This window comes from Mycobacterium riyadhense (assembly GCF_963853645.1).
Taxonomy (GTDB): Bacteria; Actinomycetota; Actinomycetes; order Mycobacteriales; family Mycobacteriaceae; genus Mycobacterium; species Mycobacterium riyadhense.
Genome location: NZ_OY970456.1, coordinates 5,631,499 through 5,746,841 on the forward strand (window position 1 = coordinate 5,631,499; position 115,343 = coordinate 5,746,841).

General features: G+C 64.9%; 105 protein-coding genes and 4 pseudogenes (2 of these 109 only partly in view). 46 read left to right on the forward strand and 63 right to left on the reverse strand.

The genetic code is table 11. From position 1 onward, the window contains the following. The 6 genes from AADZ78_RS24745 to AADZ78_RS24770 all read left to right on the forward strand — a co-directional run. Positions 1–1,479 carry the 3' portion of a PPE family protein gene (locus AADZ78_RS24745; RefSeq protein ID WP_085251150.1) on the forward strand. Its footprint begins 126 nt before the window's first position, so 1,479 of the gene's 1,605 nt are visible here — the last part of the coding sequence; its start codon lies beyond the left edge, outside the window; it ends in the stop codon at positions 1,477–1,479. A 248-nt stretch (positions 1,480–1,727) separates the two neighbouring features. After that, positions 1,728–3,374: a PPE family protein gene (locus tag AADZ78_RS24750; RefSeq protein ID WP_085251151.1), complete on the forward strand. Its 1,647-nt coding sequence runs from the start codon at positions 1,728–1,730 to the stop codon at positions 3,372–3,374. Positions 3,375–4,189: 815 nt separating this feature from the next. Next, on the forward strand, positions 4,190–4,396 hold the full coding sequence (locus AADZ78_RS24755) for a hypothetical protein (RefSeq protein ID WP_239655024.1): 207 nt from the start codon (positions 4,190–4,192) through the stop codon (positions 4,394–4,396). 43 nt (positions 4,397–4,439) lie between these two features. Continuing rightward, positions 4,440–4,658 carry a hypothetical protein gene (locus tag AADZ78_RS24760; protein WP_239655023.1) on the forward strand — a complete coding sequence of 73 codons (219 nt, stop codon included), beginning with the start codon at positions 4,440–4,442 and terminating at the stop codon, positions 4,656–4,658. Between the two features lie 650 nt (positions 4,659–5,308). Beyond that, positions 5,309–6,988: a PPE family protein gene (locus AADZ78_RS24765; RefSeq protein WP_085251152.1), complete on the forward strand. Its 1,680-nt coding sequence runs from the start codon at positions 5,309–5,311 to the stop codon at positions 6,986–6,988. Between the two features lie 153 nt (positions 6,989–7,141). After that, positions 7,142–8,776 (forward strand): PPE family protein, encoded by a 1,635-nt coding sequence (locus AADZ78_RS24770; RefSeq protein ID WP_085251153.1) that lies wholly within the window; start codon positions 7,142–7,144, stop codon positions 8,774–8,776. A gap of 15 nt (positions 8,777–8,791) precedes the next feature. Here the strand turns inward: AADZ78_RS24770 and ipdF are convergent, their stop codons facing one another. Then, positions 8,792–9,580: a (5R,7aS)-5-hydroxy-7a-methyl-1-oxo-2,3,5,6,7,7a-hexahydro-1H-indene-carboxyl-CoA reductase gene (gene ipdF / locus AADZ78_RS24775; protein ID WP_085251154.1), complete on the reverse strand. Its 789-nt coding sequence runs from the start codon at positions 9,578–9,580 to the stop codon at positions 8,792–8,794. Then, positions 9,577–10,728, reverse strand: a complete 1,152-nt coding sequence (ipdE1, locus tag AADZ78_RS24780) for an acyl-CoA dehydrogenase IpdE1 (protein WP_085251155.1) — start codon at positions 10,726–10,728, stop codon at positions 9,577–9,579. The genes ipdF and ipdE1 overlap by 4 nt, the downstream gene beginning before the upstream one ends. A 46-nt stretch (positions 10,729–10,774) precedes the next feature. Between ipdE1 and fadD3 the strand changes: the two genes are divergently transcribed. From fadD3 to AADZ78_RS24805, 5 genes are all read left to right on the forward strand, one after another. Next, complete coding sequence (fadD3, locus tag AADZ78_RS24785; RefSeq protein WP_085251156.1) at positions 10,775–12,307, forward strand: 3-((3aS,4S,7aS)-7a-methyl-1,5-dioxo-octahydro-1H-inden-4-yl)propanoate--CoA ligase FadD3; 1,533 nt, start codon at positions 10,775–10,777, stop codon at positions 12,305–12,307. 1 nt (position 12,308) lies between these two features. Then, complete coding sequence (locus AADZ78_RS24790) at positions 12,309–13,442, forward strand: acyl-CoA dehydrogenase family protein (RefSeq protein WP_085251157.1); 1,134 nt, start codon at positions 12,309–12,311, stop codon at positions 13,440–13,442. Then, the gene (locus AADZ78_RS24795; RefSeq protein ID WP_085251158.1) at positions 13,442–14,377 is read left to right on the forward strand and encodes an acyl-CoA dehydrogenase family protein; all 936 of its coding nucleotides are present in this window, start codon (positions 13,442–13,444) and stop codon (positions 14,375–14,377) included. The genes AADZ78_RS24790 and AADZ78_RS24795 overlap by 1 nt, the downstream gene beginning before the upstream one ends. Before the next feature lie 82 nt (positions 14,378–14,459). Next, positions 14,460–15,410: an acyl-CoA dehydrogenase IpdE2 gene (locus AADZ78_RS24800; RefSeq protein WP_085251159.1), complete on the forward strand. Its 951-nt coding sequence runs from the start codon at positions 14,460–14,462 to the stop codon at positions 15,408–15,410. Further along, positions 15,407–16,573, forward strand: coding sequence for a pyridoxal phosphate-dependent aminotransferase (locus AADZ78_RS24805; protein WP_085251160.1), 1,167 nt, complete (start codon positions 15,407–15,409; stop codon positions 16,571–16,573). Before AADZ78_RS24800 ends, AADZ78_RS24805 begins: the two co-directional genes overlap by 4 nt. Here AADZ78_RS24805 and AADZ78_RS24810 read toward each other — a convergent pair. The 12 genes from AADZ78_RS24810 to AADZ78_RS24865 all read right to left on the reverse strand — a co-directional run bounded on the left by AADZ78_RS24810 (position 16,538) and on the right by AADZ78_RS24865 (position 28,361). After that, positions 16,538–17,389, reverse strand: a complete 852-nt coding sequence (locus AADZ78_RS24810; protein ID WP_085251161.1) for an arylamine N-acetyltransferase family protein — start codon at positions 17,387–17,389, stop codon at positions 16,538–16,540. The genes AADZ78_RS24805 and AADZ78_RS24810 overlap by 36 nt on opposite strands. 53 nt (positions 17,390–17,442) lie before the next feature. Next, positions 17,443–18,417 (reverse strand): LysR family transcriptional regulator, encoded by a 975-nt coding sequence (locus AADZ78_RS24815; protein WP_085251162.1) that lies wholly within the window; start codon positions 18,415–18,417, stop codon positions 17,443–17,445. A gap of 164 nt (positions 18,418–18,581) precedes the next feature. Further along, positions 18,582–19,814: a peptidyl-alpha-hydroxyglycine alpha-amidating lyase family protein gene (locus AADZ78_RS24820; protein WP_211286232.1), complete on the reverse strand. Its 1,233-nt coding sequence runs from the start codon at positions 19,812–19,814 to the stop codon at positions 18,582–18,584. Between the two features lie 216 nt (positions 19,815–20,030). Further along, positions 20,031–20,597 (reverse strand): hypothetical protein, encoded by a 567-nt coding sequence (locus AADZ78_RS24825; protein ID WP_239655022.1) that lies wholly within the window; start codon positions 20,595–20,597, stop codon positions 20,031–20,033. A 10-nt stretch (positions 20,598–20,607) separates the two neighbouring features. After that, a complete protein-coding gene (locus AADZ78_RS24830; protein ID WP_085251163.1) occupies positions 20,608–21,576 on the reverse strand; it encodes an MlaD family protein in 969 nt (322 codons plus the stop codon). After that, positions 21,573–22,580 carry an MlaD family protein gene (locus AADZ78_RS24835; RefSeq protein ID WP_085251164.1) on the reverse strand — a complete coding sequence of 336 codons (1,008 nt, stop codon included), beginning with the start codon at positions 22,578–22,580 and terminating at the stop codon, positions 21,573–21,575. The genes AADZ78_RS24830 and AADZ78_RS24835 overlap by 4 nt, the downstream gene beginning before the upstream one ends. After that, positions 22,577–23,686, reverse strand: coding sequence for an MCE family protein (locus AADZ78_RS24840; protein ID WP_341343623.1), 1,110 nt, complete (start codon positions 23,684–23,686; stop codon positions 22,577–22,579). The genes AADZ78_RS24835 and AADZ78_RS24840 overlap by 4 nt, the downstream gene beginning before the upstream one ends. 19 nt (positions 23,687–23,705) lie before the next feature. Continuing rightward, the gene (locus tag AADZ78_RS24845; protein ID WP_085251166.1) at positions 23,706–24,713 is read right to left on the reverse strand and encodes an MlaD family protein; all 1,008 of its coding nucleotides are present in this window, start codon (positions 24,711–24,713) and stop codon (positions 23,706–23,708) included. Then, positions 24,713–25,723 carry an MlaD family protein gene (locus AADZ78_RS24850; protein WP_085251167.1) on the reverse strand — a complete coding sequence of 337 codons (1,011 nt, stop codon included), beginning with the start codon at positions 25,721–25,723 and terminating at the stop codon, positions 24,713–24,715. The genes AADZ78_RS24845 and AADZ78_RS24850 overlap by 1 nt, the downstream gene beginning before the upstream one ends. After that, positions 25,720–26,694, reverse strand: a complete 975-nt coding sequence (locus AADZ78_RS24855; protein ID WP_085251168.1) for an MlaD family protein — start codon at positions 26,692–26,694, stop codon at positions 25,720–25,722. Before AADZ78_RS24855 ends, AADZ78_RS24850 begins: the two co-directional genes overlap by 4 nt. Before the next feature lie 3 nt (positions 26,695–26,697). Continuing rightward, complete coding sequence (locus tag AADZ78_RS24860; protein WP_085251169.1) at positions 26,698–27,552, reverse strand: MlaE family ABC transporter permease; 855 nt, start codon at positions 27,550–27,552, stop codon at positions 26,698–26,700. Continuing rightward, complete coding sequence (locus tag AADZ78_RS24865) at positions 27,552–28,361, reverse strand: MlaE family ABC transporter permease (RefSeq protein ID WP_139828780.1); 810 nt, start codon at positions 28,359–28,361, stop codon at positions 27,552–27,554. The genes AADZ78_RS24860 and AADZ78_RS24865 overlap by 1 nt, the downstream gene beginning before the upstream one ends. A 385-nt stretch (positions 28,362–28,746) precedes the next feature. Between AADZ78_RS24865 and AADZ78_RS24870 the strand changes: the two genes are divergently transcribed. After that, positions 28,747–30,474: a GMC oxidoreductase gene (locus AADZ78_RS24870; RefSeq protein ID WP_085251170.1), complete on the forward strand. Its 1,728-nt coding sequence runs from the start codon at positions 28,747–28,749 to the stop codon at positions 30,472–30,474. A 4-nt stretch (positions 30,475–30,478) separates the two neighbouring features. Here AADZ78_RS24870 and AADZ78_RS24875 read toward each other — a convergent pair whose 3' ends face one another. From AADZ78_RS24875 to hsaA, 5 genes are all read right to left on the reverse strand, one after another. Further along, positions 30,479–31,087 carry a hypothetical protein gene (locus AADZ78_RS24875; protein ID WP_085251171.1) on the reverse strand — a complete coding sequence of 203 codons (609 nt, stop codon included), beginning with the start codon at positions 31,085–31,087 and terminating at the stop codon, positions 30,479–30,481. Between the two features lie 210 nt (positions 31,088–31,297). Beyond that, positions 31,298–31,861 (reverse strand): 3-hydroxy-9,10-secoandrosta-1,3,5(10)-triene-9,17-dione monooxygenase reductase subunit, encoded by a 564-nt coding sequence (hsaB, locus tag AADZ78_RS24880; RefSeq protein ID WP_085251172.1) that lies wholly within the window; start codon positions 31,859–31,861, stop codon positions 31,298–31,300. Between the two features lie 2 nt (positions 31,862–31,863). Next, a complete protein-coding gene (gene hsaC, locus AADZ78_RS24885) occupies positions 31,864–32,766 on the reverse strand; it encodes an iron-dependent extradiol dioxygenase HsaC (protein WP_085251173.1) in 903 nt (300 codons plus the stop codon). After that, on the reverse strand, positions 32,763–33,638 hold the full coding sequence (gene hsaD, locus AADZ78_RS24890; protein WP_085251174.1) for a 4,5:9,10-diseco-3-hydroxy-5,9,17-trioxoandrosta-1(10),2-diene-4-oate hydrolase: 876 nt from the start codon (positions 33,636–33,638) through the stop codon (positions 32,763–32,765). The genes hsaC and hsaD overlap by 4 nt, the downstream gene beginning before the upstream one ends. Before the next feature lie 5 nt (positions 33,639–33,643). Next, positions 33,644–34,828 (reverse strand): 3-hydroxy-9,10-secoandrosta-1,3,5(10)-triene-9,17-dione monooxygenase oxygenase subunit, encoded by a 1,185-nt coding sequence (gene hsaA / locus AADZ78_RS24895; RefSeq protein ID WP_085251175.1) that lies wholly within the window; start codon positions 34,826–34,828, stop codon positions 33,644–33,646. A gap of 169 nt (positions 34,829–34,997) precedes the next feature. Between hsaA and AADZ78_RS24900 the strand changes: the two genes are divergently transcribed. The 3 genes from AADZ78_RS24900 to AADZ78_RS24910 all read left to right on the forward strand — a co-directional run bounded on the left by AADZ78_RS24900 (position 34,998) and on the right by AADZ78_RS24910 (position 38,446). Continuing rightward, complete coding sequence (locus AADZ78_RS24900; RefSeq protein ID WP_139828783.1) at positions 34,998–36,074, forward strand: ferredoxin--NADP reductase; 1,077 nt, start codon at positions 34,998–35,000, stop codon at positions 36,072–36,074. 21 nt (positions 36,075–36,095) lie between these two features. After that, the gene (locus tag AADZ78_RS24905; protein WP_085251177.1) at positions 36,096–36,626 is read left to right on the forward strand and encodes a hypothetical protein; all 531 of its coding nucleotides are present in this window, start codon (positions 36,096–36,098) and stop codon (positions 36,624–36,626) included. 80 nt (positions 36,627–36,706) lie between these two features. Further along, the gene (locus tag AADZ78_RS24910; protein WP_085251178.1) at positions 36,707–38,446 is read left to right on the forward strand and encodes a PE family protein; all 1,740 of its coding nucleotides are present in this window, start codon (positions 36,707–36,709) and stop codon (positions 38,444–38,446) included. Between the two features lie 22 nt (positions 38,447–38,468). On the opposite strand, the gene AADZ78_RS24915 is transcribed toward AADZ78_RS24910, so the two are convergent. Beyond that, positions 38,469–40,589, reverse strand: coding sequence for an acyl-CoA dehydrogenase (locus AADZ78_RS24915; RefSeq protein ID WP_085251179.1), 2,121 nt, complete (start codon positions 40,587–40,589; stop codon positions 38,469–38,471). A gap of 257 nt (positions 40,590–40,846) precedes the next feature. Here AADZ78_RS24915 and kstR point away from each other — a divergent pair, with 257 nt between their 5' ends. Beyond that, on the forward strand, positions 40,847–41,446 hold the full coding sequence (gene kstR, locus AADZ78_RS24920; RefSeq protein WP_169726334.1) for a cholesterol catabolism transcriptional regulator KstR: 600 nt from the start codon (positions 40,847–40,849) through the stop codon (positions 41,444–41,446). 92 nt (positions 41,447–41,538) lie between these two features. Then, positions 41,539–42,714, forward strand: a complete 1,176-nt coding sequence (locus tag AADZ78_RS24925; protein ID WP_085251207.1) for a cytochrome P450 — start codon at positions 41,539–41,541, stop codon at positions 42,712–42,714. Positions 42,715–42,786: 72 nt separating this feature from the next. Here AADZ78_RS24925 and AADZ78_RS24930 read toward each other — a convergent pair whose 3' ends face one another. Then, positions 42,787–43,203: a hypothetical protein gene (locus tag AADZ78_RS24930; protein ID WP_085251181.1), complete on the reverse strand. Its 417-nt coding sequence runs from the start codon at positions 43,201–43,203 to the stop codon at positions 42,787–42,789. Positions 43,204–43,333: 130 nt separating this feature from the next. Beyond that, a complete protein-coding gene (locus tag AADZ78_RS24935; protein ID WP_085251182.1) occupies positions 43,334–44,413 on the reverse strand; it encodes a LacI family DNA-binding transcriptional regulator in 1,080 nt (359 codons plus the stop codon). Positions 44,414–44,539: 126 nt separating this feature from the next. Between AADZ78_RS24935 and AADZ78_RS24940 the strand changes: the two genes are divergently transcribed. From AADZ78_RS24940 to AADZ78_RS24970, 7 genes are all read left to right on the forward strand, one after another. Continuing rightward, positions 44,540–45,436, forward strand: coding sequence for a metal ABC transporter solute-binding protein, Zn/Mn family (locus AADZ78_RS24940; protein WP_085251208.1), 897 nt, complete (start codon positions 44,540–44,542; stop codon positions 45,434–45,436). Between the two features lie 7 nt (positions 45,437–45,443). Continuing rightward, the gene (locus tag AADZ78_RS24945; protein ID WP_085251183.1) at positions 45,444–46,211 is read left to right on the forward strand and encodes a metal ABC transporter ATP-binding protein; all 768 of its coding nucleotides are present in this window, start codon (positions 45,444–45,446) and stop codon (positions 46,209–46,211) included. Further along, positions 46,208–47,062 carry a metal ABC transporter permease gene (locus AADZ78_RS24950; RefSeq protein WP_085251184.1) on the forward strand — a complete coding sequence of 285 codons (855 nt, stop codon included), beginning with the start codon at positions 46,208–46,210 and terminating at the stop codon, positions 47,060–47,062. Before AADZ78_RS24945 ends, AADZ78_RS24950 begins: the two co-directional genes overlap by 4 nt. 81 nt (positions 47,063–47,143) lie before the next feature. Further along, positions 47,144–47,812, forward strand: coding sequence for a sensor domain-containing protein (locus AADZ78_RS24955; protein WP_276063322.1), 669 nt, complete (start codon positions 47,144–47,146; stop codon positions 47,810–47,812). A gap of 26 nt (positions 47,813–47,838) precedes the next feature. Next, entirely contained in the window at positions 47,839–48,564 is a 726-nt protein-coding gene (locus tag AADZ78_RS24960; RefSeq protein WP_085251186.1) for a sensor domain-containing protein, read from the forward strand. 132 nt (positions 48,565–48,696) lie between these two features. After that, positions 48,697–49,626, forward strand: coding sequence for an MBL fold metallo-hydrolase (locus AADZ78_RS24965; RefSeq protein WP_085251187.1), 930 nt, complete (start codon positions 48,697–48,699; stop codon positions 49,624–49,626). A 4-nt stretch (positions 49,627–49,630) separates the two neighbouring features. Then, positions 49,631–50,875 (forward strand): SLC13 family permease, encoded by a 1,245-nt coding sequence (locus tag AADZ78_RS24970; RefSeq protein WP_085251188.1) that lies wholly within the window; start codon positions 49,631–49,633, stop codon positions 50,873–50,875. 70 nt (positions 50,876–50,945) lie between these two features. Here the strand turns inward: AADZ78_RS24970 and rlmB are convergent, their stop codons facing one another. From rlmB to AADZ78_RS25000, 6 genes are all read right to left on the reverse strand, one after another. After that, positions 50,946–51,878, reverse strand: a complete 933-nt coding sequence (gene rlmB, locus AADZ78_RS24975) for a 23S rRNA (guanosine(2251)-2'-O)-methyltransferase RlmB (protein WP_085251189.1) — start codon at positions 51,876–51,878, stop codon at positions 50,946–50,948. Beyond that, on the reverse strand, positions 51,879–53,285 hold the full coding sequence (gene cysS, locus AADZ78_RS24980; RefSeq protein ID WP_085251190.1) for a cysteine--tRNA ligase: 1,407 nt from the start codon (positions 53,283–53,285) through the stop codon (positions 51,879–51,881). Positions 53,286–53,330: 45 nt separating this feature from the next. Then, on the reverse strand, positions 53,331–53,810 hold the full coding sequence (gene ispF, locus AADZ78_RS24985; RefSeq protein WP_085251191.1) for a 2-C-methyl-D-erythritol 2,4-cyclodiphosphate synthase: 480 nt from the start codon (positions 53,808–53,810) through the stop codon (positions 53,331–53,333). Further along, entirely contained in the window at positions 53,807–54,490 is a 684-nt protein-coding gene (ispD, locus tag AADZ78_RS24990) for a 2-C-methyl-D-erythritol 4-phosphate cytidylyltransferase (protein WP_085251192.1), read from the reverse strand. The genes ispF and ispD overlap by 4 nt, the downstream gene beginning before the upstream one ends. A gap of 28 nt (positions 54,491–54,518) precedes the next feature. Beyond that, a complete protein-coding gene (carD, locus tag AADZ78_RS24995; RefSeq protein WP_003419482.1) occupies positions 54,519–55,007 on the reverse strand; it encodes an RNA polymerase-binding transcription factor CarD in 489 nt (162 codons plus the stop codon). 254 nt (positions 55,008–55,261) lie between these two features. Then, positions 55,262–55,393, reverse strand: coding sequence for a PE family protein (locus AADZ78_RS25000; RefSeq protein WP_085251193.1), 132 nt, complete (start codon positions 55,391–55,393; stop codon positions 55,262–55,264). A 257-nt stretch (positions 55,394–55,650) separates the two neighbouring features. Between AADZ78_RS25000 and AADZ78_RS25005 the strand changes: the two genes are divergently transcribed. From AADZ78_RS25005 to disA, 3 genes are read left to right on the forward strand one after another with little or no spacing between them, the layout of a single operon-like run. After that, positions 55,651–56,208, forward strand: coding sequence for a hypothetical protein (locus AADZ78_RS25005; protein ID WP_085251194.1), 558 nt, complete (start codon positions 55,651–55,653; stop codon positions 56,206–56,208). Between the two features lie 40 nt (positions 56,209–56,248). Continuing rightward, on the forward strand, positions 56,249–57,691 hold the full coding sequence (radA, locus tag AADZ78_RS25010; protein ID WP_085251195.1) for a DNA repair protein RadA: 1,443 nt from the start codon (positions 56,249–56,251) through the stop codon (positions 57,689–57,691). A 4-nt stretch (positions 57,692–57,695) separates the two neighbouring features. After that, positions 57,696–58,772, forward strand: coding sequence for a DNA integrity scanning diadenylate cyclase DisA (disA, locus tag AADZ78_RS25015; protein ID WP_085251196.1), 1,077 nt, complete (start codon positions 57,696–57,698; stop codon positions 58,770–58,772). Between the two features lie 6 nt (positions 58,773–58,778). On the opposite strand, the gene AADZ78_RS25020 is transcribed toward disA, so the two are convergent. Then, positions 58,779–59,582, reverse strand: a complete 804-nt coding sequence (locus AADZ78_RS25020) for a hypothetical protein (RefSeq protein WP_139828785.1) — start codon at positions 59,580–59,582, stop codon at positions 58,779–58,781. 97 nt (positions 59,583–59,679) lie between these two features. Then, positions 59,680–60,303: a carbonic anhydrase gene (locus AADZ78_RS25025; protein ID WP_085251198.1), complete on the reverse strand. Its 624-nt coding sequence runs from the start codon at positions 60,301–60,303 to the stop codon at positions 59,680–59,682. Between AADZ78_RS25025 and AADZ78_RS25030 the strand changes: the two genes are divergently transcribed. Then, positions 60,302–61,216 carry an A/G-specific adenine glycosylase gene (locus tag AADZ78_RS25030; RefSeq protein WP_085251199.1) on the forward strand — a complete coding sequence of 305 codons (915 nt, stop codon included), beginning with the start codon at positions 60,302–60,304 and terminating at the stop codon, positions 61,214–61,216. The two genes, AADZ78_RS25025 and AADZ78_RS25030, sit on opposite strands and share 2 nt — an antisense overlap. Here AADZ78_RS25030 and AADZ78_RS25035 read toward each other — a convergent pair. The 3 genes and pseudogenes from AADZ78_RS25035 to AADZ78_RS25045 all read right to left on the reverse strand — a co-directional run bounded on the left by AADZ78_RS25035 (position 61,213) and on the right by AADZ78_RS25045 (position 64,937). After that, positions 61,213–62,943, reverse strand: coding sequence for a PE family protein (locus AADZ78_RS25035; protein WP_204903302.1), 1,731 nt, complete (start codon positions 62,941–62,943; stop codon positions 61,213–61,215). The genes AADZ78_RS25030 and AADZ78_RS25035 overlap by 4 nt on opposite strands. 56 nt (positions 62,944–62,999) lie before the next feature. Further along, positions 63,000–63,170: pseudogene (locus tag AADZ78_RS29295) on the reverse strand (alpha/beta hydrolase); the annotation flags it as partial. Positions 63,171–63,197: 27 nt separating this feature from the next. Further along, entirely contained in the window at positions 63,198–64,937 is a 1,740-nt protein-coding gene (locus tag AADZ78_RS25045; RefSeq protein ID WP_204079984.1) for a PE family protein, read from the reverse strand. Between the two features lie 137 nt (positions 64,938–65,074). Between AADZ78_RS25045 and AADZ78_RS25050 the strand changes: the two genes are divergently transcribed. Then, complete coding sequence (locus tag AADZ78_RS25050) at positions 65,075–65,332, forward strand: type II toxin-antitoxin system Phd/YefM family antitoxin (protein WP_085251847.1); 258 nt, start codon at positions 65,075–65,077, stop codon at positions 65,330–65,332. After that, positions 65,329–65,721, forward strand: coding sequence for a type II toxin-antitoxin system VapC family toxin (locus AADZ78_RS25055; RefSeq protein ID WP_085251848.1), 393 nt, complete (start codon positions 65,329–65,331; stop codon positions 65,719–65,721). The genes AADZ78_RS25050 and AADZ78_RS25055 overlap by 4 nt, the downstream gene beginning before the upstream one ends. A 40-nt stretch (positions 65,722–65,761) precedes the next feature. On the opposite strand, the gene AADZ78_RS25060 is transcribed toward AADZ78_RS25055, so the two are convergent. After that, the gene (locus tag AADZ78_RS25060) at positions 65,762–66,529 is read right to left on the reverse strand and encodes an alpha/beta fold hydrolase (protein ID WP_139828887.1); all 768 of its coding nucleotides are present in this window, start codon (positions 66,527–66,529) and stop codon (positions 65,762–65,764) included. Between the two features lie 14 nt (positions 66,530–66,543). Here AADZ78_RS25060 and mhuD point away from each other — a divergent pair, with 14 nt between their 5' ends. Both mhuD and AADZ78_RS25070 read left to right on the forward strand, forming a co-directional pair. Continuing rightward, on the forward strand, positions 66,544–66,861 hold the full coding sequence (gene mhuD / locus AADZ78_RS25065) for a mycobilin-forming heme oxygenase MhuD (protein WP_085251879.1): 318 nt from the start codon (positions 66,544–66,546) through the stop codon (positions 66,859–66,861). Then, positions 66,836–68,203, forward strand: a complete 1,368-nt coding sequence (locus AADZ78_RS25070) for a serine hydrolase (protein WP_085251849.1) — start codon at positions 66,836–66,838, stop codon at positions 68,201–68,203. Before mhuD ends, AADZ78_RS25070 begins: the two co-directional genes overlap by 26 nt. Here AADZ78_RS25070 and AADZ78_RS25075 read toward each other — a convergent pair whose 3' ends face one another. From AADZ78_RS25075 to AADZ78_RS25165, 19 genes and pseudogenes are all read right to left on the reverse strand, one after another. After that, positions 68,204–68,734: a histidine phosphatase family protein gene (locus AADZ78_RS25075; RefSeq protein WP_338101343.1), complete on the reverse strand. Its 531-nt coding sequence runs from the start codon at positions 68,732–68,734 to the stop codon at positions 68,204–68,206. It abuts the gene before it with no gap. Next, positions 68,725–69,471, reverse strand: coding sequence for a CbtA family protein (locus tag AADZ78_RS25080; protein ID WP_085251851.1), 747 nt, complete (start codon positions 69,469–69,471; stop codon positions 68,725–68,727). Before AADZ78_RS25080 ends, AADZ78_RS25075 begins: the two co-directional genes overlap by 10 nt. A 9-nt stretch (positions 69,472–69,480) precedes the next feature. Then, positions 69,481–69,690, reverse strand: coding sequence for a CbtB domain-containing protein (locus AADZ78_RS25085; RefSeq protein ID WP_085251852.1), 210 nt, complete (start codon positions 69,688–69,690; stop codon positions 69,481–69,483). Between the two features lie 165 nt (positions 69,691–69,855). Next, positions 69,856–70,155: pseudogene (locus AADZ78_RS25090) on the reverse strand (PE family protein); the annotation flags it as partial. Between the two features lie 94 nt (positions 70,156–70,249). Next, the gene (gene clpC1, locus AADZ78_RS25095) at positions 70,250–72,796 is read right to left on the reverse strand and encodes an ATP-dependent protease ATP-binding subunit ClpC (protein ID WP_085251854.1); all 2,547 of its coding nucleotides are present in this window, start codon (positions 72,794–72,796) and stop codon (positions 70,250–70,252) included. Positions 72,797–73,093: 297 nt separating this feature from the next. Beyond that, positions 73,094–73,432: a histone-like nucleoid-structuring protein Lsr2 gene (lsr2, locus tag AADZ78_RS25100; protein WP_085251855.1), complete on the reverse strand. Its 339-nt coding sequence runs from the start codon at positions 73,430–73,432 to the stop codon at positions 73,094–73,096. 114 nt (positions 73,433–73,546) lie between these two features. Further along, positions 73,547–75,058, reverse strand: coding sequence for a lysine--tRNA ligase (gene lysS / locus AADZ78_RS25105; protein WP_085251856.1), 1,512 nt, complete (start codon positions 75,056–75,058; stop codon positions 73,547–73,549). Positions 75,059–75,093: 35 nt separating this feature from the next. Then, entirely contained in the window at positions 75,094–75,912 is an 819-nt protein-coding gene (locus AADZ78_RS25110) for a type III pantothenate kinase (RefSeq protein WP_085251857.1), read from the reverse strand. A gap of 2 nt (positions 75,913–75,914) precedes the next feature. Beyond that, on the reverse strand, positions 75,915–76,334 hold the full coding sequence (panD, locus tag AADZ78_RS25115; RefSeq protein WP_085251858.1) for an aspartate 1-decarboxylase: 420 nt from the start codon (positions 76,332–76,334) through the stop codon (positions 75,915–75,917). Beyond that, on the reverse strand, positions 76,334–77,266 hold the full coding sequence (gene panC / locus AADZ78_RS25120; protein WP_085251859.1) for a pantoate--beta-alanine ligase: 933 nt from the start codon (positions 77,264–77,266) through the stop codon (positions 76,334–76,336). Before panC ends, panD begins: the two co-directional genes overlap by 1 nt. Further along, on the reverse strand, positions 77,263–78,174 hold the full coding sequence (locus AADZ78_RS25125) for a Rossmann-like and DUF2520 domain-containing protein (RefSeq protein ID WP_085251880.1): 912 nt from the start codon (positions 78,172–78,174) through the stop codon (positions 77,263–77,265). Before AADZ78_RS25125 ends, panC begins: the two co-directional genes overlap by 4 nt. Positions 78,175–78,274: 100 nt before the next feature. Further along, entirely contained in the window at positions 78,275–79,501 is a 1,227-nt protein-coding gene (locus AADZ78_RS25130; RefSeq protein ID WP_085251860.1) for a DUF6779 domain-containing protein, read from the reverse strand. Between the two features lie 84 nt (positions 79,502–79,585). Next, positions 79,586–80,062 carry a DUF3180 domain-containing protein gene (locus AADZ78_RS25135; protein ID WP_085251861.1) on the reverse strand — a complete coding sequence of 159 codons (477 nt, stop codon included), beginning with the start codon at positions 80,060–80,062 and terminating at the stop codon, positions 79,586–79,588. Beyond that, positions 80,062–80,586, reverse strand: coding sequence for a 2-amino-4-hydroxy-6-hydroxymethyldihydropteridine diphosphokinase (gene folK, locus AADZ78_RS25140; protein WP_085251862.1), 525 nt, complete (start codon positions 80,584–80,586; stop codon positions 80,062–80,064). The genes AADZ78_RS25135 and folK overlap by 1 nt, the downstream gene beginning before the upstream one ends. Continuing rightward, positions 80,586–80,984 carry a dihydroneopterin aldolase gene (gene folB / locus AADZ78_RS25145; RefSeq protein WP_085251863.1) on the reverse strand — a complete coding sequence of 133 codons (399 nt, stop codon included), beginning with the start codon at positions 80,982–80,984 and terminating at the stop codon, positions 80,586–80,588. The genes folK and folB overlap by 1 nt, the downstream gene beginning before the upstream one ends. Beyond that, a complete protein-coding gene (gene folP / locus AADZ78_RS25150) occupies positions 80,977–81,804 on the reverse strand; it encodes a dihydropteroate synthase (RefSeq protein WP_085251864.1) in 828 nt (275 codons plus the stop codon). The genes folB and folP overlap by 8 nt, the downstream gene beginning before the upstream one ends. 9 nt (positions 81,805–81,813) lie before the next feature. Next, positions 81,814–82,422: a GTP cyclohydrolase I FolE gene (gene folE / locus AADZ78_RS25155; protein WP_085251865.1), complete on the reverse strand. Its 609-nt coding sequence runs from the start codon at positions 82,420–82,422 to the stop codon at positions 81,814–81,816. A gap of 15 nt (positions 82,423–82,437) precedes the next feature. Beyond that, a complete protein-coding gene (ftsH, locus tag AADZ78_RS25160; RefSeq protein ID WP_085251866.1) occupies positions 82,438–84,681 on the reverse strand; it encodes an ATP-dependent zinc metalloprotease FtsH in 2,244 nt (747 codons plus the stop codon). A gap of 343 nt (positions 84,682–85,024) precedes the next feature. Then, positions 85,025–85,450, reverse strand: a complete 426-nt coding sequence (locus AADZ78_RS25165; protein WP_085251868.1) for a VOC family protein — start codon at positions 85,448–85,450, stop codon at positions 85,025–85,027. 61 nt (positions 85,451–85,511) lie between these two features. On the opposite strand from AADZ78_RS25165, the gene AADZ78_RS25170 reads away from it, so the two are divergent. Genes AADZ78_RS25170 through AADZ78_RS25185 form a run of 4 tightly spaced genes read left to right on the forward strand, consistent with a single transcriptional unit; the run spans position 85,512 to position 90,303 of the window. After that, a complete protein-coding gene (locus tag AADZ78_RS25170) occupies positions 85,512–86,477 on the forward strand; it encodes an alpha/beta fold hydrolase (protein ID WP_085251869.1) in 966 nt (321 codons plus the stop codon). Further along, on the forward strand, positions 86,477–87,664 hold the full coding sequence (locus tag AADZ78_RS25175; protein WP_085251870.1) for an LLM class flavin-dependent oxidoreductase: 1,188 nt from the start codon (positions 86,477–86,479) through the stop codon (positions 87,662–87,664). The genes AADZ78_RS25170 and AADZ78_RS25175 overlap by 1 nt, the downstream gene beginning before the upstream one ends. Next, entirely contained in the window at positions 87,664–88,677 is a 1,014-nt protein-coding gene (locus tag AADZ78_RS25180) for a zinc-binding dehydrogenase (protein WP_085251871.1), read from the forward strand. Before AADZ78_RS25175 ends, AADZ78_RS25180 begins: the two co-directional genes overlap by 1 nt. A 42-nt stretch (positions 88,678–88,719) precedes the next feature. Beyond that, positions 88,720–90,303 carry an HNH endonuclease signature motif containing protein gene (locus tag AADZ78_RS25185; RefSeq protein WP_085251872.1) on the forward strand — a complete coding sequence of 528 codons (1,584 nt, stop codon included), beginning with the start codon at positions 88,720–88,722 and terminating at the stop codon, positions 90,301–90,303. A gap of 13 nt (positions 90,304–90,316) precedes the next feature. On the opposite strand, the gene AADZ78_RS25190 is transcribed toward AADZ78_RS25185, so the two are convergent. The 4 genes from AADZ78_RS25190 to AADZ78_RS25205 are packed head-to-tail and all read right to left on the reverse strand — an operon-like array spanning position 90,317 to position 92,537. After that, on the reverse strand, positions 90,317–90,601 hold the full coding sequence (locus AADZ78_RS25190) for a WXG100 family type VII secretion target (protein ID WP_085251873.1): 285 nt from the start codon (positions 90,599–90,601) through the stop codon (positions 90,317–90,319). Between the two features lie 37 nt (positions 90,602–90,638). Next, the gene (locus tag AADZ78_RS25195; protein WP_085251874.1) at positions 90,639–90,935 is read right to left on the reverse strand and encodes a WXG100 family type VII secretion target; all 297 of its coding nucleotides are present in this window, start codon (positions 90,933–90,935) and stop codon (positions 90,639–90,641) included. 40 nt (positions 90,936–90,975) lie between these two features. Further along, positions 90,976–92,226 carry a PPE family protein gene (locus AADZ78_RS25200; RefSeq protein ID WP_085251875.1) on the reverse strand — a complete coding sequence of 417 codons (1,251 nt, stop codon included), beginning with the start codon at positions 92,224–92,226 and terminating at the stop codon, positions 90,976–90,978. 11 nt (positions 92,227–92,237) lie between these two features. Next, complete coding sequence (locus AADZ78_RS25205) at positions 92,238–92,537, reverse strand: PE family protein (protein WP_085251876.1); 300 nt, start codon at positions 92,535–92,537, stop codon at positions 92,238–92,240. 678 nt (positions 92,538–93,215) lie between these two features. On the opposite strand from AADZ78_RS25205, the gene AADZ78_RS25210 reads away from it, so the two are divergent. Then, complete coding sequence (locus tag AADZ78_RS25210; protein ID WP_085251877.1) at positions 93,216–93,962, forward strand: SIMPL domain-containing protein; 747 nt, start codon at positions 93,216–93,218, stop codon at positions 93,960–93,962. Between the two features lie 274 nt (positions 93,963–94,236). Further along, a complete protein-coding gene (locus AADZ78_RS25215; RefSeq protein WP_085250103.1) occupies positions 94,237–95,865 on the forward strand; it encodes a transposase in 1,629 nt (542 codons plus the stop codon). A gap of 174 nt (positions 95,866–96,039) precedes the next feature. On the opposite strand, the pseudogene hpt reads toward AADZ78_RS25215, so the two are convergent. The 4 genes and pseudogenes from hpt to dacB form a co-directional block, all read right to left on the reverse strand. Then, a pseudogene (hpt, locus tag AADZ78_RS25220) lies at positions 96,040–96,658 on the reverse strand (hypoxanthine phosphoribosyltransferase). Continuing rightward, complete coding sequence (gene tilS / locus AADZ78_RS25225) at positions 96,655–97,635, reverse strand: tRNA lysidine(34) synthetase TilS (protein WP_085250821.1); 981 nt, start codon at positions 97,633–97,635, stop codon at positions 96,655–96,657. The pseudogene hpt and the gene tilS overlap by 4 nt, the downstream one beginning before the upstream one ends. Beyond that, positions 97,614–98,663: a zinc-dependent metalloprotease gene (locus tag AADZ78_RS25230; protein ID WP_085250825.1), complete on the reverse strand. Its 1,050-nt coding sequence runs from the start codon at positions 98,661–98,663 to the stop codon at positions 97,614–97,616. The genes tilS and AADZ78_RS25230 overlap by 22 nt, the downstream gene beginning before the upstream one ends. Beyond that, complete coding sequence (dacB, locus tag AADZ78_RS25235; RefSeq protein ID WP_085250820.1) at positions 98,660–100,048, reverse strand: D-alanyl-D-alanine carboxypeptidase/D-alanyl-D-alanine endopeptidase; 1,389 nt, start codon at positions 100,046–100,048, stop codon at positions 98,660–98,662. The genes AADZ78_RS25230 and dacB overlap by 4 nt, the downstream gene beginning before the upstream one ends. A gap of 124 nt (positions 100,049–100,172) precedes the next feature. On the opposite strand from dacB, the gene AADZ78_RS25240 reads away from it, so the two are divergent. Continuing rightward, positions 100,173–100,661: an inorganic diphosphatase gene (locus tag AADZ78_RS25240; protein WP_085250819.1), complete on the forward strand. Its 489-nt coding sequence runs from the start codon at positions 100,173–100,175 to the stop codon at positions 100,659–100,661. Here the strand turns inward: AADZ78_RS25240 and AADZ78_RS25245 are convergent. Continuing rightward, positions 100,658–101,752, reverse strand: a complete 1,095-nt coding sequence (locus AADZ78_RS25245) for a DUF475 domain-containing protein (protein ID WP_085250818.1) — start codon at positions 101,750–101,752, stop codon at positions 100,658–100,660. The genes AADZ78_RS25240 and AADZ78_RS25245 overlap by 4 nt on opposite strands. A 229-nt stretch (positions 101,753–101,981) precedes the next feature. Here AADZ78_RS25245 and AADZ78_RS25250 point away from each other — a divergent pair. The 6 genes and pseudogenes from AADZ78_RS25250 to AADZ78_RS25275 form a co-directional block, all read left to right on the forward strand. Beyond that, a pseudogene (locus AADZ78_RS25250) lies at positions 101,982–102,467 on the forward strand (PPE family protein); the annotation flags it as partial. Between the two features lie 14 nt (positions 102,468–102,481). Continuing rightward, entirely contained in the window at positions 102,482–102,778 is a 297-nt protein-coding gene (locus tag AADZ78_RS25255; RefSeq protein ID WP_085250816.1) for a WXG100 family type VII secretion target, read from the forward strand. 21 nt (positions 102,779–102,799) lie between these two features. Next, positions 102,800–103,084: an effector gene (gene esxN / locus AADZ78_RS25260; RefSeq protein ID WP_015293199.1), complete on the forward strand. Its 285-nt coding sequence runs from the start codon at positions 102,800–102,802 to the stop codon at positions 103,082–103,084. 27 nt (positions 103,085–103,111) lie between these two features. Beyond that, the gene (locus tag AADZ78_RS25265; RefSeq protein ID WP_372510548.1) at positions 103,112–104,389 is read left to right on the forward strand and encodes a hypothetical protein; all 1,278 of its coding nucleotides are present in this window, start codon (positions 103,112–103,114) and stop codon (positions 104,387–104,389) included. Positions 104,390–104,426: 37 nt separating this feature from the next. After that, complete coding sequence (locus tag AADZ78_RS25270) at positions 104,427–105,125, forward strand: glycosyltransferase family 2 protein (RefSeq protein ID WP_139828738.1); 699 nt, start codon at positions 104,427–104,429, stop codon at positions 105,123–105,125. A gap of 13 nt (positions 105,126–105,138) precedes the next feature. Continuing rightward, complete coding sequence (locus AADZ78_RS25275; protein ID WP_085250814.1) at positions 105,139–105,477, forward strand: DUF2304 domain-containing protein; 339 nt, start codon at positions 105,139–105,141, stop codon at positions 105,475–105,477. On the opposite strand, the gene AADZ78_RS29300 is transcribed toward AADZ78_RS25275, so the two are convergent. After that, positions 105,420–105,890, reverse strand: a complete 471-nt coding sequence (locus AADZ78_RS29300) for a PE family protein (RefSeq protein ID WP_085250813.1) — start codon at positions 105,888–105,890, stop codon at positions 105,420–105,422. The genes AADZ78_RS25275 and AADZ78_RS29300 overlap by 58 nt on opposite strands. 346 nt (positions 105,891–106,236) lie before the next feature. Between AADZ78_RS29300 and AADZ78_RS25280 the strand changes: the two genes are divergently transcribed. Further along, positions 106,237–115,343 carry the 5' portion of a PPE family protein gene (locus tag AADZ78_RS25280; protein WP_085250812.1) on the forward strand. 766 nt of this gene lie beyond the right edge of the window, so the window shows 9,107 of its 9,873 coding nt (coding positions 1–9,107); it begins with the start codon at positions 106,237–106,239; its stop codon lies off the right edge, out of view.

The window sequence follows — 115,343 nt, forward strand, 5'->3', positions numbered from 1 at the left end:
GCGGCGTCGTTTTCCTCGGTGACCTCGGGTCTGACGGTGCAGTCGTGGCAAGGGGCCGCGGCGGCGGCTATGTCCACTGCGGCGGCCCCCTATGCGGCATTTTTGAGCGCGGCCTCAGCCCAAGCCCAGGGGGCAGCGGGCCAGGCTAAAGCGGTGGCCAGCGTGTTCGAAGCGGCTCGGGCCGCGATGGTGCATCCGCTGCAGGTCGCGGCCAATCGCAGTGCATTCGTGCAGCTGGTGCGCTCGAATTTGTTCGGGCTCAACGCACCCGCGATCGCGGCCGCCGAGAACCTCTACGAGGAAATGTGGGCACAGGACGTGGCCGCGATGACCGGGTATCACTCCGGGGCTTCAGCGGCGGCCGCGCAGTTAGCGCCCTGGGCGCAGGCGCTGCAGGATCTGCCGAGTTTGGGTTTCGGCAACAAGGGCAACGCTAACTTGGGCAACGGCAATACCGGTGCCGGGAATGTCGGCAACGGAAACACCGGCGACCAAAACATTGGCGCCGGAAACTTTGGCAACGCAAACTTCGGTAACGGTAACATTGGCAACGCAAACGCAGGGTCCGGAAACGTTGGCGACGGCAACATCGGATTCGGAAACGCCGCGTTCGGCGCCGGCCAAAACGTCGGTTTCGGCAACAGCGGTAACAACAACTTCGGGCTAGGAAACTTTGGCGACGGAAACCGGGGCGGCGGAAACACCGGCAACGCAAACATTGGTGCCGGAAACACCGGCAACAATAACTTTGGATTCGGCAACACCGGCAACAACAACATCGGAATCGGCCTCACCGGCAACAATCAGGTGGGAATCAAATTCTCCAGCCTGCTGAACTCCGGCAGCGGCAATATCGGTCTGTTCAACTCAGGGACCAACAACATTGGCTTCTTCAACTCGGGCAACCACAACGTGGGCCTGTTCAGCAGTGGTGACAATCTCTCGATGCCGGACAGTCTCAACAACCTTGGCATCGGAAACGCCGGCGTCGGCAACATCGGCTTCGGAAATACCGGTTCCGCTAACACCGGCTTCGGAAACTCGGGTGGGACCAACACGGGCTTCGGGAACGCCGGCAGCCAGAACACGGGCTTTGGGAACGGCGGGAGCCTGAACACCGGCTTCTGGAATTCGGGCAGTATCAATACGGGCAATGGGAATTCGGGCAGCACAAACACCGGATTCTGGAATTCGGGCAACGTGAACACGGCCTTCGGAGCCACCACCGACACCGGACAACCTAACTCCGGCTTTAACAACACCGGCACCGGAAACTCGGGATTTGGAAACACGGTCGGACAAAGCATCTCCGGCTTTTTCAACACGGCTAGCGGTGGCGTGTTGACCGGCTTTACCTCCGGTATCGGAAACACCGGCGTCGTGGGCCAAAGCCCCTTCTTGAGCGGATTTAACTCCGGTTTCTTCAACAGCGGCACCAACCTATCCGGGGTCTTCAACCTGAGGCGGTTCCAGCTTTAGCACCTGGAGTTTCCGACCTCGCAGTGTTCGGCGGCTCTACCCGGCGGCTCCATTGCGCTGCAACGAGTTAGCGCCGCCAACCGGCCCTTGAGGTTGCATACTCGGCGAATCAGGCGTGTCAAGCTAAACCGCGAAAAGCCGATATTGGCGCTGACACAACCGTAGCATTTGTGACGCAGTATTCCATTTCGCGTCGGACACCGGGTCGCCTCGGGCGGTGACCGGTGGACACGGATAGGCGGCCAGCCATGGCGAATTTTGCGGTGTTGCCCCCGGAGATCAACTCGCTGCGGATGTATCTCGGCGCGGGGTCGGCGCCAATGCTGGCCGCGGCGGCGGCTTGGGAAGGGCTGGCATCGGAGCTGGGGGCCGCGGCGTCGTCGTTTTCCTCGGTGACCTCGGGACTAACGACGCAGGCGTGGCAGGGTGCCGCGGCGGCGGCGATGGCTGCGGCGGCGACCCCGTATGCGGGATTTTTGAGCGCGGCCTCTGCCCAAGCCCAGGGAGCGGCAGGGCAGGCCCGGTTGGTGGCCGGTGTGTTCGAGGCGGCGAAAGCAGCCATCGTGCATCCGCTGGCGGTGGCCGCTAACCGCAACGCGTTTGTGCAGTTGGTCCGGTCGAATTGGTTGGGGTTGAACGCGCCGGCGATCGCGGCTGCCGAAGGCATTTATGAGGAGATGTGGGCTGCGGATGTGTCCGCGATGGCCGGCTATCACGGCGGAGCCTCAGCGGCGGCCGCGCAGTTGGCGCCCTGGGCGCAGGCGTTGCAGGATCTACCGAGCTTGGGCATCGGCAACAAGGGCACCGCCAACTTGGGCAACGGCAACGCCGGCAACCAAAACATCGGCAACGGAAATGCTGGCAACCAAAACATCGGCGGCGGAAATAGCGGCGATGGGAATTTCGGCAGCGGTAACAATGGCAATGGAAATGTCGGTGCCGGAAACGTCCACAACGGAAACTTCGGCTTTGGAAATCTGGGTAACCCCGGCACAAGCTCAGACCCGGGCCACAACGTAGGCATGGGCAACAGGGGCAACAGCAACTGGGGCTTCGGGAACAGCGGCGACGGGAACACCGGCGGTGGAAACAATGGCAACGCAAACATTGGTGGTGGGAATACCGGAAACTACAACTTCGGTTTCGGGAACACCGGCAACAACAACATCGGGATCGGGCTCACCGGCGACAATCAGCGGGGCATTAACCTCGCCGGCCTACTGAACTCCGGCAGCGGCAACATCGGTATCGGCAACTCGGGCACCAACAACATCGGCTTCTTCAACTCGGGTAGCGGCAACATCGGCATGTTCAGCACCGGCACTAATACCTTTGATCCGGGCGACCTCAACAGTTTTGGCTTCGGCAACTCCGGTTCGGCCAATATCGGCATCGGGAATACCAACGCCGGAAACACCGGTTTCGGCAATTCGGGACAGCTGAACACCGGTTTCGGCAACTCGGGCAGCCTGAACACCGGCTTCGGCAACTCGGGCATCTTCAATACCGGCTCCGAAAACTCGGGCAACACAAACACCGGCGATGGGAATTCGGGCATCACCAACACGGGCTTCTGGAATTCTGGCAACGTAAACACGGGCTTCGGGTCCACCACCAACACCGGACAAACCAATTCTGGCTTCAACAACACGGGTAGCGGAATCTCAGGCTTCGGAAACAGAGCCAGCGGCGGTGCGACGAACGGATTTATCTCGGGCTTCTTCAACACCGCCAGCGGCGGCACCATCGTAAACGGCCAAATTTCGGGCATTGGGAATACGGGCGTCCCGGGCAGCGTCTTCGGCTTTAATCTGAGCGGCTTTGACTCGGGCTTGTTCAACACGGGCAGCGTGATATCGGGCATATTCAACCTCAGTCGGCAGCTTTTGTCATAGTGCGGTCGAGGCCCGCTCGAGTTGCTGCGACGCGAAGCCACGCGGTTGGCTTCGCGGCCATCGGTCACACGGGTGGTTGGCCCGGACCGGTCGGCGACCTTCGACCCGATTTGGCTCACGGTTCGCAGCTCGGCATTGCTGGAGCCCGCTGACCTGTGAGTCTGCTTCGGGACGCGTCGAGAGTTGTGCACTAACACTAACCCCGACCTGCGGCGCGGCTGCTGGAGTCTTCCTGGCGGGCCGGTCGCTCAAGCGCACCTGGACGCGAAGAAGATAGCGAGCCGGGGCTACTGCGAACTGCGGTGGCGCGCACCATGACTGGCGCGAGTTTCCGCTCTGGCTGTCTGTATTGCTCTGTAGTCACATCTGCAACTCTGGCCTCTGTCGGAGGCTATGGTCTCGCTGCCCACCTAAGAGCGACAACGCGGTTTCTGCAGGTCAACGCCACCGCGAAACCCGCACGGCCACCACCAACGTGGGCACAACACCGCAGCTCAGGCGGTTGTCGCTAAGAGCCGGGCGCATCGGGTGTCCACCGGGGCGCAGCGACACATGTGACTGTTGTGACGGTGCGATGTGCCCGATTCATGGTGCGCACCACTGTGAGTCAAGCTTCTTTCCTCAAGCTTCGTTTTCCTTGTGGGACGCCTCGTAGGCGTGACAATGGGGTCGGGTCCGCCCGCCGACGCCGATCCGACGCTGGGCTCACGTGCTGTTGCCTCGAGAACAACGGTCAGAATGTCGGTTCCCCTGACCGAGGCCCCGGGCGGTCCACCCGATGCGAGTGGGAGGGATTCGACTGCAGGGCAAGCTAAGTGGCAACACGACGCAAGCACAAGCAGAAACCGGCGGTGGTGGCGGGGCCGGTGGAGATTGCCGACGCCGGGCACGAGTGGGTGATCGAGCGGGTCGCCGCCATCGATGTGGTCAAAGCGGCGGGCAAGGTGTGCGTTGGCGGATCTTCTACTACCCGCTGCAGGCGGCGGGCCTTGAGGTGCAGCTGGTCAATGCCCGGGATGTGACGAATGTGCCGGGCCGGCCCAAGACAAGCTCGACGCGGTCAGCTTGGCCAAGCTGACCGAAAAGGGCCTGCTGCGATCATCTTTCGTGCCACCGGCTGAGATCCGGCGGCTGCGCGACTACACCCGGCTGCGTGAAGACGTGACCCATGACCTGGGCCCCGATTTCTACACCAACCGCATCCTCACCCAACGACGACCACGCAACCACCTCGCGCACCTCGCCGCCATGGGCTACCGGGTCACCATCGAACCCCCCGCCTAGCCCCAATACACAAGTCTCGCAACAACACCCCGCTCCGCCGAGTCACTGTCGCGTGCCCACTCACCTTGAGCATTTACCGGTCAGCCAGGCCATCGGCCGCACAGTGGTTGGCCCGGACCGGTCGGCGACCTTCGACGGTGTCAACTGCCGACGTGCTGTCGACGCACGACAAGTGGCACGGGGAATGGCCCGATGCTCATCGTTGATGCATCGTGCCTATTCGAAGTCGTCGCAGACACACCGCGGTCGGACGAGATTGCGACTCGCCTCGCCACCGACGTCGAACAGGCAGCGCCCCACGTAAGCGCGCGGCTTGCGCGCACACCTGGGCCGACGTGCAGGATCGAGGTCCTTGGTACCGAACCAAGCCCGTGCGCGACCGTTACCTCGATGGCGTCAATCCTTGGCAGCGCAGAAGAAAAAAGTCGTCGAGCACTGGCAGTGCGGGACAGTCGCCGCCTTCTGGAATTCCGCAGCGCGAATAACCATCGTTTGGAAACTGTCGACTCGCCGCCATCCGGAACCGCCGGAATTCCGGCGAAAGCCGAATCTTCTCCTCGGCGTCGTCGTAGCATCTGTGACGTTGCGGGAATCCTCGAATCTAAACGGCCCGAGCATGACCGGCCGGTAGCACGAGTTGGAGGTCAACAATGGCTAATTTTTCAGTGTTGCCGCCCGAGATCAATTCCTTCCTGATGTTCACCGGTGCGGGTTCGGCGCCGATGTTGGACGCAGCGGCGGCCTGGGACGGGTTGGCCTCAGAGTTGGGGGTTGCGGCGTCGTCGTTTACGTCGGTGACCTCCGGGCTGGCCGGCGACGCGTGGCGGGGTCCCGCGTCGGCGGCGATGACGGCCGCAGCGGCCCCCTACGCCGGATTTCTCAGCGCGGCGGCCGCCCAGGCATCGGGGGCTGCCGGGCAGGCAAGGGCGGTGGCCAGCGCGTTCGAGGCAGCTCGCGCCGCGATAGTCCATCCGCTCGCGGTGGCGGCAAACCGCAATGTGTTGATGCAGCTAGTTCGGTCGAATTGGTTGGGGCTCAATGCGCCGGCGATCATGGCAGCTGAAACCCAGTACGAGCAGATGTGGGCCGCCGATGTGGCGGCGATGACGGGCTATCACGCCGGGGCGTCGGCAGCGGCGGCGCAGCTGGCGCCGCCGGCACAAAGTCTGCAGGAGGTGCTGGCGAACTTGGGCATCGGCAACAAGGGCACCACCAACGTGGGCAACGGCAACACCGGCGACACCAACGTCGGCAGCGGAAACATCGGCAACCAGAACATCGGCGGCGGAAACATCGGCAACGCCAACGTCGGCAGCGGAAACATCGGCAACTCCAACTTCGGCGCGGGCAACAGAGGCGACGGAAACGTCGGCTTCGGAAATAGCGGCGTCACCTCGCTCGACGTGGGCAATAACAACGTGGGCATCGGCAATACCGGTAGCAACAACTTCGGTCTTGGAAACACCGGCGACGGGAACAGAGGCGGCGGAAACACCGGGAACTACAACACCGGCGCCGGTAACACCGGCAACAGCAACTTCGGCTTCGGCAACACCGGCAACAACAACGTCGGCATCGGTCTCACCGGCAACAATCAAATGGGCGTCAACCTGGCCGGGCTGCTGAACTCCGGCAGCGGCAACATCGGCTTGTTCAACTCGGGGACCGACAATATCGGCTTCTTCAACTCTGGCCACGGTAACGTCGGTTTGTTCAATACCGGCAGCCAGCTCGGCCAATTACCGGCCAGCCACAACAACTTTGGCATCGGTAACTCGGGCATCGGAAACTTCGGCTTGGGGAATTCGGGCGTCATCAACACCGGGATCGGGAACGCCGACGGCGGAAACACCGGATTCGGAAACTCAGGCCGATTCAGCACGGGCTTTGGCAACGCAGGCTTGGTCAACACGGGCTTTTGGAACGCGGGCGACTTCAATACCGGAAACGGAAATTCGGGTGACGCAAACACCGGCTGGTGGAATTCGGGCAACGTGAACACCGGCCTCGGCTCCACCACTGACACCGGCCTGCCTAACTCAGGCTTCAACAACACGGGGACCGATGTCTCGGGGATTGGAAACACAGCCGATAGAACGTCGGGCTTCTTGAACACCGCCAGGGGCGGCAATGTCCAAGAGGGTATCTCGGGCTTCTCCAACTTGGCCAGTGGCGGCTCGAGCAGTAACGGCGGCATGTCGGGCTTCCTCAACACCGGCATCACCGGACCGACCGGAGGCCAACCAGCCGGCATCACCTCCGGTCTTCTCTCCGGCTTGTTCAATGTCGGCACCGGTATCGCCGGCTTCTTCAACCTCGGCCGCTTGTGATCGGTCGTCTCACGGGTGCTGGTTGGATCGCGAATTCACCCGGGCATTCGGGTGAAACCCGAATTTTCGCCCCGGGGCCGTCGTAGCATTTTCTGACGCGCGGATCGCACGGATCGCCTGGGGCGGCCTGCGCCAACGGGCAGGAGGTCAACGATGGCCAACTTTTCGGTGTTGCCCCCCGAGATCAACTCGCTGCGAATGTACCTCGGCGCCGGTTCGGCACCGATGCTGGACGCAGCGGCGGCGTGGGACGGGCTGGCCGCGGAGCTGGGCACCGCGGCCACGTCGTTCTCGTCAGTGACCTCAGGGCTGGCACACCAGGCCTGGCAGGGTACCGCGTCGGCGGCGATGACCGCCGCGGCCGGCCCGTACGCGGGATTTCTCAGCGCCGCAGCGGCTCAGGCGCAACGGGCCGCCACTCAGGCCAAAACCGTGGCCAGTGTGTTCGAGGCCGCGCGCGCCGCGATGGTGCATCCGCTGCTGGTGGCGGCCAACCGCAACGCGTTCGTGCAGTTGGTTCGCTCGAACTGGTTGGGCCTCAACGCGCCGTGGATCGCGGCGGTTGAAGGTCTGTACGAGGAGTATTGGGCGGCAGATGTGGCAGCCATGACGGGCTATCACGCCGGGGTGTCGTCGGCTGCGGCGTCGTTGCCCCTGCCGGCAAGCCTGCAGCAATTCCTCAACAGCCTGCCCAACCTGGGCATCGGCAACAAGGGCGGCAACGCCAATATCGGCAGCGGCAATACCGGCAGTGGCAACGTCGGCGACGGAAACAAGGGCAGCGACAACTTCGGCGGCGGAAACATCGGCAACCGCAACATCGGCAGCGGCAACACCGGCAGCGACAACGTCGGCGCTGGAAACACCGGCGCCGGAAACATCGGCTTTGGAAACAACGGCAGCACGGGCCGAAACATGGGTATGGGTAACACCGGCGACAACAACTCTGGTTTCGGGAACAGCGGCAACGCCAACATCGGTGGCGGAAACACCGGCAACTACAACTTCGGCGCCGGAAACACAGGCAACAACAATGTCGGCTTCGGCAACACCGGCAACAACAACATCGGGATCGGACTCACGGGCGACAATCAACGGGGAATCAACCTTGCTGGGTTGTTGAACTCGGGCAGCGGCAACATCGGCATCGGCAACTCGGGCACCAACAACATCGGCCTCTTCAACTCCGGTAGCGGCAACATCGGGATCTTCAGCACCGGCATTGCCGAGATGCCGGGCCACCTCAACAGCTTTGGCTTCGGGAACTCGGGCGTCGGCAACATCGGTTTCGGGAACTCGGGCAGTGACAACACCGGAATTGGGAACTCGGGCAACATAGAAACCGGCTTCGGGAACTCGGGCCAGTCCAACACGGGCTTTGGGAACGCGGGCATCACCAACACGGGCTTCTGGAATTCGGGCAACGTGAACACCGGCATTGGGAATTCGGGCAGCGTGAACACCGGCTTCTGGAACTCGGGCAATGTGAACACTGGCTTCGGCATCGTCACCAACAGTGGCCTGACCAACTCCGGGTTCAACAACACCGGCGTGGGAATGTCGGGCTTCTCCAACACCGCGAACGGCAGCGGGTTCACGGGGGGCAGCTCAGGATTCTTCAACACGGCCTTTGGCGGCACTGCCGTAAACGGCCAGAATTCGGGCATTGGAAACACCGGTGTCCCGGGCGCTAACTTGGGCTCCAACTTCAGCGGCCTGAACTCGGGATTGTTCAACACGGGCACCGCAGTATCGGGCTTGTTCAACCTCAGGCGGCTGTTGTCGTAGCGCGCGACAACTCGGTCACGCGTGCTGGTTTGATACCGAAATCACTTCTCCAGTAAGGTAACTCGAGTAATCGCTCGCCAAAAACGCGATGGTGGCCGCGACCTCCCAGGGCTCGGCGGCGCGCCCGAACGCCTCACGTGCCGACAGCTGATCCAGCAGCTCAGCCGACGTCGTCTTGTCCAGGAACTTGTGCCGGGCGATGCTAGGTGAGACGGCGTTGATGCGAACTCCGTATTCGGCGGCTTCTATTGCGCTGCAGCGCGTTAACGCCATCACCCCGGCCTTGGCGGCCGCATAGTGCGCCTGCGAGTGCTGGGCTCGCCAGCCCAGGACACTGGCGTTGTTGACGATCACCCCGCCGTGTGGCGCGTCGCGGAAGTAGCGCAGCGCCGCCCGAGTGGCCCGGAACACCGACGTCAGCGTCACGTCCAGAACGCGGTCCCATTCATCGTCGGTCATGTCGGCCACCGGCGTCTGCCCGCCGAGCCCGGCGTTGTTGACCAGCACGTCGAGGCGGCCCATGCGCGCGGTGGTCGAATCAATCAACGCGTCAACCTGGACACTGGACGTCACGTCGCACAGCACACCTTCCACCCGGCCCAGTCCCATTGCAGACAGCTCGTTGGCCGTCTCCCCCAGGCGCCGCTCGTGGTGGTCGGAGATCATTACGTCGGCGCCCTCGAGCAGAGCACGCCGTGCAGTGGCCGAACCGATGCCGGTACCCGCGGCCGCGGTCACCACCACGACTTTGCCGTGTAGAAGCCCGTGTCCGGCAACCTCTTTGGGTGGTACCGAAAGCGTCACCCCTTCACCTCCCGAGGTAAGCCGAGCACCCGCTCGGCGATGATGTTGCGCTGGATCTCGTTGGATCCGCCATAGATGGTGTCGGCGCGGGTGAACAGGTACAGCCGCTGCCATTCGTCGAACTCGCCGTCGGTCAGTGTGAGCCCGGGCTTGCCGATCACGTCCATGGCCAGCTCGCCCAGATCGCGATGCCAGTTGGCCCACAACAGTTTTGACACGTTGTCCTGGCCGTCGACAGCTGGCCCTTCCAGGGTGGCCAGCGCATACGAACGCATCGCCCGCAGCCCGGTCCACGCCCGGGTCAGCCGCTCTCGGAGGATCGGGTCGTCGGCGGCGCCGGTGCGCCGCGCGAGCTCGGCCAGATTGGAAAGCTCACGGGCATAGACGATTTGCTGACCCAGCGTCGACACGCCGCGCTCGAAGGTCAGCGTTCCCATCGCGACGCGCCAGCCGTCGCCCGGCTGGCCAACGACCAGATCGGCGTCGGTGCGGGCATCGTCGAAGAACACCTCGTTGAACTCCGCGGTGCCGGTGATCTGCACGATCGGCCGGATCTGCACACCGGGCTGGTCCAGCGGCACCAGCAGATACGACAGACCGGCATGCCGCTTGGAGCCCTTCTCGGTACGCGCGACCACAAAGCACCACTGCGACAGGTGCGCCAACGATGTCCACACCTTCTGGCCGTTGATCACCCATTGGTCACCGTCGAGCTCGGCAGTGGTCGAGACGTTGGCCAGGTCGCTGCCGGCGCCGGGTTCCGAATATCCCTGACACCACAACTCGGTGACATCGCGGATGCGCGGCAGAAAGCGCCGCTGCTGCTCGGGCGTTCCGAACGCGATCAGCGTCGGCCCCAGCAACTCTTCTCCGAAGTGGTTGACCTTGTCCGGCGCGTCGGCGCGGGCGTACTCCTCATAGAAGGCCACCCGATGCGCGGTCGAAAGCCCACGGCCGCCATGCTCCACCGGCCAGCCCAGGCACGTCAGCCCCGCTGCGGCCAGGTGCTGGTTCCATGCCCGGCGTTCTTCGAACGCCTCGTGCTCGCGTCCTGGCCCGCCAAGACCCTTGAGTGCTGCGAATTCGCCGACCAGGTTGTCGGCGAGCCAGCCGCGGACCTCGGCCCGGAACTCCTCGACATCCTGCATGCCCTGTAGGCTAACCTACCAAGCACTTGCTTTGTTAGGAGCGTCCGTGACGAGCGATCCCCGCACCGTGCCTGCGGCCCTAGATCGTCTCGTGCGGCAACTCCCCGACCATGCCGCACTGATCACCGAGGACCGCAGCTTCACCTGGGCCGAGCTGCGTGACGAGGTTTACCGGGCGGCGGCCGCACTCATCGCCCTGGGCGTTCAGCCTGGAGACCGGGTGGCCATCTGGTCCCCGAATACCTGGCACTGGGTGGTTGCGTGCCTGGCCATCCACCACTCCGGCGCCGCGATGGTGCCACTGAACACTCGCTACACCGCGGCAGAGGCCGCCGATGTCCTGGCTCGCACCGAGGCTCCGGTGCTGTTCGCTATGGGTAGGTTCCTGGGCACCGACCGGGTAGCCGGGTTGGACCACGCGGCGCTGCCCGCGCTGCGCCACATCGTCCGGGTGCCCGTCGCTGCCGACGATCCTGTCCGGGGCACCTGGGACGAGTTCATCGCGACCGGCGCCAACACCGACACCGTGCGTGCCCGTGCCGCCGCCGTCTCCCCCGACGATGTCAGCGACATCCTGTTCACCTCCGGAACCACCGGCCGCAGCAAAGGCGTGCTGTGCGCGCACCGACAATCGCTGTCGGCGTCGGCATCGTGGGCCGCCAACGGCAAGATCACCAGCGACGACCGTTACCTGTGCATCAACCCGTTCTTCCACAACTTCGGCTACAAGGCCGGCATCCTGGCCTGTCTGCAGACGGGCGCGACGCTGATCCCACACCTCACGTTCGATCCGTTGCGCGCGCTGCACGCCATCGAGCAACACCGCATCACCGTGCTGCCCGGGCCGCCCACCATCTACCAGACCCTGCTCGACCACCCGGCCCGCGGCGACTACGACCTGAGTTCGCTCCGGTTCGCGGTGACGGGGGCCGCAACGGTGCCGGTGGTATTGGTGGAACGCATGCAGTCCGAGCTCGACATCGACATCGTGCTCACTGCCTACGGTCTGACCGAGGCCAACGGTATGGGAACCATGTGCCGTCCCGAGGACGACCCGGTGACGGTCGCGACGACTTGCGGGCGCCCATTCGCCGACTTCGAGTTGCGCATCGGTTCCGACACCGGCGAAGTGCTGCTGCGCGGGCCCAACGTGATGCTCGGCTACCTCGACGACCCGCAGGCGACGGCCGCGGCCATCGACGCGGACGGGTGGCTGCACACTGGCGACATCGGCGCGATCGACGAGGCCGGCAATCTGCGGATCACCGACCGCCTGAAGGACATGTACATCTGTGGCGGTTTCAACGTTTACCCCGCCGAGGTAGAGCAGGTGCTGGCCCGGATGAAGGGCATTGCCGACGCCGCGGTGATTGGCGTTCCCGACGAGCGGCTGGGCGAAGTGGGTCGCGCGTTCGTGGTTACCCAGCCCGGTGCTCAGCTCGACGAAGACTCCGTGATCGCTTACGCCCGCGAACATTTGGCGAACTTCAAGGCACCACGATCGGTGCGGTTCGTCGACGCATTGCCACGGAACGCCGGAGGCAAGGTGGTCAAACCCCAACTGCGAGAGTTGGCCTGAATTGGATCTGAATTTCGACGAAGAGACACTGGGCTTCCAGGCCGAGGTGCGCGAGTTCCTCGTCGCCAACAAAGACGCCATCCCGACGAAGTCTTACGACAACGCCGAAGGCTTTGCGCAGCACCGGCATTGGGACCGCGTGCTGTTCGACGCGGGCCTGTCGGTGATCACCTGGCCGAAGAAATACGGCGGCCGTGACGCACCGCTGCTGCACTGGGTGGTGTACGAGGAGGAGTACTTCCGCGCCGGAGCGCCCGGTAGGGCCAGCGCCAATGGCACCTCGATGCTGGCACCGACGCTGTTTGCGCATGGCACCGAAGAACAGTTAGACCGGATCCTGCCGAAAATGGCTAGCGGCGCACAGATCTGGGCGCAGGCCTGGTCGGAACCCGAGTCCGGTAGTGATCTGGCATCGCTACGGTCCACAGCCACCAAGACCGACGGTGGCTGGCTGCTGAACGGCCAGAAGATCTGGAGCTCGCGAGCGCCGTTCGCCGACATGGGATTCGGGCTATTCCGGTCCGACCCGGCGAGCGAACGACATCATGGCCTCACCTACTTCATGTTCGACCTGAAGGCACAGGGAATCACCGTGCGCCCGATCGTCCAGTTGGGCGGTGACACCGGTTTCGGCGAGATCTTCCTGGACGACGTCTTCGTGCCCGACGAGGACGTCATCGGCACCGCAGGCGACGGTTGGCGCGCCGCGATGAGCACATCGAGCAATGAGCGCGGCATGTCGCTGCGTAGCCCGGCCCGCTTCCTTGCCGCCGCGGAGCGACTGGTGCGGTTGTGGAAAGACAGTGGCTCACCGCCGCAGTTCGCCGACCGGGTCGCCGACGGATGGATCAAGGCGCAGGCCTACCGGTTGCAAACGTTCGGAACGGTGACCAGGCTTGCCACCGGCGGCGAGCTGGGCGCGGAATCGTCGGTGACCAAGGTGTTCTGGTCCGACCTCGACGTGGAGTTGCACCAGACCGCGCTCGACATTCGGGGCGCCGACGGGGAACTCGCCGGGCCGTGGACCGAAGGTCTGCTGTTCGCCCTGGGCGGCCCAATCTATGCCGGTACCAACGAAATCCAGCGCAATATCATCTCTGAACGGCTGCTGGGTATGCCCCGGGAGAAGCGATAATGGACTTTGCACTCGACGACCAGCAACGCGACTTTGCGGCCAGTATCGACGCGGCGCTAAGCGCCGCAGACTTACCTGGAGCGGTTCGCGCGTGGGCCGCAGGCGATGTCGCGCCCGGGCGGAAGGTGTGGGAGCAGTTAGCCAATCTCGGCGTGACGGCGCTGGCGGTGCCCGAGAAGTTCGACGGCCTCGACGCTCACCCCGTCGACCTGGTGGTCGCACTGGAACGCCTCGGATACTGGTGCGTGCCCGGCCCGGTCACCGAATCCATCGCTGTCGCACCGGTTTTGCTCGCCGACGATACCCGCAACGCCGGCCTGGCCTGTGGGGAGCTGATCGCCACCGTCGCGCTGCCGCCGCGGGTGCCTTACGCGGTGGATGCCGACACCGCCGGCCTGGTGCTGGTGGGCGGCGACGGCGGCGTCAGCGAAGCCGCGATCGGTGACCCCCATGAATCCGTCGACCCCAGCCGCCGCCTGTATGAGGTGACGGCCACCGGGACACCATGGCAGGCAGACATCAACCGCGCCTACGCGTTCGGCGCATTGGCCACCGGGGCCCAACTGGTGGGCGCCGCCCAGGCGCTGCTGAATGCAGCCGTCGACTATGCCAAGCAGCGGACGCAGTTCGGCCGGGTGATCGGCTCGTATCAGGCGATCAAGCACAAGCTCGCCGACGTCCACATCGCGATCGAGTTGGCACGGCCGCTCGTTTACGGAGCGGCGATTTCGATCGAACCCCGCGACATCAGCGCCGCCAAAGTGGCTGCCGGTGAGGCGGCCCTGCTGGCGGCGCGGTCGTCGTTGCAGACCCACGGTGCAATTGGATTCACACAGGAACATGACCTGTCCCTGTTGCTGCTACGGGTGCAGGCATTGCGGTCGGCGTGGGGTACGCCGGAAGTACATCGCCGCCGGGTGTTGGAGGCGCTATGACCCGCGCCCGCACCGGCGACGATGCAGAGCAAAAGAGCGATGTGGGGGCACCTCCCGCTTGCGGGGGAGAGGAGCGGCGCTCATGACGGACGAGCGGGAAATGCTGCGGGAGACCGTAGCCGCTTTGGTCACCAAACACGCCAACCCGGAAGCGGTACGCGCGGCGATGGAATCTGACCGCGGCTACGACGAGTCACTATGGCGGCTGTTATGCGAACAGGTCGGCGCGGCGGCGCTGGTGATACCCGAGGAGTTGGACGGAGCCGGCGGCGAATTGGCGGATGCCGCAACGGTTTTGCGGGAGCTAGGCCGCGCGTTGGTGCCCTCTCCCCTGCTGGGCACGACGTTGGCAGAGCTGGCGCTGCTGGCCGCCCAGGATCCGGACGCCCAGACTCTGGAAGCACTGGCTTCCGGTAGGTCGGTCGGTGCACTGGTACTCGATCCCGATTACGTAGTCAACGGCGACGTAGCCGACGTCGTCATCGCCGCCTCGGACGGTGAGCTGCGCAGATGGACCCGATTCAGCGCGCAGCCCGTCGTCACCATGGACCCCACCCGCAGGCTGGCCCGGGTTCGGCCCGAGGAAACCGAAGCCATAGGCCCCGACCCCGGCCTCGCGGACGCCGCAGCAATCCTGCTGGCGGCCGAGCAGATCGGCGCTGCCGAACGCTGCCTGGAATTGACCGTCGAATACACCAAGAGCCGAGTGCAATTCGGGCGCCCCATCGGCAGCTTTCAAGCGCTCAAGCATCGGATGGCCGATCTGTATGTGATGGTCGCCGCGGCCCGCGCGGTCGTCGACGACGCGTGCGGCGAACCCACACCTACCAACGCCGCCACCGCGCGGCTTGCCGCCAGCGAAGCGCTGAGCAAGGTGGCAGCCGAGGGCATCCAACTGCACGGTGGCATCGCGATCACCTGGGAACACGACATGCATCTGTATTTCAAACGCGCACATGGCAGCGCCCAGCTGCTCGACTCGCCACGAAAACTGTTGCAGCGGCTCGAATCAGAGGTGCTCCCGACACCGTGAACAATCACGTTGCACTGCGCGCCGGCATCCCACCGTTCTATGTGATGGATGTCTGGTTGGCGGCCGCGGAGCGCCAGCGCACCCACGGCGACCTGGTGAACCTGTCGGCGGGCCAGCCCAGCGTGGGTGCCCCCGAGCCGGTGCGCGCGGCGGCTGCCGCCGCATTGCACCTCAACCAACTGGGTTACACCGTGGCACTGGGCATTCCAGAGCTGCGCGCCGCGATCGCCGCGGATTACCAACGTCAGCACGGCATCTCCGTCGACCTCGATGCGGTGGTTGTCACTACGGGCTCTTCGGGCGGCTTCTTGCTGGCCTTTCTGGCGTGCTTCGATGTGGGCGATCGGGTGGCGATGGCCAGTCCCGGTTACCCGTGCTACCGGAACATCCTGTCCGCGTTGGGATGTGAAGTCGTAGAGATTCAATGCGGACCAGAAACCCGCTTCCAGCCCACCGTACGGATGCTCGCTGAACTCGACCCACCGGTCCAGGGCGTGATCGTCGCCAGCCCGGCCAACCCCACCGGAACGGTGATACCGCCTGAGGAATTGGCCGCGATCGCGTCCTGGTGCGATGCGTCCGGGGTTCGGCTGATCAGCGATGAGGTTTACCACGGCCTGGTTTACGATGGGGCGCCGCGTACCAGCTGCGCGTGGCAGACATCACGAAACGCTGTGGTGGTCAACAGCTTTTCCAAGTACTACGCAATGACTGGCTGGCGACTGGGCTGGCTAGTGCTACCGACCGAGCTGCGCCGCGCTGTGGATCGGCTGACCGGCAATTTCACCATCTGCCCACCGGTCCTGTCGCAAATCGCCGCGGTGGCGGCATTCACCCCGGAAGCCGTCGCCGAAGCCGACGGCAATTTGGCGCATTACGCCATCAACCGATCGCTGTTGCTCGACGGGCTGCGCAGCATCGGCATCGAACGGCTGGCCCCCACCGACGGCGCGTTTTACGTCTACGCCGACGTGTCGGACTTCACGACCGACTCGTTGGTGTTCTGCTCAAAGTTGCTGGCCGACACCGGCGTTGCTATCGCACCGGGCATCGACTTCGACACCGTACGGGGCAACTCGTTTATCCGGATGTCGTTCGCCGGGCCCACCAGCGACATCGAAGAATGTTTACGCCGAATCGGCGGCTGGTTGCCAGCACAGTAGCCGGTCGATACGGGCCTCGAGCAGGCTGCGCTCGCCGACGTCTGCCATGTTGATCCCGAACCGCTCGCTCAGCGTGTCGACGACCGCGGCAGCGTTCTCAAAGGTGATTTTCTCGGTCCCGTCGGCGCGGTGGATCGCCAGGTTGCCGCCAGACAGGTTGTACCGCGCGTCCGGTGTGACCGTCGACGCCATCAAGCCCGTCACGAAGTGGGATGACGGATGGGTTGACACATACCAACTGGCGACCGTCAGGTCGATCGGTGGCCGGCCCTGCATCGTGAATTCGTACAGCGTCTGCCACTGCGCACGGACCATGGCCTGCAGGATCAGCCCGTCGTTGCGGTCCTCGAGTCGGAACGGTTCGTGCGTGGTCTGCTGGGCGCTGCCGGTCTCGAAGCGCAGCGGCGAGGTCGGCGTCTGCCCCCCGAAGCCGACGTCAACGAGATAGGAACCTTGCGATCCCGGGAAGGTGACGGCCAGGGCCGTGTGTGACTGAGGTGGCGGCGGTGCGTCCGGCGCGCGCATCCACACCACCCGAGCTGCAAGTCGGCGCACCCGATAGCCGATTTCGGCGAGTACGTAGCCCATCAGCCCGTTGTGCTCGAAGCAGTAGCCGCCCCGGCCCCGATGCACCAGCTTGTCGGTGAGCGCCTCCGGACTCAGGTCGTCGACCGGCACGCCCATAAATGGGTCGAGATTCTCGAATGGAATCGCTCGAGTGTGAGCCGCGACGAGATCCTGCAACACCTCAAGGGTCGGCTCAGTAGGGCCACCGTAGTTGATGCGGTCGAAGTATCCGGTCAGATCCAGTGCCATAGAGCCATTCTGGCCTGATCGCCGAGTCAAAGGGCGGCCGGGCCAGAGGTTGATCAGCCTGGCAATCCAAGATGCGATGCATCCGCGGAGGATGATTGCGCGGTCGGGCAGGGCCCACATCGAGGCGCCTGGTGGGCATCTCGGTCAGGCATCCCGTATGACGCTATTGCGGTATCACGGAACGCGGCAGCCGAGGCCGGCAGATATCTATTCGCCATCCAACCGATTGCGATCGGTCTGACCAGCTCTTCGTCGTCGACGGGGATCTCGACGACTTCTGGGACTGGTGTCGGTGCCCGCGGCATGATGCCGACTCCCAGGCACGATCCAATGAGGCCTCGCAGCGTTGCCATGTCGGTTCCTTCGAAGGCGATCGTGGGCGTGATGTCATGGCGCGAGCAGGCATCGTCGAAGATCCTGCGCAAGACGTAGCCCTGGTCGAGGGCCACGAAGGGTTGGTCGGCGAGCTCGTCAAAACTGATCAGCTTGCGGTCGGCGAGTGGGTGGTGTCGGTTGACGACCGCGACGAGTGGTTGGGTGAACAGGCAGTGCCACTTCACACCCGGCAACTCGTCAAATGCCATCGGATAGCCGAGGCAAATGTCGACGACACCGGTGCACAGATCACGCACCAGCGCGCGGCCGGGATTCGAACGCAGCTCAAAGCGTGCTGCGGGATATCGATCATGATGCCTGCGGATCAGCCTGGGCACCATTGTCACACCCAGCGAAGTGAGGAAACCAAGCGCCACGGTTCCAGCATCGACGCCCGCAAGCTGGCGGACGTCGGCGACCGCGGTTTCGAGGCTTCGCTGAACCGCAAGACTCGACCGCAGAAAAGCCTTCCCGAAACGGTTGAGCACCTTTGCCCTACCACGCCAGGTGAATAATTCAACCCCAATCTCGGACTCGAGCATGGTGATGGCTCGGCTGACCGATGACTGAGAGACCGCCAACTGTTCAGCGGCATCACGCAGCGTGCCGGTCTCGGCGACGGCCTGGAAGTAGTGCAGCTGATAGAGCTCCACCTAAGACACAACCTTTAGCTGGACTGATTTCGGCGATAGGCGGCGCGGCCGATGAGCACGCCGTCGTGGGTTAGCTCGGCGGTCGAAGCGCAGCCGAAAATCAACGGTCGGGGGACCGCTTCCGGCGCAATGGCGCCAGCAACCAGGATGCCAACCGAAACCACCTACGCGCACCGCGAGCCTGTGTCTCCGCACCCGCAATCGGCCAGTTCTACATACCTCATCATGCGGTGCTGACCGACCTCGGCGCCGTAGATATTGCCGGCCGCATCCGCCGCAACACCCTCGGCTCCGCTCGTGATGTCGCTGTGCTCTACCGGGTCGGGAATCAACGCCCAGACGGTGCCGTCTATTGCGCTGCCGATGCGGATGCCACGTTTCCAACCGTTATGGGCATCGGTTGCCGACTCAGACTCCGAATCGGCGACATAGATGACATCGTTGGTGATGTAGATGCCGCTGGGCCGGCTGAACTGCGTCCACTGGTCGATGAAGTGCCCATTCTGATCGAAGATCTGGATGCGGTTGTTGTTGCGGTCACCGACGAACAGTCGGCCGGTCGAATCCATCGCGATGGCGTGTGGCGTGTCGAACTCGCCGGGACCGGTGCCCTTGCGACCCCATTGCTTGACAAATTTGCCGCTGCTGTCGAACTTCACGATGCGTGCATTGGTGTCTCCCCCATGCCCGTCCGCAACGAAGATGTCACCGTTGGGTGCGGTCACCACGGCAGAGGGTGAATTGAATTCGTTCTCGCCGCAACCCGGCACACCGGCCGTCCCGAGTGTCAGCAACAGCTGGCCGTCCGGACTGAATTTCAGTACCTGGTGTCCCTGGCCGCCGTAGCCGAGCACATCGGCAACCCAGACATTGCCCTCGCGATCGACGTGGATGCCGTGCGGAAACACCAGCATCCCGGCGCCAAAGCTCCCCAACAACTTTCCGTTCGTGTCGAACTTCAGGATCGGATCGAGCGCCGATCCAACGCAGGCAAAGGGCACGCCGGGTGGGATCCGATCAGGTGGGCGTGTTTCCCCGCAACGCTCGGCGACCCATACCGTGCTGCCGTCGGGATCGATAGCAACGGCGCTTGACGAACCCCAGATGCGTCCGTCCGGCAACTCACCCCAATTCTCAGTAGCCCGATATGGATTCGGCAATAAATTGGTGGGAGCCGCCGCAGCGACCGGAGATTTCAACGCCATCGGTTGGTGCGAGGACTCGCCAACACAATAGAGCGAGTGGTTGCAGAACGCCATATCGGGTACTCCAAGTGGACTGCTAACGAATTTTCTAGAGTAGAAGCTCGCCGCTACAATTGCGTGGCCATACTCGCAATCTGTCGCTTCAATGTGCGCCATCATATTTGCTGAGCCAACACCAGCAGTCGGCAACATCGACTACTTTTGTGCATCAGCGCCCTCCAATGCAACAAACAATTCGCAGGCACGTAAATGGAGTTTATCCGTGGAATGGTCTGGGACAATGGACATGCTGCTGAAGCGCGGCCCCCAATATCCGTGCAGAATGCACAGCATCGTCGCCGAGCGTAACGGCACTGCGAAAAGTCGAGCCCGAAATCGCAGTGGCGTTACGCTCGCGGCACAAGGGGCCTATCGGCCGGTCTTTGGCCCAATGTCGGAGACCTGCCAGCCGTCACCGACCTTGTTGACGGTGATTTGCAACAGGATGAGCGACACCCGCGGCTTAGGGTTCTGTAGGTTGCGAGTGGTCTGGGCGGCCGACACCACCACCTGGTACACCTGGCCGGGCTGGACGACGGCATCGGTCGCGAGCACCTCACCGGTGGAGGTGACCTGCGCCTGCAGCATGACGCCTTTAAGAATGTCGGTGGCATTGACGTACTTGTCTTTGAGTGCCTGGGAGACACCGCCCTCCACGGATCGGAAGAAGGCATCCGGATCCTCGAAGCTATAGGTGAGTGACTTCAGCGCGTAATCCTTGGCGAGCTTGGCCGCGGCGTCGCGATCAGATTCTGCCCGCCGCAGAGCCGCCAATTCATCGGCGACGCTGCTGTATTCGTGAAACCCGAACACTCCGCCGCCGATGGCCGCCGCAGAGGCAACAACCGCAACCCACCGCCATGGCTTCCTGGATCGCGTCTCGGGATCCGCTGTTACCTCAACCAATTCAGTGTCGTCGATGCTGTCGATTGTCATGCTCGATCCTTCACTCTTGGTGCCCCTCTGGCACATTCACCCGCACACGCAGTCCACCGGCGTCATTGAAGGTCGACTCCCAGAAATCCAGCCAGTGCCCGGCGTTGACCTTGAATCCCCGCAGCGGCGCGGTTGCCGGCTCCAGGACCGTGGCGAAGGTACTCAGCGGTCCGGACAACATGTCGACGTACTCACCGAGGTTGGCAACCAACGTCGGGATCGGAGCGCCCGGTGCAAAGGCTCCGTCGCCGGCGCGTGTGTACTCATCGGTGTCGCGGACCAGCTTGGTCAACGCCAACACCGCGCCCGGCAGTAGCGTGCCGGCCTCGCTAAGCATCGTGCCGGCGTGCAGCTCGTCTAGATCGGCAGTCAGCGTCGAGACGTTGCCGAAGAGGGTCGCGAGCAGTTGCCGGTTTTCCCACTCCGTCTTGGCGACCGAACCAGCCGCTGTGGCCAACGAGTCCAGGGTGTCGTCATTGCCGGCGAACGCCTGCGAGACTTCTGCGACGATGGTCCGGACGTAAGTCGGATTGAGCGCCGAGAGCAGCGCGTTGGCTCTGGCCAGCAGGTCGCTCACGGTGACGGCGCGAGCGACTCGGTCGGCGGGAATTATCGCACCGTCGCTGAAGTACGGCGGCGCAATGTGTTTCGGCCTGAAGTCGATGTATTGCTCGCCGACCAGGGAGAGGTTTTGCACGCTGATGACGCTGTCGGCGGGAACCGGATGAGCCCGGTCAAGGTCGATCGCCACCTTCAGTCCCGTCGCGGTGGTGCGGATTCCCGTCACCCGGCCGACCTGGATGCCACGCATCGTCACCTGCGATGTGGGCAACAGCCCGCCCGAGTCGTCCAACAGGAGCGTCAACCGGGTCGCCTTTTCGCTGGGATCCATGTTCAGGACACCGAGCGACAGATAGCCCGCACCAAGTACCGTCATGACCGCCAGGATCACCAAAGTGGTTGTGGCATTGACCTTCACGGGAGCATCCCCATCGTCCGCATCGCCGAGATCGCCTGGTCAGCCTTGGCTCCGGGATCAACCGAAACGCTGAATTTCGGTCCGCCATTGCCGAAGAACGGGATGAGTTTGTCGCGGATCAGCCCGACCAGCTTGTCGGCAATGACCGGCATCGTGGTGTCCGCAGTCGCCACGGATCCAACCAAAGGTGTGATGTAGGACAGCATCTGAATGAGGTCCGGCGCATTGGGCGCTAGCAGTTGCCCGCCGCTGCGGCCGAGGTCCTGGAAATCGACGACGAGCTCGATAATGTCGGGTAGCACGCCGGCCATCGCCTCAAGCTTGCCCGGGCCTTCGGTAATCAGCCGGTCGAACACCCCAGTGTTGGTGATCAGGCTTCGGCTGACATCCGCTGCACTGGACAGGATTTCGTCGATGGTGTCCTGGTTCGCTGCCAGGTCGTGCAGCACCGTCGCCAATTTCCGCCGGATCCGGTCCTGTTCGGCGGGGTCTTTCGGAAACGCCTTGTTGAAATTGATCACCGCGTCTTGCAGGGTGTTCAGCGACCCGCCGGCAACCAGATTCGACACTCCCCGCAAGATGTCCTCGACATTGTCGGCCGGTGCGGTGTTGCGCAACGGAATGGTGTCGCCGTCGTGCAGTGGCGTCGGTGCCGGGCTGTCCGGTGGCAGCAGCGCAATATAGATGTCGCCCAGGACAGTTGCCTGACGCAGCTCGGCTCGGGTGTCCCGCGGCAGCTTGACGCTCCCGGACACATCGACGTAGGCGACGGCGGTGCTGCCGATCAGCTGAACCCGGTCCAGGACACCCACCCGTACCCCGCCGAAGTCCACCTTGGCTCTGGCGGGCAGGTTCAGCACACTCGAAAATTCGATCTTGATGGTGTACTTGTCGCCCGGGACATAGGAACCGGGTACCGGCAACCGGGTCGGATCCAGCGAACAGGCCGCCGTTAGGCCAACCACCACGGCACCGAGCAGCGCCGCGATCGATCGTCGGGTCATGGCAGGGCCGCCCCGAGGATGAGATCGGTCAGGCCCAGCGTGACCGGATCGGAAGCTGTGCCGGGTGCGCACGCCTGCTGAGACCCGGGGGTGTTGTGTTCCCGCAGAACGCTACAGAGGGCGCTAGCCTGCGACGGTGAAATCGCCACTTGCGGGGGGAGATACGTGACGTTGTGGGTTCCCCACGCCGGCTCGTATTTCGAGGCGAGCCAGTTTGTCACCGGCGGCAAGGCATTGATGGCACCGATGATCTGCGGGGTGAAGGCGTTGAGGACATCCCTGATCCAGGGGATCAGCTTGTCGGTGATGTTGTGATACACCCGCGGCGCAAACCGATTCAGCGCCTCGACGAGGATCGGCAGCGAATGTGCGAGGTGGTGCAGCGCCGACCCGAACCCATCGGCCAGACCCTCGATCATTCTGAGGCTGTCCGGCAGCGTTTGCAGCACGGTGGCGACGGTGTCCCAGTTCTGCAGCAGTGTTGAGGTGAGGATTTCGCCGTTCTCGATGAGCTGCCGATAGTCGGCGTCGGCCTGGTGGGGGTCGCCGATGATGGCGACCAGGTCCCGCAGTGCCTGATTGAGCTGTGGTCCGGTGCCCTCCAGCGAGCGACTTGCCGCTTGGAGGCTGTCGTTAATGGCTTGGGCGCCTGGCGAATGCGACGGGTCCGCTTCGGATCCCAGGATTGCATTGGCGAGCTTGTCGACGGCAGCGAAGGTCTCGCTGACACCGATCGGAGTCTTGGTGGATGCGAGTCTGATGCACTGCGAGCCGGTGAACTTGGGGCCACTGGCGTAGGGCTTCGTGAGTTCGACATGCCGGTCGGTCACGATCGACTGCGAATAGGTGACCGCCCTGACGTCGGCCGGCAGCTCGAGATCCTTGGACACGGTGAAGTCGACCTGGACGTGATCGGGCTGGTTGGTGACCGCGGTTACCGATCCGACCTCGATGCCTAGCAGCTGCACCTTGTTGCCCGGGTAAAGCCCCACCGCGTCGGCGAATTCCGCGCACAGTGCCCGGGTGTTGTTGAACTTGGGCAGCACCACCTTGCCGCCGATCACACCAGCGGTCGCAACGCCCGCGGCTACGGCGACGACAATCATGATGCGCTTCTTCGTCATATCAGCAGTGCCTCATGATGTTTGGCAGACAGAGATTCTGACCGGCCACCGATCGGTGGCTCTCGTCGAGTACGACACCGTTTCCGCTGAGCATCGGGCCCACGATGCTGAGGATCTGTCCGAGGCCCTCAGCGGCCCGGCCGATGCGATCGGGATGGGTAAACAGGGTGTCGACCATGTCGTCGATACCGTTGAGTGAGGGTGCGACCTCTCGGTTGTTGAACGTCATGATGCGGTCTACGATGCGGGTCAGTTCGCTTAACAGGGTGAAGAACTCGACGATGTCGACGGACTTTGCGGTGTAGCGTTGCCCGACCCGCGCGAACTGTTCGATCAACTCCACAAGCTGCTTGCGACCCGCGGCCAGCGCACCGGTGGAATTGTTGACGAAGTCCAGCCCGCGATGCAGGTCGTCGGTCATCCTGCTCAACAGCCTGGTCAATTCCGTAGCGGACTGCACGATATCCCGCACCGCATTGGGATATTTGTTAGCGGCATTGGCGACCTCGGTAAAGGTGTCGTGGATGACCTGGCCGTTGACCTCTTTGAGAAACGGCGTGATCTCCTGGATCATGTCGCTGCCCTCGAACGGCGATTTCACGCGCTGCGGCGGAATCACACCGTGGCCCAACGGTATTCCGCCCTGCGGATCGAGCGCCACATAATGACCACCCAGTGGGGTCAGCAGCTTGATCTCAAGGGTGGAAAGCGCACCGACGACCACCGACCGCTTGACATCGAACTTTATTTCGACGACGGTCCGGTTCAGCCGGACGCTGGTGACCTTCCCGACCGGGACGCCGGCGATGCGCACTTCGTCGCCGGAGCGCACACCGCCGGAGGCGGCGGCGTTTGCGGTGTAGCTGGCCTGTCCGGTCGGGTTGAGGTAGGCCAGCCCGGTCGTCGCCAGCACAGCGAAGACGACGATGATTCCGACGACCCCGAGCCGACGGCTGCGTGTCGCCGCGGCGCGCTCATCGAGCACCCGATGGTATCTGCCCAAGACCATTACTCGCACACCACCAAATCCTGTTGTGCGAACGAAACTTCGCCGATTCCCGGGAGACGGACTTGACCACGGGAGCAGGTGAAGGCCGCGGTCTCCTGCTGATCGTCGATGAGCGAGTCGCGCAGCCCCTGAATCAGCGACGGCACCAGGGACAGGCCGGCGATGATGGTTGGCGTCTGCGGAAACATCCGGCTCGTCAGGTCATAGAGCGGCACGGTCGATCCGTCAAAGGTGCGTTCGGCGTGTTGCAGGATGTGCACCAGGCTTCGTAGCAAAGGCAGTTCGATGTCGATCGAGGCGCGAAACTCGTCGGCCTTGGACGTAAACTTGGTCAGCAGCTGGTTCAACGTGGCGATGAGATGGAACAGCTGCCGCGATTTGCCGCCCAGGTCGCGTGAAATCTCGCCGAGATTGCGGATCAGCACGGTGATGGCGGCCTGACGGTTGACGGCGAACTTGGAGATGGCGTCCAGATCGTGCAACACCGGGCCGAGCCCGGTGTCGTCGCCTTGAATCAGCCGCAATAGGTTCTCGCCGAACTGGTTAAGCTGGGCCGGGTCGAGCGTGGCGAATACCGGACGGAACCCATTGAACAGCTTGGTGATATCGAATGACGGGACCGTCTGCCCGATCGGGATGGTGGCCCCCGCGGCCAGCCGTTCGCCCGTCGCAGCCGGTTGCACCAGTTCCACGTAGCGCTGACCCAGCAGGTTCTGAAAGCGCACGGCGGCAACGGTATTCCGGTACAAAGGGTGCTCGTTGAGTGCACTGAAGGCGACCTTGGCAGTGCGGCCGTCGAGACGAATGGCCTCGACCTTGCCCACTTGCACACCGGAAATGCGGACGTCGTTGCCGATGTCAAGACCCGAAACATCGGTGAAGGTTGCCGTGTAATGCGTGACCGGGCCGTTGACCGGGCTACGCAGGGCGGTGACCACGATGATCGCGCAGACCGTGGCGATCGCCGTGAAAGCGGTCAGCCACAACACCGATCCCGACACCTTCCTCACCGGCCACCCCCGGGAGCTTGAAGGATGACCTCGGTGCGCATCCGGACCTCGCCGTCGATAACCGGAAAGGCGGCGCTGGTGCGATCGAGGAGGCCGGAAAGCCGGTCATAGGCCGGTGCCAGACTACCCACGGCGTACATGGCCGGGATCTCGATGTTCATGATCGCGTCGACCAGCTGGATGAGCCACGCGTTGTTGCGCACCGAAATCTGCCCGGCATCCCGCAACAGCCGACCGGTTTGGCGCATAACCAGATTCGTACGATCGACTCCGCCCGGTGCCACCAGCGGATCCAGTGCGTCGAGCAGATCGGGCGCCAACCCAAGCGCCGGTATGGCGGCGCTCAGGCCGTTCAAGAACGACGCTAGGACCGAAAGCGATTGGGAGACAGGCATGGTCTGGGAGTCGGCGAGGATCTTCGCGAGATCTAGCCCTGCCTTGGCCGCCGGCTCGACGATGTCGGCGTGGCGGCGCAGCACCTCGATGACGTGGTCGAATTCGGGTGTGTCCAGGATCCGGCTGATGCGTTGGCCCTGTCGCAGCAAGCCGGTAACCGACGCCGCCTCGGCGTCAGTGTGCAAAACCAGGGTCTGGTTCGCGGGCAACCGGGGGCCCCTGCCCTCGCTGACGAGTTCAACGGCCGCCGTGCCAAAGACATTCGACGACGTGAACCTGGCTATGGTGTCGGTAGTCAGCACCTTCGCTTGGCCCGGGTCGAGCAGCACCGTCATCGTCTGCCGGTGGTAGCCCGTCGATTCCAGCGTCTTGACCGAGCCGATGGCCAGCCCGTGGAACTTCACCTCCGCGCCGGGGGCCAAGCCTTCGCCGATCGTGTTGGCTACCACGGTCAGCTTGAACGTGTCGTCGTACTTGCCGGTGGCCGCCTGATACAAGGTGACGCCCATGATTGCCAGCACCACGGCCGCAATCAGGCCCCGGATTCTTAGCGCCGTTGAACTGGATGACCGCATGACCTACCCCGACAGCCGCAAGCCGGGGTTGTTGCCCCAAAACAGCAGTGTCAGCACCATGTCGGCGATGACGACGGTGATCAGGCTGGCGCGGATCGCTCGACCCGAGGCATGTCCGACGCCCTCGGGACCACCGCCGGCGTAGTAGCCCTCGTAACCGTGGATGGCGACGATGAGGGTCACGAAAATGATCGCCTTGATCACCGAGAACCCCACGTCCGACGGCTGGATGAACGAGTCGAAGTAGTGGTAATAGGTGCCCGAGGCTTGATGGAGGTTGACCACCAGCGCGCAGGACAGATAGCTCAACGCCAGGGCCAACAGATACAGCGGAATGATGGTGATCATCCCGGCGACGACGCGGGGGGTCACTACATATGGGATGGACGGGATCCCTTGGGCTTCAAGCGCATCGATTTCCTCTGCGATGCGCATTGCGCCGATCTCGGCGGTCATTCGGGTACCGGCTTGGGCTCCGAAGCCGATTGCCGCGATCATCGGGGCCATCTCCCGGGTGTTCGCATAGGCGGAGATAAACCCGGTCAATGGCCCCATCCCGACCATGTCCAAGACGGCGTACCCCTCGACCCCGACCGAACCCCCTATCGCGGCGCCCATGAACGCCAGCACGCCAATGGTGCCGCCACCTACGACCAGCGAACCGTTGCCCCAAATCATGTCGACCAAGATCGCTCCCGTCTGGCGCCGGTAGCGCGCGACGGTCCGCGGAATCGCGCCCAGCACCAAAGCCAGGAAGGTCGCCTGATGCCCGAGGCGCTCGAATAGCAAGCCGCCCCGGTCGCCGACCCGCAGAGTCGTCGCCAATCCGGGCGGCAGATGCCGCGAAGGTGTTGCCATCAGCCCACCTTCGTTGGCATGAACAGGGTGACAAATTCGGTGATCACCAGGTTGAGCACAAACACCGTGACCACCCCGAGGACGACGGCCGCGTTCACCCCGTCGGCCACGCCTCGCGGCCCGCCCTTGGTCTCCAGACCCCGTTGGCAGGCGATCAGTGTCACGATCACCCCGAAGAGCCACGTCTTCAGCAGCGCCACAACAACATCCGCGATCGTGGCGAAGGACCCGAACGACGCGATGTAGCTACCGGGGGTGCCGGACTGAAACCCCACATTGATCACGTAGCCCGCGGAGAGCCCCATGAAGACGATGAAGATGCACAACGCCGGCGACACCAAGACGATCGCCGCCAGCCGGGGCGTGACGAGTCGTTGCACCGGGTCGATACCCATGACGCGCAGCGCGTCGACCTCGTCGCGGATGCTGCGAGCGCCCAGGTCGGTGGTTATCGCCGCGCCGGCGGCGCCGCCCAGTAGTAATGCGGCGACGATTGGCGCGGCCTGACGGATGACGCCAAGGCCGCCGGCCGCACCGGAGATCGATGTCGCTCCCACCTGCTGGATGACGCTGCCCACCTGGACGGCGACGATCACCCCGAACGGGATGGATATCAGTAACGCCGGAATCGCCGTGACGCCGACGATGAACGAAGCCTGGTTGACGGTGTCCCGCCACGGGTGGCGCAGCCGGACTATGTCGGTGAACAGGTAGATAACGGACTGTGCGGCCAACTCGAAGAACCGGCCCAGCGTCTGCAACGATCCGTCGGCCTGTCGCACGACGTAGCGCCGCGATCTGGTGACCATGGCCACCAGCGGCCGGCCAATCGGTGACCTTTTGGGCCCGTCGTCTGCCGCCGACGCAGCCCAAGAATCTGGCTTTGTAAACAAAAGCGACATGGCGGTTCCCTTGATCACTTCGGTCCTTCACGCGTGATTTACGGATGGTATTGAGTTCGCAAAGAACCGCACCACACGTTATAGAACAGAGACTGGTTCGTTATCTACCCGTTATAGTTGTGGAACGTCAACATATTTGACAACTTAGCAGGTCAGCCGTGCGAATAGATCCTTGTAATGTAAAGGATCTTGACAATCGTCCGTAGCATCTTATTTCTCGACCAATTCGGCCCGAACAACCGACGCCGGGGTCTACGCTGCCGTACTTATTCATGAAACGGAGGTTGCAATCATGACGGAAATAGCCGCGGCTCTGGCGACATCAACGAGTGCGCTACGCAGCGAGTACGACGTCTTGATCCTCGGCTCGGGCTACGGCGGCGCCATCACCGCCGCACGACTCGGGGTCGCGAATGCCGCTGCCGGCGGCAAACTCAACATCGCCGTTTTAGAACGCGGCGCCGAGCATCCGACCGGCACCTTCCCGGAGAGTGAGACGGCCGCCGCGGCCGAACTTCGTTCACCCTTGAATCCCTTGGGGCTCATCGAGATTGAGCGATTCAAGACCATCGACGTGATCCACGCGAACGGCCTCGGGGGCACCTCGCTGATCAACTTCAATGTGGCGATCGTTCCCGATCGGGAAGTGTTCTCGTCGTGGCCGCGGGAGTTCCGCGAGCTCGTCGAGCAACAAACCGATGGTGTGGGCGGGCTGGCGGAATACTATGCGCGGGCGCGCCACATGCTCGGCGCGGTGCCTTACGCGGAGCATGTCCCGCTGCGCCGAGTGGAGGCATTCAGGCAGATCGCCAAAAACGCCGGCGCCCAGATGCAGGTCCTCGACATCACGGTCAGCACCGAGGATCGGGTGACCAAGTACGGCGTGCAGCGGCGCCGCTGCCCCAACCACGGCGGCGACGGTACCGGCGACAACACGGGTTCGAAGAACACCTTGATGACCAACTACCTACCGATGGCGGCGCACTTCGGCGTTCAGTTGTTCGCGGGCATCGAAGCTCAACGCATCGAACCGACAACCGACGGCGGCTGGCGGGTGATCACCCGTCGCACCGGCGCAGAAAAGGAGGTCGACGAGGTCCGCGAGATCGTCGTCACCGCCCGTCGCGTCGTGGTCTCCGCAGGCACCCTCGGCAGCAACGGAATCCTGCTGCGTTCGCGTCGGGCGGGACTGCCGCTGTCGACGCGGCTGGGCAAGAACTTCAGCGGCAACGGCGACAATTTCGGCATCGCTTACAACACCGACATGCAGACCGACACCCAAGCCTGGGCGACCACCGACGGGCCGCCCCGATCGGACCTTGGGTGCGGGCCCAGCATTACCGCCGTAATGCGTTTCGGCGCGGACCAATCCGACTTGCGCAAACGGTTCACCGTGCAGGACTTGTCGCTGCCCCGCGCGCTCATCGACGGCTTCCGCTTCGGGTTGATGGGGCTTGCCGCCACCAGCTATCGCGACTTCCGACGGGCCAAACTCGACCGGTGGCGTCGCGACATCATGTTCAACACCGACGGAGCGATGAACCACTCACTCGGATTCTTGATCATGTTGCACGACAACTCCGATGGCGAACTGGTGCTGCGCAAGAACGGGACGGTCAAGATCGACTGGCCGGGGGCGCCGACCGAGCGGATCTACCACGACGTCGACGCCGTCATGAAGCCGGCGGTCGAGGCCATCGGCGGGACCTACATGAAGAACCCGCGATGGGACAAGCGCCTCCTCGGCAAGCACCTGATCACCGCGCACCCGATGGGCGGCTGCGCCACCGCGGACAACGTCGACGCCGGCGTCGTCGACCACGCCGGACGAGTGTTCCGGCCCGACGGCGGCACGTACGACGGGCTTTATGTCTGCGACGCATCGGTGATCCCGCGCGCGATCGGGGTCAACCCATTCCTGACCATTTCGATGTTCGCCGAACGCACCGCCGAACTGCTGCGCGCCGAGCTTGGCCTGCCCGGCTACGATCCCGGCGTCGAGGCCGACGACCGGGTCTGAGCGGCTAGGTGCGCAGGGCGAAGAAACCGATCATCGCGTAGCGGTTGCGGGGGAGCCGGAAGAGAATCTTTCCCAGATACGTACCCGGCACGACCTCGACCAGCTCATCGCGGATGCTCCTGATGATCAGACGTGGGTTGTCGCCGACCTCGGCGTAGTCGATGACCATCACCTGCACGTCGGGATCGCGCTTGCCGGCGTCGCTATAGGTTTTGAAATCGAAGGCGAGTTTGCCGTCGGCGGCATCCTTCATCTTGTACAACGGCCACAACAGCTTTGACGGGAGCTCAGCCGTGGAGATCATGCGATTGTCGCCGGTGCGCTTCGCCGCGTCGAACCGCTTGCCCTGCCACGGCATCCACAGGCTGGTGACCAGGCGAACGGCCGCGTCCAGGACAGGGTTGATCGTCGTCATCACGAGGATACCGTTGGTCGGTCCGTCGAGGCTTGTCGGCGGCGTGCCGAGTCTGAAGATCGCGTTGAGTTGCGCGTCCGCCGCGGTGCGGTTCGACTTCGCCTGCTCCTTGAGGTCGACTATCCATTGCCAGGCTTCGTCCGCGGCATCGCGGTTTCGGAGATCGGAGACGCGAGATTCAGCGGTTTGGAGTGACATTTTCTTACCCTTATCTGTGGTCAGGAACTCCCAGATGTTAGCGCCGCAATACGTGCATCGGAATAGCTTTTTCTAAAAATGTTTGCGCAGCTCACAATGTCAAAATATTTGACAAATTGATTAACGACCGACCGCGCGCATAATTGCCCAGCAGACGCAAAAGCACCCGAAACACCTGCGAAATGGGGGCTTTTGCGTCTGCTCGCCGGACTAAAGCCAGGTGTCCTTGGTGGTGGTGGTGAGAAATGCTTCGAGGTCGTCGCGCCATTGAGCCGGCGTGGTCTTATCCGGCTCGATGCCGGTGTAGTCGCCGCGATAGAACAGCAGCGGCCGGGGCTTGATCTTGGGCGCCTCCGACAGCGATTCGACCGCGCCGAACACCACGAAATGGTCGCCACCGTCGTGGACCGACGCCACCGTGCAGTCGATGTACGCCAGCGACCCGTCGATGATCGGCGAACCGAGTTGTGAAGGGCGCCAATCGATACCGGCGAACTTATCGGGTTCCTTCGACCCGAATCGCGCCGAGACGTGCTTCTGCTTCTCGGTCAACACGTTGACGCAGAACCGACCGCTGGCCTCGATGGCTTTCCAGGACCGCGACACCTTGGTAGGGCAGAACAGCACCAGTGGCGGGTCCAGCGACAGCGCCGCGAACGACTGACACGCAAAGCCGATCGGCTCGTCGTCGTGCACCGTGGTGATTATGGTGATCCCGGTGCAGAATTGGCCCAGCACGTTGCGAAACGTCCGCGGGTCAATCGACGCCGTCATGGTCAGCCGCGCATGCCGACGGTGAAGTCGTGGCCCCACAGACTGACGGCCGTACTTTCCCGAGCGATCCAGTCGCGGTCGTCGACCTGTCTTCCCTCGCAACCGAATTCGACGTCGAATCCGCCCGGTGTCTTCATGTAGAACGACAGCATCAGGTCGTTGACGTGGCGGCCCAGGGTAGCCGACATGGGCACTTTGCGGCGCAGCGCACGGTCCAGGCACAGGCCCACGTCGTCGGCGTTTTCAACCTCCACCATCAGGTGCACGATGCCGCTCGGCGTCGGCAACGGCAGGAAGGCCAAGGAGTGGTGGCGCGGGTTGCAGCCGAAGAAGCGCAGCCACGCCGGCGCCCCGTCGGGGGGTCGTCCCACCATCTGCGGCGGCATCCGCATCGAGTCACGCAGCTTGAAGCCCAACACATCTCGATAGAAATGCAACGCCTCGGCGTCGTCGCGGGTGGTCAGCACCACATGACCCAAGCCCTGCTCACCGGTGACGAACTTATGCCCGTACGGGCTGACAACCCGGCGGTGTTCCAGGGCGGCGCCGTGGAAGACTGCCAGCGGATTGCCCGACGGGTCAGCGAACAGGATCATCTCGTCGACTCGCCGTTCCGCCAATTCCGCGGCGGTGGCTTCCTTGTACGGCGTGCCCTCCACGTCGAGTCGATTGCGGATCTCTTGCAGGCCTTCGGCATTCGCACATTCCCAACCGGCCTCTGCCAGCCGGTCATGCTCACCGGGCACGATCACCAACCGGGCCGGAAAGTCGTCCATCCGCAAATACAGCGCACCCTCCGTGGCGCCTTTGGCCTCGACCATCCCGAGCACTTTCAGGCCAAACTCACGCCACGCGGCCATATCGGTGGCTTCGATGCGCAGATAACCCAGTGACCGGATGCTCATCTCGCACCTCCCAGGAAATCAATGGTCAACTTGTTGAATTCGTCGAACTTCTCGACCTGCGCCCAATGTCCACACTGCCCGAACACGTGCAGTTGCGCACGCGGGATGGTCTTCAGCGCGACCAACGCGCCATCGAGCGGGTTGACCCGATCCTCACGACCCCAGATCAACAACACCGGCTGACGCAGCTTGTACACCTCACGCCACATCATGCCGGCTTCGAAATCTGCTCCGGCGAAAGACTTTCCCATCGCCCGAGTCGCGGTGAGCGATTCCGGGGTGCTGGCCAACTCGAAACGCTGGTCAACCAACTCACGCGTGATCAGTTTCTGGTCGCAGACCATGACGCGCAGGAACGCCTCGAGATTTTCCCGGGTGGGCTCGATGGAGAACTTGCCCAGCCTCTTGACGCCCTCGGTTGGATCGGGCGCAAACAGGTTGATGCTCAGGCCACCCGGACCCATCAACACCAATCGCCCGGCCAGGTCCGGGTAGTCCAGCGCGAACCGCACCGCGGTGCCGCCACCTAACGAGTTGCCCACCAACGGAACCCGTCCCAGGCCGAGCTGTTCGAAGAGCCCCTTGAGCGCCCTGGCGGCATAGCGGTTGAACTGCCCGTGCTCGGCACGTTTGTCGGAGTGGCCGTACCCGGGCTGATCGACGGCCAGCACATGGAAGTGCTGAGCCAGCACCGCAATGTTGCGCGAGAAGTTCGTCCAGCTCGACGCGCCGGGCCCACCTCCGTGCAGCAGTATCACCGCCTGATCGTTACCGATACCGGCTTCGTGGTAGTGCAGCTTAAGCGGTCCATCCACGTCCACTTCCGCATAGCGCGAGGTGGATTCGAACGTCAGCTCTTCGGTAGCGGTCACTGCACTCAGACCATGGTGTCGCCGGGCGGCAACCCGAACTCGTTGTTCCCGAAGATCACATACGCCCGCTCGGGGTCATTGGCGGCGTGCACCCGACCGGCGTGCGCGTCACGCCAGAACCTTTGGATCGGAGCGTCATTCGACAGGGCCGTGGCACCAGAGGCTTCGAACAGCCGGTCGATGGAGGCGATCGAGCGCCCGGTCGCACGCACCTGATCACGACGTGCCCGGGCGCGCAGTTCGAACGGAATCTCCCTGCCGGCGGCCAACAATGCGTACTCGTCGCCGACGTTGCCCATCAGCTGGCGCCAGGCCGCGTCGATGTCGCTGGCCGCCTCGGCGATGCGGACCTTGGCGAACGGGTCGTCTTTGGCCTTCTCGCCGGCGAACGCGGCGCGCACCCGCTTGCCCTGATGCTCCACGTGCGCGGCGTAGGCGCCGTAGGCCATGCCGACGATCGGCGCCGAGATGGTAGTGGGATGCATTGTGCCCCACGGCATTTTGTAGACCGGAGCGGTGTTGTTCTGCAGGCCGCCCGCGGTGTGGTCGTTCATCTCCTTGTAGGACAGGAACCGGTGCCGGGGCACGAAGACATCCTTGACGACCAGGGTGTTGCTGCCGGTGCCTTTCAAACCGACCACAAACCAGGTGTCGTCGATTTCATATTCGGTGCGGGGGATCAGGAAGCTGCCGAAGTCGACCGGCCGGCCATCCTTGATGACGGGGCCGCCGACGAAAGTCCAGGTGGCGTGATCACAGCCGGACGACCAGTTCCACGACCCGTTGACCAGATAGCCGCCGTCGACAACAACTCCCGCACCCATTGGGGCATACGACGACGAGATCCGCGTCTTCGGATCCTCGCCCCAAACCTCTTCCTGGGCCCGTTGGTCGAACAGCGCCAGATGCCAGTTGTGCACGCCGACGATCGAGCTCACCCATCCGGTGGAACCGCACGCGCTCGCCAGCCTGCGCGTCGCTTCGTAGAACAGCGTCGGATCGCACTGCAAGCCGCCCCACTGCTCGGGCTGCAACAAGGTGAAGAAGCCGACGTCGTCGAGCGCCTTGACGGTTTCATCCGGAATCCGGCGTAGGTCTTCCGTCGCCTGAGCGCGATCCCGAATCTCCGGAAGCAGATCATCGATGGCAGCGAGGACAGACTGCGCATCACGCTGTTGAATGGACGTCACTGAGATTTGCCTCCTGGGCCAGAACTTACGCAGCGGACTTACACAGAAGACTAGAACACGTTCCGATTCGTGTCGAGCAGGGTATTCCTGCGGCTGGTAGCGACACCAATTGCATTTTCTGTAACATGTTCTAGTTACGAGAAAGAGAGGGCAGTTCTTGACAGCGGATATCCCCGGGGGCGTTTCCGACGAGCCTCTCGGCGACCACGTCCTGGAACTGCAGATCGCCGAGGTAGTCGCCGAAACCGATGACGCGCGATCGCTGGTGTTCGCGGTACCGGAGGGGCCAGACGATCCAGAGATCCCGCCGGAGCGGCTGCGCTACGCGCCCGGCCAATTCCTGACGCTGCGTGTTCCCAGCGACCGCACCGGCTCAGTGGCGCGCTGCTACTCGTTGTGCAGCTCCCCGTTCACCGACGACGCGCTCACGGTCACGGTCAAACGAACCGTCGACGGATATGCGTCGAACTGGCTATGCGACAACGCGCACAAGGGGATGCGCGTCCACGCCCTGGCGCCGTCGGGCAACTTCGTACCAAAGACCCTCGACGACGACTTTCTCTTGCTGGCCGCGGGTAGCGGGATCACCCCGATCATGTCGATCTGCAAGTCGGCACTCTCCGAAGGCAGCGGGCAGGTGACGCTGCTTTACGCCAACCGCGACGACCGCTCGGTGATCTTCCGCGACGCACTGCGCGAACTGGCCGACAAATATCCGGACCGGCTCACGGTGGTGCACTGGCTGGAGTCGCTGCAGGGCTTGCCGAGCGCGACCGCGCTGGCGCAACTGGCCGCCCCATACACCGACCGGTCGGCATTCATCTGCGGGCCCGGTCCGTTCATGGAGGCGGCGCGGGTTGCCCTGGAAACGCTGAGAGTTCCCGCCCAGCAAGTGCACATCGAGGTGTTCAAGTCGCTGGACTCGGATCCGTTCGCCGCCGTCAAGATCGAGGACACTGGCGACGAAGCGCCCGCCACCGCGGTGGTGCAGCTCGACGGTGAAACCCACACCGTGTCCTGGCCGCGCAACGCCAAGCTGCTCGACGTACTACTGGCCAAAGGTCTGGATGCGCCGTTCTCCTGCCGGGAAGGCCACTGCGGTGCGTGTGCCTGCACGCTGCGCAGCGGCAAAGTGACCATGGAAGTCAACGACGTGCTGGAGCAACAGGACCTCGACGACGGGCTAATTTTGGCCTGTCAATCTCACCCGGAATCTGATTCGGTAGAAGTAACTTACGACGAGTAGCCACAAGTAAGGTGGAGCGCGATGAAGCGGCTGATACCCGGTCCCGCGATCGTCGGATTGATCCTGATGTTCTTGTCCGCCCCGGCCGCCACCGCCGCGAGCAACAGCGCCACAACCCTTTTCCCGGTCGACGAGGTCACCCAGTTGGAGACGCACAGCTTCGTCGATTGCCACCCGAACGGCAGCTGCGACTTCGTCGCGGGGGCGAATCTGCGCACACCCGACGGCCCGGCGGGGTTTCCGCCCGGTCTGTGGGCGCGCCAAACCACCGAGATCCGGCCAACCAACAGGCTGACCTACCTGGACGCCCACGCCACCAGCCAGTTCGAGCGGGTCATGAAATCGGGCGGCTCCGACGTGATCACTACCGTCTACTTCGGCGAAGGCCCACCAGACAAGTATCAGACGACCGGCGTCATCGACTCGACCAGTTGGTCGACCGGACAACCGATGACCAACGTGGGCGTCATCGTGTGCACCCACATGCAGGTGGTCTACCCGGGTGTCAACCTCACCACGCCCAGTACCTGCGCGCAGGCGACTTTCTCCTGACCTGGTGAAATGCGCCCACGTTCCAGGACAATTGCGCCTACGCTGCCTTCGATGGTCGTCTCGCGGACAGGAGCACGGTGATGTCGTTCGTAATCGCGGAACCGGAGGCAGTCGCGGCGGGGGCCGCAGAGTTGGCGCGCATCAGGACTTCGATCAGTGCCGCCGCCGCGGCGGCGGCGGGGCCGACGACCGCCGCGGCGGCGGCGGGGTTTGACGAGGTGTCGACGGCCGCCGCAAGTGTGTTCAACACGTACGGGGCGATGTATCAGGACCTCAGCGCGCAGGCGGCGGCGTTTCACGACCAGTTCGTGCACACCCTGTCCGCCGGCGCGACTTCGTATCAGAGCGCCGAAGCCACCGCCCAGGCTCAGCTGCTCAACGCGATCAACGCGCCCGCCCTAGCGCTTTGGGACCGACCGCTTATCGGCAACGGCGCTAACGGCGGGCCTGGCCAAAACGGCGGCGACGGCGGGCTGCTGTGGGGCAACGGCGGCAGCGGCGGCAACGGCGATGCTACCCACCCGGGCGGCGGCAACGGCGGCAATGCCGGACTGATCGGTGACGGCGGCAGAGGAGGGAACGGTTACAGCCCGACCGCCGGGTCGGGCCAAAACGGCGGCGCTGGTGGTGCCGGCGGCAACGGCGGCTGGTTGTTCGGCAGTGGCGGGGCCGCCGGTAACGGTGGTGCCGGCAGCATGGGCGCCGGGGCCGGCGGCCTCGGCGGCAGCGGCGGCCACGGCGGCAATGCCGGCCTGTGGGGCAACGGCGGGGCCGGTGGCCATGGCTCCGCCGGCGGCGAGGGCGCTAATGCCCCCAACGGCAGTGGCGGCAACGGCGGCGCTGGTGGAGCCGGCGGCAACGGCGGTTTGCTGTCCGGTGACGGGGGCGTCGGCGGCGACGGAGGCAGTGGCGGCACCGGAGGATCCACCGGCACTTCCGCCGCACCCGGCGGCAACGGCGGAACCGGCGGATCCGGCGGCGACGGCGGCTGGCTGTTCGGCACCGGCGGCGACGCCGGCGACGGCGGATCCGGCGGGACTGGCGGCAGTGACTTCCTCGGCGGTGGCGTCGTCGCGGGCGCCGACGGCGGCGCCGGCGGCGCCGGCGGCCGCGCCGGCAACGCCGGGCTGTGGGGCAGCGGCGGGACAGGCGGCAACGGCGGCAAGGGCGGAACCGGCGGCGGTGCCAGCGGGAGTATTGGCGACCCCGGCACCGCTGGCGGCGCCGGCGGAACGGGCGGCACCGCCGGGGGTGGCGGAAACGGCGGCTGGTTCTACGGCAATGGCGGTGCCGGCGGTAATGGCGGCGGCGGCGGCGCCGGCGCCCAAGGTGCCGATACCAACAGCGTAGGCGGCCCCGGCGGCGCCGGGGGCCTCGCCGGCAGCGGCGGCAACGGTGGCGCCGCCGGCCTTATCGGTACTGGTGGTACCGGCGGGGCCGGCGGCGGCGGCGGTGCCGGCGGGCAAGGCGGCTTTGGCCCCAACTCGCCCAGTTTCGGCGGCTTTGGCGGCGACGGCGCTGCCGGCGGCCACGGAGGTCACGGTGGCTGGCTGTACGGCGCCGCGGGTGGCGGGGGTAGCGGCGGCAACGGCGGCGCAGGCGGGGCGAGCGGCGGCGGCGGCCCCTCCAATGTCAGCGGCGGCGCCGGCGGTGACGGCGGCGCCGGCGGCAACGCCGGGTTGATCGGTGGCGGCGGAAACGGCGGAAACGGCGGCACCGGCGGAACCGGCGGCTTCACCGGTGTCGGCGGCGTCGGCGGCTCCGGGGGTACCGGCGGGCGGCTATCCGGCACGCCCGGGTCGACCGGCACGAACGGGTGAACGGCGTTTCGCCGGCAACGGGCTACCGTGGCAGGCCAAGCAGCCGCTCTGCGGCCACCGTGAGCAGGATCTGCTCGGTACCGCCGGCGATGGTGAGGCACCGTGTATTCAGGAAGTCGTGCACTGCAACGTTTTCCACCAGCCCGCCGCCCTCGGACACGTCCATCATGAACTCGGCCAGCGCCTGTCGATAGCGAACTCCGATCAGTTTGCGCACGCTGGACTGCGAACCCGGATCCTGGCCGCCCACAGCCAACAGGGCGATCCGCTGGTCCAGCAGCGAACCGGTCGCAGCCAGCAGGATCAGCCGTCCCAGCCGATCCTGCTGCGCTACATCGAGATCCAGCTCCGCCAGCACCTTGATCAGCTCTTCCATCGGGTTGCCCAGCGCGGTCCCGGTGGCCATCGCGACGCGCTCGTTGGCCAGCGTGGTGCGGGCCAGCCGCCAGCCGTCGTTCACGGTGCCGACGACCATCTCGTCGGGAACGAACACGTTGTCCAGGAAGACTTCGTTGAACAGCGCGTCGCCGGTGATCTCACGCAGCGGGCGAATCTCGATGCCGGGTGCGGTCATGTCCACCAAAAAGTAGGTGATGCCTTGATGTTTCGGCGCGTCCGGATCGGTGCGCGCCAGGCACACGCCCCACCGCGCCGTGTGCGCCGCCGAGGTCCACACCTTCTGCCCGGTGAGCAGCCAACCGCCGCCCGGATCTTTTGAGCGCACTGCTTTTGTGCGCAACGAAGCCAGATCTGAACCGGCGCCCGGCTCGGAAAACAGTTGGCACCAAAGGAATTCACCGCGCAGAGTAGCGGGCACAAAACGCTCTATCTGTTCCGGCGTACCGTGCTCGAGGATGGTCGGCGCAGCCCACCAGCCGATTACCAGGTCCGGCCGCACCACGCCGGCGCCCGCCATCTCCTGGTCGATCAGCAGCTGCTCTGCCGGTGCCGCGCCGCGGCCGTACGGCGCCGGCCAGTGCGGAGCCAGCAGCCCGGTCTCGGCCAAGGCCACCTGACGTTTCTCCTCGGACAGCGCGGCGACTTCCGCCACCGCTGCGGCGATCTCGGGTCGGAGGCCCTCGACCTCAGCCAGGTCCAGACTCAGGCGCCGACGGACACCGGCCTGGGTCAGCGCGGTGACGCGGCGCAGCCAGCGCTCGGCGCCGCCCAAGAAGCGACCAATGCTGTGAGCGCGGCGCAGATACAAGTGCGCGTCGTGCTCCCAGGTGCAGCCGATGCCGCCAAGCACCTGGATGCAGTCTTTGACGTTGGCCTTCGCCGCGGCGATGCCGATGCTGGCAGCGATCGCCGCCGCAATGGAGAACTGGGGGTCGTCGGAATCCCCGGCAGCACGGGCGGCATCGGCCGCGGCCACCTCGACTTGTTCGGCGCGACAAAGCATCTCCGCGCACAGGTGCTTGATCGCCTGGAAGCTGCCGATCGGCTTGCCGAACTGTTCCCGCACTTTGGCGTAGGCCACCGCGGTGTCCAGCGCCCATCGGGTCACGCCGGTCGCCTCGGCCGCTAGCAGCGTCGCGGTCAGGTCCTCGACCCGCCGCCCCGATACCAGGGTGGCCGGCGCGTCCGTCAGCACCACCCGGGCCAGCGGCCGGGAAAAGTCGGTGGCGCGCAAGGGCTCCACCAGCACGCCGTCGCTACCAGTGTCGACCAGCAGCCAATCGCCGCCGGCCGGTAGCAGCAAGACGCCACCGGGTGCCCCACCCAGCACCCAATCGACGGTGCCGGACACCGTTTGATCTTCGAGTTGCACGTCACCTTCGAGCGCGAGCCCGGCGAAGCGTTCGCCGGAAATCAGCTGGTCGAGCAATTCGGGATCGTCGACAACAAGGGTCGCCAATGCGGTGGCGGCGACCGGCCCGGGTACCAACGCCTTCGCCGCTTCCGCCACCATTGCGCACAGGTCTTCGATGCTGCCGCCGGCACCCCCACGGTCCTCCGGGACGGCGATGCCGAAGAGTCCCAGGCCGGCAAGGCCCCCGAACACCGGGCGCCAGGCATCGGTGTCGCCCTGTTCGATCTCGCGGCAAGCCACCGTCGCCGCCTCTCCCGAGGCCGCAGTGCGGGCCCAGTCGCGCACCAACTCGCGTGCCGCGAACTGTTCGTCGGTGACGGTCGCTACCACCTGCCGTCCTTCCGTCGTCGGAATTCACATGGCTATAACCGGCCAAGAGACATTCTTGGTCACTAGAACGTGTTCTAATAGTGCAAGCGGCCAACCGTCAAATTGACACCTATTACGCCAGTACACGTGGTTGTCCCGGCAGTGGGGAGGTGGGAGATTAACACCGCGAATGCGTATCGTTTGCGAACGTACCGCCCGGAAGAGGAGCTGCCCACTAGATGTCGCAAGCAAACACACAGCCTCGCGAGGTCATGAACGTGGCAGTACTGGCTGAGTCCGAATTGGGTTCGGAGGCACAGCGGGAACGCCGCAAACGCATCCTGGACGCCACCATGGCCATCGCGTCGAAGGGCGGATACGAGGCCGTTCAGATGCGTGCCGTGGCGGACCGTGCCGATGTCGCGGTCGGGACGCTGTACCGCTACTTCCCTTCGAAGGTGCATCTGTTGGTCTCGGCACTGGGCCGGGAATTCAGCCGCATCGACGCCAAAACGGACCGCTCCGCGGTTGCCGGCGGAACGCCGTTTCAGCGACTGAACTTCATGGTTGGCAAGCTCAACCGCGCGATGCAGCGCAATCCCCTGCTCACCGAGGCGATGACGCGCGCCTACGTCTTCGCCGACGCATCGGCGGCCAGCGAGGTCGACCAGGTCGAGAAGCTGATCGACAGCATGTTTGCCCGCGCGATGGCCGACGGCGAACCGACCGAGGACCAGTACCACATCGCACGGGTGATCTCGGACGTGTGGTTGTCGAACCTGCTCGCCTGGCTCACCCGCCGAGCCTCGGCAACCGATGTCAGCAAGCGGCTGGACCTGGCCGTGCGGCTGTTGATCGGTGACACGGAAGCTCCTTGAGGTAAGAACGCTCGCTGGCGCCGCAAGTCCAAATTCGACGCCAAGAGCCGCCTGCGCGTGTGAACGGTCGACGGCGCGATCATGACAGTGAGATGGCGACCAAGATGTTTCCGATCGGGTGTGGCGCGACGCTGCGTGAGCTGGAGGAGAACCCGCACCCGCTGCTGGCACGGCTGCGGGCGGCCGAGCCGGTGTCTAGTGTTGCCGTGCTGGGCGGGTGGCTGGTCACCCGGTATGACCTCGCGGTGCGTGTCATGCGCGATCCCATGACCTTCACCGTCGATAATCCCCGGTTTTCTACCTCGCGAGTGGTCGGCCCGAGCATGCTGTCGCTCGATGGCGCGGAGCACGCACGCCACCGCGAGCCGTTCGCGCCCCCGTTCCGCGCGGCGCAGGTGCGGGACCGATACACCGGATTCATCCAGGCGGAGTCAGATAGGTTGATCTCCGCGATCCAACCGGCTGGCAGCGCCGAGCTGCGGCGTGAGTTCGCCGGTCCGCTCGCGGTCGCGGTGGTCACCGAGGCGCTCGGGCTGCGCGAGGTCGATGTCGACAGGGTGTTGTCCTGGTACGCGGCGATCGTGGCAGCGGTGTCGGAGGTGAGCGCGGGGCGACCGGTGACCGTTGCCGGTGCAGACGCGTTCGGTCAACTGCGGGCCGCCGTGGCGCGTGCCATGGGGCACACCGACAAACCATCGCTGCTGACGGAGGCGGCGCGGGCGTCGCATGGGCTGAGCCAGGATGAGGTCGTGTCGAACGCGGCGGTGCTGATGTTCGGCGGTATCGACACCACCGAGGGCATGATCGCCAATACGCTCCGACACCTGCTCGGCGACCCTGAGGCACTCACGCTCGTCCGTGACAGCAGGGATCTCTTGCCCAACGCGATCGAGGAGTCGATCCGCTTGGAGCCGGCTGCCGCGATCGTCGACCGTTACGCCACCCGCGATGTCGGGCTCGCAGGCACGCTGATCCAGCGCGGTGACCTGGTCACCATATCGATCGCGGGGGCCAACCGCGATCCGGCAGTGTTTGCCGACCCCCACCGGTTCAACATCCGCCGCACCAACGCAAGGCTCAACCTCGCGTTCGCGCTGGGGCCACACTTCTGCCTCGGTGCACGGCTCGCCAGGACCGAGACCGCGATCGCGGTCAGTCGACTCCTAGACCGCCTGCCCGGGCTGCGGCTGGACCCCGACCACCAGAACGCGCCGCGAGGTCTCGTGTTCCGCAAACCGCCAACCCTGCGCGTGCGCTGGACTGTGTAGCTCCGGTCTCCGACCGAAAGCCGTTATAGCGCTGGGAGAACCGCACTATCCGGAGCTGGTAATCGGGCGCGATTAGTCGAAGTATGATTCGTCCCACCTATCCATGCGGCGCATGCGCACTCGGGCGAGTTTCCGGTTAAGTGCTATCTGCTCATTTTCGATTGCGCGACCGGCATTCTTGACTGCGTTGTAGACGGCATCGTCAAGTTTGGACAGATCCTCCACGGATACCTCGGCCGATACGAAAACTGAGAACCGTATACAGTCGTCAACCACCGAAATGTCGACCTTCGGTGCCGGACTGAGTTGGCGGTGGAAGTGCTTGGCCAGCGCCTGTATCCAATATTTCGGCCACGGCGGAAGTGGCCTCAGATCATAGACAATGATCGCGTGTTCGCCGTTGTAGACGCCGACCGGCGCTTCAGTGCGGCTGAAGAATGTGCGCCCTAACGTCTGCTGGTCCTTCTGCGCGTCCTCTTCGTCAGCCACCTTTAGCCTCCGACCTCTGGTCTACCACCGTGCGGAGCGCTCTGCTGACAGCCGCGTTGCGAAGCACCGCCGTCTGCCGGCATCAAATGCACACGAGGTAAATCTGGTGGCCTCCGACGATATCGACCAACTAAGCAGGAGGCCCCGCGGTGCGGCCACGGATCAGTTCGGTGTCCAGCAGCTCAACCACCGGCAGGCCGGAGCGCGGCGGTTTCTGCAGCAGTTCGCCTGCCCGTCTACCCTTTTGCAGGCTCGGCTGCGCCACGGTGGTCAGCCCCCGGCTGATCGCTTCGGGTACGCCGTCGAACCCGGTGACCGTCAGCTGGCCCGGCACGTAAATGCCATGTCCGCGTAGATAATCCATGGCAGACAGGGCCAAGATGTCCGCGGTGCACATCAGCGCGGTGATCCGCGGATTTGCCTCCAGCGCCACCTTGGCGGCATCGCCACCCGACGCCGGCAGATGCTCGTAGCTTTCCACCACGGTCAGCGAATCCGGGTCGACACCGGCCGCGGTCATTGCGTCCCAGACGCCGAGGATGCGTTCGCGTTGCACGTCGAAGGTGGGCGACTTCAGCCGTTCAGAATCCACCAGGTCCTGACGCCGGTCCCGACCCAGGCGCATGGTCAGCAGCCCGATCTCGCGATGTCCCAACCCGAGCACGTAGTCAGCCAGCTTCCGCATTGCCGCCCGGTCGTCGATACCCACCCGGGACACTCCGGTGAGCCCCTTGGGCTGGTCCACCACCACAACCGGCAGTCGCCGCTGCAGCACCACCTGCAGGTAGGGATCGTCGTCGCACACCGAATACACCACGAAGCCATCGACCCCGGCGCCCAGCACCGCGGCCGTTCCGTCCGCGAGGCTCCGGCTGGAGCCGACGGCCACCAGCATCAGTCCCTGACCCAGTTCTTCGCATGATTGCGCCACTCCCGCAACGAAATCCCGCGCCGCCGGGTCGCTGAAGAAGTAGGTCAACGGCTCGGCCATCACCAATCCGACCGCACCGGCTTTGCGGGTGCGCAACGATCGCGCCACCGGGTCGGGACCCGCGTAGCCCATCCGCTTCGCGGTGGCCAACACCCGCTCGCGGAGGTCAGCGGAAAGCTGATCCGGGCGGTTGAACGCATTCGAGACGGTGGTTCGCGACACCTTGAGCTCGGCAGCCAACGACGCCAGGGTCGCTCGGCGCCGTGGTGTGGGACTCACGTTCGGTGAGGCTACAGGGGTCCGTCGGCGCGGCTACGCGGCTCCGCCGCCAACTTTCTAATGGAAACGATTTTCATTTACTATGTGGTCGGCTGGGGGCCGCCGGAAGGGAAATATCAAGTGCGAATGGCGCTAGGCAGGGTGGCGCTTCGGTTGCCGGCCATTCTCCTCCTTGGTTCGGCGCTGGTTGGCTGTGGACCCGCCGGTACGGCGCACCCGGGCGCAACTGCGGTGGTGGCGTCCACGGACGTGTGGGGCAGTGTCGCGCGCGCTGTGGCCGGCGGCCGGCTCGCTGTGAAGTCCATCATCACCGGCGCCGAGGTCGATCCGCACTCATACCAGGCGACGCCGGCAGACGCCGCGGCGATCGCCGACGCGGATCTGGTGGTCTACAACGGCGGCGGTTACGACCCATGGGTTCACATAATGCTGGCCGGCCATCGGGAAATCCCGGCAATCGATGCCTACTCGTTGCTTGGGGCCCGGAACGAGGCAGCTGACGAGCACGTCTTCTACAACCTGAGCGTCGCGAAGTCGGTCGCCGCCACGATTGCCGACCGGCTGGCCATCATCGACCCCGGCAATTCCACGTATTACCGTGCCAACGCGGCCGAATTCGGCCGCGGCGCCGATGCGATCGCCAACTCCGAGCGCGCCATCGCCACCACATACCCGGCCGCCGGAGTCGTCGTCACCGAGCCCGTCGTCAACTACCTGCTGGCGGCGTCCGGTCTGATCAATCGCACCCCGGTCACCTTCACCATGGCCAACGAAAACGACGACGATCCTTCCCCGGCCGACATGGCATCGGTACTCGACCTCATCGACCACCGCGAAGTCGCGGCGCTGTTGATCAACCCGCAGACCTCGAGCGCCGCGACCAAAGACCTGCAAGCAGCCGCTCAACGTGCTGGGGTGCCGGTCGCCGAGGTCACCGAGACGTTACCTACGGGCACCGACTACCTGACCTGGCAGCGCAACACCGTCAACCAACTGACCGCCGCGTTGCGGTCCAGCCGCTGACCCGACCGTGAGCCACCAAGCGGTCGCGCTCACCGGCGCCAGGTTGGCTTTCGGTGATCGCGTGCTTTGGGATCACCTCGACCTGTCGGTCTCGCCCGGGGAGTTCATCGCGGTGCTGGGCCCCAACGGCACCGGCAAGACGTCGCTGCTTAAGGTGCTGCTCGGACAATTGCCGCTCAGTGCCGGCCTCGCGGTAGTGACTGGCCGCATCGGTTTTGTGCCGCAACACCATCCGATCGATCGGGAAGTAATGCTGCGCGGGCGCGACCTGGTCCAGCTGGGCGTCGACGGGTGCCGCTGGGGTGCCACACCGCTGCGACTCGCCGGCCGGGCCCGCCGGCGCGAGGCGGTGCGGCTGGCGCTGCGACAGGTCAACGGCGAACACCTGGCCGACGTGCGGGTCGGGCTGATGTCCGGCGGGGAGTTGCAGCGGATGCGCGTCGCCCAGGCGCTGGCCGGCGACCCGACGCTGCTGCTGTGCGACGAGCCGCTCTTGACCCTGGATCCGGCTAACGCCAACCTCGTCGCGGCACTGATCGACCGACGCCGTCGGGAAGCCGGAACCGCGGTGATCGTCGTCACCCATGAAGTCAACCCGATCCTGCCGTACGTGGATCGCGTGCTGTATCTAGTCGACGGCAGATTCCGGATCGGAAGCGTGGAGCAGGTGATGACCTCGGAGACGCTGTCGGCGCTGTACCGGTCCGACATCCAGGTGGTGAAGGTTGTCAAGGACGACCGCGCCCGCTATGTCGTAGTCGGCGAGCCCGCATGAACGACCGGCTCACCGACATGCTGGACCATCTGTTCTCCTTCGATCTGACCGTTCACCTGCTGCGGCACGACTTCGTTCAACAAGCGCTGGTCGCGGCCGCATTGCTGGGCCTGGTGGCCGGGCTGATCGGTCCGTTCATCGTGATGCGGCAGATGTCGTTCGCCGTACACGGTTCGAGCGAATTGTCGCTGACCGGAGCCGCATTCGCCCTACTGGCTGGCTTCGGAGTGGGCGTCGGCGCGCTGGTCGGCAGCGCCCTGGCCGCGGCGATGTTCGGCATTCTCGGCCAACGGGCCCGGGAGCGCGATTCGGTGATCGGCGTGGTGCTGGCGTTTGGACTGGGCTTGGCGGTGCTGTTCATCCATCTCTACCCGGGCCGGACCGGGACCAGTTTCGCGCTGCTGACCGGCCAGATCGTCGGGGTGGGCTACTCGGGGCTGGCCATGCTGGCGGTGGTTTGCCTGCTTGTCATCGCGGTATTGGCGGTTTGCTACCGACCGCTGCTGTTCGCCAGCGTCGATCCGGAAGTAGCCGCCGCACGCGGGGTACCGGTGCGCGCCCTGGGCATCGTGTTCGCCGCACTGGTGGGTGTGGTGGCGGCCCAGGCCGTGCAGATTGTCGGGGCGCTGCTGGTGATGTCGTTGCTGATCACACCCGCCGCCGCGGCCGCCCGGGTGGTGGCGGCGCCGGGCGCCGCGATCGTGACCGCGGTGGCGTTCGCCGAGGTCGCCGCGGTCGGAGGCATCGTGCTGTCACTGGCGCCCGGGGTCCCCGTGTCGGTCTTCGTGGCGACCATCTCGTTCCTGATCTATCTGATTTGCTGGTTGCTCGGGCGGCGCCGGCGGCTCTGAGATTAAGCTTGTCGCACATAGTTCGGGGAGGAAACAGTGCGCCAGCAAATTGCCACGATCGCCGTGCTGGCCGGTGCGTGCATGCTTGTCGCCGCCTGCACGGACACCGTTGACGGCAGTCCGGTCGCCGCCGACACGTCGGGACCGATGAATCAGACGCCGATTCCGGTCTCAGCCCTTGACGGGCTGCTGCTTGAACCCGCGCAGATCAACGCCGAGCTGGGCGCCACGTCGATGAAGGTGTGGTTCAACGCTCGAGCGATGTGGGACTGGAGCAAGAACGTGGCCGACAAGAACTGTCTGGCGGTAGACGGCCCCGCTCAAGACAAGGTTTATGCCGGCAGCGGGTGGACAGGCATGCGCGGCCAGCGTCTCGACGACAGCGTCGACGACTCCAAGAGGCGCAGTCACTACGCCATTCAGGCGGTCGTCGCATTCCCGGGCGCGCGAGACGCCAACGCGTTCTACAGCGACCAGGTGCAGAGCTGGAATTCCTGTTCCAACCGCCGGTTTAGCGATATCAGCCCGAATCAGCCCGACACCATCTGGACCGTGGCCGGCGTGACAAGCGATAACGGAACACTCAGCACCTCGCAGGTCCAAGAAGGTGGCGAAGGATGGGACTGTCAGCGTGCCCTGACGGTGCGCAACAACATCGCCATCGATATCGTGACATGCGCCTATAGCCAAAAAGCTTCAACCGCAATCGATATCGCTAACCAGATTGCGGCCAAGGCCGCTACGCAGTAGGCGCTGAAGTCAGTCTGAGCAAGGATATGCGCAGGGTAATTCGATGGCCGGTCATCCTGGTTGCGGCGGTCTTGGCCGTCACGGGGTGCACCGCCACGGTCTCTGGAACCGCGCAGCCGGCGGCGACGCTCGGCCGCGCCACGACGACCGCCGCCACCGGCCCAACACCGCGCATTGTTGGCGTGTCGGTGCTCGAAGGCCTGCTGCTGACTCGGGACCAGATCGTCAGTCTGGTGGGCGGTACGAACATGATCTCAGTGGGCACGATCAACAACACGTCGGACGCGGCGACGATCATTGACGACCGAACGTGCGTAGGCATCGGCTCGATCGCGGATATGTCGGTCTACTCCAACAGTGGCTGGGTCGCGATGCGCGGCAACCAGTTCACCAGTCCCAACGTCGTCCAGGCCGATGTCACGCAGGTTGTCACGTCGTTCACCGGGCCCGCCGATGCCGTGGCATTGCTGCAGCACGCACGTAAAGCTTGGCAAGCGTGCGCAAATCGGCGATACAGCTTTCACTCTTCCAACGGCAACCACAGTTCGATGGACACCGGATCCGTTCGGGGCAGCGGCTTACGCATGGACGTGTTGCTGCGCCAGGAAGAAGACCCGCGGTGGACCTGCACGCACGCGATGGCTGTACAAGACTCGGTGTTCATCGAGGCACGGGTGTGCTTGCTGAGCAAGGACAGCACCGCGGCCGTCAACATTCTCCTTGATCAGGTGATCGCCAGGATCCCGCAATAAGCTAGCCTGCGTGTCTGCTATCAACCTCAACGCCGACGTGAGATTCGGCGTTTGGCGCCTCGGGGATGACGAGGCCATCACTGCGGAATCGGTTTGCGTGCCTGGCGATTCGCCGATCAAGGCGTTCCGCTAATGCGGCTGAACCGCCTAAGACTTGGTCGCCCCGATCTTGCCCGGTATTCGGATCGGTTCAGTGTGCCTGCGGCGCAGACCGATGCGCCGCTGTCGGTGACATGGATGGGAGTGGCGACGCTGCTGATCGACGACGGATCCTCGGCGCTGATGACCGACGGCTACTTCTCACGTCCCAGCCTGGCGAAGGTGGCGGCCGGCAAAGTGTCACCGTCAGCTGCGCGCGTCGATGGCTGTCTGGCGCGGGCCAAGGTTTCCCGGCTTCTCGCCGTCATCCCGGTGCACACTCACATCGACCACGTCATGGACTCCGCGCTCGTCGCCGATCGCACCGGCGCACGGCTGATCGGCGGCGAGTCCGCGGCCAACGTGGGGCGCGGATACGGACTGCCCGAGGAGCGACTTGTCGTCGCCGTCCCCGGTGAGCCAATTCCGTTGGGCGCCTACGACGTAACACTGCTGAAGTCGCACCACTGCCCACCCGATCGGTTTCCCGGGGTGATCAGCGCACCGGTGGTACCGCCGGTGCGGGCGTCGGCCTACCGCTGCGGTGAAGCGTGGTCGACGCTGATTCACCACCGGCCGTCGGGGCGGCGGCTGCTGATTCAAGGCAGCGCGGGCTACGTCAAGGGTGCATTGGGCGGCTGTCGCGCCGATGCCGTGTATCTCAGTGTCGGCCAGCTGGGCCTGCAGCCACGGTCATACCTGGTGGAGTACTGGACCGAGGTCGTGCGGGCGGTGGGCGGGCGCCGCGTGGTTCTGATCCACTGGGACGACTTCTTCCGCCCGCTGTCAAAGCCGTTGCGGGCCTTGCCATATGCGGGCGACGACCTGGACGTGTCCATCCGCATCCTCGACGAGCTGGCCGCAGCTGACGGCGTCGCGCTGCAGATGCCGACGGTGTGGCGGCGCGAGAACCCTTGGGCATGAGACCTTGACGCTGACCGTTGCCCTGATACTGCTTGTCGTTGTCCTCGGGTTCGCGGTTGCCCGCCCGCGGGGTTGGCCGGAGGCGCTGGCGGCGGTCCCGGCGGCCGGCATCCTGATCGCGATCGGGGCGATCTCGCCGCAGCAGGCGGCGGCGCAGGTGTCCGGGCTGACGGGGGTGGTCGCGTTCCTGGGTGCGGTGCTGGTGCTGGCCAAATTGTGCGACGACGAGGGCCTGTTCGAGGCCGCCGGTGCCGCAATGGCGCGAACCAGTGACGGTCCGCACAGCTTGCTGCGGCAGGTGTTCGTCATCGCCGCCGTGATCACCGCGGCGCTCAGTCTGGACGCCACAGTGGTGTTGTTAACCCCGGTTGTGCTGGCCACTGTGCGGCGGCTGCGGGCCCCGGTGCGTCCCTATGCCTACGCCACCGCCCACATGGCCAACGCTGCCTCGCTGCTGCTACCGGTGTCGAACCTGACCAACCTGCTCGCCTACCACGTCGCCAACATCTCGTTCACCAGGTTCACAATGATCATGGCGTTGCCGTGGCTTTCCGCGGTGACCGCGGTGTATCTGGTCTTCCTCTGGTTTTTTGCCCGAGATCTGCGCGTGGAGCCGGAACGTGAGCAAATCGGTCCACCACCGCGACCACCGGTGTTCGTGCTGGTGGTGGTGGTGGTGACGTTGGCCGGGTTCGCCATCGCCGAGTCGCTGGGAGTAGCCCCGGCGTGGGCTGCGCTCGCCGGCGCATCAGTATTGGCCGCGCGAAGCCTATGCCGCGGGCACACCTCGGTCCTAGACATCGCGCGGTCGCTGAACGTGTCGTTCTTGGTGTTCGTCCTCGCGCTCGGCGTCGTGGTGCATGCGGTGATGCTGAACGGGATGACCACCAAGATGTGTGCGGTGTTGCCGACCGGTTCGGGGCTGCCCGCACTGCTCGGTATCGCGGCGGTGGCGGCGGTACTGGCCAATGTGGTCAACAACCTGCCCGCCACGCTGGTACTGGTGCCGTTGGTGGCGGGCGGGGGGCCGGCGGCGGTCCTAGCGGTGCTCATCGGGGTCAACATCGGGCCGAACCTGACCTACGTCGGTTCGCTGTCCAACCTGCTGTGGCGGCGGGCGCTGCGGCAGCACAACGTGCCGGCCAGTGTCGGCGAGTACACCCGCCTCGGGTGCTATACCGTGCCCACGGCTTTGCTGGTTGCGGTGCTCGCACTGTGGGTGAGCGTGCGCCTGCTGGGCGCCTCTTAACCGCGAGCAGACGCAAAAGCCCCTGAAAACCGTGGTTTTCAGGGGCTTTTGCGTCTGCTCGCGGGAGAACTCAACCCCTGCGCTGACGGGCGATTTCGGCGAGCACCACGCCGGCGGCCACCGATGCATTCAGCGATTCGGTCTGACCAGCCATCGGGATCGACACCACCTCGTCACAGTTCTGTCGCACCAACCGGGAAAGCCCCTTGCCTTCCGAGCCGACGACCACCACCAGCGGGTCCGTGCCGTCCAGGTCGTCCAACGCCGTGTCGCCACCGGCATCCAGTCCCACCACACGCATCCCGCAATTAGCCCAATCCTTCAGTGTTCTAGTGAGATTGGTAGCCCGCGACACCGGAATCCGAGCCGCCGCCCCGGCGCTGGTGCGCCAGGCGACCGCCGTCACCGACGCGGAGCGGCGTTGTGGGATCAGCACGCCATGGCCACCGAACGCCGCCACCGACCGCACGATGGCGCCGAGGTTGCGTGGGTCGGAGATGTTGTCCAACGCGACCAATAGCGCCGGCGGTGCGTTGATGGCGGCGGCGAGCAGATCGTCGGGATGGGTGTAATTGTACGGCGGCACCTGTAGCGCGATGCCCTGGTGCAGATGGTTGGCGGTCATCCGGTCCAGGTCGGTGCGCGGCACCTCAAGGATTGAGATCCCCAAATCGGATGCGCGGGAGACGGATTCGGTCAGGCGCTCGTCGGCTTCGGTACCAAGCGCGACGTATAGCGCGGTGGCCGGCACGCCGGCGCGCAGGCATTCCAGCACCGGGTTGCGACCGAGTACGGTCTCGGTTTCGTCGGTTCGACCCCGCGCAGGACGACGTGGCTGCTTGGCGGCCCGCTTGGCTGCGGGATGGTTGGGACGCATATGCGCCGGCGGTGTGGGACCACGCCCTTCCAGACCGCGACGGCGCTGGCCCCCCGATCCGACGGTTGGCCCTTTCTTAGTGCCGGATTTGCGAACGGCCCCCCGGCGCTGCGAGTTACCAGGCATCTACTTACTGTCACCACCCAGCGACCACTGCGGCCCGTCGGCGGTATCGGTGACCTCGATGCCCGCCTGCTTGAGTCGGTCGCGGATCTCGTCGGCCAGCGCCCAGTTTCGCTGCTCGCGGGCCTTCTCCCGGTTCTCCAGCTCGGCCCGAACCAGCACATCAACGGCGGCCAGTGCGGCCGAGGTCTCGTCGCGAGATTCCCAGCGTTCGTCGAGCGGGTCGCAGCCCAGGATGCCCATCATCGCGCGAATTGCGCTGGCGCTCTTCAACGCACCGTCGTGGTCACCAGCGTCGAGCGCCCGGTTGCCTTCCGCGCGCGCGTGGTGAATCTCGGCCAGGGCGATCGGGACCGACAGATCGTCGTCTAGTGCCTCGGCGAATCGCGCGGTGGGATCGCCCGGAAGGACGGCACCGACCCGGCTGCGCACCCGATGCAGGAATTCCTCAACTCCGACATAGGCTTTCACCGCATCCTGCAGGGCCGTCTCGGAGAATTCCAGCATCGACCGGTAATGCGCGCTGCCCAGGTAGTAGCGCAGTTCTGCGGGCCGAACCCGTTGCAACATCACTGGTATGGACAACACGTTGCCCAGTGACTTGCTCATCTTCTCCCCGCCCATCGTCACCCAGCCGTTGTGCAGCCAGTAGCGAGCGAAGCCATCCCCGGCGGCGCGGCTCTGTGCGATCTCGTTTTCATGATGGGGGAATACCAAATCCATTCCGCCGCAATGGATGTCGAATTCAGGGCCCAGGTAGGCGCGGGCCATCGCCGAGCATTCCAGGTGCCAGCCCGGACGTCCGCGGCCCCACGGCGTCGGCCACGAGGGTTCGCCGGGCTTTTCGCCCTTCCACAGGGTGAAGTCGCGCTGATCCCGTTTGCCGGCGGCCACACCCTCGCCCTGGTGGACATCGTCGATCTTGTGGCCGGATAGCTGACCGTACTCCGGGTAACTCAGGACGTCGAAGTAGACGTCGCCGCCGGCGGCATAGGCGTGGCCGCTGGCGATCAGACGCTCGATCATCTCGACCATCTGGGTGATGTGCCCGGTCGCTCGAGGTTCTGCCGAGGGCGGCATCACGTCCAGGGCGTCGTAAGCCGCGGTGAAGGCGCGCTCGTGGGTGGCGGCCCACTCCCACCACGGCCGGCCCGCCGCGGCGGCCTTGCTCAGGATTTTGTCTTCGATGTCGGTCACGTTGCGGATGAATGCGACGTCGTAGCCGCGCGCGAGCAGCCAACGGCGCAGGATGTCGAACGCCACCCCGCTGCGGACGTGCCCGATGTGTGGCAGCCCTTGCACGGTGGCGCCACAAAGGTAGATGGAGACGTGCCCGTCGCGCAACGGAACAAAGTCACGCACGACGCCGGTCGCCGTGTCATGTAGCCGCAAGCGGGCGCGTTCGGTCACGACGTGCCAGCTTACCTGGCCAATTGCGACAACCCGCGCGATGAGCTACCGAAGCGAAACCACCAACGCCGTCGCGATGGCGGCCCGACCCTCGCCGCGCCCGGTCAGGCCGAGCCCGTCGGTGGTGGTGGCCGATACCGCGACGGGCGCGTTGAGGTCGCGCGACAGCACCGCCTGCGCCTCGAGACGGCGCCAACCGATCTTCGGCCGGTTAGCGATGACCTGCACGGCAGCGTTGCCAACCCGATATCCATGCTGATTGATCAGCCCGACGACATGGCGCAGCATGGCGGCGCCGCTGACGCCTTCCCAGCGCGGATCGTCGACTCCGAACACGTCGCCGATATCGCCGAGCCCCGCGGCCGATAGCACGGCGTCACACAGCGCATGCGCGGCGACGTCACCGTCGGAGTGGCCAGCGCAGCCATCGGCACTCGGGAACAGCAACCCCACCAACCAGCACGGCCGCCCGGGTTCGATCGGGTGCACGTCCACCCCCAAACCGACACGCGGCAGCTCGATCACCGGCGCACAATCGCTTGGGCCAGCAGCAAATCCAGCTGGGTGGTGATCTTGAACGCCAACGGATCGCCGTCTACCACCTGGACCTGGGCGCCGATGTGTTCGACCAGCGATGCGTCGTCGGTGAATTCCGCCGTGTCGGCGCGCTGGTACGCGCGCAACAACAGGTCAGTGGCGAACCCCTGCGGCGTCTGCACCGCCCGCAAGCCAGCACGCTCGGGTGTGCCCAGCACCACCCCGTTGGCGTCCACGGCCTTGATGGTGTCAGAGACCGGCAGCGCGGGCACTACGGCGGCGCTTCCGGACCGCAAGGCGTCAACCACACGCGCGATCAACGCCGGCGGCGTCAGCGGCCGTGCAGCGTCGTGCACCAGCACAAACTCCGGCGCAGAAGACCCAGACAGCGCCGCCAACGCCCGGCTCACGGATTCGGTACGGTTGGCCCCGCCGGCCACGATGGTGGCCTTGCTGCCGAGGATCAGCTTTGCCTCGTCCGTACGGTCTGCGGGTACGGCTACGACGACGGTGTCGACGACCCCGGAATCGAGCAGGCCCTGCACGGCCCGTTCAACAAGGGTTTGCCCGTCGAGCTGACGAAACGCCTTAGGCAGACCGGCAGCCAGCCGCTCACCCGAACCTGCGGCCGGGACGATTGCGACTACGGTGCCCGATTCCCCGACCACCTACAGCCCTGGGCGTATTGAGGACGCTTTAGGAAGCCGCCGCCAAAACCTCGTCGAGGATGGTTTCCGCTTTGGCGTCGTCGGTGCTCTCCGCCAGCGCCAGTTCCCCGACCAGAATCTGGCGGGCCTTGGCCAGCATCCGCTTCTCGCCGGCGGACAAGCCCCGCTCTTGGTCGCGGCGCCACAAGTCGCGCACCACTTCGGCCACCTTGTTGACATCCCCGGAAGCGAGCTTCTCGAGGTTGGCCTTATAGCGGCGTGACCAGTTGGTCGGCTCTTCGGTGTGCGGTGCGCGCAAAACCTGGAAAACCTTGTCGAGACCTTCTTGGCCTACGACGTCGCGAACTCCGACGTATTCCGCGTTCTCAGCGGGCACTCGAACGGTCAGGTCCCCCTGCGCCACTTTCAAGACGAGATATTCTTTTTGTTCCCCTTTGATGGTTCGGGTTTCGATCGCCTCGACTAGCGCAGCACCGTGGTGTGGATAGACAACGGTGTCGCCGACCTTGAAAATCATCAGATTCGAGCCCCTTTCGTTACTACATGCTAACACGGGCCCCCAACGGACGCCGAACAACGGTGCAGGTCAGGGGCACCGCCAGTGAATATTGGGACTTGACAGGCGGGGCAAAACGTGCCAGTCGCAGGCTCCGGCCCGGCTGCCTAGAGAAAGTTGCGGGGCCCACTGGTCTCGTCGGAGCCAGCGGCACCATCGCGCGAATTGGGCCCAGTTCCGCCGTTGCCGAACAGGATCCCGCCACCGACACGTCATCAACACGGCGGCCAGCACCCCGTGGTCGGAGCCGCCGCCCCCGCGCTCGCCGCGCGGACCGACAACCCGATCTCGGCCAAATCCTTGGCCGCCAAAACGAGCGCCTCTGGCACGGCGATCACGAACGACATCCGGGACTCCAGCCGTTACCCCTAGTGGTGTCCGACGATGGCGCGGGGCTCACGTTGCAATCGCCGCCGAAGCTACCGGGGGGACTTTCGATAAACGTGTACCAATACTGAAATCAGCGATCTGGGCGCCGGGCCGCGCCGGCTCAGCGGAACCCGCCGTACCCTTTCCGGGTCCAAGTACCCATGCGCTACCGTCGACAGCACCTAGCTACTACTGTGCATAGTTGGCCACGGTCATCCCTAGCAGGAGACATTGAGTGAACCTTTTTAAGATCCGCCTCCCCTTGACCGTCCTGATTGCGGTGGCAGCCATCGCGCTCAGCGGCTGCGGCGCGGGTCAGATTTCACAAACCGCAATGCAGGAGCCCGCCGTCAACGGCAACAAGGTGACCATCAATAACGTTGCCCTGCGCGACATCCGGATCCAGGCTGTGCAGACCGCAGACTTCATCCGGCCCGGCAAAGCGGTCGACCTGGTGCTGGTGGCGGTCAACCAATCACCGGATGTGGCGGACCGGCTTACGGGCATCACCACTGACATTGGCACGGTGACGATTAGCGGCGATGCGCGACTGCCCGCCGGCGGCATGCTGTTTGTCGGTACGCCAGACGGTCAGGTCGTAGCGCCGGGCCCACTGGCATCCAATGAGGCGGCCAAGGCGAGCATCGTCTTGACCAAACCCATCAGCAACGGCCTCACCTACAACTTCACCTTCAAGTTCGAAAAGGCCGGTCAGGGAAGCGTGATGGTGCCGATTTCGGCCGGACTGCCTGCACCGCAAGAACTCGCGCCGGCTCCGACCAACCATTCGTAGCGATCTCAGAGCTGTCACACCCTCCCGATACGGTCACGGCGTGGCCAATACGCGTTCGCAGTACCGATGCTCGCAATGTCGCCATCTGTCCGCCAAGTGGGTGGGGCGCTGCATGGAATGCGGTAGTTGGGGCACCGTCGAGGAATTGACCATCCTCGGCGCGGCCGGGGGCGTGGGCGTCGGCAAAGGCCGCCGCCCCGCGCCCCCGGCATCGCGAGCCGTTCCGATCCGATCGGTCCAGCCAAGCCTCAGCCGGCACCGGCCTACGGGCGTAACCGAACTCGACCGGGTGCTCGGCGGTGGCGTGGTTCCCGGTTCGGTGACGCTGCTGGCCGGTGATCCCGGGGTAGGCAAATCGACGCTGCTGCTCGAGGTCGCCCACCGCTGGGCACAGTCCGGGCTGCGCGCGCTGTATGTCTCCGGCGAGGAGTCGGCCGGCCAGATCCGGCTGCGCGCCGACCGAATCGGCTGCGGCGGCGGAGAGGTCTACCTGGCAGACGAATCCGATCTGCTTGCCGTGCTGGACCACATCGATATGGTGCGGCCCGCATTGGTCATCGTGGACTCCGTGCAGACGATGTCCACCAGCGAGGCCGACGGTGTCGCGGGCGGGGTCACGCAGGTGCGTGCCGTAACGGCTGCGCTGACCGCCGCCGCCAAGGCTAACGGGGTCGCGTTGATTCTCGTCGGCCATGTCACCAAGGACGGGGCCATTGCCGGACCGCGCTCCCTGGAACACCTCGTCGACGTGGTGCTGCATTTCGAAGGTGACCGCAACGGTACGTTGCGGATGGTCCGCGGCGTCAAGAACCGATTCGGCGCAGCCGACGAAGTCGGGTGTTTCCTATTGCACGACAACGGAATTGAATGCGTCGCCGACCCATCGAACCTGTTCCTGGAGCAACGGCCGGCACCGGTACCCGGAACCGCGATCACGGTAAAGCTTGACGGGAAACGGCCGCTGATCGGTGAAGTTCAGGCATTGCTGGCAACACCACCCGGCGGCTCGCCGCGGCGGGCGGTCAGCGGGATAGACCATGCCCGGGCCGCAATGATCACCGCAGTCCTGGAAAAGCATGCCCGGTTGAACATCGCTGTCAACGACATCTATCTCTCCACCGTCGGCGGCATGCGGTTGACCGATCCGTCGTCGGACCTCGCAGTGGCGATCGCGCTGGCCTCGGCGTATGCGAACTTGCCGCTACCCACCACGGCGGTGATGATCGGCGAGGTGGGCCTCGCGGGCGACCTGCGACGGGTCAACGGCATGGACCGGCGGCTAGCCGAAGCCGCCCGTCAAGGGTTCAACATCGCGCTGATCCCACCGGGCTGCGACGCCGTCCCGCCGGGGCTGCGTGCCTTATGCGCCCCAACCATCGTCGCCGCGCTGGAGCACACGATCGACATCGCCGACCACCGCAGCGGCGCCCCCGCTGGGCCACATCGGCTAGACGCCCCTCCATCGCACGCCCGCCGGGCGTAGCAGAATGCACGCTGTGACCCGTCCGACCCTGCGAGAGGCCGTCGCCCGCCTGGCCCCGGGCACCGGGCTGCGGGACGGCCTGGAACGCATCCTGCGCGGCCGCACCGGTGCCCTGATCGTGCTCGGCCACGACGAGAACGTCGAGGCCATCTGCGACGGCGGCTTCTCCCTCGATGTCCGGTATGCGCCGACGAGGCTGCGCGAGCTGTGCAAAATGGACGGCGCCGTGGTGCTGTCCACGGACTGCAGCCGCATCGTGCGGGCCAATGTGCAATTGGTTCCGGATCCGTCGATATCAACCGACGAATCGGGAACCCGTCACCGCTCGGCGGAACGGGCCGCGATCCAGACGGGTTATCCGGTGATCTCGGTGAGCCATTCGATGAACATTGTGACGGTCTACGTTGGCGGGGAGCGCCACGTGCTGACCGACTCGGCGACCATCCTGTCGCGAGCCAACCAGGCGATCGCAACCCTGGAACGCTACAAGACCAGGCTCGATGAGGTCAGCCGGCAACTGTCCAGGGCGGAGATCGAAGACTTCGTCACGCTGCGCGACGTGATGACGGTGGTGCAGCGGCTCGAGCTGGTCCGCCGCATCGGTCTGGCGATCGACTACGACGCCGTCGAACTCGGCACCGACGGGCGTCAGCTGCGGCTACAGCTGGAGGAGTTGCTCGGCGGCAACGACACAGCCCGTGAGTTGATCGTGCGGGACTATCACGCCAACCCTGAACCGCTGTCCAAGACGCAAATCGGGGCGACCCTGGACGAGCTGGATTCGCTGTCGGATTCCGACCTGCTCGAACTCACGGCATTGGCAAAGATCTTCGGATACCCAACGACGGCCGAGGCTCAGGATTCGGCGCTGAGCCCGCGGGGGTATCGCGCGATGGCCGGCATCCCGAGGCTGCAGTTCGCTCATGTCGACCTGCTGGTCCGGTCATTCGGAACGCTGCAGGGGCTGCTCGCGGCAAGTGCCACTGACCTGCAATCCGTCGACGGCATCGGCGCCATGTGGGCCCGCCATGTACGCGAGGGCCTGTCACAACTGGCAGAGTCGACGATCGCCGACCACTGAGCTCGGTTAGCCCCCCTGCGTGCCCGCCGGCGGCGCCTCCGGCGGTGGCGCCAGCGCTGGACCCGGGGCGGGAACCGGCCCGGGCGGCGGCGGCGGCTGGTTGAGCACGAACGGAACGGGCTGCGAGCGCAGATTGCCCAACTGGACGACCAGATTGTAGGTGCCCGCACCAATCGCCGGCCGCGGCAATGGACAATGCGGCGCCGATCCCATCCCCGTCCAAGTCACCGCCGTCGTCACCTGCTCCCCCGGCGTAAACGTCTTGACCAAGGTCTCATTGGACGGCGCGCAGTCGAGGTTGGACCACAGCCGCTTGTTGTCCAACGAATAAACGTAGGCCGCAAGCACCGCGGCTCCCACGTCGCGCTTGCAGGACACCAGCCCGATGTTGGTGACGACCATGGTGAATTTCGGCTGGTCACCGATGTAGTACTGAGGCGAGTTGGTCAGGCCCTTGACGGCCAGTGTCGAATCAGGGCAGTCATCGCCGTCTTTTAGCACTGGCGGCGGCTGCACCGCGGCGGTGGGCGTGGGCGTCTCCGGGTTTTGGCCCTGCGGCGGGGGCGCCGCGGGAGTGTTTCCCTCGGTTTGCCCGGCCGGCTGCGGCGGCGCCTGGGGAGCCGGTGAATGCCCTTGCGCGCTGCCCGGTTTCTCGGCGTTTGCGGGTTTGGCCCCGGCACTGCTGCTGACGAATGCGATGACTGTGGCAACCGCGATACCGATCACCACGACCGCGATGCCCAGGGCTAGCCCCCTGCGCCGCCAGTAGATCTCGGTAGGTAGCGGGCCACGCGGTTCCAGATCCAGCACGTTTACACCGTAGGCCCAGGTCACGTCGACGCGTTTGACCCGCGTCGGCGTGTCGCCGGGTTAGCTAGCCAATACGCGTGTTAGGGGCGGTCGGGACTCAGACTTCCTCACCGATATCGCCGACGTGATCGAGCAGTACGGCCCGCCCGTCGGCTAGCTGATAGGAGAGGCCCACGATCGCTAAGGATCCCAGTGCCACCCGGTCCGCGATCGCCCTCGAACGCGCCATGAGGTTCGCCACCGTCTCGTGTACATGTCGATCCTCGAACTCGTCGACGCGCTTCAAACCGTCCCGTTTGCCCAACAGGATGGACGGCGCCACCCGCTCCACCACGTCCCGCACATAGCCGTCGGGCAGCGCGCCTTCGTTGATCGCCGTCAATGCGGCATTGACGGCGCCGCAGCTGTCATGGCCGAGAACGACGACGAGCGGCACATTGAGGACCATCACCGCGTACTCGATGGAGCCCAACACGGCGGAGTCGATGACATGTCCGGCGGTGCGTACCACGAACATGTCTCCTAAACCCTGGTCGAAGATGATCTCGGCGGCCACCCGACTGTCCGCGCATCCGAAGATCACGGCCGTCGGTTTCTGCCCAGCGGCCAGGCTGGCCCGGTGGTCAACGCTCTGACTGGGATGCTCGGGCCGTCCGGCCACGAATCGCTCGTTACCCTCTTTGAGTGCTTTCCATGCGGTTATCGGATTGGTGGTGGGCATGTCACGCATTCTGCCGGAACCGTCGGTGACCCGCCCGGGACACATACCGGTCACAAATCTTCTCGACTGGTACGACCGATCGCGCCGCGATCTGCCCTGGCGGCAACCCGGCGTTAGTGCGTGGCAGATCATGGTCAGCGAGTTCATGCTGCAGCAGACGCCGGTGGCCCGGGTCCTGCCGGTCTGGTCAGATTGGGTGCGGCGCTGGCCCACGCCGTCGGCCACCGCGGCGGCCAGCGCCGCCGATGTGTTGCGCGCCTGGGGCAAGCTGGGCTACCCGAGGCGGGCCAAGCGGTTGCACGAATGCGCCACCGTTATCGCGCGTGACCATGGCGACGTGGTTCCCGACGATATCGACGTCCTGGTCACCCTTCCGGGGGTCGGAAGCTATACCGCGCGGGCGGTGGCCTGCTTCGCCTATCGCCAGCGAGTGCCGGTAGTGGACACCAATGTGCGCAGGGTGGTGGCGCGAGCGGTGCACGGTCGCGCCGACGCCGGCGCGCCGTCAACCGCTCGCGACCACGCCGACGTCTCGGCGCTGCTGCCGAAAGATGGAGCGGCACCGCGGTTTTCAGTGGCTTTGATGGAGCTGGGCGCGACGGTGTGCGCCGCAAGGATGCCACGCTGCGGGTTATGCCCGCTGGACGCGTGTGCCTGGCGGCGCGCCGGCTTTCCGCCCGCCGACGGTCCACCGCGCCGGGTTCAGGCCTACGCCGGAACCGACCGTCAGGTCCGCGGGCGGTTGCTAGATGTGTTGCGCGCCAAGGACTCTCCGGTTACCCGGGCCGAGCTGGACGTGGCCTGGATGACCGACTGCGCGCAGCGGGACCGGGCGCTGGAGTCGCTGCTTGCCGACGGCCTCGTGACCCGGAGCGTCGACGGCCGGTTCGCGTTGGCGGGCGAGGAGTTTTAGCCGGGTTGGCCGTCGGCGCCCGCGGCGCCCAAGCCGCCGGGATCGCCGGGATTGCCGCTGGTCGCCCCGAATCCGGCCGCGCCGCCGGCGCCGCCGGTTCCGCCCGCGCCGCCATGACCCCCGGCACCGCCCGCACCTTGGACGCCCGCGTCGCCGAACATTCCGGCGGCGCCGCCCGCGCCACCCGCACCGCCATTGCCGCCGGTTCCACCGGCGCCGCCGGCTCCCCCATTGCCGCCATCACCGCCGACCCGGCCGGTGCCGCCATCACCGCCGTCGCCGCCCTCGGCGCCGATGCCGCCGACACCGCCGACACCCCCGGCACCTCCGTTCCCGCCGTCGCCGAACAGCAGCCCGCCACGACCACCCGCACCCCCGGCACCGCCGACGCCCCCAGTGCCAGCGGTGTTGGCGCCCGCACCGCCGGGGCCGCCGTCGCCTCCGCTACCCCCGAAGGTCGTTCCGCCAGCGGCGCCGCCACCGTTGCCGCCGTTGCCGCCGGCGGCGCCGGTGCCGCCGCGACCACCGGCACCACCGTTGCCTCCAACAGCGGTGCCACCGCCCAAGGTTGTGGCGGGGCCGCCGTCGCCGCCGTTACCACCCGAGGCGCCGGCTCCGCCGTCGCCGCCGTCGCCGCCGTTGCCCCCGTTGGCCGAGCCGGTGCCGGTGTTGGTACCGCCGCCGCCGGCACCACCCTTGCCGCCAGGTCTGAAATCGCCTCCGTCGCCCCCGTTGCCGCCGTTGCCCCCTGTCACCGGGCCTGCACTCGAATCGGCGCCGCTGCCGCCGGCGCCGCCGGCCCCGCCGGCCTGCGTCACGGCGCCCGGGCTACCCGGCAGGCCAGCTCCGCCGCTGCCGGCACCGTTATTGGTGCCAGGGGTGCCGGGTGCCGCAGTGCCGCCCGGCTGCTGACTCGGGTTCACCCCGTTGGTCCCAGTGGCGCCGACCCCGCCGACGCCGCCGTCGCCGCCCGTGCCGATCAGGCCCGCGTTGCCGCCAACGCCTCCGTTCCCGGCGAACCCGCCGCTCAGCGCCGCCCCGCCGGCCCCGCCGACCCCGCCGTTACCGAACACACCGCCGTTACCGCCGGCGCCGCCGGTGCCGCTGATCGTGGTGCCCAGCCCGCCGGCCCCTCCTGCACCGCCATCACCGAACAGCCAGCCGGCGCCGCCCGCTCCGCCGACACCACCGGCGCCGCTGGCATTGGTGCCGCCAGCACCGCCGTTGCCACCGCGGCCGAACAGCCCAGCGGCACCACCATTTCCACCAGCACCGCCAACACCGGCCACGCCGGACCCGCCGTTGCCGCCATTGCCCCACAGCAACCCACCGGCCCCGCCGGCCTGCCCGGTCCCCGGCGCCCCATCGGCGCCGTTGCCGATCAGCGGGCGCCCCAGCAGCGTCTGAGCGGGAGCGTTGATCATGCCCAGTAGCTGCTGCTCGGCGTTGGTCGCCTCGGCGCTGGCATACAACCGCGCGCCTGACGTTACGGCCTGCACGAACTGCTGGTGAAACGCCGCGGCCCGGGCGCTGAGCGCCTGATATTCCTGCGCGTGCGAGCCGAACACCGCCGCAATGGCAGCCGAAACCTCGTCCTCGGCCGCAGCCAGCAACGCAGTCGTCGGACCTGCCGCCGCGGCGTTCGCCGCGCTAAGGACCGAACCGATACCGGCCATATCCGAGGCCGCTGACAGCAGAGCCTCCGGAACTGCGATCACGAACGACATCCGACACCTCCACTATCACCCCCCAGAGGCCGATCGTATCGATACCGCCGGTCTCGTCATGCATTTTTCGCCGCCAGAAAGGACTCCACCCGCGCCGGTACACCTCCGGCGCAGTCCCCTTCAACCATCCGCGGCATCTGGCCCGACGGCGTTGCCAAATTGCCAACCTCGAAAAGCAACGCCGGCGACCGCACTGCCCGCCACTGCGCCCAGTCGTCGCGGGTGCCCACCCGGCGGCGAGCGGATTGTGGACGTCAGCCGGGTTGGCCGTCGGCGCCCGCGGCGCCGAACCCACCAGGATCGCCGGCCAGACCGTTGAACACAACGCCAACTCCGGCTTCGCCGCCGGCGCCACCCGTGCCCCCGGCACCGCCCTGACCTCCAGCGCCGCCCGCACCGTGAACACCAGCATGTCCGAACATTCCGGCACCGCCGCCCGCCCCGCCAACACCGCCGTTGCCGCCGGTTCCGCCGGCGCCCCCGGCACCACCATTGCCGCCATCACCGCCGATATTTCCCTCTCCGCCGTCCCCACCGGCGCCGCCCTGAGCGCCGATGCCGCCAACACCGCCGACACCACCGGCACCACCGTTACCGCCGTTGCCCCACAGCAGCCCGCCACGACCGCCGGCGCCCCCGGCGCCCCCGCCACCCCCGGTGCCGGCATTGTTTGCGCCGGCACCTCCGGGCCCGCCGTTGCCGCCGTCACCATCGTGGAATACTGGCCCGGGGCCGGTGCCAAGACCGCCCGCACCGCCGGCCCCACCGGCTGCGCCCGTGCCACCGCGCCCCCCATTGCCACCGTTGCCGCCGACACTGTTGACAGCACCGACTGAATCGCCAACGCCGCCGTCACCACCGGATCCGCCCGGGGCGCCGGCCCCGCCGTCACCCCCGTTGCCCCCGTTGCCCCCATAACCGTTGCCGGCACCTGAGTTGCGACCGTCACCGCCGATACCCCCGCTGCCGCCGGGTGCACCATCACCTCCGTTGCCTCCGTTACCCCCGTTACCCCCGGTAACGGCGCCATTGCTGGTATCGGTACCCCAGCCGCCGGCGCCGCCGTCACCGCCGGCCTGCCCCACCGTGGCGGTACCCGAGCCACCGGTACCGCCCGGGCTGCCGGTCGCGCCGTCGATGCCAGGGCTGCCGGCTGCCGCCTGGCTGGTCTGGTTTTCGGTTGGGTTCTCCCCGTTGGCTCCCGCTCCGCCGACCCCACCGGCACCGCCGGCCCCACCGTCGCCGAACCACCCGGCGTTACCGCCGCTACCGCCATTGCCGGCGAGCCCGCCTGTCACGGCCGCTCCGCCCGCCCCGCCGACCCCGCCGTTACCGAACACACCGCCGTTACCGCCGGCGCCGCCGGTGCCGCTGATCGTGGTGCCCAGCCCGCCGGCCCCTCCTGCACCGCCATCACCGAACAACCATCCGGCGCCGCCCGCTCCGCCGACACCACCGGCGCCGCTGGCATTGGTGCCGCCCGCCCCGCCGTTGCCACCGCGGCCGAACAGCCCAGCGGCACCACCATTTCCACCGGCACCGCCAACACCGGCCACGCCGGACCCGCCGTTGCCGCCATTGCCCCACAGCAACCCACCGGCCCCGCCGGCCTGCCCGGTCCCCGGCGCCCCATCGGCGCCGTTGCCGATCAGCGGGCGCCCCAGCAGCGTCTGAGCGGGAGCGTTGATCATGCCCAGTAGCTGCTGCTCGGCGTTGGTCGCCTCGGCGCTGGCATACAACCGCGCGCCTGACGTTACGGCCTGCACGAACTGCTGGTGAAACGCCGCGGCCCGGGCGCTGAGCGCCTGATATTCCTGCGCGTGCGAGCCGAACACCGCCGCAATGGCAGCCGAAACCTCGTCCTCGGCCGCAGCCAGCAACGCAGTCGTCGGACCTGCCGCCGCGGCGTTCGCCGCGCTAAGGACCGAACCGATACCGGCCATATCCGAGGCCGCTGACAGCAGAGCTTCCGGAACTGCGATCACGAACGACATCCACTACCCCAATGGGATTAGGCGAGACGCCGATCGTATCCCCCGGCGTTCACAAAAATCAGTATTTCAACAACTTTCGCAGCCCCGCTCCGAAGTTGTTTGCACACGTCGCCGGCGGGGGTTAGTAGACTTAGTTCATGACTAAGTCCACCCCGACGTCCAACGCTATCAGGGTCGGCGTCCACGAAGCGAAGACCCGTATGTCGGAGCTGCTGCGGCTGGTCGACAGCGGTCAGGAAATCGAGATTGCCCGGGGCGGTGAACCCGTGGCAAAGCTTGTGCCGTTCCACCCCCGCGAGACCCGCCGCTTAGGTATAGACCGGGGCGTGTATACCGTGCCCGAGGATTTCGACGCTCCGTTGCCGGACGATGTCATTGCGAGCTTCAATCGGTGAAGCGCTACCTCGTAGACACCCATGTTTGGCTGTGGATGCAGTCAGACCCTGACCGGCTACGCGACGAAACACGGGCAATCGTTGCCGACGTCCGCAATAACATTCTGTTTTCGGCCGCCAGCGCTTGGGAGATCGCGATCAAGTATCGGCTCGGCAAGCTCGCATTGCCCGAAGCACCGGCCTCGTATGTGCCCGATCGCATGCGCCGCTCCGGAACGCCAATGCTGCCGATCGAGCATGCGCACGTGCTGAGGACCGCCGAACTTCCGGATCACCATAGGGATCCGTTCGACCGCGTCCTCGTCGCCCAAGCACAGCTGCTCGACCTGACGATCGTCACCGCCGATGACCAGTTGTCTGCCTACGATGTCGCGGTCGTCGCCGCCTAACGTCCCGACGCCACACGGCGTCCCTCACCCACCGGCAGGGTTAGCGCCGCAAGAGGAAGGACTCGACGGCCTGCCGGTATTCCCGCGGTGCCTCGTCGTGTACCAGGTGACCCGCCTCGGGTATCCGCAAATATGTTGTAGAGCAATCTCTTTCAGCCATCTTCCGCATCTGGCCTGGCGGCGTGACCGAGTCGCCAGCTTCGATGAGCAGCGCCGGCGATTGCACCGCCCGCCACTGCGCCCAGTAGTCGCGGGTACCCCACTCGGAGGCGATCTCGATCCATCGAGAGGTATGGCCGTGCAACCGCCAACCCGTGGCGGTACGGTCGAAGGCTTCCAGAAAGTATCTGCCGGCCACCGGCCCGAACTCCGCGAATACTTGTTCAGCAGAATCGAATTCGACCGGAAGCGCATGCAGCCACGGCTCCCACGGACCGGTGGTTCGGCCGCGGAAGTCCGGCGCCATATCCTCGACCACTAACGCCGAAACCAACTCGGGACGCTGCGCGGCCAGACACCACGAATGCAGGGCACCCATCGAATGCCCGACCAATCTGACCGGCACGCCCAACGCGGTCACCGCATCACGCAGATCGGCAACGAAACGTTCGGTGCTGATCGGGTATGGGTCGTTGACGTCGCGGCCTCGATGCCATGGCGCATCGTAGGTGTAGACGGTGCCCAGCCGGGTCAGCCACGGCAACTGACGCGACCAGGTGCTCCCCCGGCCCATCAGACCATGCACCAGGATCAATGGCTCGCCCTGTCCACCGCGATGGGTCAACAGATCGGTGGGCATGCCGGGCACGGTAGCCTAGCGACATGCCAGTGGTGAAGATCAATGCAATCGAGGTACCCGCCGACGCTGGCCCGGAACTGGAGAAGCGTTTCGCCCACCGCGCCCACGCGGTCGAGAACTCTCCCGGTTTCCTCGGCTTTCAGCTGCTGCGTCCGGTCAAGGGTGAAGACCGCTACTTCGTGGTGACGCACTGGGAATCCGAGGAAGCGTTCCAGGCGTGGGCGACTGGGCCCGCCATCGAAGCGCACGCCGGGCACCGCGCGAACCCCGTGGCGACAGGGGCGTCACTGCTGGAATTCGAAGTTGTGATGGACGTTGCCGGGACCGGCAAGACTGAGTAGCCGGCGGGTGGCTCAGCGCCGTGGGCTGGCGTTGGGCGTCGCAGCTGCATTGGTAGTTACCCTGGCGCCGGGTTGTGCGTCCTCCCCTACGCCGTCGGCGAACGCGGCGAACCCAGCGCGCCGCATCGACACCAGAACCCCGCCCGGTCTGCGGGCGCAGCAGACCATGGACATGCTCAACTCGGACTGGCCGATCGGCCCGGTCGGGGTTGGCACCCTGGCCGCGGCCGACCAGGTCGACTCCGTCGCAAAAACGATGGAAGCGCTCTGGTGGGATCGGCCCTTCAGCCTCGACAGCGTCGACATCGGCGCCAGTGTCGCCACGCTACACCTCATTTCTTCCTACGGCGCCCGACAAGACATCCGCATTCACACCGACGACGGTGGCTGGGTCGACCGGTTCGACCTCGATACTCAACCACCGCCGTCGATCACCTCGTGGGCCGACGTTGACGCCGTGTTGAGCAAGACCGGGGCCCGCTACTCATATCAGGTCGCCAAGGTCGACAATGGTCACTGCGACCCGGTAGCCGGCAGCAATACCGGCGAATCTCTGCCGCTGGCATCGATTTTCAAGCTGTACGTACTGCACGCACTGGCCGGCGCGGTCCGCAACGGTACGGTGTCGTGGGACGATCAGCTGACCGTCACTGCAAAGAGCAAGGCGGTGGGCTCTTCCGGCCTGGAATTGCCTCCCGGGGCACAGGTTTCGGTTCGCACGGCCGCCGAGAAGATGATCGCAACCAGCGACAATATGGCCACCGACCTGCTGATCGGAAAATTGGGCACGCACGCCATCGAGGAAGCCCTGGCCACCGCCGGCCATCACGATCCGGCCAGCATGACACCCTTCCCCACCATGTACGAGCTGTTCTCCGTTGGCTGGGGTCAACCGGATCTGCGCGACCAATGGAGGCGGGCGAGCCCACGGGTCCGCGCCCAATTGCTGCAGCAGGCGAATTCCACCCCATACCAACCTGATCCAACTCGAGCCCACACGCCTGCTTCTAGTTTTGGCGCGGAGTGGTACGGCAATGCCGAGGACATCTGCCGAGTGCACGCGACGCTGCAGGCTGATGCGGTCGGTCGGGCCGTACCCGTCAGACAGATCCTGTCGGCCGTCGCGGGTATCCAGCTGGATCGCGAGAAATGGCCCTATATCGGCGCGAAAGCCGGTGGGCTGCCGGGCGATCTGACGTTTAGTTGGTACGCCGTCGACAAGACCGGGCAGCCTTGGGTGGTGAGCTTCCAGCTGAACTGGCCACGCGATCACGGGCCAACGGTGACCGGCTGGATGCTGCAGGTCGCCAAACAGGTCTTCGCGCTGGTGGGCCCGAAATAGCTAGAGCCGCAACGTCCAGCTGTCTCTGCGGTAGTGCATGACGGTGCGGCTTAGCGGGCCAATATCAATGCGCCAGAACGATTTTGGTGGGATGTCGAGTGCTACCAGGATCGCCGCGCGAATCACCGCCGGATGCGTGACCGCCACAGTGTTGGCCGTCAACGAGTCCAGCCACCCGGCCACCCGGTCGATTAAGTCGACGATCGACTCGCCGCCCTGGGGCGCCTGCGCCGGGTCGGTGAGCCACGCGGCCAGCTCTTCGGCGGCGACGCTTTCCAGGGTTGCACCGCGCCACCGTCCGCAATCGAGGTCGGCCAGCCGCGGCTCGGTTGTTGCGTTGAGCCCCAACAACTCCGCGGTTTGTCGGGCGCGCCGCTCGGGTCCGGTGAGCTGGGACGTGTTGCCCCGGACAGCAAGGCGCGCAGCGGCTTCGGCCTGCCGGCGACCGATGTCGCTGAGCGGTTCATCGGCGGGGAAACGCGCGGCGGCCATGGCCGCAGTCATCGCGTGCGACACCAAAGTCAGCCGGATGACTTGACTCTTCCGGCCCGTTCGCCCAGCAGCCGGCTCGCGAGCGTCGCGAAAACCACGCCGGTGGTCACCCATAGCACCAGTTGGGTGCCCAGCGAAACCAGCCTGAATTCGTAGAGTACGTCGGCGGGAAAGCCCGCGGGCGTCTCTGCGATGGTCGGCAGAACCAAGATGATCAGAGCAATCGCCACGACATAAGCGCCGGCCGCGATCAAGCCGGCGTTCCAAGCGTCAAGCCGCGCGGCCAGCCTTCGAGCCAGCCACACCGCCGCGATCGCCAACGCCACCGACGCCAACACCATCACCAGATACCACAGGGTGCGCGACCTGATCGTGTCCGCCTGACCGACGGCCGGCGGATTGGGCGGATACTTCACGAACGGCACCAAATACACCGCGGTAAAGGCTCCCGCCGCAAGGCGTAGCGAAAGCTCCTGTGGTGCAGCGTCTTCCGCGCGCGCATAGGCGACGCAAAACGCAACCGTGAACAGCGCACCCATGGCAATGCCGAAAATCAGTACGCCGAAACCCAATCCGGCATTGCCCTGCACGCCACGGGTGAACAATTCGACGCCGTGCTCGTGTACGCCTTGAGCGTGCGCGACTTCGGCGCGGCCTTCCTCATATTCGATTGCGCGGCCAATTACCGGTTCGGCGAACAGGCGGGCGAAAACGAACGCCAGCACCGCGCCCACCGTGCCCGCAAGGAGACCGCGTGCTATCAGACGCTTCTCCACGACAGCGCCTCAGTGGCAGGGGAATCCGAGCAGATGCCTGGCGTCGTGAAAGAATTCGTGCACGTGTGAGTCGCTGCCGAACAGCGACACCGCGCCCTGGTCGATGCCGACGAAGTAGAGCGCCAGCAGCGCCAGGAAGGCGGTGGCCGCCAACCACAGCGCCGCACCTGCTGCCGACAGATCAACCGATCCAACCTGGGCTGTATGGGAATTCGCCACTGTCCACTCCTTCTGGGGATTTCGCGTCCCGCTTCGGTGCTGATGACGAGCGCCGGGTCTGACTGTGTACAGTGGCGCGACCGTTCTGGATTTTCACCAGATTCCGTCACTCATCAAACAACTGACAACACCGGTCAGTGTAAACCGCGGGTTGGGTCAGCCGTGCAGGAGCGTCTGCTCAACATTGGCGGCCTCGGCGCTGGCATAGCCGCCCGTACCCGAGGCCATCGTCTGCACAAACTGCGCATGAAACGCCGCGGCTTGCGCGCTGAGCGCCTGATAGGCCTGCGCGTGCGAACCGAACAACACCGCAATCGCGGCCGACACCTCGTCGGCACCGGCGGCCAGCACGCCGGTGGTTGGGGCCAGTGCCGCCGCGTTAGCCGCGCTGATGCTGGAACCGATATTGGCCAGGTCCGTGGCCGCAGCCGACAGGATCTCTGGAGCCGCGACCACAAACGACATTGGGCACCTCACAGCACGTCACTGATGAACCCATTCACTGTGACGACAGGGTGCTGCACCAATGTTGACTAGTTGCTGAATACGCAGGTCGCCGCTATTCGGCTTCCGTACCAGTCCCGCCCGCGCTGTGCGCTCCGGCCTTGGCGAGATCCGTCTCGGCCGGCGGCTTACGGGTTCCGGTGAAGGTGAAGACCGCGTCCTCGCCGGCGCTTTCGCCGTCCCAGTTGTCGACGTCGACGGTGACGATCTGTCCCGGCCCGACCTCCTCGAAGAGGATCTTCTCGGACAGCTGGTCCTCGATCTCGCGTTGGATGGTGCGCCGCAGCGGACGGGCACCCAGCACCGGATCGAAGCCACGCTTGGCCAGCAGCGACTTGGCCTTGTCGGTCATCTCCAGAGCCATGTCTTTGCTCTTGAGCTGGCCGGCGACCCTGCTGATCATCAGGTCGACCATCTGGATGATCTCTTCGCGAGTCAACTGGTGGAACACGATGATGTCGTCGATGCGGTTGAGGAACTCCGGTCGGAAGTGCTTCTTGAGCTCGTCGTTGACCTTCTGCTTCATCCGCTCGTAATCGTTCTCACCGCCGCCCTTGGTGAAGCCCAGGCCGACCGGCTTGGAGATGTCGGAGGTGCCGAGGTTGGACGTGAAGATCAGCACGGTGTTCTTGAAGTCGACCGTGCGGCCCTGCCCGTCGGTGAGCCGGCCATCCTCGAGCACCTGCAACAGGCTGTTGTAGATCTCCTGATGCGCCTTTTCGATCTCGTCGAAGAGAACCACGGAAAACGGCTTGCGCCGCACCTTCTCGGTGAGCTGGCCGCCCTCTTCGTATCCGACATACCCAGGCGGAGCGCCGAACAGCCGCGACGCGGTGAACCGGTCGTGGAACTCGCCCATGTCGATCTGGATGAGCGCGTCGTCGTCGCCGAACAGGAAGTTGGCCAGCGCCTTGGACAGCTCGGTCTTACCGACACCGGACGGGCCAGCGAAGATGAACGAACCCGACGGGCGCTTGGGATCTTTCAGCCCGGCGCGGGTACGGCGGATCGCCTTGGAGACGGCCTTGACCGCGTCGACCTGGCCGATGATCCGCTTGTGGATCTCGTCCTCCATGCGAAGCAGCCGGGTGGTCTCGGCCTCGGTGAGCTTGAACACCGGGATGCCAGTCCAGTTGCCCAGCACCTCGGCGATCTGCTCGTCGTCAACCTCGGCAACCACATCGAGATCGCCTGAACGCCATTGCTTTTCGCGCTCTGCCCGCTGAGCCACCAGCTGCTTTTCGCGATCGCGCAGGCTGGCGGCCTTCTCGAAGTCCTGGGCGTCGATCGCCGATTCCTTCTCCCGGCGGGCCTCGGCGATCTTCTCGTCGAACTCACGCAGGTCTGGCGGCGCGGTCATGCGGCGAATCCGCATCCGGGCACCGGCCTCGTCGATCAGGTCGATGGCCTTATCCGGCAGGAACCGGTCGTTGATGTAGCGGTCGGCCAGGGTGGCCGCGGCCACGATGGCGCTGTCGCTGATCGACACCCGGTGGTGGGCCTCGTAGCGGTCGCGCAGACCCTTGAGGATCTCGATGGTGTGCTCCACCGTCGGCTCGCCCACCTGCACCGGTTGGAAGCGGCGCTCCAGCGCGGCGTCCTTCTCGATGTACTTGCGGTACTCGTCGAGCGTGGTGGCACCGATCGTCTGCAGTTCGCCGCGGGCCAGCTTGGGCTTGAGGATGCTGGCCGCGTCGATCGCGCCCTCGGCGGCACCGGCACCGACCAGCGTGTGCAGCTCGTCGATGAACAAGATGATGTCGCCACGCGTGTTGATCTCCTTGAGCACCTTCTTCAGGCGCTCCTCGAAGTCACCGCGGTAGCGCGAGCCGGCGACCAGCGATCCCAGGTCCAGGGTGTAGAGCTGCTTGTCCTTCAGCGTCTCGGGAACCTCGCCGTGCACGATGGCCTGCGCGAGGCCCTCGACGACGGCCGTCTTGCCGACACCTGGCTCGCCGATCAGCACCGGGTTGTTCTTGGTGCGGCGGGAGAGCACCTGCATCACCCGCTCGATTTCTTTCTCGCGGCCGATAACGGGGTCAAGCTTGCCTTCCATCGCCGCCGACGTCAGGTTGCGGCCGAACTGGTCAAGAACCAAGGAAGTCGAAGGCGAGCCGGACTCCCCGCCCCGACCACCGGTGCCGGCTTCGGCGGCCTCCTTGCCCTGGTAGCCGGACAGCAGCTGGATAACCTGCTGACGCACTCGGGTCAGCTCGGCGCCCAGCTTGACCAGCACCTGGGCCGCCACGCCCTCACCCTCGCGGATCAGGCCCAGCAGGATGTGCTCGGTGCCGATGTAGTTGTGGCCGAGCTGCAGCGCCTCACGCAGGCTCAGCTCGAGAACCTTCTTGGCGCGCGGGGTGAACGGGATGTGCCCGGACGGCGCCTGTTGGCCCTGGCCGATGATCTCCTCGACCTGGCTGCGGACGCCTTCCAGCGAGATACCCAGCGACTCCAGCGACTTCGCCGCGACGCCTTCGCCCTCGTGAATCAGACCCAACAGGATGTGCTCGGTGCCGATGTAGTTGTGGTTGAGCATCCTGGCCTCTTCTTGCGCCAAGACGACGACCCTGCGGGCACGGTCGGTAAATCGTTCGAACATCGGTCGTTACCTGCTCTCCCTAACCATCGGTACAAAACCCTTAGTGGGTCCTGCCGGTCTTGGGACCGGAACCGCGTACCTGCCGTCCACTGTAATGGTCGGCCTGCCGGGGTTCCTAACCTTGCGGTCCGCCCCGCGACAACAGAACGCAACGGTTAAACGACGAAAACCACCAATGCGTTTCCCGTGCCTCCCGGCGAGCAGTTACGCCGCCAGCGAACACTGGCGAGAAAAGGCCTAAAGCGCCTTAAAGCACCGGCGCCCAGGCTTTTGAGCCTGGGCGCCGGTAAACAAATGTCAGGTTGCGGCGTGGAATGCGTCGATGACGTCGGCCGGGATGCGGCCACGCGTCGATACGTTGTGGCCGTTGCGACGAGCCCATTCCCGGATCGCGGCACTCTGCTCACGATCGATAGCACCGCGACCGCGTCCAGCGCCGGAACGCCCACGCCGGCGACCGCCGACACGACGCCCCGCCGCCACCCATTGCTTCAGATCGCCACGCAGTTTCGCGGCATTCTTGGTCGAAAGATCAATCTCATAGGTCACCCCGTCAAGCCCGAATTCGACCGTTTCGTCAGCGGCGCCTGAACCGTCGAAATCATCGACCAAGGTGACGGTTACTTTCTTCGCCATTGGCTTACCCTCGCGTTTCTTCCTGTGCAGTTAGTGTTGCGTACGGATTGACTCCCCAGTCACCAATCTGCCATAGGAACGCAAAATACTCAATCCAGACACAACACAAGCAGTTCAGTTGGAGTGAGGCCGAACAATCGGGAACAAAACTGTCTCCCTAATTGACAGGCCGGTCAAAGACATCAACAACCGATCGATACCCATTCCCGTTCCCGTGCACGGTGGCATCCCGTACTCGAGAGCGGCCAGAAAATCCTCGTCAAGTGGCATCGCCTCGTCATCGCCGGCGACCGCGGCACGGACCTGATCTGCGAATCTCTCCCGCTGCACGACGGGATCGTTTAATTCCGAGTACCCGGTCGCCAGTTCCACTCCGCGCAAGTAGAGATCCCACTTCTCGGTCACTCCGGGGATACTGCGGTGCTGGCGGGTCAATGGCGTTGTCTCTACCGGAAAATCCTTGACAAATGTAGGCGCAGTCAACGTCTTGCCTACCGTGTGCTCCCAGAGTTCCTCGACGAGTTTGCCGTGACCAACGCCACGCTTGTCAAGAATGTCAACGTCCAGTTGATGTGCTATGGCACGTAAGCGATCGATCGACGTCTGTGGCGTGATCTCTTCGCCAAGTGCCGCCGACAACGACGGATACATTTGTATGGTCGCCCATTCTCCGTCGATGTCGTAGACGCTGCCATCGGGCATCGGCAGTTGTCTGGTCCCGATCGCCTCGTCGGCTACCTCTTGAATAAGCTCCCGCGTGGTGACAGCCGAATCGTCATAGGTTCCATACGTCTGGTAGGTCTCCAACATGGAGAATTCCGGGGAATGCGTGGAATCGGCCCCTTCGTTTCGGAACACACGATTAAGTTCGAAGACTTTGTCGAAACCACCGACTATGCATCGCTTGAGGAACAGTTCCGGCGCGATCCGCAGGTAAAGATCGATGTCGAGGGCATTGGAATGGGTGACGAACGGCCGGGCCGCGGCCCCACCGGCCAGTGTTTGCAACATCGGCGTCTCGACTTCGAGGAACCCGCGTCGTTCCAGTCCATTGCGTATCGCACGCATGACCGCGATCCGCTGACGGGCGACCGCGCGTGCTTGGGGGCGCACGATGAGGTCGACATAGCGCTGCCGAACGCGCGATTCTTCGCTCATCTCCTTGTGCGCCACCGGCAGGGGCCGCAACGACTTCACTGCCATCCGCCACGAATCAGCAAGAACGGATAATTCCCCGCGGCGTGAATTGATCACAGCGCCGTGCACGTAGACGATGTCGCCGATATCGACGTCGGCCTTCCACGCATCGAGGGCTTCCTGCCCTACCTTGTCCAGGCTGATCATCGCCTGTAACTGGGTGCCGTCGCCGTCCTGCAGCGTTGCGAAGCACAGTTTTCCGGTGTTGCGGGCGAATACCACCCGGCCCGCGACACCAACGATGTCATCGGTGGCTTCATCGATCGCCAGGTCAGGATGGGCGGCGCGGACCTCGGCCAGGGTGTGGGTGCGCTGCACCGCGACCGGGTAAGCCTGGCGGCCCTCGTCGAGCAGGCGAGCGCGCTTGTCGCGACGGATCCGGAATTGCTCGGGAAGGTCGGTCTCGGCTTCCTTATCCTGGGCACTCACGACGTGCCAGCTTAAGGGGTCGGAGACGAGCCGCGTCAGCGCGCCGTCTTTAGCCGGCCGCGTTGAGCGTCCTGATTACGTTCGAAGACGAGCCGCAGACCATGCAACGTCAGATGCTGGTCGTAGTGCTCGACGGTATGCAACTCGGGAAGCAAAAGTGGCGCAGTGTGCCCCGTGGCCACAACCGCGACGTCGTCGTCGCCACTGAATCCACGCACATCTTCGCGGACGCGGCTGACGAGGCCGTCGACCAGCCCGGCGAAGCCGAACACCGCACCGGCCTGCATGCATTCGACAGTATTCTTGCCGACAACCGAACGGGGGCGGGCCAATTCGACGCGGCGCAGGGCGGCAGAGCGGGCCGCCGCCGCATCGGAAGACACCTGCACGCCCGGCGCAATGGCCCCACCGAGAAATTCACCCTTGGCTGACACCGTATCCACGCAGATCGACGATCCGAAATCGACGACGATCGCCGCCTTGCCGAACTTGTGGTACGCGGCAAGACAGTTCACGATCCGGTCGGCGCCCACCTCTTTCGGGTTGTCGACCAGCAGTGGGATACCGGTACGCACGCCCGGCTCGATCAGCAGGTGTGGGACCGACGGCCAGTACTGATCGAGCATGATCCGAACCTCGTGCAGCACCGACGGGACGGTGGACAAGCCGGCGGCGCCGGTGAGCCGCTCGGCATCTTCGCCGATGAGACCGTCGATAGTGAGCGCCAGCTCGTCCGCGGTGACTTCGGATTCAGTGCGTATCCGCCACTGCTGCACGACCTTTGCGTGCTCTTTGGCTCCGGAAATCAGGCCGACTACCGTGTGGGTGTTGCGGACGTCGATCGCCAGCAGCACGGCTACCGCACACCGATCCGTGGGTCCAGTAGCTCATCAACGCCATCAGGCACATAGGCCGGGTCGTGGCCGAGGTCGATCTGCTTATTCTGAGCGTCGACGAACACGATCCGCGGCTTATAAGCGCGGGCCTCGGCGTCCTCCATGGTTCCGTACGCGATCAGGATCACCAGATCACCCGGGTGGACGAGATGCGCGGCGGCGCCATTGATTCCAATCACGCCACTGCCGCGTTCCCCGGTGATCGCATAGGTGACGAGCCGGGCGCCGTTGTCGATATCGACAATCGTCACCTGCTCTCCTTCAAGCAGGTCCGCGGCGTCCATCAGGTCCGCGTCAATGGTTACCGACCCAACGTAATGCAGGTCGGCCTGCGTGACGGTGGCACGGTGGATCTTCGATTTCAGCATCGTCCGTAACATCAGTTCCTCCAATGTGATTGGGCGAATTCCGCCTCAGGTTCGTCCGGCCCGACGGTGCCGGCGAAAGTTCCGATCTGGATTTCAATGTTGTCCAGGAGCCTGGTGGTGCCCAGCCTGGCGGCAACCAGCAGCCGGCCGGATTTGTCGAGCCGTACCGGACCAAGCTCGGCATCACGCAGCTCCAGGTAGTCGACGGAGAGATCAGGCACCGCGTCGAGCACGGCGCGGGCCGCGTCCAGCGCGGCCTGGGCACCGGCCGTTGCGGCATGAGCACCGGCGGACAGCGCCGCTGAGAGCGCCACGGCCGCTTCACGCTGGATCGGGTCGAGGTAGCGATTGCGCGACGACATCGCCAAGCCATCGGCTTCCCGCACGGTGGGCACCCCGACCACCCGGACGTCGACGTTCAAGTCCGCGACCATCTGCCGGATCAGCACCAACTGCTGGTAGTCCTTCTCGCCGAAGAACGCCGCGTCCGGTCGCACGATCGCAAACAGCTTGAGCACGACGGTCAACACGCCGGCGAAATGCGTTGGCCGAGCGGCGCCTTCGAGTTCGGTAGCCAGCGGACCGGGCTGCACGGTAGTGCGCAGGCCATGGGGATACATCGCCGCTGCGGTGGGCGCGAAGACGACCTCAACACCTTCGGCGCGCAATTGCGCCAGGTCGTCGTCCAAGGTTCGGGGATAGGCGTCACGATCTTCCCCGGCACCGAATTGCAGTGGGTTGACGAAGATCGACACCACGACCACCGCACCCGGCACCCGCTTGGCCGCGCGCACCAGGGCAAGGTGGCCCTCGTGCAGCGCTCCCATCGTGGGCACCAACATCACCCGTCGGCCGGTGTGTCGCAGCGCGCGGGTCACATCGGTGACGTCACTGGGAGCCGAGTACACGTTCAGCGCGCCGGGATTGAAGGTGGGCTTAGTCATGGCGCCAACACCTCGACGACGTCGTCGGGAGCGTGGGCACGTTGCGCGGTACGCAGCGCGTTCACCCGATATGCCTGGGCCAACTGTGGATCCGCCTGGGCCAGTGCGGCCAAGTGGCCGGCAACCGCGGCCGCATCACCGCGGGCCACCGGCCCGGTGAGCGCGGCCTGCCCACGCTGCAGCGTGTTCTCCAGCGCCGCACGTGCCAACGGTCCGACGATGCGTTCGGCGATCCCGCCAGGCTGGTTGTCGACGAGTTGTTGGCCAAGCAGTTCGGTACCGCGCAAGGCGACGCGCAACGCCTCGACGGCGTCGGCCACAACGGTCACCAGGTGGTTGCTCGCGTGGGCCAGGGCAGCGTGATAGAGGACGCGTGCATCCTCGTGCACTCTGAATGGCTCGCCGCCCATCTCCAGCACCAGTGACTGCCCAATCGCATATCCGACATCGTCGGCGGCGGTAATCCCGAAGCAGGTGTCCGGCAACCGGCTGATGTCCTCGTCGGAGCCGGTGAAGGTCATTGCCGGGTGGATGGCCAGCGGCGTGCAGCCCTGCTCGGTCAACGGCGCGAGAATTCCGGTCCCGTTGGCGCCGGACGTGTGCGCCACGATCGTGCCGCGACGCACCGCCGAGGTGGCCGCCAAGCCGGACACCAGACCCGCAAGTTCGCTGTCAGGAACCGCCAACAGCAGCAGCTCGGCGCCGGCGGCGACATCGGGCGGCGGTAGTACCGGGGTATCCGGCAGCCTGCGCTGCACCCGCTGCAGGGACGCGTGGGAGATGGCGCTGCACGCCACCACAACGTGGTCGGCGCGCTCCAGCGCAACGCCTAACGCGGTGCCTACCCGGCCGCCAGAGATGATCCCCACCTTGAGCCTGGCCGGGCGCAAACCGTCGAACTGCACCACAGCAGACGACCTCACATGCTTCTTGGTTCGTTCCAGTCCCATCGATCGGGTACCGGACGGTCCCTATGACTGTAGTCGATTTGTTAGGCGGTACCCAGTGTCATCCGTCACGGCGACGACGTCGACCGCCTCCGCTCGGCTCGATCTGAAGTCGCGCCATCAGGTCGGCGACCGAATGACCACCAGTTCTTGGTGCGCGTTCATCCGAGACATCTGGGCCAGCTTGGCCCTCCGTCACCGCCTCGGCGCTGCGGTGCCGGGGCGCAGGCTCGGGAGGTGGCGCCGGGGCCAGACGGGGTGGCGCTGGGGCAGTTGCCGGACCAGTTGCGGCTGGAGGAGTGCCAACCAGGCCGGCCACGCCATAGTCGCGGTACTCCGCCGAATGGCGAGACCGGGACCGGCGTCCGCCATATTCCGCCGCGACATCGGCCTGGGCCGGCGGGCTCTCCTCGTGGTCCTCCGGGTTCGAGTGCCGGGCACGCCGCCGTCGGCCCTCGTTGGGTGGGGCGGGCGGGGCGACGGCGTCGGCGGACGACCAGCTGCTGCCGGGTGTTCCAGGGGGCAGCCACTGACCGTCAGCGGGGACCGGCTGCCACTGCGAGGGCGCGGGCTCCCGAAACGGTGGTTGCGGCGGTGCTGGCGGCGGGGGCCGATGGCGCGGCTGATACAGCGGATCGGGTTGCAGTGGCGGGGCCTCATATTGCATGTGTACCCGCTCCCCCGAGGGTGTCGGGTGCCGCGGCGGCAACAATGGTTCCTCCGGCACATCGATGATCGCGCTGTCGTCGGTGCGGCTGCTGGCTTCTTCCCGCCGAACTGCCCTGAGCCGATCGCTGGACACCCAGTCGACGGGTGGGCTTTCGGTGTTTTGCGTCTCCAGCGCCGGGCGGTGCTGCAGGTCCGCGTCGAACAAGATCTCCAGGCTGGTCCGCAGCGCGGACAGTTCCGCCCGCAGCGCGGCCACCTCGTCCGCGGCGGCGCCGCGCAGCTCGGAGGCCAACTCGCGGCGCAGCTGGGACTCCACAGTTAGCTCGTACTCGCGTCGGGCGGAAATTTCGCGATCCAACTGAAGGTCGTAGACAAGCTTCAGATCACGCGCCCGGGCCTGGTCGCCCTCGGCTTGCCGGCGGTACAGCACCGACACGAATGCGCCGGCGACTGCGGCCCACAGCGCCAGGATCACAGCGAGCTTGAGCAGTTCCACGCGATTGGTGAAAACCAACGCGGAACTGGCCCCGATTGCGAAGACCAGCAACGTCGTCAAGAGCACCCACCCCGGCCTGCGGCCGCCGCGCCGGACCCGGGCGCCGCGGGACAGAACGGTCATGGCCTGACTGTACCGGGCGAGGTCACTCCGCGTGTCGCGCAAGTCCGGCGATTCTCGCGCCGAGTTTCCACCAGCCCAAGCCGGCTAGGTTTCCGCGCCCTCACCGCGCTCAGTCGGATCTTGGGGAGATTTGCAGCAATGTTGCAGCCACAGCGCGGCAACCACCAAAGCCAGCGCGCTGACGGCAGCCACCACTGCTCCGGTGTTGTCCTCGGCGACCGCCCGCTGCCACGACAGCCGCGGTAGGAAGTACACCAGCACCCCGATCCACCAACCCAGCACCAGCGCACCCACCCACGCCGACGCCTTGGCGACCACCAGGCTGCGCGCCACCGCGAGCGGGTGTAACCAACCGGGCCCGTCCCCGATCTCGCCGTCGTTGATCTTTGCCCGCACGTAACGCCCCCACAGCGCCTCGGCAACGGCCACTGCGAGCAGCGACAGGCCCGTCCACACCGTGATTGGCGGAAACCACCGGTACAACACCCCGACCAGCAGGTAACCCACCACCGCAGCACAGATCACCGCGGCCGTGAGGTCACGTTTTCTGGTCGGTCCCATCAGCTTTCCAGCACCAAAGGCGACATCCGCACACTCTCCCGCTCTGCCGGCTCCAGTTCGGCCAGCAGCTCGGCAACCGGCCGGACTTGGCCGGCGACCGTCAGCCGCGCCCCGGGATCGACCTCCAACCACGGGATCATCACGAACGCCCGCAAATGGGCGCGCGGATGCGGCAGTGTCAGGTTGGGGTCGTTCGCCAGGATTTCGACCGGCCCGTCCGGCCCTGTCCGGTAGCAGGCGATCAGGTCCACGTCGAGAGTGCGCGGGCCCCAACGTTCGCCGCGCACCCGACCCGCTGCCCGCTCTGCCTCCTGAGCTCGACGCAACCAGTCCTGGGCGTCGCAAGCCGGGTCGTCGACGATGAGAATCGCATTGAGGAACGGTCCCTGCTCGACGTCGCCCCAAGGATCCGCCTCGTACACGCCAGAGGCCGCAACAACGTCGCCCATCGCATCGACTGCCGACTGCAGCCGGGCCAAGCGGTCACCCAGGTTGGAGCCGATGGACAGCACCGCGCGGCTCATCACACCTCACTCGCGGGGATGATCGAACCTCGACCGCCGCGCCGCGACCGTCGGGTCACCACCGCCACATCTGCGAATATCTGCTGGATGGGAGCCTGTGGCTTGTGCACCACCACCTCGACGGCATGGACACGCTCATCGCCCATCACGTGGTCGGCGATCTCGGCCCCGACCGTTTCGATCAGCCGCCGCGGGGGTCCCCCGACGATCTCGGCCGCACGCGCGGCCAGCTCAACATAGTCATAGGTGTCGGCCAGCTCATCGCTCTTGGCCGCATCGGCCAGGTCGATCCACAACGTGATATCGACGACAAAGCGCTGCCCGCTGACCCGCTCGTGGTCGTAGACGCCGTGATAGCCATGAACAGTCAAGCCGCGCAATTCGATGCGGTCAGCCATCGGGTCCGGTCCTTTCGCCGCGCTGCCAGGCTTCGACGACCTTGAGGGCATCGACCGAGGCTCTCACGTCGTGTACACGCACACCCCATGCCCCATGCAGGGCCGCCAGCGCGGAAATCACCGCCGTCGCCGTCTCGCGGCCGTCAGGCGGTCGCGCCTTGCCGTCCGGTCTGGCTAACAGGGCACCGAGGAAGCGTTTGCGCGAGGCGCCCAGTAGCACCGGGACACCGGTGCCAACAAACTCCGGCAAGGCGTGCAGCAGCGCCCAATTGTGTTGTCCCGTCTTGGCGAATCCAAGCCCCGGATCGATCACCAGCTTTGCCGGATCGACACCCGCGGACACCGCGTCGTCGACGCATGCGAGCAGATCGGCGCGCACTTCGGCCACCACGTCCTGGTAGTGCGGAACCTGATGCGGGATGTCCGCCGACACCCGCCGCCAGTGCATCAATACCCACTGCACACCGGCTTCCGCCACCAGTGGCGCCATCGCCGGATCGGCGCGTCCACCGGACACATCGTTGACGATCTGGGCACCGTTTTCCAGCGCCGCGCGTGCGACATCGGCGTGCATTGTGTCAATGCTGACGGTAATGCCCTGTGCCGCAAGTTCTTTGACGACGGGTACCACGCGCGACGTCTCGACTCCCGGGTCTACCCGAGTGGCACCGGGCCGAGTCGACTCCCCGCCGACGTCGATAACCCCCGCGCCCTGTGCGGCCAATGCCCGACCATGCTGCACCGCGCCTTCAGCGTCGAGATACCGTCCGCCGTCCGAAAATGAGTCGTCAGTGACGTTCAGTACGCCCACAACCTGCACGCGCCGGATTCACTTACGCAGAATCAGATCGAGCGCTTCGGCTCGAGAAGCGGCATCGGTCTTGAACTGGCCCCGCACCGCCGACGTAGTCGTGATCGCACCGGGCTTACGCACGCCGCGCATCGCCATGCACAAATGCTCGGCCTCAACGACCACGATGACCCCGCGCGGCTCAAGCCGTTCCACCAGGGCGTCGGCGATCTGGCTGGTGAGCCGTTCCTGCACCTGCGGTCGCTTGGCATACAAGTCAACCAGCCGCGCGATCTTCGACAACCCGGTCACCCGGCCGTCCACATTGGGGATGTAGCCGACATGCGCCACGCCGTGGAACGACACCAGGTGGTGCTCGCAGGTGGAGTACAGCGGTATCGCCTTGACGATCACCAACTCGTTGTGGTCCTCGTCAAACATCGTGCTCAGCACCGTGCTGGGGTCGATGTAGAGCCCAGCGAATATCTCTCGGTAGGCGCGAGCGACGCGGGCCGGAGTCTCGCGTAAACCGTCTCGGTCCGGGTCTTCGCCGATCGCAAGCAGCAATTCGCGGATGGCGGCTTCGGCACGCGGCTGGTTGAACACCCGCACCTGATCGGCTGCGTCCCGGGAATCTAACTGCGTCATCGAAGCCTCCGTTCGTCAACCGTGCGCCGGCGGATTCGACCGACTGACGCCCTTGTCCGACGGCTCGGACGGCTCGTCGGCATCCGGCTCGGTTTGATCAGGACGATAAGCGGGATAGGGCGCGGGCCGAGGGCGATTGGACGACTGCGGTGGCCATCCAGGCGCACGCCACCCGGCCGGGGCGCCGTAATCAGGCTGGGTGGGCGCATGGCTGGCACTGTGCGAACCGTTGGCGCCGCGTCCAGCAAGGCCCGCTTCGGCTTCGGCCGCCTCAGCCGCCTGGGTTGCCTGTGCGATGGCCGCCTTGAACGCCGGCTCGGGGATCGGCTGCGGCCACGGTTCGCCCCGCTCGATCGCCAGCTCGCCGGGCGTCTTGATGGGCGGCTTGTCCGACGGGATCCGGCCACCGAAGTCGTCGAACATGGTGAGCCGAGGCCGCTTTTCGACGTTGGCGAAGATGCTTTCCAGTTCGGGTCGGTGCAGGGTTTCTTTTTCCAGCAGCTCGCCGGCCAGGGTGTCGAGCACGTCGCGGTATTCGGTGAGAATCTCCCACGCCTCGGTGTGTGCCGCCTCGATGAGCTTGCGGACCTCTTCGTCGATTTCGCGGGCGACCTCGTGCGAATAGTCCGGTTGCGTGCCCATGGTGCGGCCGAGGAACGGATCACCGTGTTCGGTGCCGTATTTGACCGCGCCGAGCCGGGCGCTCATACCGAACTCGGTGACCATCGCCCGGGCGACCTTGGTGGCTTGCTCGATGTCGGACACCGCGCCCGTCGTTGGCTCACGGAAGACCAATTCCTCGGCGGCGCGCCCGCCCATCGCGAACACCAGCTGCGCGATCATCTCCGAGCGGGTTCTTAGGCCCTTGTCTTCTTCCGGCACGGCGACCGCGTGGCCGCCCGTGCGTCCTCTGGCGAGGATCGTCACCTTGTAGACCGGGTCGATATCTGGCATCGCCCAGGCCGCCAGCGTGTGCCCACCCTCGTGATAGGCGGTGATCTTCTTCTCGTGCTCGCTGATGATCCGGCCCTTGCGTCGGGGCCCGCCGATCACCCGGTCGACCGCCTCTTCCAGGGCGGGACCGGTAATAACCGTGCCGTTCTCCCGGGCGGTCAGCAGCGCCGCCTCGTTGATGACGTTGGCCAGGTCGGCGCCGGTCATGCCGACGGTCCGCTTGGCTAGCCCGTCCAGGTCGGCGTCGTCGGCGATCGGCTTGCCCTTGGAGTGCACGCGGAGGACGGCGCGGCGCCCGGCCAGGTCGGGGTTGGACACCGGGATCTGGCGGTCGAAACGGCCGGGCCGCAGCAACGCGGGGTCGAGGATGTCGGGCCGGTTGGTGGCCGCGATCAGTATGACGCCGGCGCGATCACCGAAGCCGTCCATCTCCACCAGCAACTGGTTCAGCGTCTGCTCGCGCTCGTCGTGGCCACCGCCCAGCCCGGCGCCTCTTTGTCGGCCCACGGCGTCGATCTCGTCGACGAAGATGATGCACGGGCTGTTCTGCTTGGCCTGCTCGAAAAGGTCCCGCACTCGCGAGGCACCGACGCCGACGAACATCTCGACGAAATCCGATCCGGAGATGGTGAAGAACGGAACGCCCGCCTCTCCCGCTACCGCGCGGGCCAGCAGGGTCTTGCCGGTCCCCGGTGGCCCGTAGAGCAGCACGCCTTTGGGGATCTTGGCGCCCAGCGCCTGGTACCTGCTGGGGTTCTGCAGGAAGTCCTTGATCTCGTAGAGCTCCTCGACCGCCTCGTCGACGCCCGCGACGTCGGCGAACGTGGTCTTGGGCATGTCCTTGGAGAGCTGCTTGGCGCGCGATTTGCCGAAGCCGAAGCCCATTCGGGCGCCGCCCTGCATGCGGGAGAACATCACGAACAGGCCGACCAGCAACAGCAGCGGCAGCACGTAGACGAGCAGCTCGCCCAGGATGCTGCCTTCGTTGACGACGGTGCTGACCTTTGCGTTCTTGGCGTTGAGAGCGTTGAACAGGTCGACGGCATACCCGGTGGGGTACTTGGTGATGACCTTGTCGGAATTGTCGGTGTCGTTGTTGCCCTTCTTCAGGGTCAGCCGCAGCTGCTGTTCGCGGTCATCGATCTGCGCGCTCTTGACGTTGTCGCTGTTGATCTGAGCCATCGCCACCGAGGTGTCGACGGGCTTGTAGCCGCGGGTGTCGTCACTGAAGTAGAAGAATGACCAGCCGAGTAACACCACGACGGCAATCGCCGTTATGGTGCGGATCAAGTTTTTCCGGTTCATCAATCATCGGCCGTGCCGGCCAGGTCCTTCCCTATATACGCAGCTGGAAAACCAAGGCTACCGCCCGTGGCGATCGCCAGCCCGGGAAGTGGCGATCGCAAGCTCCGGCGGAGCCGGAGCGCAGCGGGTCGCCACCGTCTCGCCGAGCCCTGCCGAGCCGGAGCGCAGCGGGTCGTCACCGTCTCGCTAGACCAACGACCGACCGTTCCTAATAGATCCGGAACATGGCAAACAACACAAGACGCCGCCCCGACTAGCGCCGTAGTGGCCGAGGTGCTGCGCAATCGTCAACACCAGCATTGCGCCGGCACCACGTCGGACACATGGTGCTGGCGGTACGGCCTTACCGGCGTAGCTGCTCGTAGTAACGGGCCTCGACCACATTGCCGTCCGGATCAGCGAAGTAGTAGCCCTGCGGTGCCCACCCCTGCGCCCCGAAGGAATGGTTCAGCCGGGCGCTGGTGTCCACGCCCGCTTGCTGCAAACGTTGATCGAGTTCGTCGTATTCGGATTTCGACATTGCCAGGCAGACATGATTTACCCGATGGCCGGCGCTGCCTGCGACTTTCGTCATCGACTCGGTAGGGCCAGCGCCTTCGGCCGGCATCAAGTCGATGATGGATTCCTCGCTCACCCGCACGCTCGGGAACGGCGCTTCTCCGGCCTGGAACTCTTCGAATCGCACCGGCGTCAACCCGACGACCCTCGTATAGAAGTCCATCGCCGTCCGCGGATCCGTTGTCCAGAGCACGATGTGGTCAAGCCGCATGGATCAATATCATGCTCGCTAAGCCCTTCTCAGCCCAGTGCCGTTGTGATTTGGTGAGACCATGGGCTTGGCTACCGAGCGACTAGTAGACACCAATGGTTTGCAGCTGCACGTGATCGAGGCCGGGGACCGCGGCGCACCGGTAGTGATATTGGCCCACGGCTTTCCCGAACTGGCCTATTCATGGCGACACCAGATTCCGGCCCTAGCCGAAGCCGGCTACCACGTGCTGGCTCCCGATCAGCGCGGCTACGGCGGGTCGTCTTGTCCGGAGGCGATCGAGGCCTACAACATTCACGAGTTGACCGCCGACATGGTGGGCTTGCTCGACCACGTCGGCGCCGAGCGCGCGGTCTGGATTGGCCACGACTGGGGCGCCATCGTGGTCTGGAATGCACCACTGTTGCACCCGGACCGGGTTGCCGGGGTCGCCGCGTTGAGCGTGCCGGTGGTGCCGCGCCCACGGACGCCGCCAACGCAGGCACTCCGGGACAGGTTCGGGGAGAACTTCTTCTACATCCTCTACTTCCAGGAACCGGGTGTCGCCGACGCCGAACTCAGCCGGGATCCGGCCCGCACGATGCGTCGGATGATCGGCGGCCTGCAGCTACCCGGGGACCGGAGCGCGGCACTGCGGATGCTCGCGCCGGGCCCGGAAGGCTTCATCGATCGGCTTCCGGAACCGGCCGGGCTCCCGGACTGGATCAGCCAGGACGAGCTTGATCATTACATCAGCGAGTTCACTCGAACGGGCTTCACCGGCGGTCTGAACTGGTATCGCAATTTCGACCGCAACTGGGAGACCACGGCCGAACTCAACGGCGCCACTATCTCTGTGCCGTGTTTGTTCATCGGCGGGACAGCCGACCCCGTACTCACCTTCACCCGCCGCGATCGGGCCGCCGAAGTGATCACCGGCCCGTATCGCGAAGTGATGATCGACGGAGCCGGGCACTGGCTGCAGCAGGAACGGCCCGACGAGGTGAATGCGGCGCTTATCGAATTCCTTCGCACGGTGGAGTGGTGATGAGCGCACCCATGCGTTTCGGCGTCTTTATTACTCCTTTTCATCCGACGGGCCAATCGCCAACGGTGGCACTGGAATACGACATGGAGCGGGTTGTCGCGCTCGATCGGCTGGGATACGACGAAGCGTGGTTTGGCGAACACCACTCCGGCGGCTACGAATTGATCGCGTGCCCGGAAGTGTTCATCGCGGCTGCGGCGGAGCGGACCAAGCACATCCGGCTGGGTACCGGCGTCGTTTCGCTGCCCTACCACCATCCGCTGATGGTGGCCGATCGCTGGGTGCTGCTGGATCATCTGACCCGCGGGCGGGTCATGTTCGGCGCCGGGCCGGGCGCGCTGCCGTCGGATGCCTACATGATGGGCATCGATCCGATCGATCAGCGGCGGATGATGCAGGAGTCCCTCGAGGCGATCCTCGCGCTGTTCCGCGCCGCGCCAGAAGAACGTATCGACCGTCACTCCGATTGGTTCATCTTGCGGGACGCGCAGTTGCATATCCGCCCATACACCTGGCCGTATCCCGAGATATCAACGGCCGCAATGATTTCACCGTCTGGTCCGCGACTGGCCGGTGCACTGGGTACATCGCTGCTGTCGCTTTCGATGTCAGTTCCGGGCGGCTACGCGGCGCTGGAGAACACCTGGGAAGTGGTGCGCGAGCAGGCCGCCAAAGTGGGCCGGGACGAGCCAGACCGCGCCGATTGGCGCGTGCTTTCGATCATGCACTTGGCGGACACTCGCGACCAAGCGTTCGACGATTGCACCTACGGTTTGCTCGATTTCTCGAAATACTTTGGCGCGGCTGGGTTTGTCCCGCTGGCCAACAGCGTGCAAGGCACACAGTCGCCCAGAGAATTTGTCGAGGAGTATGCGGCCAAAGGGAATTGCTGCATCGGCACACCCGACGACGCGATCGCACACATTGAAGATCTGCTCGACCGCTCCGGCGGCTTCGGGACGCTGTTGCTGCTCGGGCATGACTGGGCGTCACCGCAAGCGACTTTCCATTCCTACGATCTGTTCGCCCGCAAGGTGATTCCGCATTTCAAGAGACAACTCGAAGCGCCGCGGGCATCTCACGACTGGGCCAGGGGCAAGCGCGATGAACTGATCGGCCGCGCCGGTCAAGCCGTCGTCAAGGCCATCACAGAGCATGTGTCCGAGCACGAGAGGGAGAGCGGCTGATGCGTGCTTCGGTGCTGCGCGACCGGCGCATGGTCTACCGGGACGACGTGCCCGATCCCGTTCCCGGACCGGGCCAGGTGTTGGTCGCGGTGCGGTCGTGTGGAATATGTGGCTCGGACCTGCATTTCGCCGCGCACGGCGCAGAGGTGCTGGCGCTGACCGCTCAGATGACACGCGGTGGCGGCGGCATGGACGTCGACCTCGACCGCGACATCTTCATGGGTCACGAATTCAGCGCCGAAGTCCTGGAGGCCGGCCCTGACACCGAAACCTATCCCGCTGGGACGCTGGTCACGTCGCTGCCAGTGCTGTTGTCCGACAAGGGGGTCGAGCCTATCGTCTACAGCAACACCACGATCGGTGGCTATGCCGAACGGATGCTGCTGTCGGCCCCGCTCCTGATTCCCGTCCCCAATGGCCTTGACCTCAAACATGCCGCGCTGACCGAACCAATGGCAGTGGGGTTACACGCAGTGAACAAGTCCAACATCTCGCCCCGCGAGACCGCTCTCGTGATCGGTTGCGGTCCAATTGGCACCGCGATAATCGCCGCGCTCCGCAGGAGTGGTGTTGAAACCATTGTGGCAGCTGACTTTTCGCCAAAGCGGCGCGAATTGGCCACCGCGATGGGCGCACATCAGGTCCTCGACCCCGCGCAGGGGTCGCCGTTCGACACCGTCAAGCCCGCGGTGGTTTTCGAGGCGGTCGGGGTGCCCGGGATTATCGACGACGTGTTGTCGCGGGCACGGCCGGGCACGCGGCTCGTCGTCGCCGGAGTGTGCATGCAACCCGACACCATGCATCCGTTCTTGGCGATCGCCAAAGAGATCAACGTGCAATTCGTACTCGCCTACACCCCGGAGGAGTTCGCCGACTCGCTGCGCGCAATCTCCGAAGGCGAGACCGACGTCAGCCCGCTGATCACCGGGGAGGTCGGTCTCGACGGAGTGGGTGCTGCATTTGACGACCTGGCCGACCCGGAGAGGCACTGCAAGATTCTGGTCACGCCTTAGGTTCTTGTCGGCTTGTCGGACCCCCTCATTAATATCGAAAGCGTGTTCGAAGACCTGCAGGGGTTGGGCTCTGCGGCGCTGGTCGGGGTGGTTGAGTCCACGCACCGGCAGGAGTCGATGCTGGTGGCGCGACGGATGGCGGCGGTCGCGGCGTTGCTGCGGAATCGGCGCGCCGCCGCCGAGCGGGCCGAGCAGCGAGATGGGTATGCCGGCATCGATGGGTTCGACCAAACCAAGGCCGAGGTCGCTGCGGCGATGAATGTGTCGCCGCTGGCGGCAAGCTATCTGGTGTTATACGCCGAAACACTGGATGTGCGCCTGCCCCACCTCGCGGCATTGTTGGCGGCGGGGCACACCGATTGGCGCACCGTGCGCTTGATTATCGGGCGCACCGAACTGGTCGATGAACAACTGATCGCCCAGTTGGATGAGTCGCTGGCCGCACGGATCGGCACCTGGCAGGGCTGGTCGCGCCAGCGGATCATCAACGCCGTCGATGCCGCGGTGCGCGCGGTGGATCCCGATGCGGCCCGGGAGCGCCAAGCCACCGCCGAGGCGGATCGCCATATCGGTGTCAACGCGTTGGGCAATGGGATGGCCGAGGTGTATGGCACGGTGCCGGCGGCTGCGGCCACGGCCTTTGACCGGCGGCTGTCCCAGCTGGCCGGCCAGGTGTGTGCCGGTGATCCGCGCACCATGGATCAGCGGCGCGCGGATGCGGTGGGCGCGCTGGCCGAGGGCCGCACGCTGGGGTGTGGGTGTGCACGGCCGGAATGTCCCGCCAGATGCGCCGACGATCGCGATGGTGGTGGGGTGCGGGTGGTGATCAATGTGGTGGCCGGCGAGCAGACGGTGTATGGCACCGGCACGGCGCCGGGCTATCTGGAGGGCTATGGGGTCATTGATGCCGAGCAGGTGCGTGATTTGGTCGCTACCGCGGCCCTGCATGTCATCGATCCTTACACCAGCCCGGTGGCGGCGTTGCGGTATCAGCCTTCTGCGGCCTTGGAGCGAGCGGTGCGGTGTCGGGATTTGACGTGTCGGTTTCCCGGGTGTGGCCGCCCGGCGATGGTGTGCGACCTCGACCATACGATTCCGTTTAACCACGCCGACCCGGCCGCTGGTGGGCTGACCGTGCTGGAAAATCTGAAATGTCTTTGTAGACAACATCATCGGCTGAAAACGTTCGGTGGGTGGCGTGACACCCAGTGCGCCGATGGCGCGGTGATCTGGACCTCGCCTAGCGGGCGGAGGTATCGGACGTCGCCGGCCGGTGTGGACCTGTTCGGGCTGGGTCGAAGACCGCCATGCGCGCCGCCGAAACCCAATCGGCGCGGTCGCTCGCAGCAGCGCGCCAGCCGAATCGCCCGGGCACGCAAGCATAACCGCGAGCAGCGGCCCATCAACGAATACCGGCGCTGGCTCGAACAGGCTCGAAAGCAGGAGATCGCCGACCGCAGGTTCCGCAATCACATGCGCGACATGCTGTTCCTGTTCAAGGGCACACCGAGCACCAGCCCGTTCTGTACCTGGGTCAACGATCCCCGCGAGTCAGAAGAACTCCCACCGGACTGGACACCCGACAAGCCAATGCCGGAACCCCTACCCGGCGATCCGCCCTTCTGACCGTGACGCGCGGTCAGGCCCAGCTGGACCCAACCGCGCTGTCGGTTTGTGCCATGTTGCTGCCGGCTGTCTGCACCTTCTGGCCATGGGCGTTGGCCTGCTCGTAGATCACCTGGAAGTTGCGACCCAGTTGGGTGATGAACTCCTGGCAGGCCACCGAACCGGCGCCGCCCCAAAAGTCGCCAGCCGCAAGCACATCGCGAACGATGGCCTGGTGCTCGGCTTCCAGTGACGCGGCCTGCGCGCGGATGGTGGCGCCGTGGGCGTCAACATCGCCGAATTGATAGTTGATGGTCATTTCAGGTGTTCTCCTGTCTGAAATATGGGTGATCTGTTCAGCTGCTGAGGATCTGCTGCGAGGCCTGCTCTTGCTGCTCGTAGTTGTTGGCATCGCGGATCAGGCCGTCGCGAACACCGTGCAGCATGTTCACGATGTTGCGGAACGCCGTGTTCATCTGCCCCATGGTGTCCAGCGAGGTCGCCTCGGCAAGACCGCTCCAGCCAGCGCCGGAGATGTTCTGCGAGGACGCCCACATCCGGCGGGCCTCGTCCTCGACGGTTTGGGCGTGCATCTCGAAGCGGCCCGCCATGTCCCGCATCGCGTGCGGGTCGGTCATAAAGCGTGTAGTCATCTGAATGCTCCTTAGAATCGTCGAATCTGATGGCTGATCGTCATCCGCCGGCTGGCGGTTGCGGCATGATGGTGGGCTTGAAACCGTATCGGGGTGCGGCAAAGTGGGCGGCTAGGCCGCGCCCGACTCCGGAGCCCGGCACCACCGGCACCCCGCCGAACGCACTTGCGGCGGGTTCAGCGGCCGCGCCGGACGCGAGGCCGTTGAGGGCAACGTTGATGGGCGTTGCAGCCGGGACTGAACCGGCCCAGGACGCCGGCGCCGAGAAAGCCCCGACCTTGGCCGCGTTGCCGGCAGCTGCCGCAATCCCACCAAGACCACCCGCATTCGGAAGGACGGATGGAAGGGCCGGCAGCGCCTTGGCGGCTTCACCGGCGGCTTTGGCCCCCTCACTGGCGAACTTCGGCAGGTCGTGGGCGAGGCCCACGTAGTCCTTGAACTGGGTAACCATGAGCCGGGCGGGAGAAACCCATCTGCCAAATGTGTCCAAGGCCGTAGTGGCATCCAAAGTTGCGTCCCCGGTCACAGCCGTCGTCAAGTCGCCTAACATTCCGCCCACGATCACCCCGGTTCCATCGGCGGTGTAAGTGTGCCCGGTGATCCCGAGCACTTTCAGAGGGTCGGCGAGTAGTGCGGACGGGTTTGCGAGATCCCCCAGCACAGTGGGCAGAATCGAGGTCAGCTGCTGGAGTCCAGCGTCCGCAGCAGTGGAGTTGCCGATCGCTTGGGCAACCGAGGCCGCTTGGGCGGCCAGCCCGCCGGGGTTGACCGTGGCCGCCGCCGGGCTAAACGGCGTCAACGTCGACGCCTGCGCCGATGCACCGGCATAGCCATACATCGCTGCGGCATCCTGGGCCCACATCTCGGCGTATTGCGCCTCGGTGGCCGCGATTGCCGCGGTGTTCTGACCGAGGAAATTCGTCGCTAGCAACGCCATCAAAAGAGCCCGGTTGGCCGCGACCTCCGCCGGTGGCACCGTCGCGAGAAAAGCCGCTTCATAAGCGCTCGCCGCAGCCACAGCTTGGCTGCCGGCCAGTTCAGCCAGCGCGGCGGTGTCCACCAACCACGCCACTTGGGGCGCCGCGGCGGCCGCCATCGCCGCCGCGGATGGACCCTGCCATGGCCCGTCAGTCAGGCCAGTGACCAGGGCGTCGTAGGAAGACGCCACGGTTTGTAGCTCTGCGGACAACACCTCCCAGGCCGTCGCGGCGGTCAGCATCGGGCCCGAGCCGGGTCCGGCATACATCAGCGCAGAGTTGATCTCCGGCGGCAAAGCCGCAAAATCCAGCATCAGCCTTGCTCCTACCCAATTGTGCTGACGTTGGCGGCCTCGGTGACCGCATACGAACCCGCGCTGATGCCCAGCGTCGTCGCCAACTGCTCCTGGACGGCCGCCGCCTGAGCGCTGATCTGCTGATACAGCTTTGCGTGTGCGGCAAACTGCATCGCGGTCAGCAGCGACACCAAATCAGACGCGGCGGGAACCACACTGGTCGTGGGCAATGCCGCCGCGGCATTTCCGGCGCGCACCGCAACGTTGATGGACTGCAGCTCGCCGGCAGTCGCGGCCAACATATCTGGCTCTGCGAGCATTATCGACATAAGAATTCCTCCCTCAATCTCTGCTTGAACAAACAACTTCCAGTAGCGGCGACATCAATGTCGCCCGTCCCCTGAAGCAGACCAGACGACAGGCTAGGACAGCCAGGTAGGAACAACACAGGTTCCACACAGCCTGTTCACTGCCGAGTAAATAACAATTCATTTGCTGCAGGTGATTACCTGCATTTTTGAATTTTGGTATGAAACATATCGGAATCAAATATGATTTGAGTTCGATATGAATTTTGAGATGGCGCGCCAACAAGCGTTAAAATACGCAATTCCCGCAGCAGACACCGTTCGCGTTGGACTTCCAGACAAGTAAGCAAGATTTCGAAAAGTATTGTGTAACAACGAATCTTGGTAAGTTACGAACCAATTACCTTGAGCCGTAACCGATTCCGTAGGTCTGATTAACGACCACGGCGACCAGAGCGGCCAGGGTAAGCGCACTGCACTACCGCCGGGCGGAATCCTGCAAGGTGGCGAATTTGGTGAAATCGACCTGTGGCGGACCTGAATTGGGCAGCCGCTAGCCGACGTTAGGCCTTTGCTGGCCTACGTTTACGAGTCTCGACGACTCATGATCGCGTTTAAACATCAGGTGAACGAATTATGTCGCCACAGCATAACAGCCGTCCGCTCGTGCAAAGCACCGGAAGCGCTAGGGTGCCAGTCATGCCGATCGCACAACGCGCCCGGGGATTTGTCCGCAAGTCGATTGCATTGACCGCCGCCCTGTTCGCCGCGGCCTCGCTGGCGGCGTGCGATTCGCACAACGCGGCTCAATCCGGCGCAAATCCACGTCAGGTGACCGTGTTCGGTTCGGGCCAGGTACAGGGTGCTCCGGACACCCTAACCGCCGACGTCGCCATTGAGTTCACCGCGGGCGACGTCACCAGCGCGATGAACCAGACCAATGACCGCCAGCAAGCGGTCATCAACGCACTGGTAGACGCGGGACAGGAGCGCAAGGACATCCGCACCACCGAGGTCACCCTGCAGCCGCAGTACAGCACTCCCGAGCCCGGTGGCACCGCCATCATCACCAGCTATCGCGCCGAAAACGCCATCGCGGTCAAGATCCACCCGACAGATGCCGCATCGCGGCTGCTCGAACTCATCGTCAACCGCGGCGGTGACGCAACCCGGATCAGATCGGTCAGGTACTCGATCGCCGACGACTCGAAGCTGGTGAAGGACGCGCAGACCCGTGCCTTCGAGGACGCCAAGACCCGCGCCCAGCAGTACGCGCAACTGTCGGGACTCAACCTTGGCAAGGTGCTCTCCATCTCGGAGGAAACCGGCCACGCGCCGTTAGAGGGCGGGCCGGCAGCGCCGTCCCCGCGCGCTTCCACCGTGCCACTGGAACCCGGCCAGCAGATGGTGAGCTTTTCGGTGACGGTGATCTGGGAGCTGACGTAAGCCGAAGTTACGGTGTCCCGCGAAGTTGATTTGCGTTGTGAGCTGGGCCGATGGTTGACGACCTCGACACTGAAACCACGGCGACGACACGCCGAGAAGGCCCGCCCAGGTTTCAATTTCGATGCCGGAAAGGATGGCTGCGGCCCCACGGTGACCAGTGCTCCCCGGGAGTCACCCGCTGAACGGACAAAAACCTAGGACGCTGCTGATTTAGTGGCCCGGGTTTCGGCGTGCCTGACCGGGTTTGGCGCGGGTGTGCCATGAGGATCGGTGGGTGGCGTTGGGATGTGAGAATCGGCAGGGCCGGTTCGATGACGCGATGCTTCTGGTGGGTGATCAGTTGCCCGAGGGCAGCATCTATCGGCTGTTGGCCGAGCACGGCGGCGCGCTGTTCGGCGATGACTATTTCGCCGACTTGTTCAAGGCCTCGACGCGGGGCCGCCCGACTGTGCCGGCGCGCGTGGTGGCCACGGTGATGCTGTTGCAGGCCTACGAGGGCTTGTCGGATCGGGAAGCGTGTGACCGGCTGGCTTTCGACTTGCGTTGGAAGGCCGCTGCCGGGTTGACAGTGGGGGCGGAGGCTTTTCACCCCACGGTGCTCGTTGGGATGCGCAACCGGCTGCGGAAGTCCGATCGGCCGCGGCGGTTGTTCGATGACGTCAATACCACCGCCCAAGCGGCCGGGTTGTTACGGGGACGGCGGCGGGTGTTGGATTCCACCCCGTTGTTTGATGCGGTGGCCACTCAGGACACGGTGATCCAGTTGCGGGCCGCGATCCGCAAAGTACTGTCCGTGGCTGACCGGGCCGATCCTGCGTTGGCGGGTGCGGTGCGGCAGGTGCTGACCCGCGACGATGACTACGCCAGCCTGGGTAAGCCGCCGTGCGACTGGGACGACCCGAAAGCCCGAGAGTCGCTGGTGGATGCGCTGGCCCGCGATGCCCAGGCGGCGTTGGAGGTGCTGGATGGCCGCGAGTTGGACGGGCCGCTCGCCGAAGCCGCCCAGCTGCTGGGGTTGGTGGCCGGCCAAGACGTCGAGGCCGGCGAGGATGGGGTGTTTCGTATCGCCCGGCGGGTGGCCCGGGATCGGCTGATCTCCACCGTCGATGTCGAGGCCCGCCACGGGCACAAGTCACGGGCCCGTACCTTCGACGGTTACAAAAGTCACCTCAGTGTGGATCCGGATGAGGAGCTGATCACCAATGTGGCCATCACCGCGGCCAACACCGCCGATCGCGAGGTCATCGACGAGCTGCTGAACGAACCCGTCGCGGGCGCACCTGCCGATGCCGAATCGGACGATGACGATGACGACGGTAGCGACTCACAGAATGGTTCGGGGTCCAAAGGGTTTGAGGTGTATGGGGATTCGGCCTACGCCGGCGGGGCTACGCTGGATGAGCAGACCCAGCGGGGTCATGACATGCGCGCCAAAGTGCCTCCGGTGCGCAACGCCAACGGCTATTCCAAAGACCAGTTCAGGATTGATCTGGCCGGCCGCACCGTCACCTGCCCGGCTGATCACACCGTGAGCATCCGCGCTGGTGTGCGTCACCCCGTGGCGCGCTTCGGTGTGCTGTGTCAGTCGTGTCCGTTGCGGGCGGAGTGCACGAAGTCCCGTCGGGGGCGCGTGATCAGCATTCACCCGCGGGAAGCCGCGCTGCAGCACGCCAAAGCGCGCCAACGAGATCCGGCCTGGCAGCAGGACTACCGGACCTATCGGCCGGTGGTGGAACGCAAGATCAGCCACTTCACCCACCGCCCCTGGGGTGGCCGAAGAGCCCGCTGCCGCGGACACAAACGCATCCTGACCGACATCCTGGCCCGAGCCGGCGCCATCAACCTCGCCCGACTGGCCGCCCTGGGCCTACACCACGGAGCCGCGGGCTGGGCGATTGCCTGACCCCACCACCGACCGACCATCCAAGGGGTCAATTTTCAGATGCCGTCACGGGTCAGAATTCGGACGCCGTCGACGCCAACCCACCAGGGGCCATTACATCAGCGGCGTCCTAGGCCAAACCCGAAAAATTGCTACCTAAACAGCCGTAACTTCCGCCTCAGCGCGCTACGGCCGCTACTGATAGACCCGGGGGTCCAGCGTCCCGATATACGGCAGGTCGCGGTACCGCTCGTCGTAGTCCAGGCCGTAACCCACCACGAAGTCGTTCGGAATGTCGAAGCCCACGTAGGCGATGTCGACGTTGGCGCCCAACGCATCGGGCTTGCGCAGCAGCGTGCACACCCGCAACGAACGCGGACGCCGGGTGCTCAGGTTCCGCGACAGCCAGGAAAGCGTCAGTCCGGAGTCAACGACGTCCTCGACGATCAGCACATCGCGGCCGTTGATGTCGCGGTCGAGGTCCTTAAGGATGCGCACCACCCCCGACGACGAGGTCGAGGATCCGTATGAGCTCACCGCCATGAATTCGAACTGGGTCGGCAATGGAATTGCGCGCGCCAGGTCGGTTACGAACAGCACGGCACCCTTCAGCACCGTGATCAACAGCAGGTCCTGGCCGGTGGTAGCGGGTAAGTCCCGGTAGTCGGTGCCGATTTGGTCACCGAGCTCGGCGATGCGGGCCTGGATCTGCTCCTTGGTGAGCAACACCGACTTGATATCCCCCGGGTACAGCTCCTCCGTCACGCCCACAGCGTAGCCATGTGGTCGGCCGAAAAACCAACGCAGGCGTCAAATCGACTTGGAGACGGGCTCACTCCACAAGGTCAGTACGCCGTCGCGCCGCCCGGCAATCAACCGCTGCCCACGCAAGGTGGAGCCGACCGCCACGCCGCCCTGGCCGCGCCACGCGGTGACCAGCGCGTCCACGCGGCGGATCTGCTTATCGGTCAGCCCGGTCGCGCCGCCTGCCAGGAGCCAGCCACGAATTACCCTGCGCCGCACCGGATCCGGCAGCGCGGTCAACGCCTCGATGCTCAAACCCGACCCCGCCAGCGCCTCGGATAACGCCTCAGCGGCCATCGTGTCGATCAGTTCGGTGTCCTCGCGCAACGCCGTCGCGGTGCGGGCCAGCGCTTCGGCGACGCCTCCACCCAGCACATCTTCCAGCAGTGGCAGCACTTCGGTGCGCAACCGCGTTCGGGTGAAGCGGCGGTCGGTGTTGTGCGGATCCTGCCACGCGCTCAGGCCCAGCTCCCGGCATGCCGCATGCGTCACGCTGCGTCGCACCCCAAGCAATGGCCGGCACCACGGCGGATCGTACGGGCGCATGCCGGCGATCGACCGAGCCCCCGAACCGCGGCCAAGCCCGAGCAACACCGTCTCGGCCTGATCGTCCAGGGTGTGGGCCAACAGCACCGGGCCGTCACGGCGGGCGCCCAGCGCGGCGTAGCGAGCGGTGCGCGCCGCCGCCTCCGGGCTGCCGGACCCGGTTGAGGTATCCACCTGAACGCAAAGAACTTGTGCGTCAACGCATCCCAGCGACAGAGCCTGCGCCCGCGCGGTTTCGGCGACAGCGTCCGAACCGGGCTGCAGGCCATGGTCCACGATCAGAGCGGTGGTGGGCAACAGCTGCGCCGCGACCGCGGTAAGGGCCAACGAGTCGGGGCCACCGGAGAGCCCCACGCACCATCGGTCGGCTGTGTCCAGATGCGCCTTCAAAAACTTCTCGCCGGCCGCGCGCAGCTGCCCTACAGCACCCGGTCGATCCATCGCTGCGGGTTCTCGATCTCGGCGGGCAGGGGCAACGTCGTCGGGCCCGACCAGATCGTGTTGAACCGCTTCATCCCGACCCGGTCCACCACGTGGTCGACGAACGCCTTGCCGCGGGTGTACTGACTGAGCTTGGCGTCGAAGCCCAACAGTGCGCGCAGCAGCCGCTGCAGCGGTGGTTGCTTGCGCTGGCGACGTTCGTCGAAGCGGCGGCGGATCGTGGCCACCGAAGGCACCACCACCGGGCCAACCGCATCCATCACGTGTTCGGCGTGGCCCTCGAGCAGCGTGCCCAGCACCAAGAGCCGATCCAGGGCTTCGCGTTGCGGTTCCGACTGCACGGCTCGCACCAGGCCCAGAATCCCCGACGGGGCAAAGTCGTCGCCATCGCCGGAGCCGCGGGTACGGACGAAGTCCGCGAGCCGGCTCACTACTTGCCCCAGGTCGTCGGCGGGTTCGCGGGTCAACAGCGCCAGTGAATCCGCCATGTAGCCCGCTAGCCACGGGTTGGCGGTGAACTGTACCCGGTGGGTGACCTCATGCAGGCACACCCACAGCCGGAAGTCGGACGGGTCGACCTTCAGTTGCCGCTCGACGGCAATGACGTTGGGATACACCAACAACAAGCAGCCCTCTTCGGCCACACCGAACGGGTCGTATTGCCCGAGGATGCCTGAGGCCACGAACGCCAGCACCGCACCCGTCTGCGCACCGGTGATCCGTCCGGTGAGAAACCCCCGCGGCTTTTCGCTGCCGTTCGTCATCGCCCGCATCGATTCCGCGGCCGCCCGGATCCACTCCGGCCGGTCCACGACGCGGGCGGGCGGCACCACATCGTCGGCCACCAGACCGGTGATGTCGCGCACCGGCGGTTCAGCTTTCGCCGCCGCGGTCAGCAACTCGTCGATCACCTGGCGGCGCGTGTATTCCGTGGACGGCGGACCCGGCCGGGCCAGCTTTGCCCCGACGGTCGCCGCAAATCGCCAATCGACGGTGTTGCCAAGGGTGAGATCCGTTGCTGCGGTCACGTCGCGCACCCGCAGAACCAGAGCTTGGTGGCCAGCGCGTCCATTGCGTTGCGGCCGTTCGGCCCAGCCTCGTTGGAGATGAACGCGAAGGTGAGCACCCGTCCGCTGCTGTCGGTGAGCACTCCGACCAACGAGTTGATGGCGGTCAATGATCCGGTTTTGGCCCGCAGCCAACCTGCGGGCCCCTGCTCGGTGGACCGGTCCAGGAAGCGCTCGCCCAGCGTGCCGCTACCGCCGGCGATGGGAAGCAGGTCCAGTAAGGGTCGCAACGTCGGCTGATCGGGTCCAGCGGCGGCCTGCATCACGCCGTCCAGGGTGCGGGCGGTCAGACGGTTGTCCACCGACAAACCGCTGGAATCGACCAGCGCGGCACCGGCGGTGTCGACGTGCACGGTGTTCAGCCGGTTGGTCACCGCGTCGACCGCGCCGGTAAAGCTCTGCGGCCGGTTGATCGCGGCGGCCACCTCGCGCCCGATGCACTCGGCCATCACATTGTCAGAGGCGTTCATCATTTGAGACAGCCGCTGGATCAACGGCGCCGACTGCACCACGGCCAGTTGCCGAGCACCCGTCGGAGCGGAACCGATCGTCACCGCCGCGGGGTCGAGTCCAAGGGCCTTGGCCAGCTCGCGTCCGGCGTCCAGCGCCGGGGTGCGCGACCTTCGGGAGTTGACCGTGGTCGGCTGGATACGCCCGGCATCGATCATCGCCGCCTCGATCGGGGCCACGTCCCCGTTGTCGACGTCGGCAGGGTCCCAGCCCGGTGCCATCGTCGGACCACTGAACGCCGAAATGTCCACCTGCACCACCGTCGGCGTCACGCCGCTGCGACGAATCTGTTCGACGAGGTCGCTGATGCGCGCCGCACCCCGATACCAGGTGTCCTGGCCGGGTGGTGCGGCGGACAGCGTCGGATCCCCGGCCCCCACCAGCACGACAGCTCCCTGAGCGGCTTGGCTGGTGGCCACCACACGCGTGCTGATCCGGGCCTGACGGTCCAAGGTCAGCAACGCCGCCGCTGCCGTCAAAATCTTGTTCGTCGACGCCGGTATCAACGGCAAGTCATCTAGCTGACGCCAGAGTTCGTTTCCGGTCAGGGCATCGGTGATCCGGCCCCCTAACTTGCCCAAATTGGGATCGGCCGCGGCTGCAGCCAGTGCCGCCGCCACGCCGGCGGCACTCGGTGTAACGGCCGTGTCGGCAACCGGGGTCACTCCGGGCTTGACCGTGGGCGGCCGCGGCGGCGGAACGGGCGACCGGGCGCCACCGGATCCGTGACCTCCGGTGGTGAAGAACGCCGCGGCCGCGACCAGCACGGCGACAAACGCCAGCACAGCCACCCCGATCAATACCTGGGTGGACTTACGCCAACGTTTGGGACCCATGATTCTCCTGCCTTTCTGTGCCCCATTCTGCCGAACCAGCCATGACGCGGTGCGACGGTACCGGCTCGGCTAGGGTGTCCCCCGATGCAGTTGACCCAACCGCTTGTTCCGAAGGAGCCGACCCGTGCAATTCGACGTGACCATCGAAATTCCGAAGGGCGAGCGCAACAAGTACGAGATCGACCACGAGACGGGTCGGGTGCGTCTGGACCGCTACCTCTATACCTCGATGGCCTACCCCACCGACTACGGCTTTATCGAGGACACGCTGGGTGAGGACGGCGACCCGCTGGACGCGCTGGTGCTGCTGCCGCGGCCGCTGTTCCCGGGGGTGTTGGTGGAGGTGCGGCCGGTGGGAATGTTCCGGATGGTCGACGAGAAGGGCGGCGACGACAAGGTGCTGTGTGTGCCAGCCGGCGACCACCGGTGGGACCACATCCAGGACATCGGCGACGTCGCGCAATACGAGTTGGACGCGATCAAGCACTTCTTCGTGCACTACAAGGACCTGGAGCCGGGCAAGTTCGTCAAGGCGGCCGACTGGGTTGACCGCGCCGAAGCCGAGGCAGAGGTGCAGCGGTCGATCGAGCGGTTCAAGACGAACGGGCATTAAATTTCGCGTTGGCGCGACACTCGTCGGTTGCGCCACACACTTTCGGTGAATGCCGCCACGATAAAAACCATGCCCACCGACGCTGTGATCCACTCCGGGATCTGGAATCGGTGGTCGATGGATATCAGCATGATCACGGCCAGCGCGCCGATCGCCCAGTGCGCGCCGTGTTCTAAGTAGATGTATCGGTCCAAGGTGTCCTGGCGGACCAGAAAGATGGTGATAGACCGGACGAACACCGCGCCCACCAGGCCAAGGCCCAACGCGATGATGATCGGGTCCGTAGTGATGGCAAAGGCTCCGGTGACTCCGTCGAAAGAAAACGTCGCGTCCAGCACCTCTAAATAGAGGAACAGCGTGAAGCCGGCTTTCCCGACCGCCCCGGTGGCCTCGGGGATCTGCGCCGAAGATCGTTCCTCCACCCCCGACGGCCGAAACGCGCGGCTCAGACCGTTCACGACGAGATAGGTCACCAGTCCCAACACACCGGCGGTCATGACCGTGGCGTGCCCGTCACCGGTGTGTGTCAAATGGATGCCGACGAAAATCAACACCACACCGGCCACCACCACCGGCACCTGACCGAGCCGGCCGACACGGGCGAACGGGCCCTCAATCCACTTGAGCCACTTGATATCCCGGTCGTGGAAAACGAAGTCCAAGAACAACATCAACAGGAACATCCCGCCGAACGCCGCAATCTGCGGGTGGGCGGCATGGATCAGCTTTTCATAGCTGGGCGAGCCGTCCGGAAATTCCAGCGCGCCGCCCGGCGGCGGGTGCAGCGCCAGCTTCATCGCGCGAACCGGATCGAGGCCAGCGCTCAGCCACACGATGGCCAGCGGGAACACCAGTCGCATTCCGAACACCGCGATCAGAATCCCGATGGTCAGAAACATCCGTTGCCAGAACTGGCTCATCTGCTTCAGTACCGCGGCGTTGATGATGGCGTTGTCGAACGACAGCGACACCTCGAGCACACCCAGTACCGTCAGCAAGAACAGGGCGGTCGGCCCGCCATGCAGGTATCCGATGACCAAAGCTGCCCCGGTGACCGCCAGCGAGAAGCCGAAAATGCGGAACGTGGTCAACTGCTTTTCGGGATTCTCGGGATTTTCACGGGATCCTTCCGACCTCCACTCACAATAACTACGTCGCCTTCCGCTTCGCGACGGACCCCAAAACATACTCTGAACTGCGGATTTCACATTTAGACATGACCTACTCAAGATCTGGGCGCAATAGTCATCTCGCGGCCGGTCACGACGCAGTGAACCGACGTTCAACCAAATACATCACTGCGAAGGAGATCGGCTAGCCATGGTTCCGGAGTTTTCGTGGTTGCCGCCGGAGATCAACTCGGCGCGGATTTTTGCCGGCGCGGGGTCGGGGCCGTTGTTTGCAGCGGCGGCGGCTTGGCAAGGGCTGGCCCAGGATTTGGCGGCCTCAGTGTCGTCGTTCCAGTCGGTGATCACCGAGTTGTCCAGCGGTCCGTGGACGGGTCCGTCGTCGGTGGCCATGGTGGCTGCTGCCACGCCGTATCTGGGGTGGCTGAGCGCGGCGGCCGCGCAGTCCGAGCAATCCGCCGGCCAGGCGACGGCGGCCGCTACGGCGTTCGAGACGGCGCTGGCGGCCACGGTGCATCCGGCGGCCGTGGCGGCCAACCGGACATCGTTGGCGGCTGTGGTGGCGACGAATTTTCTTGGTCAGAACACCCCGGCGATTGCGGCCACCGAATTCGACTACGTGGAGATGTGGGCACAGGACGTGGTCGCGATGGTGGGGTATCTGTCCGGCGCGCAGGCGAAAGGAAAAATGTAATGACTACGCGGTTTATGACCGACCCGCACGCCATGCGGGACATGGCGGGCCGTTTCGAGATGCACGCCCAGACCGTCGAGGACGAAGCGCGCCGGATGTGGGCTTCGTCGCAAAACATTTCTGGTGCCGGCTGGAGCGGGTTGGCCGAAGCGACCTCATTGGACACCATGGGCCAGATGAATCAGGCGTTCCGCAACATCGTGAACATGCTGCCCGGGGTGCGCGACGGGCTGGTCCGCGACGCCAACAACTACGAGCAGCAAGAGCAGACTTCGCAGCAAGTTTTGAGCAGCTAGAGAGCTTGAAGGGATTTTGCGATGACGATTAATTACCAGTTCGGTGACGTAGACGCCCACGGAGCCACGATTCGGGCTCAAGCGGCGTCGTTGGAGGCTGAGCACCAGGCGATCGTGCGCGACGTGCTGGCGGCTGGGGATTTCTGGGGTGGCGCCGGTTCGGTGGCGTGTCAGGAGTTCATCACCCAGTTGGGACGTAACTTCCAAGTGATCTACGAGCAGGCCAACGCTCACGGACAAAAGGTGCAAGCCGCCGGCAACAACATGGCGCAAACCGACTCCGCGGTGGGTTCCAGCTGGGCTTAGCTTTTCCAGCGGGCACGCCCGCTTAGTATTTCGACGGTGACGGAAGTCGGCGGTTCGGCGAGTGCACCGGTGGGTCCGATCGCGCGCGGCAGCGTGGCGCGGGTCGGTACCGCGACCGCGGTGACGGCGGTATGCGGGTATTCGGTCATTTACCTGGCCGCGCGCGATCTGGCCCCCAGCGGCTTCTCGATTTTCGGGGTCTTCTGGGGCGCCTTCGGCCTGGTCACCGGCTGCGCCAACGGTCTGCTGCAGGAAACCACCCGAGAGGTCCGCTCGCTGGGCTACGTCGAGGTGTTGCCGGACGGCGGTCGCGTCCACCCGCTGCGGGTCGCCGGGATGGTCGGCCTCACCGCAGCGGTCGTGATCGCCGGTAGCTCGCCACTGTGGGGCGGGCGGGTGTTCGCCGCGGAGCGCTGGTTGTCGGTGGGGCTGCTCAGCGTTGGGCTGGCTGGTTTCTGCGTGCACGCCACCCTGCTGGGCATGTTGGCCGGAACCAACCGGTGGAGTCAGTACGGCGCGCTCATGATGACTGACGCGATCATCCGGGTGGCGGTGGCTACCGCAACGTTCGTCATCGGCTGGGGGCTCGTCGGTTTTCTGTGGGCGACCGTTGCGGGTGCGGTGGCGTGGCTGATCATGCTGCTAGCTTCGCCGACGGCACGCGCGGCGGGGCGTCTGATGACACCCGGCAGTACCGCGACATTCCTGAGGGGCGCCGCCCACTCGATCACCGCGGCGGGTGCCAGCGCGATCCTGATCATGGGGTTTCCGGTGCTATTGAAACTCACGTCCCCCGGTGAGCTGGGTGCGCAGGGCGGCGTCATCATCCTTGTGGTGACGCTGACCCGGGCGCCGCTGCTGGTACCGCTGACCGGTATGCAAGGCAACCTGATCGCCCATTTCGTCGACGAACGCACCCATCGGCTTCGGGCGTTGGTTGCGCCGGGTTTGCTTGTCGGCGGCATCGGCGCGGTTGGGGTGCTGGCGGCGGGCATGGTCGGCCCCTGGCTGCTGCGTGTCGGGTTCGGGCCGCAGTACCAGGCCAGCAGCTCACTGCTGGCGTGGCTAACCGCGGCCGCGGTGGCGATTGCCATGTTGACGCTGACCGGCTCCGCCGCGGTGGCGGCCGCGTTGCATCGGGCCTACTCGCTGGGCTGGGTCGGGGCGACGGTGGCGTCGGGATTATTGCTGCTGCTGCCGCTGGCGCTAGAGACCCGCACTGTGATCGGACTGTTATGCGGTCCCCTGGTGGGAATCGCCGTCCATCTGATGGCCTTGGCGCGCGCCCGGGACGCGTACCGCTGAACAGTCCGCGACCAGCGTGTACGTTGTGGGCATCGAAATGCATTACTCGGACGCTTGGATCGTTATCCCCGCCTTCAACGAAGCCGCCGTCATCGGTGAGGTCGTCACCGACGTGCGGTCGGTCTTCGACCACGTCGTGTGCGTGGACGACGGCAGTACCGACGGCACCGGCGACATCGCCATGCGGGCGGGGGCTCACTTGGTGCGCCATCCCATCAACTTGGGCCAGGGCGCGGCCATCCAGACCGGCGTCGAGTACGCTCGCAGGCAGCCCGGCGCGCAGGCTTTCGCCACGTTCGACGCCGACGGGCAGCATCGCGTCAAAGACCTGGCCGCGATGGTCGACCGACTTTCCGCGGGTGACGTCGACGTTGTGATCGGAACGCGGTTCGGGCGGGACCTCGCAAACCCGGCCAGCCGGCCGCCGCTACTGAAACGGATCGTGCTGCAGACCGCCGCGCGGTTGAGCCGGCGCGGTCGCCGGCTTGGTCTGACCGACACCAACAACGGCCTGCGGGTGTTCAACAAGACGGTGGCCGACGGGCTGAACATCACAATGAGCGGCATGAGCCATGCCAGCGAGTTCATCATGTTGATCGTCGAAAACCGTTGGCGTGTAGCCGAAGAGCCCGTCGAGGTGCTCTACACCGAGTACTCCAAGTCGAAGGGTCAGCCGCTGCTCAACGGCGTCAACATCATCTTCGACGGGTTCCTGCGAGGGAGGATTCGTAGATGAAAAGGACCACAAGATGAACTGGATCCAGGTGCTGTTGATCGCGTCGATCATCGCGCTGTTGGTCTTCCTGCTGCGGTCCCGCCGCAGCGCGCGGGCTCGGGCCTGGGTCAAGGTCGGCTATGTCTTTTTCGTGCTGGGCGGCGTTTACGCCGTGCTGCGCCCGGACGACACCACGGTGGTCGCGCACTGGTTCGGGGTGCGCCGCGGCACCGACCTGATGCTCTACGCGCTGATCATGGCGTTCAGTTTCACCACACTGAGCACCTACATGCGGTTCAAGGACTTGGAGCTGCGCTACGCCCGACTTGCCCGCGCGGTGGCGATCGAGGGCGCGCAGGTGCCGGACAGCTGATCCCACGATTTGGGGCGGCCCGCGCGACGTGCGACGCCAGGTGGAGCCGTTGTCGGGCGAACCAGCACGTCCATACGGAACGGCATCGCCGGGCGCTCCTGATGACTCAATGCGGGCGCACCTAATAATGGCGCACCTAATAATGGCGCCACGTCGATCGACACCTCGTCGGCATTAGGGGCCACCACCCCGGTTGGCGCCGCCGCGGCAGCCTTGTTCGCCACGGCCACGGCCCGACCGATGCGCTCCACGTCCAACGCGGCCGCCGCCAATGACTCTGTTGACACACCGTTAGGAACGACATACCCCTCCTCAGCCGTCTGGCGATGAACGATGGTTTGTCGACAAGATGGGGCCGGCGGCTTCGGAGTAGATGAAGTTTTCCTGATATCGACAGCTTGCGAGGTGAGCACTGCATTGCCTCGCGGCCGCCGGCGCCGAGCTCGCCGGGTGCATCAGTATCGGGGACGCCTAGCTGGCCTTCGCGTGCTGGAGGCCGGTCTGCCCCTGGCCTGCTGATTTCACAATTGACACACGATTACCGAAAGCCCGCCCGTTACACATTGCCTAACACATTGGCTGTGACAACGATCTTGGGATCCTTGCGATTTGGGTCCGCGATCGATTCGCGGTCGTTTGGAGACCAGCCGGTTGATAACAATTCCTAGCGAAAAATCATTATCAAACACATGTCCAACGCGATCTGATACCATCGGCGGCCATCGCGGCCGCCGCCAGGGGTCCAGTTAAGGACTGGGGATGAATTACACGGTGCTGCCCCCAGAGATCAATTCGGCGCGGCTGTTTCTCGGCGCCGGATTGGAACCGATGCTGAATGCAGCGGCTGGCTGGCAGGGGCTGGGCACCGAGTTGGGTTCGGCGGCGGCCTCGTTTTCGTCGGTGATTTCGGGCTTGACGAGCTTCTCATGGCAGGGCGAGGCGTCGGCGGCAATGACGCGGACGGCGGCACCCTATCTCGAATGGCTGAGCGCAGCGACGATGCGGGCCGAACAAACGGCAACGCAGGTCCGCGTGACGGCGGCCGCGTTCGAGGCAGCACTAGCCGCGACGGTGCGCCCCTCGGTCATCTCGGCCAACCGCTCTCAGTTTGTGTCGCTGGTGCTGTCGAACCTGCTGGGCCAAAACGCCCCGGCCATAGCAGCTATTGAGGCTCAGTACGAACAGATGTGGGCCCAGGATGTGGCCGCAATGTCGGGCTATCATGTCGCTGCTTCGGCCGCCGTCTCGGAGCTGACGCCGTTCGCCGCCGGGCTGTCGGCGAACCTGCAGCGCCAGGTGGCCGGCGCAGCGAATGCGGTCGGCGCCGCCGGCGCTAGCTTGGCCAACACCGCCGCAGCCGGCGCGACGCCAGCCATCGGACCTGGATCCGCCCCGGCAGCAGCCGTCACCTTGCTGAGCCCGCGGGCCTTCAACCTCGGCTTCGCCAACGTCGGCTTCCCCAATATCGGCAATGCGAATGTCGGCGCCTACAACTTTGGTTCTGCAAACATCGGCAGCACCAACATCGGCTTCGGCAACACCGGCAACGGCAACATCGGCTTCGGCAATACCGGTAGCCACAACATCGGCTTCGGCAACACCGGCAGCGGCAACCTTGGCTTGGGCAACTTCGGCTTCGGCAATACCGGGTTTGCCAATGCCGGCAACAACAATTTCGGCATCGGGCTCACCGGCAGCAACCTGGCGGGCTTCGATTTTTCTGGCGGCCTCAACTCGGGCACCGGCAATATCGGCTTGTTCAACTCGGGCACCGGCAACGCTGGCATCGGCAACTCAGGCACCGGCAACTTCGGCATCGGAAACTCGGGCAGCTACAACACCGGCATTGGTAATTCGGGCATCGCCAACACGGGCTTTTTTAACGCCGGCATAGCCAACACTGGAATCGGCAACACGGGCAACTACAACACCGGCAGCTTCAACCCGGGCAGCAGCAATACCGGCAGCTTCAACAGCGGCGATTACAACACTGGCTACTTCAACACCGGCAATTACAATACCGGCTTCGCTAACTCGGGCGATGTCAACACCGGCGCTTTCATCTACGGCAACTACAGCAACGGCATCTTGTGGAGAGGCGATCACCAGGGCCTGTTTTTTGGGGGCCCAGGCTTCGGTAACTCCAGCACAGTCCCGTCATCGGGCTTTTTCAACAGCGGTGCCGGCGGCGCATCGGGCTTCTTCAACTTCGGCGCCAACAATTCTGGGTTCTTCAACTCTTCATTAGGGGCAACCGGTAACTCAGGCTTCGCAAACATCGGCGTGCTGGAGTCGGGCCTGTTGAACTCGGGCAACACCATATCGGGTCTCATCAACTTGAGCTTGGTGAGCATCACGACGCCGGCCTATGTCTCGGGTTTCTTTAACGCCGGAAACAACGTGTCGGGCTTCTTCCTCCGCATAAAGCTGCTCAACCTAGGCTTGGCAAATGAGGGCGTCGGAAACATACTCGGCAACGCAAATGTCGGCAACTACAACATCTTCGGCAGCGGGAACCTGGGCGACTATAACGTTCTCGGCAGCGGAAACCTCGGCAGCTACAACGTCTTTGGCGGCGGAAACATCGGCAGCCAAAACTTCGGTGGCACAAACATCGGCGATGCAAACGTCGGTTTCGGCAACCTGGGCAGCCACAACTTCGGCTTCGGCAACGCCGGCATCGGCAACACCGGCTTCGGCAATGGCGGCCACGGCAACATTGGCTTCGGCAACACCGGCAGCGGCAACACCGGCTTCGGCAACACCGGCAACAACAACTTCGGGATCGGGCTTACCGGCAGCAACCAGGTGGGCTTCGGTGGGCTGAACTCGGGCACCGGCAACATCGGCCTCTTCAATTCGGGCACCAACAATATCGGCTTGTTCAACGCGGGCACTGGAAATGTCGGCATCGCGAACTCGGGAACCGGGAACTGGGGCCTCCTGAATGCGGGCAACGGAAACTGGGGTATCGAGAATCCCGGCACCGGAAACGCGGGCATCGGCAACGCGGGCCACTACAACACCGGCTTCTACAATGCCGGCGCGGTCAACACCGGCTTCTACAACACCGGCAGCTACAACACCGGCAGTTTCAACGCGGGCAGCACCAACTCGGGTGACTTCAATCCGGGCAACGTCAACACCGGCTACTTCAATACAGGCAACATTAACACCGGAATTTTCAACACGGGCGACGTTAACACCGGCGCCTTCAACACGGGCAACTTCAACAACGGCTTCTTCATGTTGGGCGATAACCAGGGCCAGATTGCAATCAATCTGTCGGTGACTATTCCCTACATGCCCATAAACATGCAGATGGTTATGCCCATAAACCAGGTAATGACCATGGGCGGCATGACCATACCACTCACCGTAGCCGGGTCGGTTTCACCCCGAATCGACTACCTGGGCGGTCTTTTCTACTTTGGCCCCGTCGTTCTGGGCGCTTCAACTGTTATTGCTCCCACGGTCACACTGACCATAGGCGGACCAGACATCATCCTACCCATCAGCATTGTCGGCGCCCTCGAGGGCGGGACGATCACATTCCTTAACATTCCGGCGAGCCCCGGCTTCGGAAATTCGACCACCAGCCCATCGTCGGGCTTCTTTAATTCGGGCACCGGTGGCACATCTGGACTCCAAAACGTAGGCGGTAACAGTTCGGGCGTCTGGAACAGCGGCGTGGGAAATGTGATCGGAAATTCGGGCTTCCTAAACTTCGGCTCGCTGCAATCGGGCTGGGCGAATTTTGGCAACAGCGTCTCGGGTTTCTATAACGCCGGCAGCAACATCGCGGGCTTCTTCCACGACCAGCTGGCCGGGGTGTCGACGTTCAACCTGGGTTTCGGGAACCTCGGGCAATTGAACGTAGGCAGCGGAAACCTCGGAAGTTTCAACTTCGGCAGCGGAAACCTCGGCAACGCCAATGTCGGCTTCGGCGACCTGGGCAACAACAACTTCGGCTTCGGCAACACCGGCAACGGCAACATCGGCTTCGGCAACACCGGCAACGACAACATCGGCTTCGGCAACGCCGGTCTCGGCAATTTCGGCTTCGGCAACACCGGCAATAACAACGTCGGCGTCGGGCTCAGCGGCAGTGGCCAGATCGGTTTCGGCGGCCTGAACTCGGGCACCGGCAACATTGGCTTGTTCAATTCCGGCACCAACAATGTTGGCATCGGCAACTCAGGCGCCGGCAACTTCGGCTTCGGCAACACCGGCAGCGGCAACATCGGCTTCGGCAACACCGGCAGCGCCAATATGGGCTTCTTCAACTCCGGCGACGTCAACACCGGTTTCCTCAATTCCGGCAACGTCAACACCGGCATCGGCAACGCGGGAAACTACAACACCGGCCGCTTCAACACGGGAAGTTTCAACACCGGCGGCCTCAACCCGGGCTCCTACAACACCGGCTACTTCAACACCGGCAACTACAACACCGGCCTGGCGAATTCAGGCGATATCAACACCGGTTTTTTCATCTCCGGCAACTACAGCAACGGGCTTTTGTGGAAGGGCGATTACCAGGGCCTCTGGGGCGCTAATTACACGCTCCATGTTCCCGAAATTACCACGCATATCGAAATCAGTGTTCCCATCAATATCCCTATTACGGGCAGCGTCACGGACACGCTCTTCAGCGGCATCACCCTTGCCGACGTCGAGTTCGGTTTCAACGTCCCCATCGGCGCCCTCCCGATCTCGCACGGCGAGATCAACTCCGTCACCGTGCCGCCAATCAGGGCTTCCGGTCCCGCGATCTCGTTCAACATCGGAGACCCGGAGGGTTCAACCGTGGTGCGAGTCCCCGTCACGGCCAGCATCGGCCCCGTCGACTGGACGCTGGTCAACATTCCGGCGGCCACGGGCTTTTTCAACTCCACCACCAGCCCGTCCTCCGGCTTTTTCAACGGCGGCACCGGAACCGTGTCTGGCTTCGCCAATATCGGCGCCAACATCTCGGGCTTTGAGAACCTCTCGAACTTCGGGACCTCCGGCTTCAGAAACCACAGTGCGCTGCAATCGGGCCTGGCGAACGTCGGCGACACCGTTTCGGGCTTCTTCAACACCGGCGGCAACCTCGCGGGCTTCTTCCACAGCCAGGCGGCCGGAACGTTCAACGTGGGCTTGGGGAATGTCGGCGCATTCAACCTGGGCTTCGGAAACCTGGGTGATTACAACCTCGGCTGGGGAGACCTCGGCAACGCAAACCTTGGTTCCGGCAACATCGGCAGCGGCAACATCGGCTTCGGCAACACCGGCAGCCACAACTTCGGATTCGGCAATACCGGCAGCGGCAACATCGGCTTCGGCAACACCGGCAACAACAACTTCGGATTCGGCAACACCGGCGACAACAACTTCGGTATCGGGTTTACCGGCAGCGGCCAGATCGGTTTCGGCGGCCTGAACTCGGGCAGCGGCAACATCGGCTTGTTCAACTCCGGCACCGGCAACGTCGGCATCGGCAACTCGGGCACCGGCAACTTCGGAATCGGCAACACCGGCAGCCTCAACAAAGGCAACTTCAACGCCGGCGAACTCAACACCGGTTTCTTCAACTCTGGCAGCGTCAACACCGGCATCGGCAACGCGGGCAACTACAACACCGGCAGCTTCAACACCGGAAGCTTCAACACGGGCGCCTTCAACCCGGGTTCCTACAACACCGGCTACCTCAACACCGGCAACTACAACACCGGCCTGGCGAACTCGGGCAATGTTGACACCGGCGCATTCATCTCCGGCAGCTACAGCAACGGGCTCTTCTGGCGAGGCGATTACCAGGGGCTGTGGGGCTATAGCAGCACAAGCACCATTCCCGACACCGCCATCCCCATGCGCTTCCAGGTGCCTATCTACCTGGACATCCCGATCAGCGGCACACTTGGCACCGTCACCGTCGAGTCCTTCACCATTCCGTCGGTCACTGTCGACGCGGAGTTTTTCGGCGGGATTCCGGCGAGACTCGTCGATGTCCAGCCGATCACCGTCTCGACGATCACGATCGCCCTGCCCTCAATTGGCGTGAATATCGGTACCGGCCCGGGCCCCCTGATCGATATCGGTGGCGCCGGCGGCCTGCTGCCCGTCGGGCTCCCGCCCATCGACATCCCGGCGGGCCCCGGATTCGGAAACACGACCAGCACGCCGTCGTCGGGATTCTTCAACTCCGGCAGCGGGACCGTATCTGGCGTGGGAAATGTCGGCGGCAACATTTCCGGTTTCTTCAACCTCGCGTCTGGCACCTCGGGAATTTCGGGGTATCAAAACTTCGGCGAATTGGTGTCGGGCGGGTCCAACTTCGGTAACAGCATTTCAGGCTTCCTCAATTCGAGCACGAACATCGGCACCAATCTCGCGGGTCTCCCCTTTGCCAACCCGCTCGCCAACGTGGGCTTCGCGAATATCGGCAACAGCAACATCGGCAGCGGCAACGTCGGCGCCTTCAACTTCGGCTTCGGAAACGTCGGGACCGCAAACTTGGGCAGCGGCAACATCGGCAGCCACGACTTCGGCTTCGGCAATATCGGCAGCGGCAACATCGGCCCCGGAAACTTGGGCAATTACAACCTCGGCTTCGGGAACGCGGGCAGCAACAACCTCGGCTTTGCGAACACCGGAAACAACAACATCGGGTTTGCGAACACCGGCGACAACAACATCGGCATCGGACTCACCGGCACAGGCCAGATCGGTTTCGGCGCCTTGTACTCGGGCACCGGAAACGTCGGCTTGTTCAACTCGGGCACCGGCAACGTCGGCTTGTTCAACTCGGGCACCGGCAACGTCGGCCTGTTCAACTCCGGCACCGGAAACTGGGGCATCGGCAACCCAGGCCTCGGCAACATGGGCATCGGGAACTCGGGCACCGGAAACTGGGGGCTGTGGAATGCGGGCACCGGCAACACGGGCATCGCCAACGCGGGTGACTACAACACCGGCAGCTACAACACCGGCAGCACCAACACCGGCATCGCCAACCCGGGAAACTACAACACCGGCAGCTACAACACCGGCAGCACCAACACCGGCATCGCCAACTCGGGAAACTACAACACCGGCAGCTTCAACACCGGCGACTACAACACTGGGCTGGCAAACTCGGGCGATGTCAACACCGGCGCCTTCAACGCGGGTAACTATAGCAACGGCGTCTTATGGCGCGGCGATTACCAAGGGCTGTGGGGAGCTCACGCTGAAATCAACATTCCTGAATTCCCGTTGGTGAACTTGGACCTAAACATCCCCATTAATATCCCGATCCACCTGGATCTCAGCAGCTTCGCTCTCAATAACGGGTTCACCATTTCGCCCATCGTCATCAACGGTGCCGGAATCGTCGATTACACCATCGGCCCCATCATCATTCCGCCCATCACCGGTACCCTGCCGGTGATCGATATCACCATCGGCGGACCAACTACCTCGTTGCCGATCGCAATCCGCAGCGGCTTCGGCCCCACCAGAATCGTGTTTCTCGACATACCGCCCGCCCCAGGCTTCGGAAACTCGAGTTCCACCCCCTCTTCGGGCTTCTTCAACTCCGGCACCGGCACCGCATCTGGCTTCGGAAACATCGGCGGTAACTCTGGGTTCTGGAACAGTACCTTGGGAAGCATTGGAAACTCCGGCTTCCAAAACTTTGGCTCACTGCAATCGGGTTGGGCAAACTTCGGCAGCGTCGTCTCGGGCTTCCACAACACCGGCACCGCGAACCTGACGACGGCGGCCAACGTATCGGGCTGGTCAACCAACGGCACCGACCTGGCCGGGCTGTTCCGCGGCCCATCCGGGACGACGATCTTGAACCTGGGTCTGGCAGACCTGGGCCAATTCAACGTCGGCAGCGGAAACGTCGGTGACTTCAACCTGGGCAGCGGCAACATTGGCGCCTACAATCTCGGCCTCGGAAACCACGGTGCGGCAAACTTCGGTTTCGGCGACCTGGGCAGCAATAACTTCGGCTTCGGCAACCTGGGCAGCAGCAACATCGGCTTCGGCAACAACGGCAGCCACAACCTCGGCTTTGGCAACAACGGCAACGCCAACATCGGCTTCGGCAACACCGGCAGCGCCAACTTCGGTATCGGGCTCACCGGAACCGGACAGATAGGTTTCGGCGCCCTGAACTCGGGCACCGACAATATCGGCCTCTTCAACTCGGGCACCGGCAACGTCGGTATCGGGAATTCGGGCACCGGCAATTTCGGGATCGGCAACTCCGGCACGGGTAACACCGGCATTGGAAATGCCGGCACCTACAACACGGGCTTTTACAACACCGGCAACTACAACACCGGCATTGGAAATGCCGGCAACTACAACACCGGCAACTACAACACCGGCAACTACAACACCGGCATCAGCAACCCGGGCGACTACAACACCGGCTCCTACAACACCGGCAACTACAACACCGGCATCGCAAACGCCGGCGACTTTGACACCGGCGGCTTCATCAGCGGCAACCAGAACAACGGCTTCTTCTGGCGTGCCGACAGGCAGGGCCTGTTGGCGGCCAACTACACCATCGTGGTCGAGAGAACGTCCGCATTCCTCACCGTCGACGTTCCGGTCAACATACCCATCGTCGGCACCATCACCGACATTTCCATTCCCGCGATCACTATTCCGGTAATCAACGCCCGAGGAAATCTCAATTTGGGCATATTCGAAGGCTCAATCACCGCTCCCATGGGTCCCATCCATATTCACGGCGGCGACGACTCGGCACCCTTGAACACACCGATCGTCATCAACTTTGGCGCCCAACCCGCGGTGAACATCAACATCGGAAATCCTGACGGCTCAACCGTCATACACATCGTGGGCACCGGCGGCACAGGCACCGCCCACATTCCGCTCATCAATCTTGAGCCGCAACCGGGATTTTTCAACGCCACCACCGGCCCGTCGTCGGGCTTCCTGAACTGGGGCGCTGGGAGCGCCTCGGGCTGGCAAAACTTCGGCAACAATTCGGGCTTCTACAACGTCGCCACCGCGGCCATTGGAAACTCCGGATTCCAAAACCACGGTTCGCTGCAATCGGGCTGGGCGAACTTGGGTAGCACCGTCTCCGGTCTGGTCAACACGGGCCTTGGAACTTCGGCCAATGTCTCGGGCTTCCTCAACGTCGGCGCCAACCTGGCCGGGTCGTTGCATGACGGGTCGGACGCGACGGCCTTCGACCTGGGCTTGGCAAACCTCGGATTTGGAAACATGGGCAGCGGCAACATCGGCAGCCACAACTTGGGCGGCGGCAACATCGGCAGCTACAACTTCGGCAGCGGAAACATCGGCAGCGTAAACATCGGTTTCGGAAACTCAGGCCCCGCGCAGACGGCCGCAGTCCAAAATCTCGGCTTTGGGAATACCGGCAGCTTCAACATCGGCTTCGGCAACACCGGCAACGCAAACATCGGCTTTGGGAACACCGGCAACGGCAACATCGGTATTGGCCTTAGCGGCGACATGCAGGTGGGATTCGGCGGCTTTAACACCGGCAGCGGCAATTTCGGTTTGTTCAACTCAGGCACCGACAACATCGGCTTCTTCAACTCGGGCACCGGAAACTGGGGCATCGGAAACTCCGGCAGCTACAACACCGGCATCGGCAACGCCGGCAGCACCAATACGGGCTTCTTCAACACCGGCATCGTCAACACCGGCATCGGCAACGCCGGCAACTACAACACCGGCCTCTACAACGTGGGCAACACCAATACGGGCAGCTTCAACCCGGGCAACTACAACACCGGCGGCTTCAATACAGGAAACTACAACACCGGCTACTTCAACACGGGCAACTCCAACACGGGGGTCGGAAACTCCGGCAATGTCGACACCGG

What these genes read in the sequence shown, in the direction of transcription:
- AADZ78_RS24750 (WP_085251151.1), top strand. Translation starts at nt 1,728, where the DNA reads ATGGCGAATTTTGCGGTGTTGCCCCCGGAGATCAACTCGCTGCGGATG.
- AADZ78_RS24765 (WP_085251152.1), top strand. Translation starts at nt 5,309, where the DNA reads ATGGCTAATTTTTCAGTGTTGCCGCCCGAGATCAATTCCTTCCTGATG.
- AADZ78_RS24770 (WP_085251153.1), top strand. Translation starts at nt 7,142, where the DNA reads ATGGCCAACTTTTCGGTGTTGCCCCCCGAGATCAACTCGCTGCGAATG.
- ipdE1 (WP_085251155.1), bottom strand. Translation starts at nt 10,728, where the DNA reads ATGCAGGATGTCGAGGAGTTCCGGGCCGAGGTCCGCGGCTGGCTCGCC.
- AADZ78_RS24795 (WP_085251158.1), top strand. Translation starts at nt 13,442, where the DNA reads ATGGACTTTGCACTCGACGACCAGCAACGCGACTTTGCGGCCAGTATC.
- AADZ78_RS24800 (WP_085251159.1), top strand. Translation starts at nt 14,460, where the DNA reads ATGACGGACGAGCGGGAAATGCTGCGGGAGACCGTAGCCGCTTTGGTC.
- AADZ78_RS24810 (WP_085251161.1), bottom strand. Translation starts at nt 17,389, where the DNA reads ATGGCACTGGATCTGACCGGATACTTCGACCGCATCAACTACGGTGGC.
- AADZ78_RS24820 (WP_211286232.1), bottom strand. Translation starts at nt 19,814, where the DNA reads ATGTTGCCGACTGCTGGTGTTGGCTCAGCAAATATGATGGCGCACATT.
- AADZ78_RS24825 (WP_239655022.1), bottom strand. Translation starts at nt 20,597, where the DNA reads ATGACAATCGACAGCATCGACGACACTGAATTGGTTGAGGTAACAGCG.
- AADZ78_RS24835 (WP_085251164.1), bottom strand. Translation starts at nt 22,580, where the DNA reads ATGACCCGACGATCGATCGCGGCGCTGCTCGGTGCCGTGGTGGTTGGC.
- AADZ78_RS24840 (WP_341343623.1), bottom strand. Translation starts at nt 23,686, where the DNA reads ATGATTGTCGTCGCCGTAGCCGCGGGCGTTGCGACCGCTGGTGTGATC.
- AADZ78_RS24845 (WP_085251166.1), bottom strand. Translation starts at nt 24,713, where the DNA reads ATGGTCTTGGGCAGATACCATCGGGTGCTCGATGAGCGCGCCGCGGCG.
- AADZ78_RS24855 (WP_085251168.1), bottom strand. Translation starts at nt 26,694, where the DNA reads ATGCGGTCATCCAGTTCAACGGCGCTAAGAATCCGGGGCCTGATTGCG.
- AADZ78_RS24860 (WP_085251169.1), bottom strand. Translation starts at nt 27,552, where the DNA reads ATGGCAACACCTTCGCGGCATCTGCCGCCCGGATTGGCGACGACTCTG.
- AADZ78_RS24865 (WP_139828780.1), bottom strand. Translation starts at nt 28,361, where the DNA reads ATGGTCACCAGATCGCGGCGCTACGTCGTGCGACAGGCCGACGGATCG.
- AADZ78_RS24870 (WP_085251170.1), top strand. Translation starts at nt 28,747, where the DNA reads ATGACGGAAATAGCCGCGGCTCTGGCGACATCAACGAGTGCGCTACGC.
- AADZ78_RS24875 (WP_085251171.1), bottom strand. Translation starts at nt 31,087, where the DNA reads ATGTCACTCCAAACCGCTGAATCTCGCGTCTCCGATCTCCGAAACCGC.
- hsaB (WP_085251172.1), bottom strand. Translation starts at nt 31,861, where the DNA reads ATGACGGCGTCGATTGACCCGCGGACGTTTCGCAACGTGCTGGGCCAA.
- hsaC (WP_085251173.1), bottom strand. Translation starts at nt 32,766, where the DNA reads ATGAGCATCCGGTCACTGGGTTATCTGCGCATCGAAGCCACCGATATG.
- AADZ78_RS24905 (WP_085251177.1), top strand. Translation starts at nt 36,096, where the DNA reads ATGAAGCGGCTGATACCCGGTCCCGCGATCGTCGGATTGATCCTGATG.
- AADZ78_RS24910 (WP_085251178.1), top strand. Translation starts at nt 36,707, where the DNA reads ATGTCGTTCGTAATCGCGGAACCGGAGGCAGTCGCGGCGGGGGCCGCA.
- AADZ78_RS24925 (WP_085251207.1), top strand. Translation starts at nt 41,539, where the DNA reads ATGGCGACCAAGATGTTTCCGATCGGGTGTGGCGCGACGCTGCGTGAG.
- AADZ78_RS24940 (WP_085251208.1), top strand. Translation starts at nt 44,540, where the DNA reads ATGGCGCTAGGCAGGGTGGCGCTTCGGTTGCCGGCCATTCTCCTCCTT.
- AADZ78_RS24950 (WP_085251184.1), top strand. Translation starts at nt 46,208, where the DNA reads ATGAACGACCGGCTCACCGACATGCTGGACCATCTGTTCTCCTTCGAT.
- AADZ78_RS24955 (WP_276063322.1), top strand. Translation starts at nt 47,144, where the DNA reads ATGCTTGTCGCCGCCTGCACGGACACCGTTGACGGCAGTCCGGTCGCC.
- AADZ78_RS24960 (WP_085251186.1), top strand. Translation starts at nt 47,839, where the DNA reads ATGCGCAGGGTAATTCGATGGCCGGTCATCCTGGTTGCGGCGGTCTTG.
- AADZ78_RS24965 (WP_085251187.1), top strand. Translation starts at nt 48,697, where the DNA reads ATGCGGCTGAACCGCCTAAGACTTGGTCGCCCCGATCTTGCCCGGTAT.
- rlmB (WP_085251189.1), bottom strand. Translation starts at nt 51,878, where the DNA reads ATGCCTGGTAACTCGCAGCGCCGGGGGGCCGTTCGCAAATCCGGCACT.
- carD (WP_003419482.1), bottom strand. Translation starts at nt 55,007, where the DNA reads ATGATTTTCAAGGTCGGCGACACCGTTGTCTATCCACACCACGGTGCT.
- AADZ78_RS25000 (WP_085251193.1), bottom strand. Translation starts at nt 55,393, where the DNA reads ATGTCGTTCGTGATCGCCGTGCCAGAGGCGCTCGTTTTGGCGGCCAAG.
- disA (WP_085251196.1), top strand. Translation starts at nt 57,696, where the DNA reads ATGCACGCTGTGACCCGTCCGACCCTGCGAGAGGCCGTCGCCCGCCTG.
- AADZ78_RS25030 (WP_085251199.1), top strand. Translation starts at nt 60,302, where the DNA reads ATGTCACGCATTCTGCCGGAACCGTCGGTGACCCGCCCGGGACACATA.
- AADZ78_RS25025 (WP_085251198.1), bottom strand. Translation starts at nt 60,303, where the DNA reads ATGCCCACCACCAATCCGATAACCGCATGGAAAGCACTCAAAGAGGGT.
- AADZ78_RS25035 (WP_204903302.1), bottom strand. Translation starts at nt 62,943, where the DNA reads ATGTCGTTCGTGATCGCAGTTCCGGAGGCTCTGCTGTCAGCGGCCTCG.
- AADZ78_RS25045 (WP_204079984.1), bottom strand. Translation starts at nt 64,937, where the DNA reads ATGTCGTTCGTGATCGCAGTTCCGGAAGCTCTGCTGTCAGCGGCCTCG.
- AADZ78_RS25050 (WP_085251847.1), top strand. Translation starts at nt 65,075, where the DNA reads ATGACTAAGTCCACCCCGACGTCCAACGCTATCAGGGTCGGCGTCCAC.
- mhuD (WP_085251879.1), top strand. Translation starts at nt 66,544, where the DNA reads ATGCCAGTGGTGAAGATCAATGCAATCGAGGTACCCGCCGACGCTGGC.
- clpC1 (WP_085251854.1), bottom strand. Translation starts at nt 72,796, where the DNA reads ATGTTCGAACGATTTACCGACCGTGCCCGCAGGGTCGTCGTCTTGGCG.
- lsr2 (WP_085251855.1), bottom strand. Translation starts at nt 73,432, where the DNA reads ATGGCGAAGAAAGTAACCGTCACCTTGGTCGATGATTTCGACGGTTCA.
- panD (WP_085251858.1), bottom strand. Translation starts at nt 76,334, where the DNA reads ATGTTACGGACGATGCTGAAATCGAAGATCCACCGTGCCACCGTCACG.
- panC (WP_085251859.1), bottom strand. Translation starts at nt 77,266, where the DNA reads ATGACTAAGCCCACCTTCAATCCCGGCGCGCTGAACGTGTACTCGGCT.
- AADZ78_RS25130 (WP_085251860.1), bottom strand. Translation starts at nt 79,501, where the DNA reads ATGACCGTTCTGTCCCGCGGCGCCCGGGTCCGGCGCGGCGGCCGCAGG.
- AADZ78_RS25135 (WP_085251861.1), bottom strand. Translation starts at nt 80,062, where the DNA reads ATGGGACCGACCAGAAAACGTGACCTCACGGCCGCGGTGATCTGTGCT.
- folK (WP_085251862.1), bottom strand. Translation starts at nt 80,586, where the DNA reads ATGAGCCGCGCGGTGCTGTCCATCGGCTCCAACCTGGGTGACCGCTTG.
- folB (WP_085251863.1), bottom strand. Translation starts at nt 80,984, where the DNA reads ATGGCTGACCGCATCGAATTGCGCGGCTTGACTGTTCATGGCTATCAC.
- folE (WP_085251865.1), bottom strand. Translation starts at nt 82,422, where the DNA reads ATGACGCAGTTAGATTCCCGGGACGCAGCCGATCAGGTGCGGGTGTTC.
- ftsH (WP_085251866.1), bottom strand. Translation starts at nt 84,681, where the DNA reads ATGAACCGGAAAAACTTGATCCGCACCATAACGGCGATTGCCGTCGTG.
- AADZ78_RS25165 (WP_085251868.1), bottom strand. Translation starts at nt 85,450, where the DNA reads ATGCGGCTTGACCACATCGTGCTCTGGACAACGGATCCGCGGACGGCG.
- AADZ78_RS25170 (WP_085251869.1), top strand. Translation starts at nt 85,512, where the DNA reads ATGGGCTTGGCTACCGAGCGACTAGTAGACACCAATGGTTTGCAGCTG.
- AADZ78_RS25175 (WP_085251870.1), top strand. Translation starts at nt 86,477, where the DNA reads ATGAGCGCACCCATGCGTTTCGGCGTCTTTATTACTCCTTTTCATCCG.
- AADZ78_RS25180 (WP_085251871.1), top strand. Translation starts at nt 87,664, where the DNA reads ATGCGTGCTTCGGTGCTGCGCGACCGGCGCATGGTCTACCGGGACGAC.
- AADZ78_RS25190 (WP_085251873.1), bottom strand. Translation starts at nt 90,601, where the DNA reads ATGACCATCAACTATCAATTCGGCGATGTTGACGCCCACGGCGCCACC.
- AADZ78_RS25195 (WP_085251874.1), bottom strand. Translation starts at nt 90,935, where the DNA reads ATGACTACACGCTTTATGACCGACCCGCACGCGATGCGGGACATGGCG.
- AADZ78_RS25200 (WP_085251875.1), bottom strand. Translation starts at nt 92,226, where the DNA reads ATGCTGGATTTTGCGGCTTTGCCGCCGGAGATCAACTCTGCGCTGATG.
- AADZ78_RS25205 (WP_085251876.1), bottom strand. Translation starts at nt 92,537, where the DNA reads ATGTCGATAATGCTCGCAGAGCCAGATATGTTGGCCGCGACTGCCGGC.
- AADZ78_RS25210 (WP_085251877.1), top strand. Translation starts at nt 93,216, where the DNA reads ATGCCGATCGCACAACGCGCCCGGGGATTTGTCCGCAAGTCGATTGCA.
- tilS (WP_085250821.1), bottom strand. Translation starts at nt 97,635, where the DNA reads ATGGATCGACCGGGTGCTGTAGGGCAGCTGCGCGCGGCCGGCGAGAAG.
- dacB (WP_085250820.1), bottom strand. Translation starts at nt 100,048, where the DNA reads ATGGGTCCCAAACGTTGGCGTAAGTCCACCCAGGTATTGATCGGGGTG.
- AADZ78_RS25255 (WP_085250816.1), top strand. Translation starts at nt 102,482, where the DNA reads ATGACTACGCGGTTTATGACCGACCCGCACGCCATGCGGGACATGGCG.
- esxN (WP_015293199.1), top strand. Translation starts at nt 102,800, where the DNA reads ATGACGATTAATTACCAGTTCGGTGACGTAGACGCCCACGGAGCCACG.
- AADZ78_RS25270 (WP_139828738.1), top strand. Translation starts at nt 104,427, where the DNA reads ATGCATTACTCGGACGCTTGGATCGTTATCCCCGCCTTCAACGAAGCC.
- AADZ78_RS25275 (WP_085250814.1), top strand. Translation starts at nt 105,139, where the DNA reads ATGAACTGGATCCAGGTGCTGTTGATCGCGTCGATCATCGCGCTGTTG.